The 114,012-nt window shown below is 71.3% G+C and carries 103 protein-coding genes and 1 pseudogene (1 of these 104 cut by a window edge); 71 read left to right on the top strand and 33 right to left on the bottom strand.

Annotated features, from left to right (window positions below; genetic code table 11):
- The 7 genes from H293_RS0109880 to H293_RS0109850 all read left to right on the top strand — a co-directional run.
- Positions 1-814, top strand: partial view of a helix-turn-helix transcriptional regulator gene (locus tag H293_RS0109880; RefSeq protein ID WP_020117711.1) — the 3' portion only. It extends 263 nt beyond the left edge of the window; the window shows 814 of its 1,077 coding nt (coding positions 264-1,077); its start codon lies beyond the left edge, outside the window; the stop codon is at positions 812-814.
- Positions 811-1,101, top strand: a complete 291-nt coding sequence (locus H293_RS0109875) for a hypothetical protein (protein ID WP_028807709.1) — start codon at positions 811-813, stop codon at positions 1,099-1,101. The genes H293_RS0109880 and H293_RS0109875 overlap by 4 nt, the downstream gene beginning before the upstream one ends.
- A 10-nt stretch (positions 1,102-1,111) precedes the next feature.
- Complete coding sequence (locus H293_RS0109870) at positions 1,112-1,306, top strand: hypothetical protein (protein WP_020117709.1); 195 nt, start codon at positions 1,112-1,114, stop codon at positions 1,304-1,306.
- 258 nt (positions 1,307-1,564) lie between these two features.
- Positions 1,565-1,852: a Sec-independent protein translocase subunit TatA gene (tatA, locus tag H293_RS0109865; RefSeq protein ID WP_020117708.1), complete on the top strand. Its 288-nt coding sequence runs from the start codon at positions 1,565-1,567 to the stop codon at positions 1,850-1,852.
- Between the two features lie 48 nt (positions 1,853-1,900).
- Positions 1,901-2,851, top strand: coding sequence for a twin-arginine translocase subunit TatC (gene tatC / locus H293_RS0109860; RefSeq protein ID WP_028807708.1), 951 nt, complete (start codon positions 1,901-1,903; stop codon positions 2,849-2,851).
- Between the two features lie 31 nt (positions 2,852-2,882).
- The gene (locus H293_RS0109855) at positions 2,883-3,773 is read left to right on the top strand and encodes a diacylglycerol kinase (protein ID WP_020117706.1); all 891 of its coding nucleotides are present in this window, start codon (positions 2,883-2,885) and stop codon (positions 3,771-3,773) included.
- Between the two features lie 40 nt (positions 3,774-3,813).
- A complete protein-coding gene (locus tag H293_RS0109850; protein ID WP_020117705.1) occupies positions 3,814-6,675 on the top strand; it encodes a DEAD/DEAH box helicase in 2,862 nt (953 codons plus the stop codon).
- A gap of 52 nt (positions 6,676-6,727) precedes the next feature.
- On the opposite strand, the gene atzF is transcribed toward H293_RS0109850, so the two are convergent.
- From atzF to H293_RS0109830, 4 genes are read right to left on the bottom strand one after another with little or no spacing between them, the layout of a single operon-like run.
- Positions 6,728-8,389, bottom strand: a complete 1,662-nt coding sequence (gene atzF / locus H293_RS0109845) for an allophanate hydrolase (protein ID WP_020117704.1) — start codon at positions 8,387-8,389, stop codon at positions 6,728-6,730.
- Between the two features lie 59 nt (positions 8,390-8,448).
- Positions 8,449-12,060, bottom strand: a complete 3,612-nt coding sequence (locus H293_RS0109840) for a 5-oxoprolinase/urea amidolyase family protein (protein WP_020117703.1) — start codon at positions 12,058-12,060, stop codon at positions 8,449-8,451.
- Entirely contained in the window at positions 12,057-12,719 is a 663-nt protein-coding gene (locus H293_RS49295; RefSeq protein WP_020117702.1) for an urea amidolyase associated protein UAAP2, read from the bottom strand. Before H293_RS49295 ends, H293_RS0109840 begins: the two co-directional genes overlap by 4 nt.
- The gene (locus tag H293_RS0109830) at positions 12,716-13,540 is read right to left on the bottom strand and encodes an urea amidolyase associated protein UAAP1 (protein WP_020117701.1); all 825 of its coding nucleotides are present in this window, start codon (positions 13,538-13,540) and stop codon (positions 12,716-12,718) included. The genes H293_RS49295 and H293_RS0109830 overlap by 4 nt, the downstream gene beginning before the upstream one ends.
- Positions 13,541-14,103: 563 nt before the next feature.
- On the opposite strand from H293_RS0109830, the gene H293_RS0109825 reads away from it, so the two are divergent.
- The 6 genes from H293_RS0109825 (at position 14,104) to H293_RS0109800 (ending at position 19,616) form a co-directional block, all read left to right on the top strand.
- Positions 14,104-14,769, top strand: a complete 666-nt coding sequence (locus tag H293_RS0109825; RefSeq protein WP_020117700.1) for a TetR/AcrR family transcriptional regulator — start codon at positions 14,104-14,106, stop codon at positions 14,767-14,769.
- A gap of 249 nt (positions 14,770-15,018) precedes the next feature.
- Complete coding sequence (locus tag H293_RS0109820; protein ID WP_199790144.1) at positions 15,019-16,608, top strand: sensor histidine kinase; 1,590 nt, start codon at positions 15,019-15,021, stop codon at positions 16,606-16,608.
- Positions 16,605-17,012 (top strand): roadblock/LC7 domain-containing protein, encoded by a 408-nt coding sequence (locus H293_RS0109815; RefSeq protein WP_007380839.1) that lies wholly within the window; start codon positions 16,605-16,607, stop codon positions 17,010-17,012. Before H293_RS0109820 ends, H293_RS0109815 begins: the two co-directional genes overlap by 4 nt.
- Positions 17,009-17,431, top strand: coding sequence for a DUF742 domain-containing protein (locus tag H293_RS0109810; RefSeq protein ID WP_020117698.1), 423 nt, complete (start codon positions 17,009-17,011; stop codon positions 17,429-17,431). Before H293_RS0109815 ends, H293_RS0109810 begins: the two co-directional genes overlap by 4 nt.
- Positions 17,412-18,032: a GTP-binding protein gene (locus tag H293_RS0109805; RefSeq protein ID WP_020117697.1), complete on the top strand. Its 621-nt coding sequence runs from the start codon at positions 17,412-17,414 to the stop codon at positions 18,030-18,032. Before H293_RS0109810 ends, H293_RS0109805 begins: the two co-directional genes overlap by 20 nt.
- Positions 18,033-18,161: 129 nt before the next feature.
- Complete coding sequence (locus H293_RS0109800; RefSeq protein WP_020117696.1) at positions 18,162-19,616, top strand: cytochrome P450; 1,455 nt, start codon at positions 18,162-18,164, stop codon at positions 19,614-19,616.
- 16 nt (positions 19,617-19,632) lie between these two features.
- Here the strand turns inward: H293_RS0109800 and H293_RS0109795 are convergent, their stop codons facing one another.
- On the bottom strand, positions 19,633-20,577 hold the full coding sequence (locus H293_RS0109795; protein WP_078612550.1) for an RluA family pseudouridine synthase: 945 nt from the start codon (positions 20,575-20,577) through the stop codon (positions 19,633-19,635).
- A gap of 90 nt (positions 20,578-20,667) precedes the next feature.
- Positions 20,668-21,678 (bottom strand): terpene synthase family protein, encoded by a 1,011-nt coding sequence (locus H293_RS0109790; RefSeq protein ID WP_028807706.1) that lies wholly within the window; start codon positions 21,676-21,678, stop codon positions 20,668-20,670.
- A gap of 1,067 nt (positions 21,679-22,745) precedes the next feature.
- Here H293_RS0109790 and H293_RS0109785 point away from each other — a divergent pair.
- Positions 22,746-23,330, top strand: a complete 585-nt coding sequence (locus H293_RS0109785; protein WP_028807705.1) for a GNAT family N-acetyltransferase — start codon at positions 22,746-22,748, stop codon at positions 23,328-23,330.
- A gap of 77 nt (positions 23,331-23,407) precedes the next feature.
- Here H293_RS0109785 and H293_RS0109780 read toward each other — a convergent pair whose 3' ends face one another.
- Complete coding sequence (locus H293_RS0109780; protein ID WP_020117692.1) at positions 23,408-24,940, bottom strand: amino acid permease; 1,533 nt, start codon at positions 24,938-24,940, stop codon at positions 23,408-23,410.
- Positions 24,941-25,229: 289 nt separating this feature from the next.
- Between H293_RS0109780 and H293_RS0109775 the strand changes: the two genes are divergently transcribed.
- The 3 genes from H293_RS0109775 (at position 25,230) to H293_RS0109765 (ending at position 27,838) form a co-directional block, all read left to right on the top strand.
- Positions 25,230-25,892: a PadR family transcriptional regulator gene (locus H293_RS0109775; RefSeq protein WP_020117691.1), complete on the top strand. Its 663-nt coding sequence runs from the start codon at positions 25,230-25,232 to the stop codon at positions 25,890-25,892.
- A gap of 183 nt (positions 25,893-26,075) precedes the next feature.
- Positions 26,076-27,065, top strand: coding sequence for a daunorubicin resistance protein DrrA family ABC transporter ATP-binding protein (locus H293_RS0109770; RefSeq protein ID WP_020117690.1), 990 nt, complete (start codon positions 26,076-26,078; stop codon positions 27,063-27,065).
- Entirely contained in the window at positions 27,062-27,838 is a 777-nt protein-coding gene (locus H293_RS0109765) for an ABC transporter permease (RefSeq protein ID WP_020117689.1), read from the top strand. Before H293_RS0109770 ends, H293_RS0109765 begins: the two co-directional genes overlap by 4 nt.
- 104 nt (positions 27,839-27,942) lie before the next feature.
- Here the strand turns inward: H293_RS0109765 and H293_RS0109760 are convergent, their stop codons facing one another.
- Positions 27,943-28,788 (bottom strand): siderophore-interacting protein, encoded by an 846-nt coding sequence (locus tag H293_RS0109760; protein ID WP_020117688.1) that lies wholly within the window; start codon positions 28,786-28,788, stop codon positions 27,943-27,945.
- A gap of 93 nt (positions 28,789-28,881) precedes the next feature.
- Positions 28,882-29,811 (bottom strand): 5'-3' exonuclease, encoded by a 930-nt coding sequence (locus H293_RS0109755; protein WP_397895340.1) that lies wholly within the window; start codon positions 29,809-29,811, stop codon positions 28,882-28,884.
- A gap of 194 nt (positions 29,812-30,005) precedes the next feature.
- Here H293_RS0109755 and H293_RS0109750 point away from each other — a divergent pair, with 194 nt between their 5' ends.
- From H293_RS0109750 to H293_RS0109735, 4 genes are all read left to right on the top strand, one after another.
- Positions 30,006-31,067: a quaternary amine ABC transporter ATP-binding protein gene (locus H293_RS0109750; protein ID WP_020117686.1), complete on the top strand. Its 1,062-nt coding sequence runs from the start codon at positions 30,006-30,008 to the stop codon at positions 31,065-31,067.
- Positions 31,060-33,672 carry an ABC transporter permease/substrate binding protein gene (locus H293_RS0109745; RefSeq protein WP_020117685.1) on the top strand — a complete coding sequence of 871 codons (2,613 nt, stop codon included), beginning with the start codon at positions 31,060-31,062 and terminating at the stop codon, positions 33,670-33,672. Before H293_RS0109750 ends, H293_RS0109745 begins: the two co-directional genes overlap by 8 nt.
- A gap of 293 nt (positions 33,673-33,965) precedes the next feature.
- The gene (locus H293_RS0109740) at positions 33,966-34,535 is read left to right on the top strand and encodes a helix-turn-helix domain-containing protein (RefSeq protein WP_020117684.1); all 570 of its coding nucleotides are present in this window, start codon (positions 33,966-33,968) and stop codon (positions 34,533-34,535) included.
- On the top strand, positions 34,532-35,248 hold the full coding sequence (locus tag H293_RS0109735; RefSeq protein ID WP_020117683.1) for a helical backbone metal receptor: 717 nt from the start codon (positions 34,532-34,534) through the stop codon (positions 35,246-35,248). Before H293_RS0109740 ends, H293_RS0109735 begins: the two co-directional genes overlap by 4 nt.
- On the opposite strand, the gene H293_RS0109730 is transcribed toward H293_RS0109735, so the two are convergent.
- Positions 35,160-36,284 (bottom strand): TDT family transporter, encoded by a 1,125-nt coding sequence (locus H293_RS0109730; protein ID WP_020117682.1) that lies wholly within the window; start codon positions 36,282-36,284, stop codon positions 35,160-35,162. The genes H293_RS0109735 and H293_RS0109730 overlap by 89 nt on opposite strands.
- A gap of 70 nt (positions 36,285-36,354) precedes the next feature.
- Between H293_RS0109730 and H293_RS0109725 the strand changes: the two genes are divergently transcribed.
- Both H293_RS0109725 and H293_RS0109720 read left to right on the top strand, forming a co-directional pair.
- A complete protein-coding gene (locus tag H293_RS0109725) occupies positions 36,355-37,281 on the top strand; it encodes a LysR family transcriptional regulator (protein WP_020117681.1) in 927 nt (308 codons plus the stop codon).
- 128 nt (positions 37,282-37,409) lie between these two features.
- On the top strand, positions 37,410-38,369 hold the full coding sequence (locus H293_RS0109720) for a phosphotransferase (protein WP_028807703.1): 960 nt from the start codon (positions 37,410-37,412) through the stop codon (positions 38,367-38,369).
- On the opposite strand, the gene H293_RS0109715 is transcribed toward H293_RS0109720, so the two are convergent.
- Both H293_RS0109715 and H293_RS0109710 read right to left on the bottom strand, forming a co-directional pair.
- Positions 38,347-39,039 (bottom strand): gamma-glutamyl-gamma-aminobutyrate hydrolase family protein, encoded by a 693-nt coding sequence (locus tag H293_RS0109715; protein ID WP_020117679.1) that lies wholly within the window; start codon positions 39,037-39,039, stop codon positions 38,347-38,349. The two genes, H293_RS0109720 and H293_RS0109715, sit on opposite strands and share 23 nt — an antisense overlap.
- A 67-nt stretch (positions 39,040-39,106) precedes the next feature.
- Positions 39,107-39,844, bottom strand: coding sequence for a FadR/GntR family transcriptional regulator (locus H293_RS0109710; RefSeq protein WP_020117678.1), 738 nt, complete (start codon positions 39,842-39,844; stop codon positions 39,107-39,109).
- 95 nt (positions 39,845-39,939) lie between these two features.
- On the opposite strand from H293_RS0109710, the gene H293_RS0109705 reads away from it, so the two are divergent.
- From H293_RS0109705 to H293_RS0109690, 4 genes are read left to right on the top strand one after another with little or no spacing between them, the layout of a single operon-like run.
- Complete coding sequence (locus H293_RS0109705) at positions 39,940-41,298, top strand: glutamine synthetase family protein (protein ID WP_020117677.1); 1,359 nt, start codon at positions 39,940-39,942, stop codon at positions 41,296-41,298.
- Between the two features lie 26 nt (positions 41,299-41,324).
- Positions 41,325-42,698, top strand: a complete 1,374-nt coding sequence (locus H293_RS0109700) for an aldehyde dehydrogenase family protein (RefSeq protein ID WP_020117676.1) — start codon at positions 41,325-41,327, stop codon at positions 42,696-42,698.
- Entirely contained in the window at positions 42,695-43,495 is an 801-nt protein-coding gene (locus H293_RS0109695) for a 3-oxoacyl-ACP reductase (RefSeq protein ID WP_020117675.1), read from the top strand. Before H293_RS0109700 ends, H293_RS0109695 begins: the two co-directional genes overlap by 4 nt.
- A gap of 21 nt (positions 43,496-43,516) precedes the next feature.
- Positions 43,517-44,281, top strand: coding sequence for a DUF2510 domain-containing protein (locus tag H293_RS0109690; protein ID WP_020117674.1), 765 nt, complete (start codon positions 43,517-43,519; stop codon positions 44,279-44,281).
- A gap of 1 nt (position 44,282) precedes the next feature.
- On the opposite strand, the gene H293_RS0109685 is transcribed toward H293_RS0109690, so the two are convergent.
- Positions 44,283-45,485, bottom strand: coding sequence for an amino acid deaminase/aldolase (locus tag H293_RS0109685; protein WP_020117673.1), 1,203 nt, complete (start codon positions 45,483-45,485; stop codon positions 44,283-44,285).
- Between the two features lie 1,593 nt (positions 45,486-47,078).
- Between H293_RS0109685 and H293_RS61590 the strand changes: the two genes are divergently transcribed.
- Positions 47,079-47,882, top strand: coding sequence for a hypothetical protein (locus H293_RS61590; RefSeq protein WP_020117671.1), 804 nt, complete (start codon positions 47,079-47,081; stop codon positions 47,880-47,882).
- Positions 47,879-49,063: a type VII secretion-associated serine protease mycosin gene (mycP, locus tag H293_RS0109670; RefSeq protein WP_020117670.1), complete on the top strand. Its 1,185-nt coding sequence runs from the start codon at positions 47,879-47,881 to the stop codon at positions 49,061-49,063. The genes H293_RS61590 and mycP overlap by 4 nt, the downstream gene beginning before the upstream one ends.
- 15 nt (positions 49,064-49,078) lie before the next feature.
- Here the strand turns inward: mycP and H293_RS0109665 are convergent, their stop codons facing one another.
- Complete coding sequence (locus H293_RS0109665; protein WP_028807701.1) at positions 49,079-50,083, bottom strand: serine hydrolase; 1,005 nt, start codon at positions 50,081-50,083, stop codon at positions 49,079-49,081.
- A gap of 150 nt (positions 50,084-50,233) precedes the next feature.
- Here H293_RS0109665 and H293_RS0109660 point away from each other — a divergent pair, with 150 nt between their 5' ends.
- Entirely contained in the window at positions 50,234-50,965 is a 732-nt protein-coding gene (locus H293_RS0109660) for an SseB family protein (protein ID WP_020117668.1), read from the top strand.
- A gap of 1 nt (position 50,966) precedes the next feature.
- Here H293_RS0109660 and H293_RS0109655 read toward each other — a convergent pair whose 3' ends face one another.
- Positions 50,967-51,332, bottom strand: a complete 366-nt coding sequence (locus H293_RS0109655; protein ID WP_020117667.1) for a DUF1844 domain-containing protein — start codon at positions 51,330-51,332, stop codon at positions 50,967-50,969.
- Positions 51,333-51,677: 345 nt separating this feature from the next.
- Between H293_RS0109655 and infC the strand changes: the two are divergent.
- From infC to H293_RS0109605, 10 genes and pseudogenes are all read left to right on the top strand, one after another.
- A pseudogene (gene infC, locus H293_RS0109650) lies at positions 51,678-52,392 on the top strand (translation initiation factor IF-3).
- Between the two features lie 110 nt (positions 52,393-52,502).
- Positions 52,503-52,697, top strand: coding sequence for a 50S ribosomal protein L35 (rpmI, locus tag H293_RS0109645; RefSeq protein WP_003977225.1), 195 nt, complete (start codon positions 52,503-52,505; stop codon positions 52,695-52,697).
- A 97-nt stretch (positions 52,698-52,794) separates the two neighbouring features.
- Positions 52,795-53,178, top strand: coding sequence for a 50S ribosomal protein L20 (gene rplT / locus H293_RS0109640; RefSeq protein ID WP_020117665.1), 384 nt, complete (start codon positions 52,795-52,797; stop codon positions 53,176-53,178).
- 105 nt (positions 53,179-53,283) lie between these two features.
- The gene (locus H293_RS0109635; protein WP_020117664.1) at positions 53,284-54,135 is read left to right on the top strand and encodes a TrmH family RNA methyltransferase; all 852 of its coding nucleotides are present in this window, start codon (positions 53,284-53,286) and stop codon (positions 54,133-54,135) included.
- A gap of 49 nt (positions 54,136-54,184) precedes the next feature.
- A complete protein-coding gene (locus tag H293_RS0109630) occupies positions 54,185-55,303 on the top strand; it encodes a sensor histidine kinase (protein WP_028807700.1) in 1,119 nt (372 codons plus the stop codon).
- A 153-nt stretch (positions 55,304-55,456) separates the two neighbouring features.
- The gene (gene pheS / locus H293_RS0109625) at positions 55,457-56,578 is read left to right on the top strand and encodes a phenylalanine--tRNA ligase subunit alpha (protein ID WP_020117662.1); all 1,122 of its coding nucleotides are present in this window, start codon (positions 55,457-55,459) and stop codon (positions 56,576-56,578) included.
- A complete protein-coding gene (gene pheT / locus H293_RS0109620) occupies positions 56,578-59,076 on the top strand; it encodes a phenylalanine--tRNA ligase subunit beta (protein WP_020117661.1) in 2,499 nt (832 codons plus the stop codon). The genes pheS and pheT overlap by 1 nt, the downstream gene beginning before the upstream one ends.
- Positions 59,077-59,250: 174 nt before the next feature.
- Positions 59,251-60,297, top strand: a complete 1,047-nt coding sequence (locus H293_RS0109615; RefSeq protein WP_028807699.1) for a PP2C family protein-serine/threonine phosphatase — start codon at positions 59,251-59,253, stop codon at positions 60,295-60,297.
- Positions 60,298-60,516: 219 nt separating this feature from the next.
- Entirely contained in the window at positions 60,517-61,857 is a 1,341-nt protein-coding gene (locus H293_RS0109610; protein WP_020117660.1) for a hypothetical protein, read from the top strand.
- A gap of 75 nt (positions 61,858-61,932) precedes the next feature.
- Positions 61,933-62,472 (top strand): NUDIX hydrolase, encoded by a 540-nt coding sequence (locus H293_RS0109605; protein WP_028807698.1) that lies wholly within the window; start codon positions 61,933-61,935, stop codon positions 62,470-62,472.
- A gap of 79 nt (positions 62,473-62,551) precedes the next feature.
- On the opposite strand, the gene H293_RS0109600 is transcribed toward H293_RS0109605, so the two are convergent.
- Together H293_RS0109600 and H293_RS0109595 are read right to left on the bottom strand one after the other, a co-directional pair.
- Entirely contained in the window at positions 62,552-62,809 is a 258-nt protein-coding gene (locus H293_RS0109600) for a hypothetical protein (RefSeq protein ID WP_020117658.1), read from the bottom strand.
- A gap of 210 nt (positions 62,810-63,019) precedes the next feature.
- Positions 63,020-63,919 (bottom strand): 3-hydroxybutyryl-CoA dehydrogenase, encoded by a 900-nt coding sequence (locus H293_RS0109595; RefSeq protein ID WP_020117657.1) that lies wholly within the window; start codon positions 63,917-63,919, stop codon positions 63,020-63,022.
- 157 nt (positions 63,920-64,076) lie between these two features.
- On the opposite strand from H293_RS0109595, the gene H293_RS0109590 reads away from it, so the two are divergent.
- On the top strand, positions 64,077-65,339 hold the full coding sequence (locus H293_RS0109590; protein ID WP_020117656.1) for a glycoside hydrolase family 10-like protein: 1,263 nt from the start codon (positions 64,077-64,079) through the stop codon (positions 65,337-65,339).
- On the opposite strand, the gene H293_RS0109585 is transcribed toward H293_RS0109590, so the two are convergent.
- A complete protein-coding gene (locus tag H293_RS0109585) occupies positions 65,308-65,508 on the bottom strand; it encodes a DUF1918 domain-containing protein (RefSeq protein ID WP_020117655.1) in 201 nt (66 codons plus the stop codon). The two genes, H293_RS0109590 and H293_RS0109585, sit on opposite strands and share 32 nt — an antisense overlap.
- Positions 65,509-65,600: 92 nt before the next feature.
- Positions 65,601-66,512: a DMT family transporter gene (locus tag H293_RS0109580; RefSeq protein ID WP_028807696.1), complete on the bottom strand. Its 912-nt coding sequence runs from the start codon at positions 66,510-66,512 to the stop codon at positions 65,601-65,603.
- Between H293_RS0109580 and H293_RS0109575 the strand changes: the two genes are divergently transcribed.
- Positions 66,511-67,944, top strand: a complete 1,434-nt coding sequence (locus tag H293_RS0109575; protein ID WP_020117653.1) for an aminotransferase-like domain-containing protein — start codon at positions 66,511-66,513, stop codon at positions 67,942-67,944. The genes H293_RS0109580 and H293_RS0109575 overlap by 2 nt on opposite strands.
- Here H293_RS0109575 and H293_RS49290 read toward each other — a convergent pair.
- Positions 67,941-68,567 carry a DUF6461 domain-containing protein gene (locus tag H293_RS49290; RefSeq protein ID WP_063746911.1) on the bottom strand — a complete coding sequence of 209 codons (627 nt, stop codon included), beginning with the start codon at positions 68,565-68,567 and terminating at the stop codon, positions 67,941-67,943. The genes H293_RS0109575 and H293_RS49290 overlap by 4 nt on opposite strands.
- Before the next feature lie 83 nt (positions 68,568-68,650).
- Between H293_RS49290 and H293_RS0109565 the strand changes: the two genes are divergently transcribed.
- Together H293_RS0109565 and H293_RS0109560 are read left to right on the top strand one after the other, a co-directional pair.
- On the top strand, positions 68,651-69,091 hold the full coding sequence (locus tag H293_RS0109565) for a GNAT family N-acetyltransferase (RefSeq protein ID WP_020117651.1): 441 nt from the start codon (positions 68,651-68,653) through the stop codon (positions 69,089-69,091).
- Between the two features lie 73 nt (positions 69,092-69,164).
- Positions 69,165-69,758 carry a histidine phosphatase family protein gene (locus H293_RS0109560; protein ID WP_020117650.1) on the top strand — a complete coding sequence of 198 codons (594 nt, stop codon included), beginning with the start codon at positions 69,165-69,167 and terminating at the stop codon, positions 69,756-69,758.
- Here H293_RS0109560 and H293_RS49285 read toward each other — a convergent pair.
- The gene (locus H293_RS49285) at positions 69,740-70,210 is read right to left on the bottom strand and encodes a DUF6314 family protein (RefSeq protein WP_020117649.1); all 471 of its coding nucleotides are present in this window, start codon (positions 70,208-70,210) and stop codon (positions 69,740-69,742) included. The two genes, H293_RS0109560 and H293_RS49285, sit on opposite strands and share 19 nt — an antisense overlap.
- Before the next feature lie 138 nt (positions 70,211-70,348).
- Here H293_RS49285 and H293_RS0109550 point away from each other — a divergent pair, with 138 nt between their 5' ends.
- Positions 70,349-72,826 (top strand): alpha-L-arabinofuranosidase C-terminal domain-containing protein, encoded by a 2,478-nt coding sequence (locus tag H293_RS0109550; RefSeq protein ID WP_020117648.1) that lies wholly within the window; start codon positions 70,349-70,351, stop codon positions 72,824-72,826.
- On the opposite strand, the gene H293_RS0109545 is transcribed toward H293_RS0109550, so the two are convergent.
- Positions 72,813-73,250: a carboxymuconolactone decarboxylase family protein gene (locus tag H293_RS0109545; RefSeq protein ID WP_020117647.1), complete on the bottom strand. Its 438-nt coding sequence runs from the start codon at positions 73,248-73,250 to the stop codon at positions 72,813-72,815. The two genes, H293_RS0109550 and H293_RS0109545, sit on opposite strands and share 14 nt — an antisense overlap.
- Before the next feature lie 183 nt (positions 73,251-73,433).
- On the opposite strand from H293_RS0109545, the gene H293_RS0109540 reads away from it, so the two are divergent.
- The 6 genes from H293_RS0109540 (at position 73,434) to H293_RS0109515 (ending at position 80,960) form a co-directional block, all read left to right on the top strand.
- Entirely contained in the window at positions 73,434-76,037 is a 2,604-nt protein-coding gene (locus tag H293_RS0109540; RefSeq protein WP_020117646.1) for a YfhO family protein, read from the top strand.
- A 65-nt stretch (positions 76,038-76,102) separates the two neighbouring features.
- Positions 76,103-77,131: an N-acetyl-gamma-glutamyl-phosphate reductase gene (gene argC, locus H293_RS0109535; protein ID WP_020117645.1), complete on the top strand. Its 1,029-nt coding sequence runs from the start codon at positions 76,103-76,105 to the stop codon at positions 77,129-77,131.
- Positions 77,128-78,306 carry a bifunctional glutamate N-acetyltransferase/amino-acid acetyltransferase ArgJ gene (gene argJ / locus H293_RS0109530; RefSeq protein ID WP_020117644.1) on the top strand — a complete coding sequence of 393 codons (1,179 nt, stop codon included), beginning with the start codon at positions 77,128-77,130 and terminating at the stop codon, positions 78,304-78,306. Before argC ends, argJ begins: the two co-directional genes overlap by 4 nt.
- Entirely contained in the window at positions 78,303-79,211 is a 909-nt protein-coding gene (gene argB / locus H293_RS0109525) for an acetylglutamate kinase (protein WP_020117643.1), read from the top strand. The genes argJ and argB overlap by 4 nt, the downstream gene beginning before the upstream one ends.
- A complete protein-coding gene (locus tag H293_RS0109520; RefSeq protein ID WP_020117642.1) occupies positions 79,208-80,395 on the top strand; it encodes an acetylornithine transaminase in 1,188 nt (395 codons plus the stop codon). Before argB ends, H293_RS0109520 begins: the two co-directional genes overlap by 4 nt.
- 19 nt (positions 80,396-80,414) lie before the next feature.
- Complete coding sequence (locus H293_RS0109515; RefSeq protein WP_020117641.1) at positions 80,415-80,960, top strand: arginine repressor; 546 nt, start codon at positions 80,415-80,417, stop codon at positions 80,958-80,960.
- A 95-nt stretch (positions 80,961-81,055) separates the two neighbouring features.
- Here the strand turns inward: H293_RS0109515 and H293_RS0109510 are convergent, their stop codons facing one another.
- From H293_RS0109510 to H293_RS0109490, 5 genes are all read right to left on the bottom strand, one after another.
- Entirely contained in the window at positions 81,056-81,856 is an 801-nt protein-coding gene (locus H293_RS0109510) for an FAD:protein FMN transferase (protein ID WP_020117640.1), read from the bottom strand.
- A complete protein-coding gene (locus H293_RS0109505; RefSeq protein WP_033415323.1) occupies positions 81,849-82,637 on the bottom strand; it encodes an FMN-binding protein in 789 nt (262 codons plus the stop codon). The genes H293_RS0109510 and H293_RS0109505 overlap by 8 nt, the downstream gene beginning before the upstream one ends.
- A gap of 28 nt (positions 82,638-82,665) precedes the next feature.
- The gene (locus H293_RS0109500; protein ID WP_020117638.1) at positions 82,666-84,048 is read right to left on the bottom strand and encodes a ferredoxin reductase family protein; all 1,383 of its coding nucleotides are present in this window, start codon (positions 84,046-84,048) and stop codon (positions 82,666-82,668) included.
- Between the two features lie 77 nt (positions 84,049-84,125).
- Positions 84,126-84,554 carry an FMN-binding protein gene (locus tag H293_RS0109495; RefSeq protein ID WP_020117637.1) on the bottom strand — a complete coding sequence of 143 codons (429 nt, stop codon included), beginning with the start codon at positions 84,552-84,554 and terminating at the stop codon, positions 84,126-84,128.
- A gap of 37 nt (positions 84,555-84,591) precedes the next feature.
- On the bottom strand, positions 84,592-85,944 hold the full coding sequence (locus H293_RS0109490) for a ferredoxin reductase family protein (RefSeq protein ID WP_020117636.1): 1,353 nt from the start codon (positions 85,942-85,944) through the stop codon (positions 84,592-84,594).
- A 150-nt stretch (positions 85,945-86,094) separates the two neighbouring features.
- Here H293_RS0109490 and H293_RS0109485 point away from each other — a divergent pair, with 150 nt between their 5' ends.
- Positions 86,095-86,835 (top strand): response regulator transcription factor, encoded by a 741-nt coding sequence (locus tag H293_RS0109485; protein WP_020117635.1) that lies wholly within the window; start codon positions 86,095-86,097, stop codon positions 86,833-86,835.
- On the top strand, positions 86,832-88,274 hold the full coding sequence (locus H293_RS0109480) for a sensor histidine kinase (protein WP_020117634.1): 1,443 nt from the start codon (positions 86,832-86,834) through the stop codon (positions 88,272-88,274). The genes H293_RS0109485 and H293_RS0109480 overlap by 4 nt, the downstream gene beginning before the upstream one ends.
- Before the next feature lies 1 nt (position 88,275).
- On the opposite strand, the gene H293_RS0109475 is transcribed toward H293_RS0109480, so the two are convergent.
- Together H293_RS0109475 and H293_RS0109470 are read right to left on the bottom strand one after the other, a co-directional pair.
- Positions 88,276-88,863, bottom strand: a complete 588-nt coding sequence (locus H293_RS0109475) for a pyridoxamine 5'-phosphate oxidase family protein (protein WP_020117633.1) — start codon at positions 88,861-88,863, stop codon at positions 88,276-88,278.
- 121 nt (positions 88,864-88,984) lie between these two features.
- Positions 88,985-89,869: a hypothetical protein gene (locus H293_RS0109470; RefSeq protein WP_020117632.1), complete on the bottom strand. Its 885-nt coding sequence runs from the start codon at positions 89,867-89,869 to the stop codon at positions 88,985-88,987.
- 219 nt (positions 89,870-90,088) lie between these two features.
- Between H293_RS0109470 and argH the strand changes: the two genes are divergently transcribed.
- The 4 genes from argH (at position 90,089) to H293_RS0109450 (ending at position 94,762) form a co-directional block, all read left to right on the top strand.
- Complete coding sequence (gene argH, locus H293_RS0109465; protein WP_020117631.1) at positions 90,089-91,513, top strand: argininosuccinate lyase; 1,425 nt, start codon at positions 90,089-90,091, stop codon at positions 91,511-91,513.
- A 103-nt stretch (positions 91,514-91,616) separates the two neighbouring features.
- On the top strand, positions 91,617-92,588 hold the full coding sequence (locus H293_RS0109460; protein WP_020117630.1) for an aldo/keto reductase: 972 nt from the start codon (positions 91,617-91,619) through the stop codon (positions 92,586-92,588).
- A 90-nt stretch (positions 92,589-92,678) separates the two neighbouring features.
- Positions 92,679-93,242: a TetR/AcrR family transcriptional regulator gene (locus tag H293_RS0109455; RefSeq protein ID WP_020117629.1), complete on the top strand. Its 564-nt coding sequence runs from the start codon at positions 92,679-92,681 to the stop codon at positions 93,240-93,242.
- Positions 93,239-94,762 (top strand): MFS transporter, encoded by a 1,524-nt coding sequence (locus tag H293_RS0109450; protein ID WP_020117628.1) that lies wholly within the window; start codon positions 93,239-93,241, stop codon positions 94,760-94,762. Before H293_RS0109455 ends, H293_RS0109450 begins: the two co-directional genes overlap by 4 nt.
- 54 nt (positions 94,763-94,816) lie before the next feature.
- Here the strand turns inward: H293_RS0109450 and H293_RS0109445 are convergent, their stop codons facing one another.
- Positions 94,817-95,488: a lysophospholipid acyltransferase family protein gene (locus tag H293_RS0109445; RefSeq protein ID WP_020117627.1), complete on the bottom strand. Its 672-nt coding sequence runs from the start codon at positions 95,486-95,488 to the stop codon at positions 94,817-94,819.
- A gap of 371 nt (positions 95,489-95,859) precedes the next feature.
- Here H293_RS0109445 and H293_RS0109440 point away from each other — a divergent pair, with 371 nt between their 5' ends.
- The 3 genes from H293_RS0109440 to H293_RS0109430 all read left to right on the top strand — a co-directional run bounded on the left by H293_RS0109440 (position 95,860) and on the right by H293_RS0109430 (position 98,154).
- Positions 95,860-97,026 carry a glycerophosphodiester phosphodiesterase gene (locus H293_RS0109440; protein ID WP_020117626.1) on the top strand — a complete coding sequence of 389 codons (1,167 nt, stop codon included), beginning with the start codon at positions 95,860-95,862 and terminating at the stop codon, positions 97,024-97,026.
- Positions 97,027-97,101: 75 nt separating this feature from the next.
- Entirely contained in the window at positions 97,102-97,608 is a 507-nt protein-coding gene (locus H293_RS0109435; RefSeq protein ID WP_020117625.1) for a sigma-70 family RNA polymerase sigma factor, read from the top strand.
- 45 nt (positions 97,609-97,653) lie between these two features.
- Entirely contained in the window at positions 97,654-98,154 is a 501-nt protein-coding gene (locus H293_RS0109430) for a GNAT family N-acetyltransferase (protein WP_020117624.1), read from the top strand.
- A gap of 35 nt (positions 98,155-98,189) precedes the next feature.
- Here the strand turns inward: H293_RS0109430 and H293_RS0109425 are convergent, their stop codons facing one another.
- Both H293_RS0109425 and H293_RS0109420 read right to left on the bottom strand, forming a co-directional pair.
- Complete coding sequence (locus H293_RS0109425) at positions 98,190-98,624, bottom strand: hypothetical protein (RefSeq protein WP_028807694.1); 435 nt, start codon at positions 98,622-98,624, stop codon at positions 98,190-98,192.
- The gene (locus H293_RS0109420; protein WP_028807693.1) at positions 98,605-98,964 is read right to left on the bottom strand and encodes a hypothetical protein; all 360 of its coding nucleotides are present in this window, start codon (positions 98,962-98,964) and stop codon (positions 98,605-98,607) included. The genes H293_RS0109425 and H293_RS0109420 overlap by 20 nt, the downstream gene beginning before the upstream one ends.
- Before the next feature lie 69 nt (positions 98,965-99,033).
- On the opposite strand from H293_RS0109420, the gene H293_RS0109415 reads away from it, so the two are divergent.
- From H293_RS0109415 to H293_RS0109375, 9 genes are all read left to right on the top strand, one after another.
- A complete protein-coding gene (locus H293_RS0109415; RefSeq protein ID WP_020117621.1) occupies positions 99,034-99,684 on the top strand; it encodes an HAD family hydrolase in 651 nt (216 codons plus the stop codon).
- 321 nt (positions 99,685-100,005) lie between these two features.
- Positions 100,006-101,037, top strand: coding sequence for a methionine ABC transporter ATP-binding protein (locus tag H293_RS0109410; protein ID WP_020117620.1), 1,032 nt, complete (start codon positions 100,006-100,008; stop codon positions 101,035-101,037).
- On the top strand, positions 101,034-101,759 hold the full coding sequence (locus H293_RS0109405) for a methionine ABC transporter permease (protein WP_020117619.1): 726 nt from the start codon (positions 101,034-101,036) through the stop codon (positions 101,757-101,759). The genes H293_RS0109410 and H293_RS0109405 overlap by 4 nt, the downstream gene beginning before the upstream one ends.
- A 65-nt stretch (positions 101,760-101,824) precedes the next feature.
- Positions 101,825-102,655, top strand: a complete 831-nt coding sequence (locus tag H293_RS0109400; protein ID WP_020117618.1) for a MetQ/NlpA family ABC transporter substrate-binding protein — start codon at positions 101,825-101,827, stop codon at positions 102,653-102,655.
- A gap of 155 nt (positions 102,656-102,810) precedes the next feature.
- Positions 102,811-103,449, top strand: a complete 639-nt coding sequence (locus H293_RS0109395; protein WP_020117617.1) for a GNAT family N-acetyltransferase — start codon at positions 102,811-102,813, stop codon at positions 103,447-103,449.
- 118 nt (positions 103,450-103,567) lie between these two features.
- Positions 103,568-104,779, top strand: coding sequence for a precorrin-6y C5,15-methyltransferase (decarboxylating) subunit CbiE (gene cbiE, locus H293_RS0109390; protein ID WP_020117616.1), 1,212 nt, complete (start codon positions 103,568-103,570; stop codon positions 104,777-104,779).
- A 379-nt stretch (positions 104,780-105,158) separates the two neighbouring features.
- Positions 105,159-108,938 carry a nicotinate-nucleotide--dimethylbenzimidazole phosphoribosyltransferase gene (cobT, locus tag H293_RS0109385; RefSeq protein WP_020117615.1) on the top strand — a complete coding sequence of 1,260 codons (3,780 nt, stop codon included), beginning with the start codon at positions 105,159-105,161 and terminating at the stop codon, positions 108,936-108,938.
- A 140-nt stretch (positions 108,939-109,078) separates the two neighbouring features.
- Positions 109,079-110,320, top strand: a complete 1,242-nt coding sequence (cobA, locus tag H293_RS0109380; RefSeq protein ID WP_020117614.1) for a uroporphyrinogen-III C-methyltransferase — start codon at positions 109,079-109,081, stop codon at positions 110,318-110,320.
- Between the two features lie 64 nt (positions 110,321-110,384).
- Positions 110,385-111,203: a TrmH family RNA methyltransferase gene (locus H293_RS0109375; protein ID WP_020117613.1), complete on the top strand. Its 819-nt coding sequence runs from the start codon at positions 110,385-110,387 to the stop codon at positions 111,201-111,203.
- Positions 111,204-111,261: 58 nt separating this feature from the next.
- Here the strand turns inward: H293_RS0109375 and H293_RS49280 are convergent, their stop codons facing one another.
- Positions 111,262-112,677, bottom strand: a complete 1,416-nt coding sequence (locus H293_RS49280; protein ID WP_020117612.1) for a serine/threonine-protein kinase — start codon at positions 112,675-112,677, stop codon at positions 111,262-111,264.
- A 196-nt stretch (positions 112,678-112,873) separates the two neighbouring features.
- On the opposite strand from H293_RS49280, the gene H293_RS0109365 reads away from it, so the two are divergent.
- Positions 112,874-113,149, top strand: coding sequence for a hypothetical protein (locus H293_RS0109365; RefSeq protein WP_007380750.1), 276 nt, complete (start codon positions 112,874-112,876; stop codon positions 113,147-113,149).
- Positions 113,150-113,345: 196 nt separating this feature from the next.
- Positions 113,346-113,528, top strand: coding sequence for a hypothetical protein (locus H293_RS0109360; protein WP_028807692.1), 183 nt, complete (start codon positions 113,346-113,348; stop codon positions 113,526-113,528).
- The last annotated feature ends 484 nt before the right edge of the window (positions 113,529-114,012 follow it).

Here is a 114,012-nt window from a genome sequence, read left to right as displayed (position 1 = left end):
AGCGGAGCCGCTGCGGCTCGCCGCCGACGAGGCGACCGCGCTGCTGGTGGCCGCCCGCGCGGTCTCCACGCTGCCCGGACTCAGGGAGAGCGACCGGCAGGCGCTGCTGCGGGCCACCGCCAAGGTGGAGACCGCGGCCGGGGAACAGGCGGGCGCGAGCTCCCGGCTTTCGGTGACCTTCGAGGCCGAGGGCGGTGTCTTCGCGGACGTCGACCGGGCCATCTCCGAGCGGCGGAGGCTGTGGATCCGCTACTACTCGCCCGCCCGTGACGAGCTCACCGAGCGCGAGATCGACCCGATCCGCCTGGTCAGCGTGGGCCACACCTATGTCGAGGCCTGGTGCCGCCGCTCCGAGGCGCGGCGCACCTTCCGGCTCGACCGGGTCGCCGAGATCAAGATCCTCGACGAGCCGTCCGCGCCGCCCGAGGTCGAGCTCAGGGACCTGTCGGAGGGGCTGGTGCAGCCCGCGGCCGAGGACCCCGAGGTGGTCGTCGAGGTCGGTCCCGGCGGCCGCTGGGTCGCCGAGTACTACCCGCACGACAGTGCGGATGAGCTTTCCGACGGCGGGCTGCGTATTACCCTCCGCACCCCCGACCCGGCATCGCTGCGCAGGCTGGCGCTCCGGCTCGGCCGCGACGGCCGTATCGTCTCGCCGCGCGACCTCGCGGACAGCGCCCGCGAGGCGGCCCGCGAGGCCCTGGCGGCCTACGACGGGGTCGAGGCGCGGGGCGCGCAGGCGGCGGACGCGGGGCGCGACGGTCAGGACGACGGGCCGGGCGACGGTCAGTACGACAGGCGGGAGCAGGGGCTTTGAGCGAGTCGGTGACGTCCGGTGCGGGTATCACGGTGGCTGCCGCCTTCGCAGGCATGAGAAGCGCGGCTCCGGTGACCTTCAAGGCGGGCTGCCCGGACTGCCGGGAGCGGTTCGAGCTGGCCGCCAGCGCTTTCCGCCTCGCCATCGGCGCGACCAGCCGCACCACCTTCTACTCCTTCACCTGCCCCGAGTGCGGTGCGGCCGTCCGCAAGCCCGCCGGCGAGCGGATCGTGGAGCTGCTGACCGGCGGCGGGGTCCGTACGCTGCGGCTGCACTCCACCCTCTAGGCTCGGTGCCATGTTCTGGCCGATGTTCGCGGTAGCTGTGGGTTTCGTGGGTCTCGCCGTACTCTGTGTGCTCGCCGTCCGGGTCTTCCTGGAGGCCCAGCGTCTCGGGCGCCAGGTCGCGGACTCCGCGCAGCGCATCGGCAGGGCCGCGGAGGATCTGGAGCGCGCGGCGGTGAGCACGACCCGTTCTGTCGACTCCCTGTGAATACGGCTGAGAGTTGGGTGTGAGTCGAGCGGCGCATGCGTTTTGGGACACTTCGCCCTGTCATCGTGGCGGGGTCGGCAGGTACGCTGCTGGTCGCGGTCCGGATAACGAGGCTCGGCCGCGAACCGGGAGTACGCACAGGGATTGCCAGGCGTTCACCCCTGAGCGTTACGATCGCTGTCAGGACGACTGATCGGACACATGTCCGACCGGTCGGACAGCACCCCACAAGCCGCCTCGGTGAGAAGGTAAAGACTTATGTTCGGAAGGCTCGGCGCCCCCGAGATCATTCTCATCCTCGTCGTCATCATCCTGCTGTTCGGCGCGAAGAAGCTTCCCGACATGGCGCGCTCGCTCGGCAAGTCCGCTCGCATCCTCAAGAGCGAGGCCAAGGCGATGAAGGACGAGGGCAGCAGCACGGCCACTCCTGCCGGCCCGCCCAACACCGACGAGCAGACCCCGGCTCAGCGCACCATCCAGGCTTCCCCCGGCGACGTGACGAGCTCGCGCCCGGTCTCCGAGCCGACGGACACGACCAAGCGCTGACGCGGGGCCGGTGATCACCGGCCCGCCCGCACGAGATGGGAACGTGGGTTGCTCAAGTCTGCCCGCAAAGAGGAGAGGGATCCCGAGGGGCGGATGCCTCTCGCGGACCACCTTCGTGAGCTCCGCAACCGGCTCGCGAAGGCGATACTGGCCATCGTCGCCATCACGGTCGTCGCCGCCTTCTTCTACAACGACATCATCAACTTGATCACCAAGCCGATCCTCGACTCGGTCGGCTGTGACAAGTCCTTCGCGGAGCTGGCCAAGTCGACGCAGTCGACCAAGCCGTGCGCCGAGATCACGATCAACGGCCTCCTGGCGCCCTTCACGCTGGCCCTGAAGGTGTCGCTGATGGCCGGCGTCGTCGCCGCCTCCCCGGTCTGGCTCTACCAGCTGTGGGCCTTCGTCGCCCCCGGTCTGCACCGGCACGAGAAGAAGTACGCGTACGCGTTCGTCGGCACGGGCGCCCCGCTCTTCCTCGTCGGCGCCTACTTCGCCTACACGGTCCTGCCGACCACGGCGCAGGTGCTGATCGGCTTCACCCCGGGCGGCACCTCCAACCTGCTGCCGCTGGACGACCTGCTCGACCTCGTCCTGCGCATGGTGCTGGTCTTCGGCCTCTCCTTCGAGCTGCCCCTGCTGCTGGTCTTCCTCAACCTCACCGGGTTGATCACCGGCAAGCGCATGCTCGGCTGGTGGCGCGGCATGATCATGGCCATCACCGTGTTCGCGGCCGTCGCCACACCGAGCACCGACCCGCTCACGATGCTGGCGCTCGCCGCGCCGATCTGGGTCCTGTACTTCGCCGCGACCGCGTTCTCCCTGCTCAACGACCGGCGCAGGCGCCGCCGCGAGGCCGAGGGGCCTGACGACGACGAGGCCTCCGACCTGGATCTCACGCCCGAGGACATCGGCGAGGTCGAGACCGTCTCCGCGAGCCGGGCGCTGCCCGAGCAGTCGGGCACGGACCGGGTCAACGGTTATGACGACGTGACCTGACGAGAGGGAAGCGGCTCGTAAGGTCACTTCCGTGACCAGCGAGATCACCCTCTTCGTCAACCCCACCGCGGGCCGCGGCCGGGGCGCCCACGCGGCGCAGCCGGCCGCTTCGGCGTTGCGGGCGGCGGGCTTCGCCGTGCGGACAATACTGGGCGTGGACGCCGCCGACGCCCTCGCACGCGCGCGTGCAGCCGTCACCGGCGGCACCGGCGCTCTGATCGCGGTCGGCGGCGACGGCATGGCCAACCTCGCCCTGCAGGCCGTGGCCGGCACCCGCACCCCCTTCGGTCTGGTCGCCGCCGGCACCGGCAACGACTTCGCCCGAGCACTGGGGCTGCCGGTACGCGACCCCGCCGCCGCGGGCCGGCTCATCGCCGAGGCGCTGAAGCAGGGCCGCGTCCACGACACCGACCTGGGGCAGGCCGGTGACCACTGGTTCGGCACCGTCCTCGCCTCCGGCTTCGACTCCCGCGTCAACGACCGCGGCAACCGGATGAGATGGCCCACCGGCCGCCTCAAGTACGACCTCGCGATGCTCGCCGAACTGGCCGCCTTCCGGCCCCTCCCGTACCGGATCACGCTCGACGAGGGCACCGTCCACGAGGTCGAGGCGACCCTGGTGGCCGTCGGCAACGGATCGTCGTACGGCGGCGGCATGCGGATCTGCCCGGACGCGGACCTCACCGACGGGCTGTTCGACATCACCGTGGTCGGCGACTGCAGCCGTACGACCCTGCTGCGGGTGTTCCCGCGCGTGTACCGGGGCACCCACGTCGACCATCCCAAGGTCACCGTGCTGAAGGCGGCGAAGGTCGAGATCACCGCGGAGGGTGTCACGGGGTACGCGGACGGCGAGCCGCTCGGGCCGCTGCCGCTGAGCGCGCGCTGTGTCCGCGGGGCGGTGTCCGTGGTGGGCCCTTGAACTGCGTGAAGGGCAGGTTTCGCGCACCCCGATCCGGATAATGATCGTCCTGTTGTCAGTGGCGCCGGGTACGCTCGAAAGCACGATGACAGAGGACCTCTCACCGGCCGAGCGGTACGCGGCAGCCCGCCTGCGGGCAGCCGAGCAGGCCACCGCGCTCGCGGGCTTCCGCGAGATGTACGACTTCGGTCTCGACCCCTTCCAGATCGAGGCCTGCAAGGCTCTCGAAGGGGGCAAGGGCGTGCTGGTGGCCGCCCCCACCGGCTCCGGCAAGACGATCGTCGGCGAGTTCGCCGTCCACCTCGCCCTCCAGCAGGGCAAGAAGTGCTTCTACACCACCCCCATCAAGGCGCTGTCCAACCAGAAGTACGCGGACCTCAGCCGCCGTTACGGCGCGGACAAGGTCGGCCTGCTCACCGGCGACAACAGCGTCAACTCCGACGCCCCCGTGGTCGTGATGACCACCGAGGTGCTGCGCAACATGCTTTACGCGGGCTCGCAGACCCTCCTCGGCCTCGGATACGTGGTGATGGACGAGGTGCACTACCTCTCCGACCGCTTCCGGGGCGCCGTATGGGAAGAGGTGATCATCCACCTCCCCGAGTCGGTGACTCTGGTGTCGCTGTCGGCCACCGTGTCCAACGCCGAGGAGTTCGGCGACTGGCTCGACACCGTCCGCGGCGACACCCAGGTGATCGTCTCCGAGCACCGGCCCGTGCCGCTGTTCCAGCACGTGCTCGCCGGACGGCGGATGTACGACCTGTTCGAGGAGGGCGAGGGCAACAAGAAGGCCGTCAACCCCGATCTCGCGCGGCTGGCCCGCATGGAGGCCCAGCGGCCGTCGTACCAGGACCGCCGGCGCGGCCGGGCGATGCGCGAGGCCGACCGGGAGCGCGAGCGGCGGCAGCGGTCGAAGGTGTGGACGCCGAGCCGGCCCGAGGTCATCGAGCGGCTGGACGCCGAGGGGCTGCTGCCCGCCATCACGTTCATCTTCAGCCGCGCCGCGTGCGAGGCGGCCGTACAGCAGTGCCTGTACGCGGGGCTGCGGCTCAACGACGACGAGGCGCGGGGCAAGGTGCGCGCCCTCGTCGAGGAGCGCACCGCGTCGATCCCGCACGAGGACCTCCACGTCCTCGGGTACTACGAGTGGCTGGAAGGCCTGGAGCGCGGTATCGCGGCCCATCACGCGGGCATGCTGCCGACGTTCAAGGAGGTCGTCGAGGAGCTGTTCGTACGCGGCCTGGTCAAGGCCGTGTTCGCGACCGAGACGCTCGCGCTGGGCATCAACATGCCCGCGCGCTCGGTGGTGCTGGAGAAGCTCGTCAAGTGGAACGGCGAACAGCACGCCGACATCACACCCGGTGAGTACACCCAGCTGACGGGGCGTGCGGGCCGGCGCGGCATCGACGTCGAGGGTCACGCGGTGGTGCTGTGGCAGCGCGGGAGCAGCCCCGAGCACCTGGCGGGACTGGCCGGCACGCGCACGTACCCGCTGCGCTCCAGCTTCAAGCCGTCATACAACATGGCGGTCAATCTCGTGGAGCAGTTCGGGCGGCACCGCTCGCGCGAGCTCCTGGAGACGTCGTTCGCGCAGTTCCAGGCCGACAAGTCGGTCGTCGGGATCTCCCGGCAGGTGCACCGCAACGAGGAGGGGCTCGACGGCTACAAGGCCTCCATGACCTGCCACCTCGGCGACTTCGAGGAGTACGCGCGGCTGCGCCGCGAGCTCAAGGACCGCGAGACGGAGCTGGCCCGGCAGGGAGTCTCCCAGCGGCGGGCCGAGGCGGCCGTGGCGTTGGAGAAGCTCAAGCCGGGCGACGTCATCCACGTGCCGACGGGCAAGTACGCGGGTCTCGCGCTGGTACTGGACCCGGGCCTGCCCGCCGGGCGGTCCAACGGCCACCGGGGCTTCGAGCACCACGACGGCCCCCGGCCCCTGGTGCTGACCGCCGAGCGGCAGGTCAAGCGTCTCGCCTCGATGGACTTCCCCGTGCCGGTCGAGGCGTTGGAGCGGATGCGGATCCCCAAGTCCTTCAACCCCCGCTCGCCGCAGTCCCGCCGGGACCTGGCCTCCGCGCTGCGCACCAAGGCCGGGCACATTCCGCCGGAGCGGGCCCGCAAGAAGCGCGCGCAGGCCGCCGACGACCGCGAGATCGCACGGCTGCGGACGGCGATCCGGGCGCACCCCTGCCACGGGTGCGACGACCGCGAGGACCACGCCCGTTGGGCCGAGCGCTATCACCGGCTGCTGCGCGACACCTCGCAGCTGGAGCGGCGCATCGAGGGGCGCACGAACACGATCGCGCGGACCTTCGACCGGATCGTGGCCCTGCTCACCGAGCTGGACTATCTGCGTGCCGACGAGGTCACCGAGCACGGCAAGCGGCTGGCCCGGTTGTACGGCGAGCTCGATCTGCTGGCCAGCGAGTGCCTGCGGGAAGGCGTCTGGGAGGGGCTCGGCCCCGCCGAACTGGCCGCGTGCGTGTCGGCGTTGGTGTACGAGTCCCGCGTGGGCGACGACGCCATGGCGCCCAAGGTGCCGTCCGGCAAGGCCAAGGCCGCGCTCGGCGAGATGGTGCGGATCTGGGGGCGGCTGGACGCCCTGGAGGAGGACTTCCGCATCAACCAGACCGAGGGGGTCGGCCAGCGTGAGCCCGACCTCGGGTTCGCCTGGGCCGCCTACATGTGGGCTTCCGGCAAGGGGCTGGACGAGGTGCTGCGGGAGGCGGAGATGCCGGCCGGGGACTTCGTGCGGTGGTGCAAGCAGGTGATCGACGTGCTGGGGCAGATCTCGGCGGCGGCGCCGGTTTCCGGGGGCGAGGGGTCGACGGTCGCGAAGAACGCGCGCAAGGCTGTTGATCTGTTGCTGCGGGGGGTTGTGGCCTACTCGTCGGTGGGGTGACGGGTTCGGGTGCGGGTGCGTGGGGGGCTGGTCGCGCAGTTCCCCGCGCCCCTTAAAAACCTTGGCTCGGCCGGTGTTGCAGAAAGCTGCGCCAGCCGCCGTATGACGTGATGTCCTCGGCGTTCTCCAGTGCGCTTGGTTCGCACAGGAAGCCGGGGATCCTGGTGCCGTCCGTCAGTTCTACGCTTCCCAAGGCCATGGGGCGGGGCAGGGCCGACAGGAGGCGACCCAGGCCCTCTGCCGGGAGGCGCCACACCTCTGCCTCGATCGCGGCGCCGCCCTCGCCCACGTGGACCAGGCCCGGCTTCGGCGGGACCGTCCGCAAGGCGTGCAGGCGGTACACCGGGGCCGTGGTCGTCGTACGGTCGTAGCGGGCGCCCAGGGACAGCAGTTGGGGGTTGAGCGGCTGGCCCGTCAGGTGGGCGCCGACCACCGCGAGCCGGATCTCCGGCTGGAGCAGGCGTGCGATGCTCGCCAGGCGCTCGTCGGTGTGCGCCGGGCCGATCAGCATCACGCCGAACGGGAGGCCGTTCACCTCGCCCGCCGGGACGGCCGCCGCGGCCAGGTCGAAGAGGTTCGTGGAGTTGGTGAAGCGGCCCAGGCGGGCGTTGGCGCCCAGGGGGTCGGCGGCGACCTCGGCCAGGGTGGGGTGACCGGGGGCGGTGGGCAGGAGCAGGGCGTCCGCGTGGGCCAGTTCCGCCAGGGCCCGGGTGCGGAGTGCGGCCAGGCGGTCCAGGTCGGCGTAGAGCTGGTGGGCCGGGAGATCGCGGGCCCCGGTGATGATGGCGGCGACGGTGGGGTCGAGGGAGTCGTCGCGGGCCGCTGTCGCCTTGTCGACGAAGGCACCCACCGCCGTGTAGCGCTCGGCCACGAACGCGCCCTCGTAGAGCATCGCCGCCGCCTGTGTGAAGGGCGTGAGGTCGAGCTCGCGTACCGACGCGCCGGCCGTGACCAGCTGCTCCACCGCCTGCTCGTACGCCTCGGCCCAGCCCTCGTCCAGTTCGCCGAGCTGCTCGCGTGGCGGGACCGCGATCCGCCAGGGGCCGGGTCGTCGTCCGGGGAGGGCCGGGGCGATGCCGGTCGTCATGTGGGACAGCGCCTGCTCGGCCTCCGGGAGGGTGCGGGCGAAGACCGTCACGCAGTCGATCGAGGCGCAGGCCGGGACGACCCCGGCCGTCGGGACCAGGCCACGGGTGGGCTTGAGCCCGACGATGCCGTTGAAGGCGGCCGGGACCCGGCCGGAGCCCGCCGTGTCGGTGCCGAGCGCGAAGTCGACGATGCCCAGTGCCACGGCGACCGCCGAACCGGAGCTGGAACCGCCGCTCACCCTCGCCGGGTCGTACGCGTTGCGGACCGCGCCGTACGGGGAGCGGGTGCCGACCAGGCCCGTCGCGAACTGGTCCAGGTTCGTGGTGCCGAGCACGATCGCGCCCGCCGCGCGGAGACGGGCGACCACCGGGGCATCGGCCTCGGGACGGTAGGCGTACGACGGACAGCCCGCGGTGGTGGGCAGGCCGGCCACGTCGATGTTGCCCTTGACGGCGAACAGGCGGTCGGCGAGGGGGAGTCGCTCGCCCTGGGCGAGCCGTTCGTCGATCGCCCGGGCCTCCTTCTCGACCTCCTCCCGCGGACGCAGGTCGATCCAGATCTCCGGGCGGTCGACGGCCTCGACGCGGTCGTGGGCGGCACGGACCCGGGTGACGGTGCTGGACATGACGCGCTCCTCTTTCACTGTGCGGGCGTTCACTGGGCGTCCGCTCACTGTGCCGGCGTTCACTGTGCGGGCGGGGCCAGGACGAGCAGTGCCGTCCCCGCCTCCACCTGGTCGCCCGGCCTGGCCAGGATCTCCGCGACCACGCCGGCCGCCGGCGCGTGCACCCTGGACTCCATCTTCATCGCCTCCAGGGCCAGGAGAGGCTGCCCGGCCGCCACCTCGTCACCGGGCTCGACGTTCAACTGCCATACGGAGGCGGCGAATTCGGCCTCGATCAGACGGCCGCCCGGAGGGACCGCGATGTCCATGGGGGCGACGGCCGGCGTGGCCGCCGACTCGGCCCGCGCGAACTCGCCCGCCGCCTCCCACGCGTCCCGCTCCGTGGCGAAGGCCGCCTGCTGGCGCTCCCTGAACTCCGCTATGGGCTCGGCGTGTTCGGCGAGGAAGGCCTGGTACTCGGCGAGCGAGAAGGTGCCCTCCTCGATACGGGGGACGAAGCGGCCGGACGTGATGTCGGCGCGCAGCTCCAGGAGTTCGTCCGCGTCCACCGGGTACCACTTGATGCGGTCGAAGAAGCGCAGCAGCCAGGGCGAGCCCGGCTCGAACGCGCCGCGCTGCTGCCAGGGCGACCACACCTGGGTCGTACGGCCCACGAACTGGTAGCCGCCGGGGCCCTCCATGCCGTAGACACACAGATACGCCCCGCCGATGCCGACGGAGTTCTCCGCCGTCCAGGTGCGTGCCGGGTTGTACTTCGTGGTCACCAGGCGGTGGCGCGGGTCGAGCGGTGTGGCCACCGGGGCGCCGAGGTAGACATCGCCCAGCCCCAGGACCAGGTACTCCGCGTCGAAGACCGTGCGGTAGACGTCGTCCACCGAGGCCAGGCCGTTGACGCGGCGGATGAACTCGATGTTCCACGGGCACCAGGGCGCGTCGTCGCGCACGCCCGCCATGTAGCGGGCGATCGCCTCGCGGGTCGCCGGATCGTCCCAGGAGAGCGGGAGATGGACGGTGCGGGAGGGGACGACCAGTTGGTCGGAGGGCGGGAGCGACGCGGTGATCTCCCGTACGGCGGCGAGCAGTTCGTGCTGGGGCAGCCGGTTCGGGTCCGTGCGGATCTGGAGGGAGCGGATGCCGGGGGTGAGGTCGGTGATGCCGTCCGGGCCCTGTTCGGCCACCGCCTCCATCAGCGCGTGGACGCGCATGCGCAGCGCCAGGTCCAGCTGCATGGGGCCGAATTCGACCAGCACGTTGTCGTCGCCGCTGCGGCGAAACGTGACGTCGCCGTCGCGGGCGAGGATGCCGCCGTCCACGATCGCCGGGCGCACCGAGCCGTCCGTGTGCACCGGGACGAAGCGGACCGTGTCACCGGGGCGCAGCTGGCCCAGCTTCCAGCGCTCGGTGCTGATGACGGTCGCCGGGCACACGAACCCGCCGAGCGAGGGGCCGTCCGGGCCCAGCAGCACCGGCATGTCGCCCGTGTAGTCGACCGCGCCGACCGAGTACGGGGTGTCGTGGATGTTGGACGGGTGCAGTCCGGCCTCGCCGCCGTCGGTGCGGGCCCAGCGGGGCTTGGGGCCGACCAGGCGGACTCCGGTGCGGGCCGAGTTGAAGTGGACCTTCCAGTCGGCGGCGTAGAAGTCGCGGATGTCGTCCTCGGTGAAGAACTCCGGAGCGGCGTGCGGGCCTTCGGCGGCGGCGATGTGCCAGGTGGAGGTGAAGGAGGGGTGGCCGTCCTCGACGGATGTCCTCTCGGCCGGTGCCCGCTCGGTCGTCTCCTTGGCCTGGGTCCCCTCGGCCGGTGTCTCTTCGAGCGGCGTCCCGTCGGCTGGTGTCTCTTCGAGCGGCCTCCCCTCGCCCTGACGTCCCGCGTGCAGTACGTCGCCCGTCCGCAGCGCCCGTCCGCCGTGTCCGCCGAAGCGGCCCAGCGTGAACGTGCTCGCGCTCCCGAGGAAGGCCGGGACGTCGAGGCCGCCCGCGCACAGGACGTACGTCCGCAGACCGTGTTCGGCGGGTGCCCCGACCTCCAGGACTCCGCCCGCGGGCACGGCCACCGGCTCCCACTGCGGCACCGGTGTGCCGTCGAGGGTGACCGGGGCCGGAGCACCCGTCACACAGACGGCCGTGGCGTGGGTGAACCTCAACGACGGTCCCTGCAAGGTGCATTCGAGGCCCGGGGCGCCTTCCGGGTTGCCCAGGGCCCTGTTGCCGAGCCGGAAGGAGCGGTCGTCCATCGGGCCGCTCGGCGGAACACCGACCTGCCAGTAGCCGGTGCGGCCCGGCCAGTCCTGGACCGTGGTGAGGGTGCCGGCGGCCACGACCTCGATGCGCGGGGTCGGGTCCTGGACCCCGGACAGGGTCGCCGTGGAGTGGGCGGCCGTCCTGAAGTCGCTGTCGGCCAGTGCCGACCGGACCAGGCCCAGGTTGGTCTCGATGCCGTCGACACGGGTGCGTGCCAGGGCCTGGTCCAGCCGCTGGAGCGCGTGGGCGCGGTCCGGGCCGTACGCGATGACCTTCGCGAGCATCGGGTCGTACGACGTCGTCACCTCGGTGCCGGTCTCCACCCAGCCGTCGACGCGGACCCCTGTGGGGAATTCGACCCGCGTCAACAGGCCGGCGCTGGGCCGGTGTTCGCGGGAGGGGTCCTCGGCGTAGACGCGGGCCTCCACGGCGTGGCCGCGCGGGGGGCCCGGCTCGCGCACGACGTCCCGCTCGCCCCGGGCCAGGCGGAGCATCCAGGCGACCAGGTCGACGCCGTAGATCTCCTCGGTGACCGGGTGCTCCACCTGGAGACGGGTGTTGACCTCCAGGAAGTAGGCCTCCTCGCGGGCGGCGTCGTAGACGAACTCGACGGTTCCCGCGGAGCGGTAGCCGACGGAAGCGCACAAGTCGCGGGCGCTGTCCGTGAGTTGTGCGCGGACGTGAGCGGGGAGACCGGGCGCGGGAGCCTCCTCCACGACCTTCTGGTTGCGGCGCTGGAGGGAGCAGTCGCGGTCGCCGAAGGTGACGACCGTGCCGTCGCCGTCGCCGAAGACCTGCACCTCGACATGGCGTGCCCGCTCGACGAGCCGTTCCAGGAAGACGCCGGCGGAGGAGAAGGAGGCGGCGGCGACGCGCTGCACCCGGTCCCAGGCGTCGGTCAGCTCGTCGGCGGAGCGGCAGGCCGACATGCCGATGCCGCCGCCACCGCCGGTGGCCTTGAGCATGACGGGATAGCCGATGGCCGCGGCCGCTTCGAGCGCTTCGTCGAGGGAGGGCAGCAGGCCCGTTCCCGGTGCCAGCGGCACCCCCGCCGCCTGCGCCGCGGCCCGCGCGGTGTGCTTCGCGCCGAACAGCTCCAGCTGCTCGGGCGTCGGGCCCACGAACACGATCCCCGCGTCCTCGCAGCGGCGGGCGAACGCGGCGTCCTCGGACAGGAAACCGTAGCCGGGGTGGATCGCGCCCGCGCCCGAGTCCTTGGCCGCCTTCAGCACCAGGTCGGCGTCGAGGTACGACTCCTTCGCGGGCGCCGGGCCGAGGCGTACGGCCTGGTCGGCGAGCCGGACGTGGGGTGCGGACCGGTCGGCGTCGGAGTACACCGCGACGGTCCGCAGGCCCAGTTCGCGGGCCGTGCGGATGATCCGGACCGCTATCTCGCCACGGTTGGCGACGAGGAGGGTGTCGAAGGTCATGCGTCGGCCCCGATCGCGGTCGCTGTGGCCCCGGGCGCGGTCTCCGTGGCTTCGGCCGCACCTTCCGCCGCGGCCTCGATCGTCATCGCGACGGGTGTCGGGTCGAAGCCGTTGCAGGGGTTGTTGATCTGGGGGCAGTTGGAGACGAGGACGAGGACGTCGCGTTCGGCGCGCAGGGTCAGGGTCAGGCCCGGGGCGGAGATGCCGTCGACGATGCCGAGGGTGCCGTCCTTCTCGACCGGCACGTTCATGTACCAGTTGATGTTGGAGACGAGGTCGCGCTTTCCGAGGCCGTGCTTCGAGCCCTCGGCGAGGAAGTTGTCCACGCAGGCGTGCTGCGACCAGGTGTGGTGGCCGTAGCGCAGGGTGTTCGACTCCTTGGAGCAGGCACCGCCGACCGTGTCGTGGCGGCCCACGTCGTCGGCGGTGACCGTCATCAGCGGGGTGTGCTCGTCGGACATCAGCACGCTGCCCGTGGTGAGGAAGATGCCGCCCTGCGCCTGGATGGTGTCGGGGGCGCTGTAGCGGACCGCCGTGTCGTGGGCGTCGTAGACGAGGAAGTCGACGGCCTGGTTGCCGTGCAGGTCGGTGATGGTGAGCGTCTCGCCCTCGCGGATGACGGAGGACCAGGCGGTGCGGGCCGGAACCACGGTCTTCATGCGCGTCCCTTCGAGGCCAGGAATTCGGCGGTGTTCAGGAAGGCGCGGCGGCCTTCGGGGGTGGCGTCCCAGAGGGGGTCGCCGGCGCGGGTGGGCCCGGCGCGCCAGGCGAGGACCTCCAGCGGGGTGCTGACGTAGGCGGGCCGGGGGTCGGCGGGGTGCGGGACGTTCGCGATCAGGACCGTCACGTCCTGTTCGGCGCGGAGGGTGACGCTGCCGCCGGGGCCCGCCGAGCCGGTGAAGTCGAGGCCGCCGTCCTCGCGGATCCGCACGCCCTGGAAGAAGGAGAGGGAGGGCGGGAGATCGCGGGGTTCGAGGCCGTTCTTCGCGGCCGCCAGCTTGAAGAGCTCGCGGCCGGCGGGGGAGGGGCTCTGGGGCGTCCCGTCGCCGTAGCGCGCGGTGTTGCGGACCAGGGTGGAGGTGCCGCACAGGGCGTCGTGGCGGCCGGAGGTGTCGGCGACGACGCTCGCGAGGACGCGGCCCTGGTCGGACAGGAGCAGTTGGCCCTCGCCGAGGTAGGCGTTCCACTGGACCTTCACCGTGTCGGCGACGTTCAGACGCTCCCAGGGGCGGCCCTCCGCGTAGAGGAGGAGGTGGGCGCAGGCGTCTCCGTGGAGGTCGGTGAGGCGGACTTCGGTGCCTCGGGCGAGGACGCGGTGGGTGTAGTTGCCGCCCGCGACGGTCTCCGCCCACACCAGGTGTCCCGCCTCGCAAGGCGGGTCCGGCCAGTCGCCGGCCGGGACGACGGGCATGGCCTCGGTACGGGTGCCCTCCTGTGCGCGGGCGTGGTCTCGGGCTCCGTATGTGGTCTCTGTGGCCATGGCGGACCTCCGGCTCAGGGGGCGGGGTGGGGGTGAGGTGGGGAGGGGCGTTTCTGTCGCTTGACAGAAATTAGGGGCCGGGTAGGTCGGGGGGATTGCCCGGGTGTTGCCGGGTGGTTACCGGGGGCTCACGGGGGTGGGGCGGGGTGCGGCGGGGGCCGGGGGGGCTTGGTCGCGTCCCGCGGTGAAGCCGCTGATGTCACAGCCCTGGCCCCCCGGTGGGTTGCTGTGTGCGTGTCGCTGGGAAGCGGGGGTGGGTCCGGCTGCCCCCGGTGGGTGGCGAGGCGGCCGGTTGGCTGCGGTCGCCGTGCGGCGGGGCTCCGACTTCTCGCTGGAGACCGCGATTGCGGTCGTCTTACGGGACTCGCGACCGCTCCGGCGGTCGTACGGCGGACCCGGGCCGCCCGCCGACTGGTCCTCCAGAACCTGGTGCTCGCGGGCGCCTTCATCACCGTGCTCGTCCTGCGGGACCACCTCCTCGGTCACCTCCCGCTGCCGCCGCCCCGGCGCGCCCGACGATCGCCAGGAGAACGCCGCGCGCCCCGTGTGCGAGGATCGAACGCATGGGTACGACAGGCGGGGCGGCGGAGCCCGGGCGGCGGGTCGGCAGGCCGCGGGCCGATCGGCGGCCGGCCAGCGGGCTGGCTCCGCGCGACGAACTCCTCGTCGCCGCAGCCGAGTTGTTCACCTCGCTGGGCTATGCCGCCACCAGCACCCGGGCCGTCGCCGAGCGCGCGGGCATGCGGCAGGCGTCCATGTACCACTACGTGTCCGGCAAGGAGGAGCTCCTCGCCGAGCTCCTGGAGTCCACCGTCACGCCCTCGCTGGTGTATGCCCGTGAACTGCTCGCGGACGACAAGGTTTCCGCGGAGAGCCGGCTGTGGGAGCTGTGCCGTGCGGACGTCGAGGTGCTGTGCGGCGGGCCGCACAACCTCGGCGGGCTCTATCTGCTGCCCGAGGTGCGCGCCGAGCGGTTCGCCGGCTTCCATGCCGTGCGCGCCGAACTCAAGGACGCCTACCGGCAGTTGCTCGCCGCGACGGCCGCGGGTGGCGCCCTCGCCAAGAGCGAGCTCGATCTCCGCACGGACCTGCTGTTCGGCCTGATCGAGGGCGTGATCCTCGTCCACCGCTCCGACCCCGAGCGCCCCGTCTCCGCCTTCGCGGAGGCGACCGCGGACGCCGCCCTGCGCATCGCCGGAGTCCGGCTCCGGCACCCGGCCGGAGGCTGATCTTCACTCGCCGCGGTGAGGGGTTTTCGCAAGCCTGTACGCCATGACTCGCCGTGTTCGAGTGGTGTCGGAGCGTGCAAATGGGCCGAGGGTACTCCAGTCGCAATGCCCGTTTCAGGCGCTTGCTGAATATGACACGGCGATGATCCGGTCGGACTAAGCTCGCCCGCAGCGCACCGAGTTGATGTGTATTCGTGCGCTTGTTCCCTATATGTGCGACTCCCCGTCGATACGTCTCAGAGGGCCCACATGGTGAGTGTTCAATCCCCCCCAGGACGCCGTGAACTGCCGTATGCGCGCGTGCTGTTGCTTCCCGCCATAGTCATGGCCGCGGTGACCGGGACCGGTGTCGCGCTGGTGCAGCAGCCCGCCAGGGCCGCGGTCGGCTGGTGCGGTGCCGTCGCCACGCTGCTGGTGATCGCGGTGGCGGCCGAAGCCGTCCGGCGCGGTCGGGAACTGCGCGAGCAGCGACTTGAGCACATCCGTCACACGGCTGATCTGAAGCAGCGCATCGCCGACCACGACCAGGACCTGATCCGGTTCGCCAAGGAGATCGCGCCGACCGCGCTGGACTGGCTGCGCCGCGGAAGTTCCCCCGGAGAGGTGATTCGCCGACTCGGTGAGTTCGACCCCTCCTGGGCGCACCTGCCCGAGCCACAGGTCCGGTTGCTCAAGACGGTGCTCACCATCGTCGACACCGAGGAGATCATGCGCGACGCCGCGCAGCGCTCCTTCGTGAACATCGCCCGCCGCGTCCAGGCCATCGTGCACCAACAGGCCAACGAACTGCGGGAGATGGAGGAGGACCACGGCCGCAACCCCGAGGTCTTCGACGACCTCCTGCGCATCGACCACGGCACCGCGCTGATCGGCCGGCTCGCCGACTCCATCTCCGTCCTCGGCGGCGGCCGCCCCGGCCGGCAGTGGCCCGAGCCCGTCGCGCTGTACAGCGTGCTGCGCGGCGCCATGTCCCGGATCCTGGAGTACCGGCGCATCGACCTCTCGTCGATCGCCAAGGTCAACGTCAAGGGCACCGCCGTCGAGCCGGTCATCCACGCCGCGGCCGAACTCCTCGACAACGCCACCCGGTACTCGCCGCCGCAGAGCAAGGTGCACGTCACCGCGACCGAGGTGCAGACCGGCGTCTGCATCGAGATCGAGGACGCCGGCGTCAGCCTCAGCGAGGAGGCCCGGCTGCGGGCCGAGGGCATGCTGGAGCGGGCCAAGGCCGGCGTGGACTTCCAGGACCTCGGCGAGTCGCCGCGCCTCGGCCTCGCCGTCGTGGGCCGGCTCTGCCAGGCGTACGACATGCAGGTCTCCCTGCGTGCCTCCGCGTACGGCGGCGTCCGCGCCATCCTCGTCGTGCCCAGCGACATGCTCACCGACGAGCCCGGCGTCGGACTCGCCCACGGCATCGGCGCCACCGCCGTCCCCAAGGCCGAACTCGGCGCGCTGCCCGGCCCCAAGCGCACGATCAAGAAGCGCCGCCCCACCAGCCCCAAGTTCACGACGCCGGTGTCCATGGAGGACGACGTCCCCGAGGTCACCGAATGGACGGCCAACGGGCTGCCGCAGCGCCGCAGCCGGGTCAAGACCTCGCTCACCCAGCGCTACGCCGAGCAGGCCGAGATCGAACGCGCCGAGCGGGAAGGCCGCCCGACCATCTGGTCGACGGCCGGCCGCGAACCCGAGCCAGAACAGAAGCCGGACGACACCCCGCCGGGCCTGTGGGTCCAGGCGTTCATGGACGGCCTCAAGCGCCCCACCGCTTCCACCGCCAGTCAGCCGACCGACGAACCGGCCCGTACCGAGGCCGAAGATGAGGGGAACCTCAAGTGATCCAGCAGCGAGGCAACTTCGACTGGATGCTCCAGGACCTCGCCAAAGGCGTACCGGGCATCCAGATGATCGTGGTGCTCTCCGCCGACGGCCTGCGCATCGCCCGCCACGGCGGCGACCCGGACACCGCCGACCGCGTCGCCGCGGCCTGCGCGGGCCTGCAGAGCCTGGCGGGCGCCGTCGCCGGGGAGATCCCCGGCAGCGACGGCAAGATGAAGATGGTCCTCATCGAGATCCACGGGGGCTACTTCTACCTGATGGCCGCCGGCCCCAACGCCTATCTCGCGGTGCTCTCCGACATCATCACCGAACCCGGCCACATGAGCGCCCGCATGAGCGATCTGGTCGTCCGCATCGGCGCGCACCTCACCAGTCCGCCCCGCCGCAACGGGCAGACCGTATGACTCCTCCACAACGCCGACGGCGATTCCCCAAGGCCAGTCCGGAACCGGCACCGCAGCCCCCGCAGGAGGGCCAGGACCCACCCGAAGGACCAAAGAAGAACCCCGAGCGGCTGTACGTCATCACCGGCCCCGACGGAACCGAGCGCTCGGAACTCGACCTGGTCACCTTAATCGTGGCGCACGCCGACCCACCGCCCTCCGCCACGCCCGAGCAGGCGGCGCTGCTCAGGCTCTGCACGGCCCCCCTGTCCGTGGCCGAGCTGTCCGCCTATCTCAGCCTGCCGTTCAGCGTGGTGACCGTCCTGCTCACCGAGCTGCTGACGGCCGAACTGGTGACGGCGCGCGCCCCTGTGATCCGCCAGGCGCTGGCCGACCGTTCCCTCCTCGAAGCGGTGATGCATGGACTTCAAAGGCTCTGACACCATCCCCGGTCCGCGAACAGGGGACCACCTGCCCCAGACCGCCCAGGCCGCGGTGAAGATCGTCATCGTCGGCGGCTTCGGCGTCGGCAAGACGACCATGGTCGGCTCGGTCAGCGAGATCAAACCGCTGACCACCGAGGAGACCATGACCCAGGCCGGCATCGGGGTCGACGACAACTACGGATCCGAGACCAAGACGGCCACCACCGTGGCCATGGACTTCGGCCGCATCAGCATCACCGAGCAACTGGTGCTGTACCTCTTCGGAACCCCCGGCCAGGAACGCTTCTGGTTCCTGTGGAACGGCCTGTTCGAAGGCGCGCTCGGGGCGGTGGTCCTGGTGGACACCCGACGCCTCGAAGTCAGCTTCGACGTCATGGACCGCCTGGAGGAACGGGGCGTGCCCTTCGTCGTAGCCGTCAACACCTTCCCCGACGGCCCCCGCCACGCCATCGAGGACCTGCGCAGCGCGCTCGACCTCAGCGCGGACATCCCCATCGTCGAGTGCGATGCGCGCCGGCGGGCGTCGAGCCGGGATGTGCTGATGACCTTGATGCGGTTTCTTCATTCGCTGGCGGTGGAGAGGGCTCCGGTGTGAGCCGAGGCCCGGCCGAGCCGTACTGCCGCACGACCTCTCCCAAGCCCCCGGCCTCACTCGAACCACCCGGGCCGGGGCAGCCCATGACTTTTTTCAGACCAGATCGACCTCAGCTCCGGAGCGACCATCGTGACGCCTGAATCCTTTTCCCCGGCCGGTACGTACGACCCCGCGGGCGCCCCGCCCGGCTGCCCCGCGCACGGCATCGGCCCCGGCGGACTGCGTCGGCTGTACGGTCCCGGGGCGGAGGACCTGGAATCCGTGTACGAGGAACTGCGCACCGAGCACGGAGCCGTGGCCCCCGCGCTCGTGCACGAGGACGTGCCGATCTGGGTGGTCCTCGGCCACAGCGAGAACATGCACCTGGTGCGTACCCCCTCGCACTTCAGCCGAGACACACGGTTGTGGGGCCCCATGCAGGACGGCACCGTCAAGCCGGATCATCCGCTCATGCCGCACCTCGCCTGGCAGCCGTTGTGCTGTCACGCCGAGGGCGACGAGCACCTGCGGCTGCGTGCCGCGGTCAACGGCGCCATCTCGACCATCGACCACCGTGGCGTCCGCCGCCACATCAACCGGGCAACCCAGCACCTGGTCAACAGGTTCTGCGAGCAGGGTCGGGCCGATTTGGTCAGCCAGTTCGCCGAGCGCCTGCCGATGATGGTGATGTGCGAAATCCTCGGCATGCCCGACGAGTACAACGACCGGATCGTCGAGGCGGCCCGCGACCTGCCCAAGGGCACCGAAACAGCCATCGCCAGCAACGAATACATCATGGACGTCCTGATGCGGCTCACCGCTCGCCGCCGGGCCCAACCAGAGGATGACTTCACCAGCCACCTCATCAACCACCCGGCACGGCTCACCGACCAGGAGGTCAGCCAGCACCTGCGACTCGTCCTGATCATCGCGTACGAGAGCACCGCCAATCTCCTGGCCAACGTACTGAGGGTCGTACTCACCGACCCGCGGTTCCGCGCTCAGTTGAACGGCGGCCAGATGACGGTGCCCCAAGCGGTGGAGCAGTCCATGTGGGACGAACCGCCGTTCAGTACTATTCTCGGATATTTTGCCAAGCAGGACGCCGAGTTGGGCGGTCAGCGCATCCGCAAGGGCGACGGTCTGATCCTGGGCATCGCACCGGGCAACGTCGATCCGCGCGTCCGGCCCGACACCAAGGCCAATATGCAGGGCAACCGCTCCCACCTGGCCTTCAGCGGCGGCCCCCACGAGTGCCCGGGTCAGGACATCGGCCGTGCCATCGCCGATGTCGGCGTCGACGCGCTGCTGACCAGGCTCCCCGACGCGGAACTCGCCTGCGACGAGGACGATCTGCAGTGGGAGGAGACCCTCTCCAACCGGCATCTGGTGGCCCTGCCGGTGAAGTTCGCGCCCAGGTCCCAGCAGGACGTCATGGCGCGCCCCGCGCACCCGGCTCCGTCCCAGCGCCGCACCGACTGGCAGGTCAGCACGCCGCAGCGGGAGCCGGTGGCGCCGGAGCCCGTCGCTCCGGCGCCGGTGCCCGAACCCGCCGTACGTCTCGGGGCGTTCCAGCGCCTCCTGCGCTGGTGGCGTGGCGAGTGAACTGAGGGAAGCGGAGTCACCCGGCCGCCCACTCCTCATAGGACGCCCAGGCCCGCAGCACGCGCGGGCTGACGAACCGGTGCTCGCGTCCCGTGATCGGATCGGTGAACTCCAGGATGCGCGCCAGCAGTTGGAGCGGACGTCGGAAGTCGCCGGGCGCCACGGGGGCGGTGACCACCGGATAGAGGGGGTCACCGAGGATCGGCACTCCGAGGGCGCTCATGTGCACTCGGAGCTGGTGCGTCTGCCCGGTACCCGGCGTGAGCCGGTACCGGGCGCGCTGGCCCCGGTGCTCCAGCAACTCGACCCGGCTGACGGCGTTGGGCTCTCCCTCGACCTCCTGGGCGGCCAGGACTCCGCGCTCCTTGACGATGCGGCTGCGCACGGTACGGGGCAGGGGCAGCGCGGGGTCGTAGGGGGCGACGGCTTCGTACTCCTTGGCCACCCGTTTGTCCCGGAACAGCGACTGGTAGGCGCCGCGTTCCTCGGGCCGCACGGTGAACATCACCAGGCCGGCCGTCAGCCGGTCCAGGCGGTGCGCGGCGCCCAGCGCAGGGATGTCCAGTTGCCGGCGCAGCCGTGCCAGGGCCGTCTCGGCGACATGGCTGCCGCGCGGGGTGGTGGCGAGGAAGTGGGGTTTGTCGGCCACCACCAGGTGTTCGTCGCGGTAGATGACGTCGATCGGGAACGGGACCCGCTCCTCGTCGGGCAGTTCCCGGTGGAACCACACGGACATCCCCGGCACGTACGCCATGTCGCGCGGCACCGGACGTCCGGTGGCGTCCACGATCTGGCCCGTCTCCAGCATCCCGTCGATCACCTCGGCCCCGGCCGCGAGCCGCGCCACGAGATGATCCCGCACGGTCGCCCAGGCGTCACCGGGCGGCAACCGCACCCGCACCGGATCGACCCCGTCGCGCTGCGGCAGGGGAGGGGGCGGGGGCGGAGTGTGGCGTCTCATCACGATCAAGCGTACGAGGCGGAACCGACAGCGGCGGCCGGACGCGAGTCGGCAGGGGTGCGACGCGCAGACGGATACCGACCCCGGCTGTCACGATCCGAGCCGCTTCGAGGACCCTTGCCCCGGTGCCGGAGCCTGGTACCGCGTGGCGCTGTCCTGCCAGACGTGGAAACCGGTGAGGTGGTCACGCAACGCCTTCATGACGGCCGCCACCTGCTCGCGATCCTCGTTGTCCAGCCGCAGTTGGTCGCAGAGTTCCGGGAGCTGAGTGGTCTCCAGGTGTTCGTATTCCGACAGCCTGGCCGTGCGCAGCCGCGTGACCGAGGCCGCGGCCTGGTCGATGGTGAGCTCCAGGAACCTGGCGAACACGAGGACGGAGTTGCATGTCTCGTCTTCGTCCTCGACTTCACGCCGGTAGGAGCGGATGTCGTTGTGGAGCGCCTGAATGTCCGTCCAAGCGTCCATCAGCGCACGGAACGGCCGCGAGCGGCGCACGCGGACCGGCACCTCCGCACCTGCCACGTGCTCGGCGAGGCAGACCCCGACCGGGCCGCCGTACGAGCCGCGACGGCGGACAAGGTACTCGGCAGGATCGGGGATCCGCCCATTGCGTATGCATTCCAGCTCCCAGCACTGCCCGTCGGCATATTCCATCTGGGCTTTCAGCATGTCGCGTTTCCAGGCGGTGGACCGGGTCGGGGCCAGCCGTAGCCATATGTCGGCGAGGGACCTCTCGATGGGATTCTCCGGCTCGGGCATCGTACGGGCGGTGCCGTCCAGTGGCATGAACAGCGGAAGCCTGTCGACCATGGCTCGCGCTCCGGCGAGGTCGCGGTCGGCCTTGAATGTGCGCACGAACAGCAGGTCGAGAGCGAACATCCACGCGTACACGTGATACATCAGGAACAACTCGTCCCTTGGCGCGATGGGATAGCACCACGCAGCACATTCGGGGAGTCGGATGGCCGACCACTCGTCCGGAGTGGCTGAGATGGGCAGGAGCTCCATGCTGTAAGTCCATGCGTCGCCGTCGCGGCGCAGCAGGTCGACGCTCGGATTCTCCCGCCACGCGTGCGGTAGCGAGGACGAGGTAATACTCATCGTGCTGATCTCCCGTCGCGTATTCAAGACCTGGAATAGCCAGTCCTTCTCAGGTCCTTCGGCTTGGGTAGAACACGGAATTGACAGGCGTTCCGGGGGTACTGGTACTCGGGACGCGAGAGGGCGTGGGTCACGGTCAGAGTGACGCGCGCCTGGCGACGAGTGTGTGCCCGATCAGTGGAACGGCCCGGGCGACTCGCCTGGAGCAGAGCCATTCATGATGCCCTCCGGTGGCGGAGTCGACGAAGTCCATGAACTACGCGTTGTGTTCCATACGCTGCACCCGCAGCGTGGCTGAACTCGTGCACGAACCCGGCCTCGTCAACTGCGCGCCCTGCGGCCGTGGTCCTCGCGGCGGCAGCCGGACGGTACGGAGAATCAGTGGCCACCACCGCCACGACAGCGTTGTCGGAGGCGAGGTCGTGGATCATCCCTACCTTCCAGTGCCACCAAGGGTTTCGTCAACTGTGCGGGGCTAGTTGACGCTGGTGTCAGGCATCTCGGAGGACGCCTGCGAGGGGCGCGTCGGACGGAGGCCGGTCGAGTGTTCTCGGCGACATTCCGGGCGGCCCGGTCGGTAAGGGATGGGCGCTCGTCCCAGGTAAATTCGCACTGGTACACGGACGCGCCGACCGTGCCGAGCACCTGGGCGTCTCGCGCGGAACACCTTCCCGAGACGCCCCGCCGACCATCGCAGCCATCCGGCCACCACCCTCACCGGCCCGGGTGCGACACCGCTCATGCCCGCACTTCACCCTGACAGCCCACCACTTCGCACCATGCGACGATTTCCGGCCGCGGGCTAGGGGGCGCAGCCCCGGCGCACGGAGCGGATCGCCTGGCCGCCGGATGCACGGCCGCGCATTCCAGGCCATCGATGCGCCGCGGGTACCACCCCCGTTTGCGGCAGTTGGGATGCAAGTTCGTCGCGAGGACGGCACGTCGGTCCCGCGCGGCCGGGACGCGGGCACCGGTCGGCCGGGGGTGGAATGCGGGGTTCCTGCCTCCCTCTCGTCAAGAGGAAAACCCGTTGGGACGGGCACCGTCCGGTTGGCAGGATGCGGGTCATGCCGTACCTCACCGGCCCGGTGCTCGCACCCGGCGCCCTCTCCCGCACCGCCCAGCCCACCCTCCCCACCGGCGACGGCCTGCTCCTGCGCCCCTGGCGGCCCGAGGACGCGCCCGCGGTGCACGCCGCGTTCCAGGATCCGGTGATGCACCAGTGGCACGCCCGTGTCGCCGACTCCGTGGAGGAGGTCGGCGGCTGGATCGAGGAGTGGCGGGAGGCCTGGGCCGGGGAGGAGACCGCTCAGTGGGCCGTGGTGGACGCGGGCACCGATCTGCTGCTCGGCCGGGTGGCCCTGCGCGAGATCCGTCTCGACGACGGGCAGGCCGAGATGGCGTACTGGACGACCACGGAGGCTCGGGGGAAGGGTGTCGCGGCGCGTGCCACGGTCGCCCTGTCCCGCTGGGCTCTCGACGCCGTCGGGTTCCACCGTCTCGAGCTCATGCACGCCGTCCGCAACGAGGCGTCGTGCCGGGTCGCGGCCAAGACGGGCTTCGTTCTGGAAGGGACCAAGCGGAGCGCGGTGCTGCATCCCGACGGTTGGCACGACATGCATCTGCACGCGCGGGTGCGGGGCGACGACTGACGGGCCGTCGGGACGGTATGCGGCCGCCCGTCGAGATGCGGCCGCCCGACGTGAGACGGCCGCCGCGCTCCGTCCCGCTATCCCGCCGGTGTGGGCCGACGCAGCGCGCGCCACGCCACGCCCACCGCCAGCGTCGCGGCCAGGAACAGCACCGTGAACCACTGGAAGTACCAGTGCCCGCCCGCCGGGTCGTACACCTCGGCCCGGGGCCAGGCCAGGTTGACGGTCATCAGGAGGCCGTAGAGGAGGGCCAGGGCGTTGACCGGGATGCCCCAGCGGACCAGGGAGAACAGTCGGCCGCCTTCCTCGTCGGTGCCCGACGAGGTGAACTCGCCCCGGATGCGGCGGATCAGCAACGGGCCCGTGACCATCGCGTACGCCAGGTACAGCATCACGATGCAGGTCGTGCCGATCGCCAGGAACGCCTCCGGAGAGGCGAAGTTGAGCAGGAGCAGGGCGGCGGCCAGGGTGCCGACGACCAGCGCGGGGGCGGTGGGCATGCCGGTGCGGGGGTTCACGCGCGCGAGGCGGCCCGCGAAGGGCAGTTGGCCGTCGCGGGCCATGGAGAAGAGCATGCGGCAGGCCGCCGTCTGGATGGCGAGGGTGGCCACCGTGATCGCGATGACCACGTCGGCCAGCAGGGCCTTGCCGACACCGTCGCCGAGGCTGCTGGTGAGGACGTAGCTGAGGCCGTCGACGGACAGGTGCCCGTCGGTGAGGCTGGGGGCGGCGAGCAGGCCGCCCAGGACGATCAGGCCGCCGAGCGCGCCGGCCGCGCCGAGCGCCGTCAGGATCGTGCGGGGCGCGACGCGCCGGGGGTTGCGGGTCTCCTCGCTCATCTCGCCCGCGCTGTCGAAGCCGATCATCACGTACGCCGCCGTGAACGAGCCCACCAGCAGCGCCCCGAACAGGCCGCTCTGCGCGGCGCCCGCGGTGTGGAAGGTGATGCTCGGTGTGCGCTCGGAGTGGGTCAGCAGGAGCACGATGATCAGCACCGCGCCGATGATCTCGGCGGTGACGCCGACCCGGTTGACCAGGGACAGGACACGGTTGTCGAGGACGTTCACGACGGTCGTCAGGACCAGCAGGATCACGCCGAGGACGGCCGCGTTGGCCGCCCCGTCCGCCGAGGTCGGCGCCGGGTCGGTGCCGACCAGCTGGAAGCCCGACCAGATCGCCGGGAGCACCATCTGCAGGGCCAGCGCCGCCGCGGCGACCACGACGATCTGCCCGATCACCATGATCCAGCCGGCGAACCAGCCGAAGACCGGGGTGGAGAGGCGGGACGACCACTGGTAGATCGCGCCCGAGAGCGGGTAGCGGGCCGCCAGTTCCGCGAAGCAGGCCGCCACCAGCAGCTGTCCGACCAGGACCGCCGGCCAGGCCCAGAAGAAGACGGGGCCGCCGAACGCGTACCCGAAGGCGAAGAACTGGAAGACGGTCGTCAGGACCGAGATGAAGGAGAACCCGGCCGCGAAGGACGCGTACCGGCCCAGGCTGCGGTGCAGCTCCTGGGGGTAGCCGAACTCGGCGAGGGACCGGTCGTCGGGGGAGGGGGAGGAGGAGTGCGGGGGATCGGGACGGACGTCGGAGGGACTGGTCGTCGTCACGGCGGCACCTGCCTTCGGCGGCATGAGGGCGAAAGAGCGGAACAGCGGTGCGGGAGCTGAATTCCTGTCGGGTGACAGAAATTAGGGAGGGGCTGTTTCGGGTGCGTGACGCAGGCGTGTCGGAGTAGCGCCCAAGTCCTCACTCCCTTGCGTGGACCGTCCATACGCGATACATCGTGTCCATTGACGGCCCGTCGCAAGTCGCGATATGTTCGCCTGCGGATATTCGGCCGCGAGGTTCTGCGGCGCGGCGATACGGCCGCACGGTTGCGGAGGTGAGGTGGAGTCGATGGGGCGTCGCAAGCTCCGCAACCCTCTGGCGCTCGCCGTGCTGGCGACGCTCTGGCAGAAGCCGATGCATCCCTACGAGATCGCCCAGACCCTGCGCCGCCAGGGCAAGGACTCCAGCACGAAGATCAACTACGGCTCGCTCTACACGGTCGTTCAGAACCTCGAGAAACATGGATTCGTCGAGGTCACGGACGTGGAGCGGCAGGGCAACCGGCCCGAGCGGACCGTTTACGGCATCACCGCGGCCGGGCGCCAGGAGACCACCGAGTGGATGTCGGACCTGGTCGCCTTCCCGGCCAAGGAGTACCCGATCTTCGAGACCGCGCTCTCCCTGCTCGCTGTGCTGCACCCCGACGAGGTGGGGCCGTTGCTGAAGGAACGGCTCGACGCCCTGGAGGTGCGGATCGCGAGCGACCGAGGCGCGCTGGAGAAGCTGTACGAGACGCTGCCCCGGCTCTTCCTCGTGGAGAACGAGTACCAGCTCCACATGGTCGAGGCGGAGGCGGAGTGGGTCCGCGGCTTCCTCGACGAGCTCACCAAGGGCACGCTGCCCGGCATCGAGGAGTGGAAGGCATTCCACGAGCCGGGCCCAGAACGAGAACCAGGCCCAGAGCGAGAAACGGGACCTGAACGAGAAACAGGCCCTGAACAAGATCCATGACCTGAACAAGAACAGGCCCCGGCACGGCTGTTGCAGCAGCCCGCCGGGGCCTCGAACCCCGAACTGAATCCGCCCTGAGGCACATCCAGGCGATCGAGGTGCGGCACACCCAGGATAGCCCGGTGCTCCTCACGTGGATCAGTTGTCATCCGCTCAGCCAGGAGACCCAGGAGAGCACCTGCCATGAACACCCGTGCGCCCGCGATCGAGGCGCGTCAACTGATCAAGACCTACGGCGGTCAGGTCACCGCTCTCAACGGTATCGACCTCGTCGTCGAGCGGGGCAGCGTCTTCGGCCTGCTCGGCCCGAACGGCGCCGGCAAGTCCACCACCGTCAAGATCCTCACCACCCTGGCCCGCCCCGACTCCGGCTCGGCCACCGTCGCCGGCCATGACGTGCTGCGCCACCCGGACCGGGTCCGGCGGGCCATCGGGGTGGTCGCCCAGGGCTCCGGCGCCGACCCGGTCGCCACCGGCCGCGAGAACCTCCGACTCCAGGGCAGGCTCTACGGCCTGAAGGGCGCCGCCCTCGACCGGCGGGTGGACGAGCTCCTCGACCGCTTCACGCTCACCGAGGCGGCCCGGCGTCCGGTCAAGGGCTACTCCGGCGGCATGCGACGCCGGCTCGACGTCGCCCTCGGCCTGGTGCACCGCCCCGAGGTGCTCTTCCTCGACGAGCCCACCACCGGTCTCGATCCCGAGGCCCGCAGCGCCATGTGGGACGAGATCGGGCGGCTCGCGGCGGACGAGGGGCTGACGATCCTGCTCACCACGCACTACCTCGAAGAGGCCGACCGGCTCGCCGAGCGCGTCGCGGTCGTCGACCGCGGCCGGATCGTCGTCGAGGGCACCCCGGACGCGCTCAAGGGCGAACTCCGCGGCGACGCCGTGCATGTGGAGCTGCGCGAGCCGCTCGGCGACGCGGGGCGCACGCTGCTGACCGGCGTCCTGCGCGACGTGCCGGGCGTGCACGAGGTGCTGGCCGACGGACACCGCGTCAGCGTCCGCGCCGACGACGGGGCCGCCGCCGTACCCGCCCTCCTCGCCGCCCTGGAACGGGCAGGGGTCAAGGTCGCCACCGCGACCGTCGCCCGCCCGTCCCTCGACGACGTCTACCTGCGCTACGCGGGCCGCCGTTACTCCGACGCCGAAGACCTGGTGGGTGCCCGATGAGCATGGCCGTCTCCCAGACCTGGTACATGACGCAGCGTCAACTCCTGGTGTTCGTGCGGCAGCCCGCGTACGCGATCATCACCCTGATCCAGCCGGTGATCTGGCTGTTCCTGTTCGGCAGCCTCTTCAAGAAGGTCGTCGAGCTCGGCGGCTTCGGGACCACCTCGTATCTCGACTACCTCGTCCCGGGCGTGGTCGTGATGAGTGCGCTCGGCTCCAACATGTGGGCCGGCATGGGCACCCTGGAGGAGATCCAGCGCGGGACTCTGGACCGCTTCCTGACCACCCCGGTCAGCCGGGCCGCGCTGATGAACGGGAACGTCGTCAACAACGGCCTGGTCACCGCCTTCCAGTCGGTGGTCATCGTGCTGCTCGGGCTCCTCGGGGGCGCCGACTACCCGGGCGGCATCGCGGGGATCGCCGTCCTGGTGCTCGCCTCGGTCCTGCTGGGCACCGTCTTCGGGGCGCTGTCCAACGCGCTCGGCATGCTGGTGCGGGAGCGGGAGTCGATCATCGGGATCAACACCTTCCTGCTGCTCCCGCTCACCTTCCTGTCCAGCGCCTTCATGGCGCCCTCGCAGATGCCCTCCTGGATGCGGCACGTCGCCGACTTCAACCCGCTGAACTGGGCGATGGTGGCGGGCCGTTCGGCCCTGTCCGCCGATCCGGACTGGGGTGTCGTGCTGAGCCGCGGGGGAGCGCTGCTCGGGCTGGCGGTCGTGGCGGTGTGGCTGTCGATCCGGACGTTCCGGTCGTACCAGCGGTCGGTGTGACCGCTCCCGGACGCGACGAAAGGGGCGGCACCCTCGAAGGTGCCGCCCCTTTCGGGGACGCATGCGTGAAGCGCGGACCTGACAGGCAAGCCTGAAGCGCAGCCCTAAGCGGCGGGCGCCGCCCCCTCCTGCTCCGCTTCGATGCGCGCGTTCCAGTCCCGCTTGGAGGCCTGCCAGCCGTCCTCGTTGTGGCCCAGGCGCCAGTAGCCGGAGATCGACAGGTCCTCGCGCGGCACTGCCCGTTCGACCCGCAGCAAGTGGCGCAGCTGCTTCACGAAGTGCGCCTCGCCGTGCACGAACGCACACAGCCGGCCCTCCGGGAACTCCAGCGCGCGGACGGCCTCCACCAGGGCCTCGCCGACGGGGCGGGAGCCGCGGTGCAGCCAGACGACCTCCACGTCGGAGTCGATCTTCTGCTCCTCCTCGGGCCCGGAGACCTCGATGAAGGCGTGCGCCCGGGTGCCGTCGGGCAGTGACTCCAGGGAGCGGGCGATCGCGGGCAGCGCGCTCTCGTCCCCGACGAGCAGATGCCAGTCGGCGTCCTGGTGCGGGGCGTAGGCGCCACCCGGGCCCATGAAGCGCACGGTCTCGCCGGGCTGGACCCGCACCGCCCAGGGACCGGCCAGGCCCTCGTCGCCGTGGATCACGAAGTCCAGGGTGAGCTCGCGGTGTTCGGCGTCCCAGTGGCGCACGGTGTACGTGCGGGTCACGGGCCACTGCTCGCGGGGGAACTCCTCGCGGATCCGCTGCATGTCGAAGGGTTCGGGGTAGGTCGCGCCCTCGGCCGGGAACAGGATCTTGACGTAGTGGTCGGTGCAGGTGTCCGCCGCGAACTCGGCGAGTCCGTCGCCGCCGAGCACCACGCGCTGCATGTGCGGGGTGAGGCGTTCGGTGCGCAGCACCTGTGCGGAGTGGGGCTTCCGCGGCTTGCGTCCCGGTCCTTCTGCCATGGCGGCCTCCCAGTTCCCTACGCTTAGGCTTACCTAAGTTAGCATCCGCCTCGCTGGCGACGGCATGCCACTCGTGGAAAGCGAGGGCAATATTTACGCGCCGAGCGTCGCCACCAGTCGCTGCAATGATCCACCGAGCCCCCACCGCTCCGCCAGCTTCTCCAGTGCCGCGGGATCGCGCGGCGTGCGCGGAACCGCGGTGTCCACTCGCGGCAGCGGGACATCACCGGCCACCCGCACGACCTTCGGCGCCACGGCCACGTACGGCCGCGACTCGTCCAGCCGCTTGCGCTGCGACGGCGTGAGCTTCGCCTTCGGGTCGTCGACCGCGGCCATGATCCCGGCCAGGTCGCCGAACTGGTCGAGCAGCTTGGCCGCCGTCTTCTCGCCGATGCCGGGCACGCCCGGCAGACCGTCGCTCGGGTCGCCGCGCAGCAGCGCCAGATCCACGTACCCGCGGCCGTCGACGCCGTACTTCTCGCGCAGCCACGCCTCGTCGGTCAGCTGGAGCGTGCCGACGCCCTTGAGGGGATACAGCACCCGCACCTGGCGCTCGTCGTCGACCAGCTGGTACAGGTCGCGGTCGCCGGTGACGATGTCGACCGGGCCGGTCGCCTGCGCGGTGAACGTGCCGATCACGTCGTCCGCCTCGTATCCGGCCACCCCCACGCGCGCGATGCCGAGCGCGTCCAGGACGGCCTCGATCACCGGCACCTGCGGCGACAGAGTGTCCGGCACCTCCTCCTCGTCCGGGCCGCTCTCGTGCTCCTCGGCGACGCGGTGCGCCTTGTAGGAGGGGATGAGGTCGACCCGCCACTGGGGGCGCCAGTCGGCGTCCATGCAGGCCACCAGCAGGTCGGGATGGTGGTCCTTGACCAGGCGGTCGATGAATTCGAGGAGGCCGCGCACGGCGTTCACCGGCGTGCCGTCGGGTGCCTTCACCGACTCCGGCACCCCGAAGTAGGCACGGAAGTAGAGCGAGGCGGTGTCGAGGAGCATCAGTCGTCCGGTCACGTCTCGCATCATGCCGTACGGCACCGACACCGGCCGCCGCCGCTCGACGCGTCCGGCGGTGTGAGCGTCCTGTGAACCAGGACACCCGTGTGTTTGGCCGAAAGGCTTATGGGCAGGCGCCGCCTCGGAGCGAGGCAGGTTGCACTTTCAACTGTTCGCGGCCCTTCGTCTCCCACCCAGTGGTCAAGAGACAAGAGGTACGCGTGTCATCACGGCTTGAGGCAGAGCAGCTGTACAAGGTCTTCGGAAGACGGCCGGACCAGGCGGTCGAGAGGCTTCGCGAGGGCGCGGACCGGGAGGGACTGCGCGCCGAGGGCACCACCGCGGCGGTGATCGACGCCTCCTTCACCGTGGACCCGGGCCAGATCTTCGTCGTCATGGGCCTGTCGGGCTCCGGCAAGTCCACGCTGCTGCGCATGCTCAACGGCCTCCTGGAGCCGACCGCGGGCCATGTCCGCTTCGACGGCCAGGACCTCACCGCGCTCACCGACCGCGAGCTGCGCGCCGTACGCGCCCAGAAGATCAGCATGGTCTTCCAGCACTTCGCGCTCTTCCCGCACCGCAGCGTCCTGGAGAACGCCGCCTACGGACTCGCCGTCCAGGGCGTCCCCAAGGCCGAGCGCATCGAGCGGGCCACCGAGGCCCTGGAGCTGTGCGGCCTGGGAGGCTGGGAGAAGTCCTGGCCCGACGAGCTGTCCGGCGGTATGCAGCAGCGCGTGGGCCTGGCCCGGGCCCTCGCCACCGACGCCGACCTGCTCCTCATGGACGAGTCCTTCAGCGCGCTCGACCCGCTGATCCGACGGGACATGCAGGACCAGCTCCTCCAGCTCCAGAAGACCCTGAAGAAGACCATCGTCTTCATCACCCACGACCTCAACGAGGCGATGCGGCTCGGCGACCGGATCGCCGTGATGCGCGACGGCCGGATCGTCCAGATCGGCAGCGCGGAGGACATCCTCGTGCGGCCCGCCGACGACTACGTCGCCTCCTTCACCAAGGACGTCGACCGCTCCCGGGTCCTTACCGCGTCCGCCGTCATGGACACGGACGTGAGCGGCACCCCGGCCGACTGCGGCTGCGCCGACGACTGCGAGACCGCGACGCCCGACACGCCGTTCACCGAGCTGTGCGCGATGAGTGCCCGGTCGAGCCACCCGGTGGCCGTCCTCGACGCGAAGCGCAGGCTCGTCGGTGTGGTCGCGCAGGAGCGCCTGGTCGGCTTCCTCGGCGACGTGGAGTCCCCCCAGGAGGCCGCTCATGCCTAGGATCCCGCTCGGCGACTGGGTCAACGACACCGTCGACTGGCTGCTGGACCACGTGTCCTGGCTCTTCGACTTCCTGAAGACCGTCTTCACCGGCACCTACGACGGCATCGACGCCGTCCTCCAGGCGCCCCAGCCCCTGCTGCTCGCGGGCATCCTCGCCGTGATCGCGTTCTGGCTGCGCGGCACCCTGGCCGGCGTCCTCACCTTCGCGGGATTCGCCTTCATCGACTCCCTCGAACTGTGGGAAGACGCGATGACGACCCTCTCACTGGTCCTCGTCGCCACGATCATCGCGCTGGTGATAGCCGTTCCCGTGGGCATCTGGGCGGCCCGCTCGAACCGGGTCAGCGGCATCGTCCGCCCCGTCCTGGACTTCATGCAGACGCTGCCCGCGATGATCTACCTCATCCCGGCGATCCTGTTCTTCGGCACCGGCGCCTCCGCGGGCATCGTCGCCACCCTGATCTTCGCGCTGGCCCCCGGCGTCCGCATGACCGAGCTCGGCATCCGCCAGGTCGACAAGGAGCTCGTCGAGGCCGCCGAGGCGTTCGGCACCACCCCGCGCGACACTCTCCTGCGCGTCCAGCTTCCCCTGGCGCTGCCCACCGTGATGGCCGGCGTCAACCAGGTCATCATGCTCGGCCTGTCCATGGCCGCGATCGCCGGCATGGTCGGCACGGGCGGCCTCGGCGGTGACGTCAACGAGGCCATCGGCCAGCTCAACGTGGGTCTCGGTTCCGAGGCCGGTGTCGCCATCGTGATCCTCGCGATCTACCTGGACCGCATGACCAGCGCGCTCGGCACCCAGGTCTCCCCGCTGGGCCGCCGCGCCGCCGCCAAGGCCCGCGCGACCCAGGGCCTCAGGATCTGGTCCTACCGCCCCCGCCCGCAGATCGCCGTGATCGGCGTCGTCGTCCTCGCCCTCGTCGCGGGCGGCATGGGCATCTTCGGCGGCACCTCGGGCGAGGCCACGGCCGTCTCCGCAAGCAAGGATGTCGGCCAGGGCAAGAAGATCAGCATCGGCTACGTCCCCTGGGACGACGGGGTCGCCTCCACCTTCCTGTGGAAGGAGATCCTGGAGGAACGCGGCTACCAGGTGGACGCCAAGCAGTTCGACGCGGGCCCCCTCTACACCTCCCTCGCCTCCGGCAACGCCGACTTCATGACCGGCGCCTGGCTGCCGACGACCCACGAGCAGTACTGGAAGAAGTACGGTGCCGACCTCGACGACCTCGGCGCCTGGTACGACAAGACGTCTCTGGAGCTGAGCGTCCCGTCGTACATGAAGGACATCAACTCCCTGCCCGACCTCAAGGGCAAGGCCTCTCGGTTCGGCGGGAAGATCACCGGCATCGAGCCCGGCGCCGGCGAGATGGCACTGCTGAAGAGCAAGGTCCTCAAGGCGTACGGCCTCGACAAGGAGTACAAGGTCGTCGACAGCTCCACGCCCGCCATGCTGGCCGAGCTCAAGCGCGCCTACGCCAAGAAGGCCCCGATCGCCGTCACGCTCTGGTCGCCGCACTGGGCGTACAACGACTACGACCTGAAGAAGCTCAAGGACCCCAAGGGCGCCTGGGGCTCGGGTGACGGCATCCACTCGGTGGCCCGCAAGGGCTTCGCCGACGACAACCCGGTCGTCGGAGGGTGGCTGAAGAACTTCAAGCTGGACGAGAAGCAGCTCACCAGCCTGGAGGCCGAGATCAACAAGGCCGGCAAGGGCAGGCAGCAGGACGCCGTGCGCACCTGGCTCAAGCAGCACCCGGGCCTGGTCGACAAGCTGGCCCCCGTCGAGGACAGCGGCACTCCGGCCGAGGCGAAGCGGCCGGTCGACGTGGCCTGGTTCCCCTGGGACGAGGACATCGCCGTCACGTATCTCTGGAAGAACGTCCTGGAGAAGCGCGGCTACAAGCTCAACCTCAAGCAGATGGACGTCGGCCCGGTCTACACCGGCCTCGCCTCCGGCGACCTGGACCTCAATTTCGACGCCTGGCTGCCGTACGCCCAGAAGAACTACTGGGACAAGAGCAAGGACAGCCTGGCCGACCTCGGCACCTGGTATCGGCCGACGTCGCTGGAGGTCGCCGTACCGTCGTACGTCAAGGGTGTGAAGACGTACGAGGACCTCAAGGGCAAGGCATCCCAGTTCGACGGGAAGATCATCGGCATCGAACCGGGCACCGGCGAGATGAACCTCCTCAAGAACAAGGTGCTGCCGGGCTACGGCCTCGACAAGGAGTACGAGGTCGTCGACGGCTCCACGCCCGCGATGCTGGCCGAGCTCAAGCGCGCCTACGCCAGGAAGCAGCCCGTGGCCGTGGTCCTGTGGTCCCCGCACTGGGCGTACAGCCAGTACGACCTGACCAAGCTGAAGGACGACAAGAAGCTCTTCGGCGAGGGCAACACGATCCGCACCATCGCCCACGAGGAGTTCCCCGGGCAGTACCCCCAGCTCACCAAGTGGATCAAGGGATTCCACATGAGTGAGGACGAGCTCGGTACCCTGGAAGGGGAGATCAACAAGTACGGCCAGGGCCACGAGGAGCAGGCGGTCACCGCCTGGCTCAAGGAGCACCCGGAGATGGTCGGGCGGATGACGCCGTCATAACCGCTCCGTGTGCACGGTAAGGATCCGGCCAACCACATAGAGCTATGCCATCGCCCGAACTCCGATGCCGACAAGGGGACTTGGGCGGCACACGCCGGACGGGTGACCGAAAAACGGCCCCCTGGCAGCCTCCAGGGGGCCGTTCGGCTGGCGCGAAAGGTGAGGTACGGTCGCCCGCCGTATGACATCGATGTGACGGCCGCGTGAAACGGTTTGCCGAACATGCGTAGGGTGCAGACAACTCATCAGGGGACGCGTCACAGGACCGACGAGCGGAGGAGGGAGCCGGAGCCATGGGCGACCACAAAGAACAGCCCCTTCGGGTCGGCGCGGCCGTGCGCCGTCGGCGCCGCGCGCTGGAGCTCACTCTCGCCGTCGTCGCCGAGCGCAGCGGCCTCTCGGTCCCCTTCCTGAGCCAGATCGAGAACGAACGCGCCCGCCCCAGCCGCAGCTCCCTGGAGAAGGTCGCCGACGCGCTGCGCACCACGGCCGTGGAACTCCTCGCGGCCGCCGACCCGGCGTGCAGCGTCGACGTCGTGCACGCCGACGGTCCGGACCCGGGCTACGAACCCCGGATGCGCTCCCTGGTGCGGGGGCACCACCAGATGCACGCCCAGGAGTTCACCGGCGACCACGACGCGGGCCGTGAATTCCAGTACCGCAACGACCAGTTGATGTACGTGGCCGACGGCGCGGTGGACGTCGAGGCCGAGGGGCGCGCCTACCGGCTGGGCCGCGGCGACACCCTGTACCTGACCGGCGGGGTGCGGCACCGCTGGCGGGCGACCGTGGCGGACACCCGCGTGGTCGTCGTCGCCGTGGCCGAACACATCGAGGCGGTCCAGGACCGGCCCCGGCAGTGAGGGTCGTCTCCCTGGTCCCCTCGCTGACCGAGGCGATCGCCCGCTCGGCACCCGGCGCCCTGGTCGGCGCCACCGACTGGTGCACGCACCCGGCGGACCTCGACGTCCCCCGGATCGGCGGCACCAAGAACCCGAAAGTCGACCGGATCGTCGCCCTCGCCCCCGACCTGGTGATCGCCAACGAGGAGGAGAACCGCGAGCCGGATCTTCAAGCCCTGCGCGCGGCGGGCCTGGAGGTCCTGCTCACCGAGGTCCGGGACGTCCCGCAGGCCTTCGAGGAGCTGGCCCGGGTCGTCGAGGCCTGTGGCGTCGTACGGCCGCGCTGGCTGGACGAGGCCGAGGAGGCCTGGTCGGCGCTTCCCGCACGGGAGCACCGCGTGACGGCGGTCGTGCCCATCTGGCGCAGGCCGTGGATGGTGCTGGGCCGGGACACCTTCGCCGGCGACGTGCTGTCCCGCCTGGGGGTGGACCATGTGTACGCCGGCCACGCCGACCGCTATCCGCGCATCCCGCTGGAGGAGCTGCGGGCGGCCGCCCCGGACGTGGTCGTCCTCCCGGACGAGCCGTACCGCTTCACCCCCGACGACGGCCCGGAGGCCTTCCCCGGCCTGCCTTGCGCACTCGTCAGCGGACGGCACCTGACGTGGTACGGGCCGTCGCTGGCCGCAGCACCACGGGCACTGGACGAGGCCCTGCGAGCAGCGCTCCGCTGACGACCCCGCGAGCGGTGTGCGCGGCGGCCGTGGCCCAGGCGGCGACGAGAGCGGCGTACAGCCCGGTGGCGAGCCAGTCGTAGACGACGAGCCCGGTGTGCCGGGCCAGCGTCTCGGCGCCCGTGACGCAGGTGCCGACCGGGAAGGTGAACGCCCACCAGGTCATCGAGAACCGCATCCCGTGCCGACGGGCCCGGACCACGTGCGCGGTGGCGAGCCCCAGCCACAGCAGCGCGAACCCCATCACGGGCACGCCGTACAGGACCGCGAGGACTGCGAAGCCCTGGCTGTAGGGGGCCGGTACGACCCCGGGGGCCACGTCCGCGAACTTGCCGACGGCGGTGGTGGACTGACCGAGCGGGCCGAGGACCAGGAAGAGGGCCGGGGTGAGGGCGAGGGGGAGCGGCCCGCCGGTGACGATCCGGGCGAAGACGAGCGGCAGCATCAGCAGGGTCGCGAGAAGGCTGAGCCCGAACATCGCGAGGCAGGCGAGCAGGAGGGTCTCGCGCGGCTGACCTGCGGGGAGATACGGCACGAGGAGCGGGCCCAGGGCGGCGGACACCATGGGCGCGACGAGGGGGAGCAGCCACACGGGCGTGGCCTGCCGCGGCTCGGCGTGCTGCCGTACGGCCATGAGGTACGGCACGGCGACGGCGGCCGCGAGCCCCACGGCCGTACCGGCGGTGAACAGCACGGCGTCCAGAGCGACCGCGGCCGTCGTCCCGATCCAGTACCGGCCGACGGTGAGGGCGCCGCCGCCCACGGCCAGCAGGGCCATGGCGAGGCAGCCGTAGAAGGGGGCCGTGGCAGGGTCCAGGAGGTGGGCGCGGGCCTGGTCGGCGTGGTGGTGCCAGTGCAGGGCGCGGGCGCAGAGGAGGACGAGCAGCAGGGCCAGGGACAGAAGCCAGACGGCGGCGCAGATCGGGCGGAGGCCGGGGAGGTGCACCGGGAGCGCGACGCCTGCGGTGGCGACGATCGCGGTGCCCATGACGCAGGCGTACCAGTTGGGCCCGAGGTGACGGACGGCGGTGACCATGTCTCCACGGTGTCGTTCGGGGAGGGCCGCGACCAGGGAGTATGGCTCTATGGGGGCATAAGCTGTCTTTATGAGCGGTGTGGAGGAGCGGGAACCGGCGATCGGCGGGGGGCTGTCCCACCGGGTGCCGGATCTGGGCGCGCTGGAACTGCTGCTGGCTGTGGCGCGGCTGGGGAGCCTTGGCGCGGCGGCGCGGGAGCTGGGCATCACCCAGCCGGCGGCGAGCAGCCGGATCCGTTCCATGGAACGGCAGTTGGGGGTGGCTCTGGTCGACCGCTCGCCCCGCGGCTCCCGGCTCACGGACGCCGGGGCGCTGGTCACGGACTGGGCGCGGCGGATCGTGGAGGCGGCGGAGGCCTTCGACGCCGGGGCACAGGCGCTGCGGGTCCGCCGGGACTCCCGGCTGCGGGTGGTGGCGAGCATGACGATCGCGGAGTACCTGCTGCCGGGGTGGCTCCTGGCCCTGCGCGCGGGGCGCCCGGACACGGCGGTGTCGCTGCACGCGGGGAACTCGGCGACGGTCGTGGAGCGCCTGCTGTCCGACGAGGCCGACCTGGGTTTCGTGGAGGGACTGACGGTCCCGTCGGGGCTGGACTCGGTGGTGATAGCCCACGACCACCTGATCGTGGTGACGGCCCCGGGACATGTCTGGGCCCGCCGCCGGCGCCCCCTGGAAGCCGCCGAACTGGCCGCGACGCCGCTGATCCTCCGGGAGAAGGGCTCGGGCACCCGCCAGGTCCTGGACGCGGCTCTGGGCGGCCTGGCCCGCCCCCTGATCGAGCTGTCGTCCACCACGGCGGTCAAGGCGGCGGCGGTCAGCGGAGCGGGCCCGGCGGTCCTGAGCGAACTGGCCGTCGGCGAGGAACTGGCCCTGCGCCGACTGGTACGGGTCCCGGTGGCCGGCGTGTCACTGGCCCGGGACCTGCGAGCGGTATGGCCCACGGGCCACCGACCGGTGGGCCCGGCGAGGGACCTGCTGTCGCTGACGCGGTCGTAGGGCTCAAGGACGCTCGGGGCGTCGGCACGCGGAGAACCCTTGGCGCGTCGGCACGCGAAGAACCCTCGGCGCGCAGGCGCGCGAAAACCCTTGGCGCGTCGACGCGGCGGACCCGCACCATGAACCGCATGACCGCGACCGCCCCACCCGCCACAGGCGTCCGCACCCCCTGGGGGGACCTCCCCGAGGCCGTACGCGACGCCGTCGCCGACGTGCTCGGCGAGCCGGTCGCCCACGCCGTCACCCAACCCGGCGGATTCTCCCCGGGCGTCGCCACCCGCGTGCGCACCACCAGCGGCCGCCGCGCCTTCGTCAAGGCCGTCAGCGGCGACACCAACCCCGACAGCCCGGAACTGCACCGCGCCGAGGCCCGCAACGCCGCCGCGCTTCCAGCCGCCGTCCCGGCACCCCGCCTGCTCGGCACCCACGACGACGGCACCTGGGTGGCGCTCGTCTACGAGGACGTCCCGGGCAGCCAGCCCCATGTCCCGTGGCACAGGACCGAGCTGGAGCGCGTCCTGGACGCGGTGGCGGACCTGAGCCGCACCCTCACCCCGTCTCCCCTCGACGCTCCACCCGCCGCCACGGCCCTCGCCGGCACCTTCGCCGGCTGGCAGCGACTTCTGCACGGTGAGCACGAGGACCTCACGGCACGCCTCGACCCCTGGGCCGCCGGCCACCTGCCCCACCTCGCGGAACTCGCCGCCCCCTGGCCCGAGGCCGTCACCGGTGACACCCTCGCCCACGGCGACCTGCGGGCCGACAACATCCTGCTGACCGACGACGGCCGTACCGTCTTCGTCGACTGGCCGCACGTCCTGCGCGCCACCGTGTGGTTCGACCTGCTGGTGATGCTGCCGTGCGTCCGCGCCCAGGGCGGCCCGGACCCGGAGGAACTGTTCACGGCACATCTGCTGGGCGCGGGCGCCGACCCCGACGCCGTCACCACCGCGCTCGCCGCCCTGACCGGGTACTTCCTGTACCACTGCCTGCTGCCCCCGCCGCCGGGCATCCCCACCGTGCGGGCCTTCCAACGGGCTCAGGGCGACGCGGCCCTGGCCTGGCTCAGGCGCCGGCTGCGGCTTTGACGAGGGCCTGTGTCACCCGCAGGTCCTCGCCCATCTCCGGATGCCACTGCACGCCCAGCACCCAGTGCGGGCCGGGGAGTTCGACCGCCTCCACGGTGCCGTCCGCCGCGTGAGCCGAGGCCAGCAGGCCCGTCCCGAGGCGGTCCACCGCCTGGTGGTGGTAGGCCGGTACGGAGGTCTCCTCGGGGGCGAGGTCGCCGTAGAGCGTGCCAGGTACGGGTTTGACCGCGTGGTGGCCGAACACGCCGATGGTCTCCGCGTGGCCGTCGACGTGCTGGGTGAGGGTGCCGCCCAGGGCCACGTTCAGGAGCTGCATGCCGCGGCAGATGCCCAGAAGGGGGGTGCCGGAGGCCAGCGCCGCCTCGATCAGGGCCAGTTCCCAGGCGTCACGGGCGCGGGCGGGCGGACCGGTGCGGGGGTCGGGGGTGGCGCCGTAGCGGACCGGTTCCACGTCCGGGCCGCCCGCGATCACCAGGCCGTCCAGGCGGGCCACCGTCGCCGCCGCGTGCTCCGGGGCGTCCGGCGGGAGCATCGCGGCCAGGCCGCCCGCCCGCTGCACCAGACGCGGATAGCCGGCCGGCAGCAGCGCCGCCTCCAGTTCCCAGACGCCCCAGCGCGCCCCGGCCTCCAGATAGGTGCTGACGCCGATCAGCGGTCGTACGGTCGTCACTCGGCCCTCCCAGGCTTGCAATGGCCCACAGCCATACCTTTGCCTCCCGGGCCGCCCGGCCGCAAGGTCACGCCAGAAATCCCCGCAGCAGCGCCGCCGTGCCCGCGCAGTGCTCCCGCATCATCTCCCGCGCCCCGTCCGCGTCCCCGTCGAGGACCGCCTCGACCAGCGCCGCGTGCTGCCGCTGCGAGTGCTCCAGGTTGCGGACCAGGAGCGGGATGCAGTCCAGGAGATCGTTCACCGAGGCCCGCACGGCCGCGTACTGCGCGGTCAGGGTCGGTGAGCCGCACAGCTCGGCGATCGTCAGGTGCAGCAGGGTGTCCAGGCGCCGGTAGTCCTCAAGCGGTGCCTCCTGGGTGGCCCCCAGTGCCGCGCGCAGCCGCTCCGCCTGCTCGTCCGTGAGGCCGTGCGCCGCGCACAGGCCCGCCGCGCCCACCTCCAGGACCTCCCGGAAGCGCAGCAGGTCCTCGATGTCCGCCTCGGCGATCCGGCGCCGCAGCTCCGCCTCGCCCACCGCGTCCCGCGTGCGGGGCAGCACGAACGTGCCGCCGTACCGCCCGCGCCGCGACTCCACCAGCCCCTGGTCCTGGAGCACCTTCAGCACCTCGCGCAACGTCACCCGGCTGATCCCGAGCCGCTCCGCGAGCTCCCGCTCGGCCGGCAGCCGCTCGCCCCCCGGCACCAGCCCGAGCCGCACGACCTGGAGGATCTGCTCCAGCGCCTCCTCGAAGCCGTTGCCCGCCCTGACCGGCCGCAGCACCGGAGTCAACCGGTCGGCCGCGCCGCCGTCAGCGTCCACCGACATATGGCCGAGCCCCCTTCCCAAGCAATGGTTCAGAGCAATACCTTATGGCTCCCGGCCCGGTCGGGAAAACGCGCAGCAGCCGAAGGAGCTCTCCCGTGGCAGACCGCACACCCCCGCTCAGCGTCGAGGAGCTGCACGCCCTCGTCGCGAGCGGCGAGATCGACACTGTCGTCCTGGCCTTCCCCGACATGCAAGGGCGGCTCCAGGGCAAGAGATTCGCCGCCCGCTTCTTCCTCGACGAGGTACTCCACCACGGCACCGAGGGCTGCAACTACCTCCTCGCCGTCGACACCGAGATGAACACCGTCGACGGCTACGCGATGTCGTCGTGGGACCGCGGCTACGGCGACTTCGCCATGCACCCGGACCTGAGCACCCTGCGCCGCGTGCCCTGGAACGCCGGTACGGCCATGCTGATCGCCGACCTCGCCTGGAACGACGGCTCGCCGGTCGTCGCCGCGCCCCGCCAGATCCTGCGCCGCCAGCTGGAGCGGCTCGCCGAGCTCGGCTACACCGCCCAGGTCGGCACCGAGCTGGAGTTCATCGTCTTCAAGGACACCTACGAGCAGGCCTGGGACGCCCGGTACCGGGGGCTGACACCGGCGAACCAGTACAACATCGACTACTCGGTGCTGGGGACCGGCCGTATCGAACCGCTGCTGCGCCGCATCCGCAACGACATGACGGCCGCCGGTCTCACCGTCGAGTCCGCCAAGGGGGAGTGCAACCCCGGCCAGCACGAGATCGTGTTCAAGTACGACGAAGCCCTGGTCACCTGCGACCAGCACGCGATCTACAAGACCGGTGCCAAGGAGATCGCCGCCCAGGAGGGCGTGTCGCTCACCTTCATGGCCAAGTACGACGAGCGCGAGGGCAACTCCTGCCACATCCACCTCTCGCTCGCCGACGCGGACGGCAACAACGCCATGGCGGGCCCCGACGGCATGTCCGACGTGATGCGGTACTTCCTCGCGGGGCAGCTCGCGGCCCTCAGGGACTTCTCGCTCCTCTACGCTCCCAACATCAACTCCTACAAGCGGTTCCAGCCCGGCTCCTTCGCCCCCACGGCCGTCGCGTGGGGCCACGACAACCGCACCTGCGCGCTGCGGGTCGTGGGCCACGGCCGCTCCCTGCGCTTCGAGAACCGGCTGCCCGGCGGGGATGTCAACCCGCACCTCGCGGTCGCCGGGCTGGTCGCCGCCGGGCTGTACGGCATCGAGCAGAAGCTGGAACTGCCCGAGGTGTGCACCGGCAACGCCTACACCGCCGAGTACGCACAGGTCCCCACCACCCTGCGCGAGGCCGCCGAACTCTGGGAGAACAGCCCGATCGCCAAGGCCGCCTTCGGCGACGAGGTCGTCGCGCACTACCGCAACATGGCCCGCGTCGAACTCCAGGCCTTCGACGCGGCGATCACCGACTGGGAGCTGCGCCGCTCCTTCGAACGTCTGTGATGTCGACGTCTGTGAGAGGTACTTCGTTGTCGTACGAGCATGAACTCACCGTCCTCAACCCGGCCACCGAAGAGGTCGTCGCCACCGTCCCCGCCGCCACCGCGGCCGACGTGGACGCGGCCGTCGCCCGCGCGTCGAAGGCACAGGAGCGCTGGGCGGCCGTCGCCCCCGCCGACCGGGCGCGGCTGCTGCGCCGGTTCGCCGACGTGGTCGACCGACACGTCGAGGAACTGGCCCGGTTGGAGGTCCGGGAAGCCGGTCACCTCCTCGGCAACGCCCGCTGGGAGGCCGGCAACGTCCGTGACCTGCTCGCCTACGCGGCGGGCGGGGTGGAACGGCTGAACGGCCGCCAGATCCCGGTCCCCGGCGGCCTCGACGTCACCATCCTCGAACCCCTCGGCGTGGTCGGCGTCATCGCGCCCTGGAACTTCCCCATGCCGATCGCCGCCTGGGGTACGGCACCCGCGCTCGCCGCCGGGAACGCGGTCGTCCTCAAGCCCGCCGAGACGACGCCGCTGACGGCCCTGCGGCTCGCCGAACTCGCCCTGGACGCCGGGCTGCCGGAGGGCCTGTTCCAGGTGCTGCCAGGACACGGCCCGGTCGCGGGCACCGCCCTCGTCGAGCACCCCGGGGTCGCGAAGATCGTGTTCACCGGTTCCACCCGCACCGGCCGTGACGTCATGGAGCGCTGCGCCCGCCAGGTCAAGCCGGTCACCCTCGAACTGGGCGGCAAGAGCCCCAACATCGTCTTCGCCGACGCGGACCTGAAGACGGCCGTCGACCCCTTCTCCTTCCTCGACAACTCCGGCCAGGACTGCTGCGCCCGCACCCGGATCCTGGTCCAGGAATCGGTGTACGACGAGGTCCGTGACCTGCTCGCCGACGCCGTCGCCTCCGTGGTCGTGGGCGACCCGGCCGACGAGAAGACCCAGATGGGCCCGCTGATCTCCCGTCAGCAACTGGACCGGGTACGGCGGTTGGTGCCCTCGGACGCGCCCGGTCTGCGCGGCAGCGCACCCGACGGGCCGGGCTTCTGGTTCGCGCCGACCGTCCTCACCGGCGAGGCCCCTGACTCCGAGGCCGCCCGAGAGGAGATCTTCGGCCCGGTCGCCGTCCTGCTGCCCTTCACCGACGAACAGGACGCGATCCGGCTCGCCAACGACACCCCGTACGGCCTCTCCGGCTCCCTCTGGACCCGTGACATCGGCCGCGCGCTGCGTCTGTCCCGGGCCGTCAAGGCGGGCAACCTGTCCGTCAACTCCCACTCCAGCGTCCGCTACTGGACCCCCTTCGGCGGCTACAAGCAGTCCGGACTCGGCCGGGAACTCGGCCCGGACGCCCTGACCGCCTTCACCGAGACCAAGAACGTCTTCATCAGCACGGAAGGCCCCGCCCAGTGACCTCTTCGACCTCTGCGACCGACCCGATCGTGTGCCGTCGCCTCGTCGGCCGTACGGCCGTCATCACCGGAGCCGGCAGCGGCATCGGCCTCGCCACCGCCCGCAGGCTCGCCTCCGAGGGCGCCCACGTCGTGTGCGCCGACGTCGACGAGACCCGCGGCAAGGCCGCCGCCGACGAGGTCGGCGGGCTCTTCGTCAAGGTCGACGTCACCGACCCCGAGCAGGTCGAGGCCCTGTTCAGGACGGCGTACGACACCTACGGCAGCGTCGACGTCGCTTTCAACAACGCGGGTATCTCCCCGCCCGACGACGACTCGATCCTGGAGACGGGCCTGGAGGCCTGGAAGCGCGTCCAGGAGGTCAACCTGACCTCCGTGTACCTGTGCTGCAAGGCCGCGATCCCCTACATGCGGCGGCAGGGCAAGGGATCCATCATCAACACCGCGTCCTTCGTGGCGAGGATGGGCGCGGCCACCTCCCAGATCTCGTACACCGCCTCCAAGGGCGGCGTGCTCGCCATGTCCCGTGAACTGGGCGTGCAGTTCGCGCGGGAGGGCATCCGCGTGAACGCCCTGTGCCCGGGCCCGGTCAACACCCCGCTGCTCCAGGAGCTGTTCGCCAAGGACCCCGAGCGGGCCGCGCGGCGCCTGGTGCACATTCCGGTCGGCCGGTTCGCCGAGGCCGAGGAGATCGCCGCCGCCGTCGCCTTCCTGGCCAGCGACGACTCCTCGTTCGTCAACGCCAGCGACTTCCTCGTGGACGGCGGGATCTCGGGGGCGTACGTCACACCGATGTAGGGGCCGTCCTACAGTGCATCGATGAGCAGGACGCTCCCGCCCGGCTGGTACCCGGACCCCGACGCTCCGCTGCTGGAGCGCCGATGGGACGGGACGGCCTGGACGGACCACCGGCGCGCCCCCGACGCCCCCGGCCCGCCACGGGCGGCCGGCCGGGCCGCGGGGCGCGCCAGGGCCGTCGCCCTCACGGCCTGCGGGACCGCCCTCGTCGCCGCGCTCGTCAGCGGGGCGTTCGCCCTCGCCCGGGGCGACGGGGACGACGTGGTGCCGGACACGGCACCGACGGTCGCGAGCCCGAAGCCCACCACCGCCTCCCCGGCCCCGGTCCCGTCCCGTCTGGTCGACGAACTCGACGGCATCAGCCTGCCGTTGCCGGACGGCTGGGTCCCCTCGAAGTACGTCACCCGCGACCACGTCGTGATGACCACCGACGGCGGCAGGGTCTTCACCCGCGCACTGCCCGCCGACTCCGGGAGAGCCCCGGCGGCCCTCGCCCAGCAGGACATACCGCAGGCCGCCGACGCGTCCTACGGCCACATCCGCAGCCACCGGCTCGTCAGGTCGGAGCGCGTCGCCGTCGCCGGAGGCACCGGATACCTGGTGCGCTGGCGCGTGAACACGGCCCGGGGGCCCGGTGCCTACGTCCAGTCGCTGGCCCTCGCCCCGGACCGCGGCGGACCTTCCGACGCCGTCGTCGTCCGCTTCGCCTTCGACGCGGGGCCTGACGGGCCGCCGCTCGCCGACATGGACCGGATCACCGGGGGGATCCGGCCCGTGGGCCGTTGACCTAGAGGAACGTGTGGCCTTCCCCGCGGTACGTCGGCACGGTCGCCGTCACCGCGTCCCCCTCGATCAGGTGCAGCCGCTCGAACCGCTCGCACAGTTCACCGGCCTTGGCGTGCCGGAACCACACCTTGTCGCCGAGCAGCAGGTCGTCGGCGGGGGCGCCGAGCAGCGGGGTCTGCACCTCGCCCGGCCCCTCCTGCGGATCGTACTTCAGCCCTTCCGGCAGATACGGCACCGGCAGCCGGTCGGGCCCTGCCGCGCCGGAGGCGGGGTAGCCGCCGCCGAGGACGGTCACGACACCCACGCCGGGCCTGCGCACGACAGGCATGGCGAACAGGGCGGCCGGACGCCCGCTGAAAGACGTGTAGTTGTCGAACAGCCTCGGCACGTACAGCCCCGACCCCGCGCCGATCTCCGTGACGGCGTCCTCCGCGGCGGTGTGCTGCACACTGCCCGTGCCACCGCCGTTGACGAACTCCAGGTCCGGTACGACGGCCCGCACCGCGCTCACGACGGCGGCGCGGCGCTCGGCCAGCTCCCGGCGGGCGGTGGCCTGCATCAGCCGGACGGCCCGGGAACGCAGCGGCCGTCCGGCGACGGAGTCCCCGACACCGGCGATGTGCCCCTCGTAGGCCATGATCCCCACGACCTTGAACCCGGGGCGCCGGGCCACCGCGCGGGCCATGTCGGCGACCTGGGCGGGGGAGTGCAGCGGCGAACGGCGGGCGCCGACCCGGACCCGGCCGCCGAGCAGCTTCAGCGAGGTGTCCAACTCCAGGCAGACCCGGATCACTTCGGTGCCGCCCGCGCGGGCACCGTCGATGAAGGCGAGCTGCGCGGGATCGTCGACCATCACCGTCACGGCGGCGGCGAGCTTGGGATCGGCGGCGAGTTCGGCGTACCCGGCGCGGTCGGCGGAGGGGTAGGCGAGCAGGATGTCGTCGAAACCGCTCCGGGCCAGCCACAGGGACTCGGCGAGGGTGAACGACATGATGCCCGCGAAGCCGTCCTTCGCCAGGACACGTTCGAGCAGGGCCCGGCACCGCACGGACTTGCTGGCGACGCGGACGGGCTTGCCCGCAGCCCGGCGGACGAGATCGTCCGCGTTGGTGTCGAAGGCGTCCAGGTCCACGATCGCGACGGGGGCGTCGAGATGGGCGGTGGCCCGGTCGTAACGGGCCCGGTCGGCGGCGCGTGCAGTCATGAACGAAGCCTGCCAGACAGGATTACCGCAGGGTAGGGGGACGTTCCGGGCAGATGCCCCCGGCCTGGCGGACTGGTTCCCGTTCGCCCAGGAACAACCCGTAGAGTGACGCGCACGCACGCAGGGCTGTTCGCCCCCCGTCGCCGCCGCGCCGGGATGCCGGCCCTTCCGTGCGGGTATGCGTGCCCGGACGGCGGTCTTCCACACCGACGACTCCGGCGAGGGCCCGCGCACGACCGAACGGCCCGGACATGAGGAAACGGGGGGCGCATGAGCACGGAGGCACGCCGCGCCTCGATTCCTCCACGCCCGGCGACCCCACCGCGGCCGGCCCAGCCGCCGGCGACGGGCGAGGGCGGGCCCGGCTCCGAGTCGTCCGAGGAGCCGGGACGACGCGAGGCCGGCGAGTCGGTCGAGCGAGCGATGGTCGAACCGGGCGGACGGATGAACGACGACTCCGACTGGCAGGCGTTCGGCGAGCGGAACCGACGCAGCTCAGGGGCGGCGACGCGACCGACGTTCGGCGGGTTCGACTGGCAGGCCCCGCGGGAGACGGACGGCCATGAGCCCGCGGGTGGCGGTCGGGAGACGCGGCGAGAGGCCGGCGATCCCGGCCGACCGGTCTTCGGGAGTGCCGGTGCGGACCGACAGGACCTCGGCGGTACGGCACCCCGTGCGTTCGGCGACATGAGCGCGGGGCGGGAGTCCGGCGCGCCGGGCGGAGAGCCGTCCCGGGGATCGGCCGCCGCGGGACGGCCGCCGATACGCACGACGAACGGCACCGGCTCGGCTTCGACGCCGTCGCGCGACGAGGCACACGGCACGTCCGACTCCGGCAGGCCCGACGGGGACGGTTCCGGCAACCGGGCCCCCTCGACGCCTGCCGACGGTGCACCGGCGCAGCGCCCGGGAGGCCCGTACCCCGGCAGCATCCCGCCCCCACCCCCGGCCTCGGCCCGCTTCCCCGACACCCCACCGGCCTCCGGCGGCGCGGACACCGCCGGTACCTCCGACTCGCCCTCCACGCACCCCCGCAGGCCCGCCCCCGGCCCGATGCCGCCCGCCGCGAGCGCCGGGAACCGCGCTCCGGGTGCCCGGTCGCGTCCGGCGAGCGAGATGCCGGAGTCTTATGGGCCGAGCACCGCTCGTACCGCCGAGTCGCCTTCCACGGACTCGCGCAGGCCCGCCCCCGGCCCGATGCCGCCCGCCTCCGGTGTCCCCTCGCGCGGGACGGACACCGGGAGTGCGTCCGTGCCGCCCCGGCCGAGGACTCGGCCCACCGTCCCCCCACGTCGTACCGGCGCCCCCGCCGAGACCGCCTCGGAGACGACCTTCCGGATGCGGCCCGTCCCGACGGCCGGGGACGGCCGTACGGGACCGGTGTCCGGCGGCACCGCCGTACCGCCCATGCCCGACGCGCGCCCCGGATTCCCGCCGCGCCCCCCGCGTGAGGCGCCGGTCTCCGGTGACCCGGTTACGCCTCCGGCGCCCACGACACCGCCGCGGACCGCCTCCTTCACTCCCGACCCCGCTCTCTCCTGGAGCGCCGCCCCGCCTCCGCATGACGGAACTCCCGGCAACGGGCGGCCTGTTGTGTCGTTCGGTGAGCCCGAGGTCGGTTACAAGGAGCGGTCGTGGGGAGTGCGGATCCCTCCGCGGATCGCCGCCGTGGCCGCGTGCGTCGTGCTCGGACTCGGGCTCATCGGCGGTGCCGTGACCGGGAGTTGGCTGATCGGGGGCTCCGGGGACGAAGGGCGCGGCGACACCTTCACCCAGGCCGGCGAGCTGTGGCACAGCGTGCCCGTGGACCAGTTGTTCCCGCCGACCGTCGACGGCCAGGGCGCCGGGCCCGGCGGTGCCGACCGCACCTGGACGCGGATCGCCGTCGCCCCCGACGGCGGCTGCAAGGACGCCTTCGACCCCCTGCTGCGCAAGGCACTCGCCCCCGTCGGCTGCGAACGGCTGCTGCGCGCCACCTACACGGACGCCACCCAGAGCTACGTCACCACCGTCGGCCTCCTCTTCACCGACGCCGACGCCACCGCCATGCGCGACCTCGACACCCGCTTCGCCCGGGAGGGCCTGGGCTCCCGCACCGACCTGATGCCCCTCCCGTACGCCGCGAAGAACACTCTCGCGGCAGGGTTCGGCGCCGCGCAGCGGGCCTCCTGGACGATCTCCGTCCTCACCGACGCCCCCGTCGTCGCCTACGCCGTCTCCGGCTGGGCGGACGGCCGTACGGTCGACACCCCGGAGCCCGCCGAGAAGGCCATGGAGTCCGGCGACACCACCCCCGCCGCCCAGGCCGGGCTCGGCAACGAGGCCCAGGGCCTGGCCGACCGGGTCGAACGTGCCCTGCGCAAGACGGTCACCTCGCCCCCGGAGCAGTCCTCATGAGCGTCAGCACCCGCAGGGCAGGTCTCCTGAGCGTCCTCCTCGCCGCCTCCGTCGCCCTCGTCCCGCCCACCGCCGCGCACGCCGACGGCATCCGCGCCAAGCAGTGGGCCCTGGACGCCATGCACACCCAGCAGGCCTGGCAGACCACCAAGGGCGCCGGCGTCACCGTCGCCGTCCTGGACACCGGCGTCGAGAACGACCACCCCGACCTCGTCGGCAACGTCCTCACCGGCAAGGACATGATCGGCTTCGGCGCCACCCGGGGCGACCGCTCCTGGGCCCGGCACGGCACCGCCATGGCCGGCATCATCGCCGGCCACGGACACGGCGTGGGCAACGGCGACGGCGTCATGGGCATCGCCCCCGAGGCCAGGATCCTCCCCGTCCGCGTGATCCTGGAGGACGGCGACGCGGCCCGCGCCAAGGCCCGCAACACCCGCGGCAACGCCCTCGCCGAGGGCATCCGCTGGGCCGCCGACCACGGCGCCGACGTCATCAACCTCTCCCTCGGCGACGACTCCGCCTCAGCGCACCCCGAGGCCGGCGAGGACGACGCCGTCCAGTACGCCCTCGGGAAGGGCTCCGTCGTCGTCGCCTCGGCTGGCAACGGCGGCGAGAAGGGCGACCACATCTCCTACCCGGCCGCCTACCCGGGCGTCATCGCCGCGACCGCCGTCGACAAGTTCGGCACCCGCGCCTCCTTCTCCACCCGCCGCTGGTACGCCACGGTCGCGGCCCCCGGCGACGACGTGGTCATCGCCGACCCCGACCACAAGTACTACGAGGGGTGGGGGACCAGCGCCGCCTCCGCGTTCGTCTCGGGCGCGGCCGCCCTCGTCAAGGCCGCCCACCCCGACCTGACGCCCGCGCAGATCAAGCGCCTCCTGGAGGACACCGCCCGCAACGCCCCCGCGGGCGGCCGCGACGACTCCCGGGGCTTCGGCTTCGTCGACCCCGCGGCGGCGCTCAAGGCGGCGGACCGGCTGAAGCCGCAGGGCCTGCAGCCGGCCTCCTACGGCGAGAAGTACTTCGGCCCGGGCCCGGACACCGCCAAGTCGGAGGAGCACATGGCCAGTTGGGCGGCCCCGCTGGCGGGCGGCCTGGGGGTGGCCCTGCTGATCGCCGCGGTGTTCCTGTGGCGCGGCCGCCGCGGCCCCCGTCGGTCCTACGAGGGCTTCTGAGGCGGGTCCGAAGCCTCAGCGAGCCGCCGCACTCGTGGCGTTCGCCGAGGCCGCCGCCGCCGACGCGGACGCGTCCTCGGCCGTGAACACCGACACCGCCGCCTTCGCCGCCGCCTCCACCAGCGAAATCCCCTTCGCCTGCGTGGAGTTGCCGTTCGACAGCACGGCCACCAGATACGCGTGGCCGTCCACCGACACCCGTCCGATGCTGTTGACGTCCCACAGCCCGGTCGTACTGCGCGGCAGCCACCCGTTCTTCAACGCCCAGCCGGACCCGTCGGCCGCCGCCGACACCCCCCACCGCTGATCGGCCGCTATCCGCCCCATCAGTCCCCGAACGTACGACCGCGAGGCCTCGCTCAGCTTCGAGTCGTCCCCGAACACCTGCTGGAGCAGGGTGAGTTGGTCGGCGGCCGTCGTCGAGGTCAGCCCCCACAGCGCCCCGTCACCGCCCTGCGTACCGGTCAGCCCGAACGTCTTGTTGGCGGCGTCGAGCCCCGAGGCCTTCCCGATGGCGTCCCACAGCGCGGACGCCGAGGCGTTGTCGCTGTTCTCGATCATCGTCGTCGCGTACGCCTTCTCCCGCGCGCTCAACCGCGTGCCCGCCTCCTGGTGCCGCAGCAGCAGCGCCGCCAGGATGTCGACCTTCACGATGCTCGCCGTGTCGAAGGCGCCGTCGCCGTGGACAGCGCTGTCGCCCGACTCCAGGTCGAGCACCGCCGCCGAGACCTTCTGCTCGCCCGTCACGTCCACCGACGTCATGGCGTCGGCCAGCCGCTCGTCGAGATCCACCACGGGTTCCGCCACGGCCGCCTCCTCAGTCGTGGTCGCCGGCGAGGGCGAGACCGCCGGCGTCGCCGCCGACGATACGGCGCTGCTCCCGGAGTGCGCCTGCGCCTTCACGTACACCGTCCCGCCGGCCGTGACACCGACGACGGCGACGCAGGCGAGCGCGGTGTACGTCAACGGCCGTCGCGGGAACCTGCGGGCGCGGCGTCTGGCGGCTCTGGAGGACTCCATGGCGCCGATCGTCGGGCCGCCGACTGTGCGGGCCGTTAGACGGACGTTAGAGCTGTGTCAGCGAACTCTGAGAAACCCGTGAAAGCCGTCACGGGCACGTTTCCGGGCCCGCACAACCGCAACAGCAAGCCCCCTATAGGGTCGGTGACCGTGGCGAACAAGAACATTCCCGACTCCGGCTTCTCCGACGACGACGGCTCCGCCGATCCCCGGCTGAGCGCGGCGCTCGGCGCGTGGGCCGAGGACCGCGCCGCCGTGGGCCCCGTCCTGGAGGCCCTCAAGGGCGCCCGGCTGCTCGTCCCTGTGGTGGCCGTGCTCGGCGAGGTCGAGGAGGACGAGAACGGGCTGCGCCGCGAGAAGACCAGCGACATGGCCGTCCCGACGCTGAAGGCCGGCTCCCGGACCGCCCTGCCCGCCTTCACCTCCACCGAGTCCCTCGCCCGCTGGGACCCCGAGGCCCGCCCCGTCGCCGTACCCCTGCACCAGGCGCTGCAGGCCGCCGCGCACGAGAAGGCCGACACGGTCGTACTGGACCTGGCGGGCCCGGTGCCCTTCGAGCTGACCGGTCCCGCGCTGCTCGCGCTCGCCGAGGGCCGTGTGAACGCCGACCCGCTGGCCGACCCGGCCGTCCTCGGGGCCGTACGGGACGCCGTGGCCGCCGAGCCCGCCGTGCTCCGCGCCCACCTCGGGCCGGGGCAGGCCGACGGCACCCTGGCCCTCGTGCTGGAGCCGTCCGCGACGCCCGCGGACGCCGCACGGGCCGTGGCCGAGCGCCTCGCCGCCGACGAGACACTGAGGGCCCGCCTGGTGCGCGGCCTCGACCTGGCAGTCCTGCCGGCCGGGGCCACGCCGCCGGGCGAGCCCTTGTACGTACGGGGATGAGCTAGCCGTAGATCGGCCCGGTGTACTTCTCGCCGGGGCCGTGGCCCGGCTCGTCCGGGACCAGGGACGCCTCACGGAAGGCCAGCTGGAGGGACTTCAGCCCGTCCCGCAGCGGGGCCGCGTGGAAGGAGCTGATCTCCGTCGCGCTGCCGTCCAGCAGGCCGGCGAGGGCGTGGATCAGCTTGCGGGCCTCGTCCAGGTCCTTGTACTTGTCGCCCTCCTCGGTCAGACCGAGCTTCACGGCGGCGGCGCTCATCAGGTTGACGGCGACCGTCACGATCACCTCGACGGCGGGGACCTCGGCGATGTCGCGGGTCATCTCGTCGAAGCCGGGGGAGTCAGGAGACGCGGGAGGGGTGTCACTCATGCCCCACACGATAGGGCCCGGCACCGGCCGGTTCGCACCACCCCCGGGTTGCTGCTAACCTTGTGTGACGACCGGCCGGACACACCTGTGTGTAAGTGTGACCGGCCCACAAGTGGAGGCTCCGATCTCCCACCCGACCGCCCTCCGGGACGGCGGGTCACCCCGGTCAGGCGGCCACCATCGTTCCGTACGGACGATGGAGTCGCCCGAAAGCGCGCCCCGCGGCATCGCGGCGGTGCTCCGGCAGTGTTTGGAGCCCCGTCTGTGATCGTCCGGGGCATTTTTTGTGCTTCGGCGCGGTTAGGTCTGACGAAAATGACATACGCGGCGGTCCGCCAGACCGCCGTGTGGTGCTAACCGAGGAGGATCCATCAGCGCCGAGCCCCGCATCAACGACCGGATTCGCGTTCCAGAGGTGCGACTTGTCGGTCCCAGTGGCGAGCAGGTGGGCATCGTCCCCCTGGCCAAGGCACTGGAGCTTGCGCAGGAGTACGACCTGGACCTGGTCGAGGTGGCGGCGACCGCCCGTCCGCCTGTGTGCAAGCTCATGGACTACGGGAAGTTCAAGTACGAGTCGGCCATGAAGGCCCGTGAGGCGCGCAAGAACCAGGCGCACACGGTCATCAAGGAGATGAAGCTCCGGCCGAAGATCGACCCGCACGACTATGACACCAAGAAGGGTCACGTCGTCCGGTTCCTCAAGCAGGGCGACAAGGTCAAGATCACGATCATGTTCCGTGGTCGCGAGCAGTCCCGGCCCGAGCTGGGCTACCGACTGCTGCAGCGTCTCGCGGAGGACGTCCAGGACCTCGGGTTCATCGAGTCGAACCCGAAGCAGGACGGCCGAAACATGATCATGGTTCTCGGTCCGCACAAGAAGAAGACCGAGGCGATGGCCGAGGCCCGCCAGGCGCAGGAAGCCCGCAAGGCAGACGCGAAGGCCAACCCCGGCAAGTCGCAGAACGCCGCGGAGTCCGACGAGGACGAGACCGGTATCGCGACCGAGACCGAGGTCGAGACCGAGGTCGAGACCCCGGCAGAGGCTTCCGCCGAGGCGTGATCCCGGGGGGACGCGAGTCCCCAGGACCCAACCGATACAAGAGCGACGCTCACAGTGCCCGGTTTCAGGACCGGGCACCGGAGCGCCACCGACGAGGAGAGAACGGCGCTATGCCGAAGAACAAGTCGCACAGCGGTGCCAGCAAGCGCTTCAAGATCACCGGCTCCGGCAAGGTGCTCCGCGAGCGCGCCGGCAAGCGCCACCTGCTCGAGCACAAGTCGTCCCGCGTGACGCGTCGCCTCACCGGCAACGCCGAGATGGCCCCGGGCGACGCCGCGAAGATCAAGAAGCTTCTCGGCAAGTGAGGCCGGGCGCCCAGCGCCTGAAGCACCTCTAGACCGGGACCCAATCGATACCGGGCCGTGTGAGTCCAACCACGGCCCCGCTACAAGGAGTTAACAAGTGGCACGCGTCAAGCGGGCAGTCAACGCCCACAAGAAGCGCCGGGCGATCCTCGAGGCGGCCTCCGGCTACCGCGGTCAGCGTTCGCGCCTGTACCGCAAGGCCAAGGAGCAGGTCACCCACTCGCTGGTCTACAACTACAACGACCGCAAGAAGCGCAAGGGCGACTTCCGTCAGCTGTGGATCCAGCGCATCAACGCCGCTGCCCGCGCCAACGGCATGACGTACAACCGCCTCATCCAGGGTCTGAAGGCCGCGAACATCGAGGTCGACCGCAAGATCCTGGCCGAGCTGGCCGTCAACGACGCGACCGCCTTCTCGGCGCTCGTCGAGGTCGCCCAGAAGGCGCTGCCGGCCGACGTGAACGCGCCCAAGGCCGCGTGACGTCGCACTTGGCCTAGGCCGACGTGACTGGATGGACCCGTGGGTTTCTGCCTGCGGGTCCGTTGCGTTGAGTGGTGCGGAGAATTGGTACCGAAGGTGAGTCGAATGCCCCCCGTCACCCCCGAGTTGATCTCCCCCCGGTCCCCCCGGGTCTCGGCCGCCCGGCGGCTCGCCCGGCGGAACTTCCGGGGCAAGGAGCGGCTGTTCCTCGCCGAGGGGCCGCAGGCCGTGCGCGAGGCCGCGGGACACAAGGACACCCTGGTCGAGCTGTTCGCTACCGTCGAGGCCGCGGAGCGGTACGCCGACATCGTGGGGGAGGCCCGGGCCGTCGGGGCCCGCGTGCACCTCGCCGCCGAGGACGTCATCGCCGACATCTCGACGACGGTCACCCCGCAGGGGCTCGTCGGGATCTGCCGGTTCCTCGACACCCCCTTCGAGGAGATCCTCGCCGCCCGGCCGAAGCTCGTCGCCGTGCTCGCCAACGTACGGGACCCCGGGAACGCCGGCACCGTCCTGCGGTGCGCCGACGCCGCCGGAGCCGAGGCCGTCGTACTGACCGACGCGTCCGTCGATCTCTACAACCCCAAGGCCGTACGCGCCTCGGTGGGCTCCCTCTTCCACCTGCCCGTCGCCGTGGGCGTACCCGTGGAGGACGCAGTCGAGGGGCTCAGGCGGGCCGGTGTGCGCATTCTCGCCGCCGACGGGGCCGGCACCGACGACCTCGACGCCGAGCTCGACAAGGGCACCATGGGCGGGCCGACCGCGTGGGTCTTCGGCAACGAGGCCTGGGGGCTCCCGGAGGAGACCCGCGCACTCACGGACGCCGTGGTGCGTGTCCCGATCCACGGGAAGGCCGAGAGCCTGAACCTCGCCACCGCGGCCGCCGTATGTCTCTATGCGTCAGCCCGTGCACAGCGCGCCCTCGGAGGGTGCCGCTCCGTCACCGAGAACCAGTAGGGTGACCAGCTCGGGGGCCCCTCAGACGCCTGAGAGGTGGGGTGCGGGGATGAGTGTCGGCACGAGGAGCGCGCACGGCGTGTCCGAGGCCTGCGCCGGTGGTCTCGCCGAGCTCGGCATCGATCCCGACCAGCTGCCCGACGGCCTGGTCGTCGCGGACGAGCAGGGCCGCGTGATCTGCTTCAACGCCGCCGCGGCCCGGATCACCGCCCTGCCCGCCGAGAACGCCCTCGGACAGCGACTGGAGAAGGCCCTTCCGTTAGAGGACCTGGAGGGGCGGCGCTGGTGGCAGCTGACCGATCCCTACGGAGGCCTCGCCATCCGCAGGCGACAGCCCGAGCGGAACCTGCTGCTGCCGGGCGGCCGTGAGGTCCTGGTCTCCGCACAGTACGTGCGCGCCGAGCCCACCGGACCCGTCCACCGTGTCGTGGTCAGCCTGCGCGACACCGAGGCCCGCCGCCGCACCGAGCGCAGCCACGCCGAGCTGATCGCCACCGTCGCCCACGAGCTGCGCTCCCCGCTCACCTCCGTCAAGGGCTTCACCGCGACCCTCCTCGCCAAGTGGGAGAGGTTCACCGACGACCAGAAGCGCCTGATGCTGGAGACGGTCGACGCGGACGCCGACCGGGTCACCCGGCTCATCGCCGAGCTGCTCGACATCTCCCGCATCGACTCCGGGCGCCTGGAGGTCAGGCGCCAGCCCGTCGACATCGGCGCCGCCGTCGGACGCCACATCCAGGCCTACGTCGCCGCGGGCCTCGCCGCCGACCGGTTCCTGCTGCGCCTGGAGCAGCCGCTGCCCATGCTGTGGGCCGATCCCGACAAGATCGACCAGGTGCTCAGCAACCTGCTCGAAAATGCGGTGCGGCACGGCGAGGGAACCGTCACGATTGACATCACGCCCACGGCGTCCCCCCGGGAGGGAGAGGACACCGGTACGTCGGTCACGGTGAGCGACGAGGGTCCCGGCATCCCGGAGGAGTCCATGAACCGCGTCTTCACCCGCTTCTGGCGGGGCAGCAAGCGCGGTGGCACCGGCCTGGGGCTCTACATCGTCAAGGGCATCGTCGAGGCCCACGGCGGCACCATCACGGTCGGCCGCGGCTCCCAGGGCGGCGCCGAGTTCCGATTTACGTTGCCCGTGAGCGCTCCGGCCTATCTCAGCTGAGATCCGCCGAGCCGCCCGCGGGCGCATTCGTACACCCCCACCCCGTTAGACTCGGCCTTTGGCACCTTTGTGTCCCATGGACGGCCCTCCGAAAGAGTCGGCGTGAGTCGGTGACGGGGACCTTCAGCCAGCCAATCGGAAGCACGGGAAGAGATGTCGGCACCGAACAAGTCGTACGACCCTGTAGAGGTCGAGGCCCTGAAACCGGAAGAGATCGAGCGCATGCGGGAAGAGGCGCTCGCCGCCTTCGCCGCGGCGGACTCCCTCGACGCGCTCCAGGAGGCCAAGGTCGCCCACACCGGGGGCGCCTCCCCGCTGGCCCTCGCCAACCGCGAGATCGGCGCCCTGCCCCCGCACGCCAAGGCCGCCGCCGGCAAACTCGTCGGCCAGGCCCGCGGCGCGGTGAACAAGGCCCTCGCCGCCCGCCAGGGCGAGCTGGAGGCCGAGCGCGACCAGCGTGTGCTGGTCGAGGAGGCGGTGGACGTCACACTGCCGTACGACCGTGTGCCGGCCGGCGCCCGCCACCCGCTCACCACGCTCTCCGAGCGCATCGAGGACGTCTTCGTGGCCATGGGCTACGAGGTCGCCGAGGGCCCCCAGGTCGAGGCCGAGTGGTTCAACTTCGACGCGCTCAACATCGGCCCGGACCACCCGGCCCGCGGTGAGCAGGACACCTTCTTCGTCGAGGGCCCGGAAGGCGGCACCGAGTCCGGTGTCGTGCTGCGCACCCACACCTCGCCCGTGCAGATCCGCTCGCTGCTCAGCCGTGAGCTGCCGGTGTACGTGATCTGCCCCGGCGTCGTCTACCGCACCGACGAGCTGGACGCCACGCACACCCCGGTCTTCCGCCAGGTCGAACTGCTGGCCGTCGACGAGGGCCTGACCATGGCCGACCTCAAGGGCACCATGGACCACATGGTCCAGGCCCTGTTCGGCGAGGGCATGAAGACCCGGCTGCGCCCGAACTTCTTCCCCTTCACCGAGCCGTCCGCCGAGATGGACATGGTGTGCTACGTCTGCCGCGGCGAGTCCGTCGGCAACCCCGACCGCCCCTGCCGTACCTGCTCCTCGGAGGGCTGGATCGAGCTGGGCGGCTGCGGGATGGTCAACCCCAAGGTGCTGACCGCCTGTGGCGTCGACCCGCAGAAGTACAGCGGCTTCGCCTTCGGGTTCGGCATCGAGCGGATGCTGATGTTCCGCCACAACGTCGAGGACATGCGAGACATGGTCGAGGGTGACGTCCGGTTCACCCGGCCGTTCGGGATGGAGATCTGATGCGGGTCCCGCTTTCTTGGCTGCGGGAGTACGTCGACCTGCCGGCGACCGAAACCGGCCGTGACGTCCAGGCCAAGCTCATTTCGGCCGGTCTCGAGGTCGAGTCCGTCGAGCACCTCGGCGCCGACATCAAGGGCCCCCTGGTCGTCGGCCAGGTGCTGACCATCGAGGAGCTGGAGGGCTTCAAGAAGCCGATCCGCTTCTGCACGGTCGACGTCGGCCAGGCCAACGGCACCGGTGAGCCCCAGGAGATCGTCTGCGGCGCCCGGAACTTCGCCGTCGGCGACAAGGTCGTGGTCGTGCTCCCGGGTGCCACGCTGCCCGGCGGCTTCTCGATCTCCGCCCGCAAGACCTACGGCAAGACCTCGCACGGCATGATCTGCTCCGGCGACGAGCTGGGCATGGGCGACGACGGCAGCCACGGCATCATCGTGCTGCCGCCGGAGACCGTGGTAGGCAAGGACGCCATCGAGCTCCTCGAACTGGTCGACGAGGTCCTGGACATCGCCGTCACCGCCAACCGCGGCGACTGCCTGTCCATCCGCGGCGTGGCCCGCGAGGCCGCCATCGCCTACGGCCTCCCGCTGCGCGACCCGGCGCTCCTCGACGTGCCGGGCCCGAACGCCTTCGGCTATCCGGTCCAGGTCTCCGACCCGTTCGGCTGCGACCGCTTCACCGCGCGCACCGTCACCGGTCTGAGCCCCGAGGCCCGCTCCCCGCTCTGGCTGCAGCGCCGGCTCCAGAAGGTCGGCATGCGCCCGATCTCGCTCGCCGTCGACGTCACCAACTACGTGATGATGGAGCTCGGCCAGCCGCTGCACGCCTACGACCGCACCCTGGTCCAGGGCACCATCGGGGTGCGCCGCGCCGAAGAGGGCGAGCGGATCAAGACCCTCGACGGCGTCGAGCGGAAGCTGCACGCCGAGGACCTGGTCATCACGGACGAGCGGGGCCCGATCGGCCTCGCCGGCGTGATGGGCGGCGCGAACACCGAGATCGCCGACCACGTCGAGGGTGAAGGCACCACCGACGTGGTCATCGAGGCCGCCCACTTCGACGCGGTCTCCATCGCGCGCACGGCCCGGCGCCACAAGCTGTCCTCCGAGGCGTCCCGGCGCTTCGAGCGCGGTGTCGACCCGCAGGCCGCCTCCGCTGCCGCGCAGCGCACGGTCGACCTGCTGGTGCTGCTCGCGGGCGGCACCGCCGAGGCCGGTGTCACCGAGGTCGTCGCCCCGTCCGCCCCGCACACCATCAGCATTCCGGCGGACCACCCCGACAAGGTCGCGGGTGTCTCCTACGGCCGCGAGACCGTCGTACGGCGTCTCCAGGAGGTCGGCTGCGACGTGTACGGGCAGGACGAGCTGGTCGTCACCGTGCCGTCCTGGCGTCCCGACCTCCGGGACATCAACGACCTGGCCGAAGAGGTCATCCGTCTGGAGGGCTACGAGAACCTGCCCTCCACACTGCCCAGGCCGCCGGCCGGGCGTGGCCTGACCCACCGTCAGCGGCTGCACCGCAGGGTCGGGCGGGTGCTGGCCGGTGCCGGGTACGTCGAGGCGCCGAACTACCCCTTCGTGAGCGAGCAGGTCTTCGACCAGCTCGGCCTGGAGGCCGACGACCCGGCCCGCCGTGTCGTCAGGCTGACGAACCCGCTCAACGACGAGGAGCCCGCGCTCCGTACGTCCCTGCTGCCGGGTCTGCTCGGTGCGCTGCGACGCAACGACGGGCGGGGCACGCACGACCTGGCCCTGTTCGAGACCGGGCTGGTCTTCCTGCCGCGTTCGGAGCAGCGGGTCGCCGCGGTGCTGCCGGTCGACCGCCGTCCCACGGACGCGGAGATCGCCGAGCTGGACGCCGCGCTGCCGGAGCAGCCGCGGCGCGTGGCCGTGGTGCTCGCCGGGGCGCGCGAGCAGGCCGGCTGGTGGGGCAGGGGCCGTCCGGCCGACTGGGCCGACGCGGTCGAGGCCGGTCGACTGGTCGCGCGTGAGGCCGGGGCCGAACTGGTCGTGCGGGGCGGTCAGTACGGGCCGTGGCACCCCGGGCGCTGTGCCGAGTTCGTGGTCGGCGACACCGTCGTCGGCCATGCCGGTGAGCTGCACCCGCGCGTCGTGAAGGCGTTCGGGCTGCCCGCCCGCACCTGCGCGATGGAACTGGACCTGGACGTCCTGGAGGCGGCAGGCGACGACACCCCGCAGGCGCCGAACATCTCCACGTTCCCGGTGGCCACGCAGGATGTCGCCCTGGTCGTCGACAAGTTCGTGCCGCACGCCGAGGTCGAGGCCGCGCTGCGTGAGGGTGCGGGCGAACTCCTCGAGGGCATCCGGCTGTTCGACGTGTACGAGAACGAGGAGCAGCTGGGTGACGGGCGGAAGTCGCTGGCGTACGCGTTGCGCTTCCGTGCGGGTGACCGGACGCTGACCGTGGACGAGGCTTCCGCGGCTCGGGACGCGGCGGTCGCCCTCGCGGGCGAGCGGACCGGGGCGGTGCTGAGGGCCTAGTCGCCCTGGGGGTGTGGGGCTGCGCCCGCACACCCCCATATCCGGTCACTTCACTCGATAGGGTGAGTTCTCCCGGCGATCTGGCCCTTTTGGCCCATGCGCTCGACAGAATCGGACCGGCCTCTCGGGGTCGGTCCGATCGCGTGTGCAGGGCCTAGTTGGGGGGCCATCGGCATGATGTCCATCAAGGCTGCGGTTCCCCGGGCGGGGTCGCTGCGCCGTGTCCTCTCGATGGGGCTCCCCACCATGTGGGGTGCCGTCGCGATCACGTACAAGCTGACCTGCCCCCTCGCGCAGCAGAACGGCCTGGGCGCGCGGGTCGCGACCAGTGCCGTGTTCTTCGCGGTGGGCACCGGGCTGATCATCCATGTCAGGCGCGCCCTGCTGCGGGAACTCCGGCAGGCCCGTCAGGTCGCGGGCGCCGCCCAGAGGGTGCTGCTGCGGCCGTTGCCCCCGCGGATCGACGGGCTCAGCGTGGCCGCGGCCCAGATGTCCGCCGACCGGGGCGCCACCATCGGCGGCGACCTGTACGAGGCCGTCGCCACCGACTACGGCGTGCGTGTCGTCATGGGCGATGTCCGCGGCCACGGCCTCGCCGCCATCGGTACGGCCGCCGCGGTCCTCGGCAGCTTCCGCGAGGCCGTCCACGACGAGCCCGAACTCGGGGGAGTACTGCGCAGACTGGACCGTGCGCTCGCCCGTCACCTGCGCGAGGGCGCCGAACGGGACGGCACGGCCGCCGAGGAGTTCGTCACCGTACTGCTGCTGGAGATCGGCGAGGACGGCGAGCTGCGCGCACTGAACTGCGGTCACCCGTGGCCGTACGTGCTCAGTGGCTCAGTGGTCGAGCAACTCTCCGGCGAGGAACCGCTGCCGCCCCTCGGTCCCTTCCCGCTGCCCGGCGACTTGTCCGGGTTGCAGTGCGGCCACCTGTTGCCGAGCGAGACCCTGGTCCTGCACACGGACGGCGCTGAGGACGCCAGGGACGCTCATGGCCGGTTCTTTTCTCTGCACGCGGCCCTTCAGAAGGCCACGGAGGTCCCGCCTCAGGCGGTATTGGGCATGGTCTTCACGGCGTTACTGGACCACACGGGCGGCACACCGAAGGACGACGTCGCCCTACTGGCCCTTCGGAACGACCGCCGGCACAAACGCCCTTCAGGGGCGCGGGAAACTGCGCGACCAGCCACCACGCACCCGCAGCCGACAACGCACCTCTAGCGGCACCCCGGATGTCGCCCCGTCAAGCCCACGGCCAGGCCACCGCACTGTACGAGGGGGAGCCGGCGGCCCGACCGGCCTCTTGCGAGGCATTTCAGTCAACCGGGCGGCAACTCTCCGCAACAGTGCGCACACCCTGCGGATTCGAGCACTCCGTTCACACCCCGTGTGAAGACGCACCCACTAATCTGACGGCACCGAGCCATCCGGGGGGCACCGATGCAGCCCAACACTCTGCTCGACGCGATCCTTGACGAAGCCGGGATCTCGCACGCCGGGCTTGCCGCACATGTGAACCAGGCCGGGAGGGCACGCGGTCTCGCGCTCAGGTACGAACACACCGCCGTGGCGCGGTGGTTGAAGGGCCAGCGTCCGCGCGGCCAGGTGCCCGACCTGATCTGCGAGGTGCTCGCGCGCCGGCTCCGGCGTCCCGTCACCCTCGACGACATCGGCCTCGGCGTGCCCGGCGAACCGTCCGCCCCGCACGGCACCTCCCTGTCCGGCTTCGTCGAGCGGGCCACCGCCCTGTGGCGCTCCGACGAACAGCAGCGCCCGCACATCCTGGGCGCCCCCGCGGTCACCGGCACGCCCGCCGTCATGCCCGTGTGGGAGTGGGAGAACCCGCCCGAGGACGTCGACGTCTCCCGCGGTGGCCGGCACCGGGTCACCCACGCCGACATCGAGATGCTCCGCGCCGCCCGCACCCACTACGAGCAGATGTACCGCAAGGCCGGCGGCATAGCGACCCGCACCCGGATCGTCGGCTTCCTCAACGCCGAGGCCGCCCCGCTGCTGCGCGGCAGCTACACCGACGAGACGGGACGCCAACTGCACCGCGCCACCGGCGGACTGGTCGCGGTCGCCGGCATCTGCGCCTACGACTCCGACGCGCACGGTCTCGCCCAGCGCTACTTCCACCAGGCCCTCAGGCTCGCCAAGGCCAGCGGCGACCGGGGCCTTGGCGCATACGTCATCGCGCTGCTGGTCAACCAGTCCCTGTTCATGCGGCAGTACCGCCAGGCCGTCGCCTTCGCCGAGGCCGCGCTCAGGGCGGCGGGCAAGCACATCACCCCCGCGCTCGCCTGCGACCTCTACGCGATGCAGGCCAAGGCGTACGCCCACCTCGGCGACGGCACGACCGCGCTGTCCTGCATCCGGCGGGCCGAGCAGGCCGCCGAACGCATCCGGCGCGGATACGAGCCGGACGAGACCGGCTATGTCCAGCCGGGCCTCGTCAACGTCCAGGTGGCGGAGGCACTCCTCAGCCTCGGCGAACTCGCGGCAGCGGCCGCGCACGCGGCGGCCGCCGTCGACAACCCGGCCCACGACCGGGGCCGGGTGCACCGGCTCGCCATGCTCAGCACGATCGAGCTGCGTCAGGGCAACACCGACAAAGCGGTGGCCACCGCCGTGCAGATGGCGGAACAGGCCCGGGGAATGGAGTCTCAGCGCCTGCGCGACAGGCTCAGAGCGGTGCGCGAACACCTGGTCCGGAGCGGCTGCGCGGGCACGTCCGCGGCGGCCGAACTGATCGACGGCGCACTGCGCGTGCCCCTGTAGGCCGGCACACGGACGCCGACACCCCACAGTCCCTGCTGCGATATTGCCACTTACTCGACGGAAGGTGGCAGAACCGTGCAGTGGACGAAACAGAACGAACAAACTGTGTATGAAAACCGCTGGTTCAGCGTCAATCTCGCCGATGTCGAGCTGCCGGACGGCCGGCATCTCGACCACTTCCTGATACGGCTGCGGCCCGTCGCCGTCGCCACGGTGGTGAACGAGGCCAACGAGGTCCTGCTGCTGTGGCGCCACCGCTTCATCACCGACAGCTGGGGCTGGGAACTCGCCGCGGGGGTGGTCGAGGACGGCGAGGACATCGCCGTCGCGGCCGCCAGGGAACTCGAGGAAGAGACCGGCTGGCGACCGGGGCCGCTCCAGCACCTGATGAGCGTGGAGCCCTCCAACGGGCTCACCGACGCCCGGCACCACATCTACTGGGCCGACGAGGGCGAGTACATCGGGCACCCCGTGGACGACTTCGAGTCCGACCGCCGGGAATGGGTCCCCCTGAAACTCGTTCCCGACATGGTCGCCCGTGGGGAGGTCCCGGCCGCCAACATGGCGGCCGCGTTACTCCTGTTGCATCACCTGAAGCTCGGTCAGGACACCTAGGGCCTGCCCGGCGGATCATGCCGGCGCCGCGGGCCGGACAGGCCCTTGCCCTGATCCCCCGCCCGGGTGTCCCGAAGCCTCAGTGACCGAGGGCCTGCCAGATCGCCACGAGGAGCGCGCCCGCGGCGGTGATCGCCGAGATCGCGGGAAGCGGCCAGCGGGCGTGCTCCAGGGCGATGATGCGTGCGCTCAGATCGTCGATCTCCTTGTCCGTCTCCTCCGTACGGTGACTGAGCAGAGCGAGACCTCCCTCGACACGTGCGTACGCGACATCGAGGCGGCGTCGTAACTCTGCGAGTTCTCCATGGACCACGGGATGCTCCGGGTCGGCGGTCACGGGTCCGCTCCTTTCCGTAGTCGTCACATCCCTTGCATGCGCATGAAGAGTCAACTCGCCTGGTGGGCGCATGGGGAGAGTGTGCGACGGGCATATGCGGGCCCGGTGCGCACACGGTGTGTGAATGACACGGGCCCGGCACTCCCCAGAGCGCCGGGCCCACGTTCGTAGCACTGTGTAATCGGCACCCTGGAACGGACAGGGTGCAGGTCAGCCGTAGGTGTAGAAGCCCGAGCCGGACTTGCGGCCGAGCCGACCCGCGTCGACCATGCGCTGCAGCAGCGGGGGAGCGGCGTACAGCGGCTCCTTGTACTCCTCGTACATCGAGAAGGCGACCGAGGCGACGGTGTCCAGGCCGATCAGGTCGGACAGCTTCAGCGGGCCCATCGGGTGGGCGCAGCCCAGCTCCATGCCGTTGTCGATGTCCTCGCGGCTCGCGATGCCCGACTCGAACATCCGGATCGCGGACAGCAGATACGGGATCAGCAGCGCGTTGACCACGAAGCCGGAGCGGTCCTGGGCGCGGATCGCGTGCTTGCCGAGCAGCTTCTCGGCGAACTGCTGGGCGCGGGCCAGGGTGCCCTCGGACGTGGTGAGCGCCGGGATCAGCTCGACGAGCTTCTGCACCGGGGCCGGGTTGAAGAAGTGGATGCCGACGACCTGGTCGGGCCGCGAGGTGGCGACCGCCAGCCGCACCAGCGGGATGGAGGAGGTGTTGGAGGCCAGGATCGCGTCCGGGCGGGTCACCACCTGGTCGAGCACCCGGAAGATCTCGGTCTTCACCTGCTCGTTCTCCACGACGGCCTCGATGACCAGATCGCGGTCCGCGAACTCGCCGAGGTCGGTGGTGAAGCTCAGGCGGGCCTGGGTGTCCGCCAGCTCGTCCGCCGTGATCTTGCCGCGTTCGGCGGCCTTGGTCAGGGAGTTGAACAGCCGGGTGCGGCCGATCTCCAGGGCCTCGCCGGTGGTCTCGGCGACCTTCACGTCCAGACCGGCGCGGGCGCACACCTCGGCGATGCCCGCCCCCATCTGGCCGCAGCCCACGACTCCGACACGCGCGATGTCTCCGGCCGGGAAGTCCGTCACTTCGTCCCTTTCGCTGATCTTCACCTGGTGGCAGGCCGGCGGTGGCCGGATCCTGCTCCGTTCGAGCACGTTACTCCCAGGGATCGATGATCGATCGTCTGGGTCCGGCATCGTTCGGGCATTCTGGGGCGCGGAGACGATCCGTGACCGAGCGGATCCGTGGTGTAGGGGGAGTGTGCACATGGGACGTCTGTCGCGCCGGGCCTTCGCGCTGGCCGCGCTGTCCACCCTGACGACGGCCTCGGGAGCGGCCGCCGCGCCGGGCCGCCCGAGAGGGCGGGCGGCGATCGAGATGCGGGGCGTGTGGCTGGCCACCGTGTCCAACCGGGACTGGCCGTCGAAGCCGGGGCTGACCGCCGCACAGCAGCGCGCTGAGCTGATCGCCCACCTCGACCGGGCGGCGGCGGACCGCCTGAACGCGGTGATGTTCCAGGTACGGCCCACCGCCGACGCCCTGTGGCCCTCGACGTACGAGCCCTGGTCGCATTACCTCACCGGGACGCAGGGCAAGAGCCCCGGCTGGGACCCGCTCGGCACCGCCGTCACCGAGGCGCACCGGCGAGGCCTGCGACTGCACGCCTGGTTCAACCCGTACCGCGTCGCCAACCACGGCGACCCGACCAAGCTGGCGGCCTCCCACCCCGCACGCAAGCACCCGGACTGGGTGGTGCCGTACGGCGGGAAGCTCTACTACAACCCCGGACTGCCCGAGGTCCGCGCCTTCGTCCAGGACGCGATCCTCGACGCGGTGCACAAGTACCCGGTCGACGGGGTCCACTTCGACGACTACTTCTACCCGTACCCGGTGGCCGGCCAGACCTTCGACGACGACGCGGCCTACGACGCGTACGGCGGCGCTTTCTCGAACCGGGCCGACTGGCGGCGGGACAACATCGACAAGCTGGTCCTGGAGACCGCGGCCCGCATCAGGCGGATCCGCCCCACCACGCAGTTCGGCATCAGCCCTTTCGGCGTGTGGCGCAACGCGGCCACCGACCCGCTCGGCTCGGACACGCGCGCGGGTGTGCAGTCGTACGACGACAACTTCGCGGACACCCGCAAGTGGGTGCGCGAGGGCTGGATCGACTACCTCGTGCCGCAGCTGTACTGGAACATCGGCTTCGCCGCCGCCGACTACGCCGAGCTGGTGCCCTGGTGGGCGGAGCAGGCGCGGGCGAGCAGGACCAAGCTGTACCTCGGCGAGGCGCTGTACAAGGCGGGGGACCCCGCGCAGCCCCCGGCCTGGCAGGACCCCGCGGAGCTGTCCCGGCACCTCACGCTCGCGCGCGAGTACGCACAGGTGCGCGGGCATGTCTTCTTCGCCGCGAAGGAAGTCTCCGCCGACCGCATCGGGGCGATGGCGCGGGTGGTCGCCGACCACTACCGGGAGCCGGCGGGTCCCCCGCGCCGGGTCACCGGCCGGTCTGCTGGAAGCGGTGCCTGATCTCGGTGTCGGGGCCGGGTGAGCACACGCCTTCGTGCCCGTCCTCGAAGCGGACGCGGTACGGAGGGGTGCCCTCCTGACCCATCACCTCGACGATCTCACCGACCTTGTCCTGCTGTCCGACCACCCTGCCGTGCTGGACAAGCTGGTCGCCCACGGTTGCGTGCATCGTCTGGGGCCTCCTCACCAAGTGCGGGAGCAGCGGTCCGTGGCCCGATTCTACGGCGCGGGGGCCCGTTGGGACCGGCGCGTGCGCGCCGGTCAGCCCCGCGCCCGCTGGGTGACCGCGATGCACACCAGCACCGCCGCGGCCGTCAGCGGGGCGGCCACCGTCAGGTGCTCGCCGAGCAGCAGCACCGACCACACCAGTGTGAGCAGGGGCTGGGCCAACTGCAACTGGCTGGCCTTGGGGATCCCGATCGCCGCCATGCCCCGGTACCAGACGACCAGGCCGACGAACTGCGAGCCCGCCGCCACCCACAGCAGCCCGGCGGCACTGTGCGCGGTGAGGTGCACGGGCTCGAACGACAGCGCGAGAGCCGCCGCGGGCAGGCTGAACGGCAGACACAGCACCAGCGCCCAGGCGATGACCTGCCAGCCGGGCATCACCCCGGCCAGCCGGCCGCCCTCGGTGTAGCCGGCCGCGCACACCAGCAGCGCGGCGAACAGATACAGGTCGGCGGTCGTCAGGGCGCCGCCGCTCTGCTGCACGGTGAAGGCCACCACCGCGGCGGCCCCCGCGAGAGCCGCCGTCCAGAAGGTGCGCGAGGGGCGGGTGCCCATGCGCAGGGCGGAGAGCAGCGCGGTCGTCAGGGGGAGCAGACCCACCACGACGGCGGCGTGCGCGGTGGTCGACGTCTGCAGGGCGAGCGTGGTCAGCAGCGGGAACCCGACGACGACCCCGGCCACGACGACCGCGAGCCCCGGCCAGTGACGACGGCTCGGCATCGGGACGCGCAGCGCGAGTAGACACCCGCCCGCGACGAGTGCCGCGAGGACGCTGCGCACGGCAACGATCGACCAGGGCCCGAAGCCCTCAAGACCCCACGCCGTGGCGGGGAAGGTGAGGGAGAAAGCCGCGACGCCGAGCGCGGCCTGGACGGTGCCGAAGGTCCTCGTCGGAGCCGGAACCGCTATCCCGGTCGATGCGGTAGCGCTACTCTGTACTCTCATGCATGAGCGTAGCAGCGTCACCGAACTGGCGGAACGGCTGCGGCAGGAGCTCAACCGCTACTCTCCTGGCGGAAAGCTCCCGTCGAGCCGGGCCCTCGTCGACCGGTTCCGGGTCAGCCCGGTGACCGTCTCCCGGGCCCTCGCCCAGCTCGCCGCCGAGGGGCTGGTGGTCACCCGCCCCGGCGCCGGCGCCTACCGCGCTCAGGCGCGCACCGTCGCCGCCGCGGCCGGGGACACCTCCTGGCAGGAGGTCGCGCTGAGCGCGGACGGCGCAGCCGACCTCGTACCGCGCTCGGTCGACGCGTCCGGCGTCCTGGTCTCGCTGGCCGCACCGGCGCCCGGGGTGGTCGAGTTCAACGGCGGCTATCTGCACCCCACCCTCCAGCCGGAGCGCGCGATGTCCGCGGCCCTGGCCCGCGCGGGCCGCCGTCCGGGAGCCTGGGGCCGGCCGCCGACGGAAGGGCTGCCGGAACTGCGCGAGTGGTTCGCGCGGAACATCGGCGGCGCGGTCACGGCCGCGGAGGTGCTGATCACCGCGGGCGGCCAGTCGGCGCTCACGACCGCGCTGCGCGCGCTGGCCCCGCCCGGCGCACCCGTGCTCGTCGAGTCGCCCACCTACCCCGGCATGCTCGCGATCGCCCGCTCGGCGGGCCTGCGCCCCGTCCCCGTCCCGGTGGACCCGGACGGGGTGAAGCCCGCCCTCCTCGCCGACGCTTTCCGGGCGACCGGCGCCCGGGTGTTCGTGTGCCAGCCGCTGTTCCAGAACCCGACCGGCGCGGCGCTGGCCCCCGGGCGCCGCGGCGAGGTGCTGCGGATCGCCCGCGAGGCCGGCGCGTTCGTCGTCGAGGACGACTTCGTACGGCGGCTCGTGCACGAGGACGCCGGCCCGCTGCCGCGCCCGCTGGCCGCCGACGACCCCGACGGAGTCGTCGTGCACGTGAGCTCGCTGACCAAGGCGACCTCGCCGAGCTTCCGGGTGAGCGCGCTCGCCGCACGCGGCCCCGTGCTGGAGCGCCTGCGCGCGATCCAGATCGTCGACACGTTCTTCGTCCCCCGCCCCCTCCAGGAGGCGGCCCTGGAACTTGTCGGCTCCCCGGCCTGGCCCCGCCATCTGCGCACGATCTCGGCGGAGTTGAAGACCCGCCGGGACACCATGACCACGGCCCTCCGCCTTGGCCTGCCCGAACTCGCCCTCCCGCACATCCCCTCGGGCGGCTACCACCTCTGGCTCCGCCTGCCGGACGGAACGGACGAGACCGCCCTGACCGCCGCGGCCCTGCGCGCGGGCGTCGCGATCACCCCTGGCCGCCCGTACTTCAGCGCCGAACCTCCCGCCGGACACGCCCGGTTGAGCTTCGCGGCGGTGGCCGGCCCGCAGGAGATCCAGGAAGGCGTACGCCGGCTTCGCACCGCCTGCGACGAGGTGCTCTAGCCGCGCGGTACCGGTGCGACCGCGCACAGGAACTCGGCGTGGGCGAAGAGCTCCGGTGTCAGGCGTATGCCGGTGAGGCGATGGGCGAGGGCGAAGGAGGCCCCGGTCAGGGTCTCGTAATAGGCGTCGTGGTCGCCGTCCTCGTCGCGCTCGGCCAGGTCGAAGCCCGACTCCCGCATCTCGGTGAGGAGTTCGTCCGGCCGGCTGCCGAACCGCGCGTCGGCGAACAGGGGCTCGAAGTGCAGGTGCAGATCGCCGTCTTCGTACCAGCAGAAGCGGTCCACGGCGTTGACGTTGAGGAACTGCGAGACCACTCTGCGCCCCCGCGAGACGGGCAGCATGGCCTCGTCGGTGATGCCGAGGTAGCCGTTGAACTCGACCATCAGTGTCCAGCCGTCCAACGCCGTGGCCCCGACGAACAGCCGGAAGGGGCCGGCTGCCTCGTACGACGGTCCGCTCAGTCCGTCCACGCCGACGATCCGGCTCCGACCGTCGGCTCCCAACTCCGCGAGCAGTCCCTCGGGCGTGATGTCCCTGACCAGCGTCACGCAGTACGCCTCCATGAGGAACTCGTACCGCTCCCTCAGCCACGCGTAGTCCGTGGCGGTCGTCATCCCCGTCATGTCCGCAGCATCGCACCCGGCACTGACAACGCCCGCGGGAAAACCGTTCGACGTCCGCGCTCGTGGCCTGGGAATCTCCCGGCATGACCGACATCCCGCCCCTCGCCGAGGGCTACGAGATCTCCACCGACCCCGACCGCATCGACGCCGAGCGGGTGCACCAGTGGCTGTCGACCGACTCGTACTGGGCGACCGGGCGGCCGCGGGAGAAGCACGACCGGGCGATCGCCGGATCGCTCAACTTCGGGGTGTACGCGGTGGAATCGGGGGATCAGGTGGCCTATGCGCGGGTGATCACCGATATGGCAACTTTCGCCTGGCTGTGCGATGTGTACGTGGACCGGTCGGTGCGGGGCGAGGGGATCGGTACGGCGCTGGTCGGGGCCGTGCGCGAGCACCTGCGGCCCTACGGCCTCCGGCGTGTTCTGCTCGCCACCCAGGACGCCCACGGGGTGTACGAGAAGCTCGGGTTCGCGCCGCTGGCCGAACCGGATCTCTGGATGGCGCTCGTCTTCGGGCAGTGAGCCCCGGGGCACCCTGGGTAACTCCCCGGTAACGCCTCTTGACCTGCGCACTTTCGCGGCTCACGATCGCCGCATGCAACTTCGGGTCACGTTCGTCGCCGCCGCGCGCAGTTCCTCGCTGCTCGCCGAGCGGTTCGAGGACGACCGTCCGCTCGACCAGGCCGGCTGGGACGAGGTGCTGGGCGTGGCGCCCGACCTTCTGCCGCTCGCGGCGGCCGAACTGCGGTACTGCTCACCCACGCCCCGCAGCCGCGCCACGGGGGATGCCCTCGGCTACTCCCCGTTGGTCCAACTCGGCCTGCGCGACTGTGGCATGGGGCGCTGGCGCGGGCTGACCCTCGGCGAGGCGATGGCCCGCGAGCCGGAGGCCGTGGACGCCTGGCTCGCCGACCCGCGGGCGACTCCGCACGGCGGCGAGTCGCTGCTCGACTTCATCACCCGCGTCGGAAACTGGCTCGACACCCGGCCCGTCGAGGACGGCGGCCGTGTCGTCGCCGTCGCGGAGCCCGCCGTGGTCCGTGCCGCGCTCGTGTACGCGCTGAAGGCGCCGCCGTCGACCTACTGGAACATCGACGTACGTCCGCTGTCGGCGACCACGGTCACCGGCAGGGCCGGCCGGTGGAACCTGCGTTTCGAGGGCGCACCGGCTCACCCCACGCGCGTGTAGCCGATGCCGGGGTTCCCGCGCGTGTAGTCGGTCGTCAGGACCAGGTCCTTCGCCGGGCCGCCGACCCGCCACACCGTGCGCCAGTGGTCCGCGTCCAGGACGGTGAACTCGCCGCGGTAGAGGTCGGCCGCGCAGGGGTGGTCGGCGACATGGTGGCCGGATGTCAGGTCGAGGTCGTGGAAGGGGCGCCCGTCGGAGAAGCGGACGTCCGCCGCACCCGGTGTCCCGCCCGGCAGGAAGCGCAGGGTCCGTTCCGCGGGGCGGGGGACGTCCTGCCAGACGAAGACGCCCGACTCCTGGGACAGCAGCCCGCCGGTCTCCAGTCGGCCGAAAGCCGTCGTACCGGAGAACCGTCCCTCGTCCCCGCTCGCCAGATCCCGCACCGTTCGCTCGGTCCGCCAGCTCCCGGCCAGGTATCCCAGCAGATCCGTCACTGGCCAGAACCCGCCCATCCGCCCCTGCCCTCCGACACTTTCGAAACCGCGCGACCCGTTGACGCTACGGATCACCCTCCCTATCTTGCCGTTCGAAGTACGGATCATCGTTTGATATTTCGAACGTCGCCTTCGACAGAGAGCCGCGGAGCATCCATGTCACGCACCCGCTGGAGACTCGGTCTCAGCGCCACCGCCTTCCTGGTGGCCGCCGGTCTGGTCCCCGCCCCCGCCCATGCCGAGGACGTCACCGACTACACGATCACCGTCGACCCGGCCGCCAAGGGCGCGAAGATCGACGACACGATGTACGGCGTCTTCTTCGAGGACATCAACCGGGCCGCGGACGGCGGTCTGTACGCCGAGCTCGTGCAGAACCGGTCCTTCGAGTACGCGAGCGCCGACAACTCCTCGTACACCCCGCTGACCTCCTGGACGGTCGACGGCACGGCCCAGGTCCTGAACGACGACGGCCGCCTCAACGAACGCAACCGCAACTACCTCTCCCTGGCCGCCGGTTCATCCGTCACCAACGCCGGATACAACACCGGCATCCACGTCGACGAGGGCAAGAAGTACGACTTCTCGGTGTGGGCCCGCGCAGACGCGGGGGCGGCCCTCACGATCTCCCTCCAGGACGCCGACGGCACACTCGCCACCGCCCGCAGGGTGACCGTGACCAAGAGCGGCTGGGCCCGGTACAAGGTCACCCTCACCGCCACGAGGACCAGCTCCCACGGCCGCCTCACCGTGGCCTCCTCCGCCGCGGCCGCCCTCGACATGGTCTCCCTCTTCCCGCGCGACACCTACCGGGGTGAGCCCAACGGCCTGCGCAAGGACCTCGCAGAGAAGATCGCCGCCCTGCACCCGGGCTTCGTGCGCTTCCCCGGCGGCTGCCTGGTCAACACGGGGTCCATGGAGGACTACAGCCAGGCCTCCGGCTGGCAGCGCAAGCGCTCGTACCAGTGGAAGGACACCGTCGGCCCGGTCGAGCAGCGCGCGACCAATGCCAACTTCTGGGGCTACAACCAGAGTTACGGCCTCGGCTACTACGAGTACTTCCGTCTCGCCGAGGACATCGGCGCCATGCCGCTGCCCGTCGTCCCCGCCCTCGTCACCGGCTGCGGCCAGAACAAGGCCGTCGTCGACGAGGCCCTCCTCAAGCGGCACATCCAGGACACCCTCGACCTCATCGAGTTCGCCAACGGCCCGGCGAGCTCCAAGTGGGGCAAGGCGCGGGCGAAGATGGGCCACCCCGAGCCCTTCCACCTCACCCACATCGAGGTCGGCAACGAGGAGAACCTGCCCGACGAGTTCTTCGCCCGGTTCAAGGAGTTCCGCGCCGCCATCGAGGCGAAGTACCCGGACGTCCAGGTGATCTCCAACTCCGGCCCGGACGACTCCGGTACGACCTTCGACACGGCCTGGCAACTCAACAAGGACGCCAAGGTCGACATGGTCGACGAGCACTACTACAAGAGCACGCGGTGGTTCCTCCAGAACAACGACCGCTACGACTCCTACGACAGGAACGGCCCGAAGGTCTTCCTCGGCGAGTACGCCTCCCGGGGCAACACCTTCAAGAACGGCCTCACCGAGGCCGCGTTCATGACCGGTCTGGAGCGCAACGCCGATGTCGTCAAACTCGCCTCCTACGCCCCGCTGTTCGCCAACGAGGACTACGTCCAGTGGCGCCCGGACCTGATCTGGTTCAACAACCACGCCTCCTGGAACTCCGCCAACTACGAGGTCCAGAAACTGTTCATGAACAACGTCGGCGACCGCGTGGTGCCCTCGACGGCCACCGCAACGCCCTCACTGCTCGCCCCGATCACCGGCGCCGTGGGCCTGTCGACCTGGGCGACGACGGCGGCGTACGACGACGTGAAGGTCACGGACGCCGACGGCCGGGCGCTGCTCACCGACGACTTCTCCTCCGGCGCCTCGCAGTGGACCCACACCGGCGCGGGCAGCTGGAGCGTCCAGGACGGGCAGTACGTGCAGAGCGACGTGAACGCCGAGAACACCATGGTCTCGGCCGGCGACCCGTCCTGGCACGACTACGACCTGAAGGTGAAGGCCACCAAGAAGGCCGGCAAGGAGGGCTTCCTCGTCGCCTTCGGCGTCAAGGACACCGGCAACTACTACTGGTGGAACATCGGCGGCTGGAACAACACCCAGACCGCCGTCGAACAGGCCGTGGACGGCGGCAAGTCGACGCTGATCTCCAAGGCCGGATCCGTCGAGACCGGCCGTGCCTACGACATCGACGTCAAGGTGCGCGGCCGCCAGGTGACCCTCTACCTCGACGGACAGGAGTGGGGCGGCTTCACCGACGACAAGCCGGCCGAGCCGTTCCGCCAGGTCGCCACCTTGGATCAGAAGACCGGTGACCTGATCGTCAAGGTCGTCAACGCCCAGGACTCGGCGGCCCGTACGGCGATCGACCTGGGCCGCGCCAAGGTGGCGTCCAGGGCCCGGGTGACCACCCTGTCGGCCGCCCCGGACGCCGTGAACAGCGAGACGTCGACCGCGGTCGCCCCGGTGAGGTCCACCTTCGACGGGGTCGCCGGGAAGTTCTCGTACACCTTCCCGGCGAACTCGGTCACCTTCCTGAGGATCAGGCAGAGGTAGCCGACGGGTCGGCGGGCTGCTGTCCGACGGGCAGCAGCCCCCGCTCGCCGAAGACCTTCTTCGCCACCGCCGTGGCGTTGAGGGCCCTCGGGAAGCCGCAATAGCCGGCCGACTGCAACAGCGCCTCGACGATCTGCTCGGGGGTCAGGCCCACGTTCAGGGCCGTGTTGATGTGCACCTCCAGCTGGGCCTCACAGCCGCCGAGCGCGGTGAGCATGCCCAGGGTGACCAACTGGCGGTCACGAGGCGCGAGTTGTGGCCGCGCGTAGATCTCGCCGAATCCCCAGGCGATGACCTGGTGGCCCATCTCCGGGCTGATGTCGGCGAGCGAGTCGACGACCACCTGTCCCACCTCGGGGTTGACGCTGCCCAGCATCTCCAGGCCCCGCGCGAAGCGCTCCTCGCGGGTGGTGCTCTCGCTCATGTCAGCTCCCTCTGCCCGTACGGTTCCCCTCAGCCACCGTCGCCTGCGGGTCGCACGGAATTCACTTCACCGCCATCGGCGGTCGGACAACCAACCGTATGCACCCCCTGTCTAAATCGACGCAGTGACAACGCACGGGGTGAACGCCCCGGACGGGGGCTTGAATTGACCAGCGGACAAAGGGTGCGATCGACCGTCCCGCCCGAACCGAGGACCGCGGACGACGTCAGGGACGACCGGGCGACCAGTACTGCCCCGGCCCCGCCGCCGGGACCGGCGCGGGCCGCCCTGCTCGCGGCGGCGCTCACCGTCGTCGTGCTCTGCGCGGCCGACGCCGTCGCCCGCAGCTACCCCTTCGGGCCGCGCACCCGGAACATCAACGACCTGGGCAACCAGTACGTGCCGTTCCACGCGCACCTGTGGGACCTGCTGCACGGGCGGGCCACCGGCGGACTCCTGGTCAACTGGCAGTCGGGGTTCGGCACCAGCTTCCTGCCCGACCTCGGCACCTACCTCACCAGCCCGTTCGCGCTGCTCGTGGCGGTGTTCCCACGGGACGAGATCGATCTCGCGGTGTACGTGATCACCGTGCTGAAGATCGCGTGCGCCGCTGCCGCCATGGCCTGGCTGCTGCTGAGGCTGCGTCCGGGGCGCTGGTGGGCGGCGGGCCTGCTGGGCGCGTCCTACGCCCTGTGCGGCTGGACCGTGGCGACCGCCTCGTACAACCTCATGTGGCTCGACGGACTGATCGCCCTGCCCCTGCTCTGCCTGGTCGGCGAGTGGGTCCTGAGCGGCCGCCGCCCGCTCGTCGCGGTGCTCGTGGTGACGGCCGCCTGGGTCGCCAACTTCTACACGGCCTACATGGCCACCCTCGCCGCCGCTCTGGTGTTCCTGCTGCGGCTGTGGTTGGCCGACCTGCCGCGCCGCCGCAGGCTCACCGCGGCGGGCCGGGCCGTCCTGACCTTCGCCCTCGGCATGGGCCTGGCCGCACCCCTGGTGACGGTCGTCTACTTCGGCAGCGCGCACGCCTCCGAGGGCCGGTTCACGCACTTCGCGCCGGTGGGCACGGAGGACCTGGTGGCCCGGCTGCTGCCGACGACGTACAGCTTCGGCTCCCCGGCGCTCTTCGTGGGCACCACGGCACTGCTGCTCGCGCTCGCCCTGCCCTTCCACCGCGCGGCTCCGCGCCGGGTGCGCGCCGGGTGGACGCTGCTGGTGGTCGTCGTGACCCTGTCGATGCAGTGGGGTCCGACCCATCTGATGTGGCACGCCTTCGCCGAGCCGCAGGGCACTTCCTACCGCCAGACCTTCGTGGTGTGCGCCCTGCTGGTGATCGCTGCCTGGCACGCGCTCTCCTACGGTCCCCTCGACCTGCGGGCAGTGGGCGCGGCGGGCGGACTGCTCGCGCTGATCGCCCTCGTCGCGAGCGGCAGCCAGCTGGTCCGTTCGTTCGCCTGGCCGGTGTTCCTGACGGCGGCCGTGGGCGCGCTGCTCGGTCTGGTCCTGCTGGGCCGTGCGCGGCCCGTGCTGCGCATGGCCCCGGCAGCGCTGGCCGCCGTACTGCTCGTCGGAGCGCAGCTGGGCGAGGCGACCGCCACCGACGCCGTGGCCACCCGGATGCGGTTCGGGCACATGGACGACTACGCGCCCTGGGGCCGTCGGCAGCAGGACCAGGCGGACGTGATCGCGCAGGCCGACGGCTGGCCCCGCTACCGCACCGACCCGGGCCGCGAGCAGACCGTGGGCAACGACCCGCTGGAGGTCGGCGGGCAGGGCGCCCAGTACTACAGCAGCCACACCTCGGCCGTGCTCAGCAGTACGCTCACCGCCCTCGGCGGCGGCTGGACGTCCGGCGGCCGGAGTCTCCAGAGCCTGGACAACGCGGTCACTGACGCGATCTTCTCCGTCGGCGCCCGGGTGCACTCCCCGCCGGACCCGCACCAGAACTGGTTCCCGCAGGACGGCACCGGGGAGACCGTGACCCGCGAGGACGTCCCGCCCCTGGTGACGGTACGGCCCTCCGCCGCGACCGGTGCCTTCGGTCCGTCGCCGTACCGCAACCAGGAACTGCTGCTGGGCGCCCGTGTCTACACCCTGCCGCACATCACCGTGCTCAACGCCGCCGGGAAGGACGCGGACCGCAGCACCGACCGGCGCCGGGGCGTGCGGGTGGGGGGAAAGGCGACGATCACCGCCCGGTGCCGGGCGGGCAGCGAGGTCTACCTCTGGGCGCCGTACTTCGCGGGCACCGCGCGGCTCGCCGGGCCCTCGGCCCACGGTCTGACGGGACGGTTCCGGGCCGACTGGCGGCCCCTCACCAAGATCGCCGCGATGGAGCGGCTCGGCACGGTCCCGGACTCCGGGCGCCTCACGATCGAGCTGTCCGCGAGCCGCCTGGGCGTCGTGCCGGACCAGGCGGTCGGCTGCCTGGACACCGGGCGCCTGCACACCGCCGTACGGCAGCTCCGGGCCACCGGAGCCACCCGGGTGACCGTCTCCGGCTCCGGCGGCACGATCCGGGCCGAGCTCCCGGCGGGCAGCAGGGGCGTCGCCGTCGTGGCCGCGCCCCGCATCGCCGGCTGGCGCTGCGCCGCCGGTGACGCGGCCCTCGTACCCGCGAAGCAGTACCACGGGCTGATCGCCGTACCGCTGGACGCCGGCTCGACCGGTGTCACCTGCGCTTTCCGTCCGCCCGGCCTGCGCCTCGGTACGGCGGTCGGGGGCGGTTCCCTCGCGGTTCTCGCCGGGCTCGGGGTGTTCGGGGCCGTGCGCCGACGGAGGGCGTGACTATGCACGCGGTTGCATAAACGTGCAGCGAAACGTATAGTCATGCCATCCAGGAGGAGGATGACATGGCGGTACGTGCGGCGGTGGCGGGAGCGAGCGGATACGCGGGCGGTGAGGTCCTGCGACTGCTCCTGGCGCACCCCGAGGTCGAGGTCGGAGTCCTGACCGGCAACTCCAACGCCGGCCAGCGACTCGGCTCGCTCCAGCCCCACCTGCTGCCGTTGGCCGACCGGGTACTCCAGGAGACCACGGCCGACGTCCTCGCCGGACACGACGTCGTCTTCCTCGCGCTGCCGCACGGACAGTCCGCCGCCGTCGCCGAGCAGCTCGGCCCGGACGTCCTCGTCGTCGACATGGGTGCCGACTTCCGGCTCAAGGACGCGGCCGACTGGGAGAAGTTCTACGGCTCCGCGCACGCCGGCACCTGGCCCTACGGCCTCCCCGAACTGCCCGGTGCCCGCACCGCCCTTACCGGGACCAGGCGGATCGCGGTGCCCGGTTGCTACCCGACCGCCGTCACGCTCGCCCTCTTCCCGGCCTACACCGCAGGGCTCGCCGAGAACGAGGCCGTGATCGTCGCCGCCTCGGGCACCTCCGGTGCGGGCAAGGCACCCAAGCCGAACCTGCTGGGCAGCGAGGTCATGGGCTCCATGTCGCCGTACGGCGTCGGCGGCGGCCACCGGCACACGCCCGAGATGATCCAGAACCTCAGTGAGGTGGCCGGTGCGAAGGTGAAGGTCTCCTTCACCCCGACCCTCGCGCCGATGCCCCGCGGCATCCTCGCCACGTGCAGCGCCTCAGCGAAACCCGGCGTCACCGCCGAGTCCGTCCGCGCCGCATACGAGAAGGCCCTCGCCGACGAACCCTTCGTCCATCTGCTCCCCGAGGGCCAGTGGCCCGCCACGGCGTCCGTCTACGGTTCGAACGGTGTTCAGGTGCAGGTCGCCCTCGACGAGTCCGTGGGCCGCATCATCGCGATCAGCGCCATCGACAACCTGGCCAAGGGCACCGCGGGCGGTGCCGTCCAGAGCATGAACATCGCCCTCGGTCTCCCCGAGGAGCTCGGTCTTTCCACGATCGGAGTCGCACCGTGAGCGTCACGGCAGCCAAGGGATTCCAGGCGGCGGGCATCGCCGCCGGAATCAAGGAGAACGGCAACCCGGACCTGGCCCTCGTGGTCAACACCGGGCCCCGTCTGTCCGCCGCGGGCGTCTTCACCTCCAACCGTGTGAAGGCGGCGCCGGTTCTCTGGTCCGAGCAGGTCCTGAAAAGCGGTGAGTTGACCGCGGTCGTCCTCAACTCCGGTGGCGCCAACGCCTGTACGGGGCCGAAGGGCTTCCAGGACACCCACGCGACAGCGGAGAAGGTGGCCGACTCCCTCAACAGCGCGGGGCTGGACGAGACGGGTGGTCACGCCGCCGGCCTGATCGCCGTCTGCTCGACCGGCCTCATCGGGGTGCTCCTCCCGATGGACAAACTGCTGCGGGGTGTCGACAAGGCCGTCGCCCAACTCAGCCCGCACGGCGGCGAGAAGGCGGCCATTGCCATCAAGACCACCGACACCGTCCACAAGACGTCCGTCGTCACGAAGGACGGCTGGACCGTGGGCGGCATGGCCAAGGGCGCGGGCATGCTCGCCCCCGGCCTCGCCACCATGCTGGTCGTCCTCACCACCGACGCCGACCTGCCGAGTGACGTACTGGACAAGGCACTTCGGGCCGCGACCCGCACCACCTTCGACCGCGTCGACTCCGACGGCTGCATGTCCACCAACGACACCGTGCTGCTGCTCGCCTCCGGCGCCTCCGAAGTCACCCCGCAGTACGAGGAGTTCGCGGAAGCCGTACGGCAGGTCTGCGACGACCTCGGCCAGCAGCTGATCCGGGACGCCGAGGGCGCCAGCAAGGACATCAAGGTCGAGGTGGTGGGCGCGGCGAGCGAGGACGACGCCGTCGAGGTCGGCCGCTCCATCGCCCGCAACAACCTCCTCAAGTGCGCGATCCACGGCGAGGACCCCAACTGGGGCCGCGTGCTCTCCGCGATCGGCACCACGAAGGCCGCCTTCGAGCCCGACCGGCTGAACGTCGCCATCAACGGCGTCTGGGTCTGCAAGAACGGCGGCGTCGGCGAGGACCGCGACAAGGTCGACATGCGCTACCGCGAGGTGCACATCGTCGCCGACCTCGCCGCCGGGTCCGACACCGCCACGATCTGGACCAACGACCTCACCGCCGACTACGTCCACGAGAACAGCGCCTACTCCTCATGAGCACCACGCGAAAGCACACCGCGCTCCCCAAGGCCCAGATCCTCATTGAGGCGCTGCCCTGGCTGGTCCGCCACAACGGCAAGACCGTCGTCATCAAGTTCGGCGGCAACGCCATGATCGACGAGGACCTGAAAGCCGCCTTCGCCCAGGACGTCGTGTTCCTGCACCACGCCGGGCTCAAGCCGGTCGTCGTGCACGGCGGCGGCCCGCAGATCAGCGCGGCCCTCGACAAGCACGGCATCGTCAGCGAGTTCAAGGCCGGCCTGCGCGTCACCACCGAGGACGCCATGGACGTCGTACGGATGGTGCTGGCCGGGCAGGTCCAGCGCGAGCTGGTCAACCTGCTCAACGAACACGGGCCGCTCGCCGTCGGACTGACCGGCGAGGACGCCCACACCATCACCGCCATCAAGCACCAGCCCGAGATCGACGGCGAGTTGGTCGACATCGGGCGGGTGGGCGAGATCACCGAGATCGACACGGGCGCGATCGAGGCACTGCTCGCCGACGGCCGGATCCCGGTCGTCTCGTCGATCGCCCGGAGCCAGGACGACCACCATGTCTACAACGTCAATGCTGATACGGCGGCTGCGGCACTCGCTGCCGCTCTGGGCGCCGAAACCCTCATGGTCCTCACGGACGTCGAGGGCCTCTACGAGGACTGGCCGCACAGCGACGAGGTGATCAGCCGCCTCACGGCTTCCCAACTGGAGAAGCTGCTGCCGGAGTTGAGCTCCGGCATGGTCCCGAAGATGGAGGGCTGTCTGCACGCCGTGCGAGGCGGCGTGACCACGGCCCGGGTCATCGACGGGCGGGTCCAGCACTCGATCCTGCTGGAGATCTTCACCGACGAGGGCATCGGCACGATGGTCGTGCCGGACGCGCAAGAGGGGGATGCCGTATGACCGACAATCAGGAGCTCACCCAGCGCTGGCAGGGCTCGCTCATGAACAACTACGGCACCCCGCGCCTGCCTCTCGTCCGCGGCGAAGGCCTCAAGGTGTGGGACAGCGAGGGCAGGCAGTACCTCGACTTCGTCGGCGGCATCGCCACCAACGCGCTCGGCCACGCCCACCCGGCGATCGTCGAGGCCGTCAGCAGGCAGATCGCCTCCCTCGGCCACATCTCCAACTTCTTCATGGCGGAGCCGACCGTGGCGCTCGCCGAGCGGCTGCTGCAGCTCTTCGGCCGGGACGGCAAGGTCTTCTTCTGTAACTCCGGCGCCGAGTCCGTCGAGGCCGCCTTCAAGATCGGCCGGCTGACCGGGCGCACCCACATGGTCGCCACCGAGGGCGGCTTCCACGGCCGCACCATGGGCGCCCTCGCGCTCACCGGCCAGCCCGCCAAGAAGACCCCCTTCCTGCCGCTGCCCGCGGACGTCACGCATGTGCCCTACGGCGACGCGCAGGCCCTGGCCGCCGCGGTCACCGAGGACACCGCACTCGTCGTCATCGAGCCCATCCAGGGCGAGAACGGTGTCGTGGTGCCGCCGGCCGGCTACCTCAAGGCGGCCCGGGCCATCACGGCGGCCAAGGGCGCGCTGCTGGTCCTCGACGAGGTGCAGACCGGCATCGGCCGTACCGGACACTGGTTCGAGTACCAGGCCCACGAGGGTGTGCTGCCGGACGTGGTCACCCTCGCCAAGCAGCTCGGCGGCGGACTGCCGCTCGGCGCGACCGTCGCCTTCGGGCGGGCCGCGGAACTGCTCCAGCCGGGGCAGCACGGGACGACCTTCGGCGGGAACCCGGTCGCGTGCGCCGCGGGACTCGCCGTTCTCGACACCATCGAGAACGACGGGTTGCTGGAGAACGTCAAGCGGCAGAGCGAGAAGCTGCGGGACGGAATCGAGTCCCTGGGACACCCGCTGATCGACCATGTCCGGGGTGCGGGACTCCTCCTGGGTATCGTGCTCACCGAGCCGCTCGCACCGCAGGTGCAGAAGGCGGCTCAGGACGCCGGTTACCTGGTGAACGCGCCCGCCCCCGATGTCGTACGGCTGATGCCGCCGCTGAACCTCGGCGACGACGAAGTGGACGCGCTTCTTCAGGCTCTCCCCGGCATCCTGGGTACCGCCGAGGGAGACGGATGATCCGGGGAATGAGACGACGATGAGCCATGCGCAGGAGCACGAGCACAACGGGGTCGCGGGGCCCGCGGTGCCGCAGACGCGTACCGCGCGCCACCGGCGGATCGTGGACATCCTCAACCGGCAACCGGTGCGGTCGCAGAGCCAGTTGGCCAAGCTGCTGTCCGACGACGGGCTGAGCGTCACCCAGGCGACGCTCTCCCGGGACCTCGACGAGCTGAACGCGGTCAAGATCCGCAACACCGACGGCGATCTCATCTACGCGGTGCCGAGTGAAGGGGGTTTCCGGACCCCCCGTGCTCCGCTGGGGGAGTCGGCGAAGGAGGAGCGGATGCGGCGGCTGTCGCAGGAGCTGCTCATCTCCGCGGAGGCTTCGGCGAATCTTGTGGTCCTGCGGACCCCTCCGGGGGCTGCGCAGTTCCTTGCCTCGGCGATTGATCAGGCCGAGCTGCATGACATTCTCGGGACGATCGCCGGTGATGACACGTTGATGTTGATCAGCCGGAACCCTACGGGGGGTCAGGCGCTCGCCGAGCACTTGTTGCGGTTGGCTCAGAACGGGCACTGACGGTTGTTCGTCGGGCGCGGGTGAGTGGGGGCTTGTCGCGCCCACGCGGCGGAGCCGCGTATCGACACAGCCCCGCGCCCCTAAAGGCACAAAACTCACCCGAGTCGAGCCGCCAAGCCCCCCGTGATCAGCACCTCGTCGCCCGCCGTGATCAGTAGGGCCTCCGTGTCCGGCAGCGCCTCCAGCCAGGCCAGACCCTCCCGTGACCCCATCGCGAAGGCCGCCGTCGCCCAGCAGTCCGCCCAGGTGATGGTCGGGGCCACCACCGTCACCGCCAGCAGGTCAGTGACCGCCGAGCGGCCCGTGCGGGGGTCGACTATGTGGGCGCCTCTCTCGGCCGTGCCGGATGTCGCCACCGCCAGTTCCGTCGCGCCCGCCGCCGAGACCACGGCAGCAAGACCGCCCGGGCGGAGCGGGTCCGAGACGCCCACCCGCCAGGGGCGTTCGGGGCCCGGTACGCCCAACAGCTGTACGTCTCCGCCGCCGTTGACGCTGACGCCGGTCGCGCCCGACTCGGCCACGCGACGGGCCGCGCGTTCCACCGCCCAGCCCTTGACGATGCCCGTCGGATCGAGGCGGCCCTCGTAGCGCATGCTGAACCAGCCGTCGCTCAACCGCTCGGCCTCGGCGCCGAGTTCGAGGACCTCGGCGACCTCGCGATCGCAGTCGTCGACCGTCAGCTCACCGCGGGCCAGGCGGGAGACCTGGCTGTCGTCGCGGTAGGTGCTGAACACCTCGTTCACGCGGTGCAGCCCCGCCACCGCCTCCCGCAGTGCCGCCTGCACGGCAAGGGGTTCCCCGCCGCGGACGTCGAAGGAGAAGACCGTCCCCATGACCTCCTCCGCGTGACGCACCGCGGCGGGAGCTTGTGCCGGCTCGGCCACCGTGTCAGCCACCGGCCTGGTCCAGCGCGGACTGCAGCGATTTCTTGTAGCCCTCGCTGGTGTAGGTGGCACCGGACACCGAGTCGATGTCCGCGCTGCCGGCCGCCACGGCCTCCTGGTTGAGCTTCGGGATGGACAGCGCCGTCTTCTGGTCGCTGGTCCCGCCCTTCGGGGCCTGCACGGCCTCGGCCTTGGTGACCTTGCCGCCGCTGACCGTGATCCGGACCTGGACCGGACCGTACTGGGTCTGGGAGACCGTACCGGTGACCGTCTTCGCGGCCGTCCCGGCGCTCCCGCCGGACGGCTTTGAGGGCTGAGCCGACGGCTGGGCCGGGGCGGCAGCGTTCGCCTTGTCGATCGCCGACTGGAGCGACTTCTTGTAGCCCTCGCTCGTGTAGGTCGCCCCGGAGACCGTGTCGATCTGCGGGCTCTGCTTGGCGACCACGGCCTCGTTGAGCTTCGGGACGGAGAGGGCCGTCTTCTGGTCGCTCTCGCCGCCCTTGGGCGCCTGGACCGCCTCCGCCTTGGTGATCTTGCTGCCGCTGACGGTGATACGGACCTGGACGGGACCGTACTGGGTCTGGACCACGTCCCCGGTGACCGCGCCACCGGCGGCCGCTCCGGTGCCGCCCTGGGCCGACTCCTGCGCCGCCGCGGTCTGCTGCGGGATCGTTCCGCCCGCCTGGGCGGACGCCGGGTCCGAGGACGGCTTCAGCGACAGCATCAGCACGACACCGGAGACGGTGGCGGCGGTCGCGAGCACGACTCGACGGACGGGGTGAGACTTCCTCATCGGTTCAACAGCTCCTGAATTCCCGTCGTCACATCTCGAACGACTCGTGATGGATGCGGCGGGCGGGCACACCCGCGCCGCGCAGTGCTTCGTACACGGACTGCGCGAAACCGTTCGGCCCGCACATGAACACGTCGTGCTTGTCGATGTCGGGGAGCTTGCGCTGGAGGGACTCGGCGGAGATGTCCGGGCGCTCCCCGTCCGGACTGTTCACCGCGTACATCAGGCGGGCGCCGCGCTCTTCGGCGATGGCGGCGAGCTCGTCCCACAGGGCCAGGTCCTGGGTGGTGTTGGCCCGGTACAGGAGGGTGATGTCACCGGCCGCGCCCGGCAGCGTCTCGAACAGGGCGCGCATCGGCGTGATGCCGACACCGCCGGCCACCAGCAGCACCTTGCCGCGGCTGCGGCGCTGGGCGGTCAGGGCGCCGTACGGTCCCTCGGCCCACACCTTGGTGCCGGGCTCCAGCTCGCGCAGCCGCTCGCTGTGGTCGCCGATCGCCTTCACCGTGATCCGCAGCATGCCCGGTCGGGGCGCGGCGGACAGCGAGTACGGGTGGGAGCTGAACCGCATGCCCGGCGCGAGGAACCGCCAGCGGAAGAACTGGCCCGCCTCCGCGCCCATCCGGTGCAGCTTGCGCCCGCCGATCAGCACCGACACCACACCCGGCGTCTCCTCGACGACCGCCTCGACGTACATCCGGTGGCGCAGGTTCAGCCGGATCGGGGTGAGGATCCGGTACCAGAGCACCAGCGCGGTGACCGAGCCGTACAGCCCGTACCAGACGGTCTTGGCGACCGGCTCGACCGCGAAGTCGTTGCCGGTGGTCAGCTGGTGCCAGAACGTCAGGAAGACCGCCGCGTACGTCAGCACGTGCACGTGGTACCAGGTGTCGTACGGGATCCTGCGGCGCACCCCGCCGATGGACATCAGCCCGATCACGAACAGCAGCCCGGTGCCGATGGCCGCCTTGCCCATGTCAGGGAGCTGGTTGATGGAGTCCATCGTCTGCTGGACGATGTCGCCGAGCCCCTTGCCGGCCTGGAGGGCGTAGCCCCACATGATCAGGAAGACGTGGGCGACGACCAGGCAGAGGGTGTAGCGGCCGGTCATCGCGTGCCAGCGGGCGACCCGGTCGGAGCCCACCCGGCGTTCCAGCGCGGGCACCCGGGCCATCTGCAGCACCACGAGCGCCATCAGATAGCCGGCCAGCAGACCGGTGATCCGGCCCGCGTTGAGGATCTTGCTGTTGTCGTCGGCCACTGACGGTGTGTTGTGCCACCACAGCCACAGCACACCGGCCGCGCCCGCCCATACGGCGAGCAGCAGGACGGTGGCCGGGGAACGGCGTGGGCGGATGCGGCGCATCGTCTGGCGGCGGGCGGCGCGGCCGCCTGCGAGCGTCGTGGTCACGTTTCCTCCGGGGACGGGGGCAAGGGGGGTGGGCGTGGTCCCTTGGTCCTCAGATACGTGCGGTGACGCCGGTGTGTTCAGCTGTCCGCGGAGTCCAGTGCGGACTGGAGTGACTGGCGGTAACCATCGCTCGTGTAAGTGGCTCCCGAGACCGTGTCGATGTCCGCGCTCTGGGCCTGGAGGGCCTCGCTGCGCAAGCGGGGGAGCGCATAGCTGTTGATCTCCTGGTCCCGCGGGTTGTCCGTCGGGTAGGTGACCGCCGTGACCTCGGTGAGCTTGCCGTCCTTGACGGTGACGCGGACCTGGACCGGGCCCCAGCGGGTCTGGATCGTGTCGCCGGTGACAGTCTGGGTTCCCTGGACGGCGGGGGCGGTCGACCGGGCGGTGACGGCGACGGCCGGGGTGGTGTGCGGCTTCAGCGACAGCAGCAGGACCATGCCGGAGACGGTGGCGGCGCTCGCCAGGACGATCCGGCGCAGCGGGTGGTTCTTCCTCAGCGCGTGCACGGGTGTGGCCTCACAGTTCTCACAGCTTTCACGGCTCTTACAGCTCGAAGGATTCGTGGTGGATACGGCGGTCCGGCACCCCGGCGGCGCGCAGCTCCTCGTACAGTTCCCGGGCGAAGCCTTCCGGGCCGCACAGATAGACGTCGTGCCCGGCCAGGTCGGGTACGGCGGCCCGCAGCGACTCCGCGGTGATCCGCGGCCGTTGCCCCTGGGGACCGTTGAGCAGGTAGTGCACCTGTGCCCCGCGCCACCGCGCGACGGCCTCCAACTCCCCGCCCAGCGCCAGGTCTTCGACCGTGCGCGCCCGGTACAGCAGGGTGACCTCGCCCGGCAGCGTCTCGAACAGGGCCCGCAGCGGGGTGATCCCGACCCCGCCCCCGATCAGCAGCGCCTTGGAGGAGGTCCGCCGGTCCCCGGTGAGCGAGCCGTACGGCCCTTCCGCCCACACCCGTGTGCCCGGCCGCAGCAACGCCACGGCGGTGCTGTGGTCGCCGAGCGCCTTGACGGTGATCCGCATGCGGTCGGGGCGGGGCGGCGCCGACAGGGAGTACGGCGTCGACGTCCACCGCAGACCGTCGGCGAGGAACCGCCAGCGGAAGAACTGCCCGGCCTGCGCGCCCAGTCGGTCCAGCTCCCGCCCATGCACGACGACGGACCACACGCCCGGCGCCTCCTGGCGCACCGACTCCACCCGCAGCCGGTGCCGCAGGTTCAGCCGCACCGGAGCGAGGACCCGGAACCACAGCACCAGGGCGGCCACGCCCAGGTAGAGCGCGTACCAGGCGGCCGTGGCCACCGCGTTCCCGCTCAAGTCGTTGCCGAGGGCCAGTTGGTGGCCGAAGGCGAGGAACACGGCCGCGTACGTGAGGAGATGGACGTAGTACCAGAACTCGTGGCCGGTGCGGCGGCGCACCGCGCGCGCGGAGGTGACGCCGACCGCGAGGAGGATCACCGTGCCGGCGCTCGCCTTGAGCATCTCCGGATAGTCGAGGACCACCGTGACGGTCTCGTGCCACAGCGAGACGCCGTCCTGGGCGGCGTACCCGGCGAGGATCAGCGCGATGTGCGCGAGCAGCAGGGAGACGGTGTAGCGGCCGGCCATCGCGTGCCAGCGCGCCACCCGGTCCGAGCCGACGCGCTTCTCCAGCAGCGGGACCCGTGCCATCAGGCCCACCAGCACCGCACAGGCGTACCCGCACAGCAGTCCGGCGATCCGCCCGGCCCCGGTCAGCCAGGCCGCCGTACCGGCCACCGCACCGGTGTCCGCCCACCAGAGCCCGATCACGGCCGCGGCCCCCACCCACAGCAGGGCCAGCACGGCACCCGCGGCGGAGCGTCGCCCGGGCGGCGCCACGGCCGGTGCGGCCCGCCGCTCGTACACGGTGGTCATAGACGGTGTCCTTTCGCCTGTCCGGGACACCACTGTGCGAGGTGAACTTCTCAGGACCCTCTGAACCGGCCCCCGCTGAGCGGACTCAGAGGAAACTCAGAGCCTGCCGGGAGGGCCGCGGCCCCGACGAGGGGCGATCCTGGAAGAGCGATGAACACCACCCGCTCCGGCCGCCCCGCCCTCACCCGCCCCGACGGCACCCCGCTGCGCGTCCTCGTCGTCGACGACGACCCCGATCTCGCCGAGGTCCTGTCCGGCGCCCTGCGCTACGAGGGCTGGCAGGTCCGCACGGCCGGCGACGGTGCCTCGGCGGTGGCCGCCGCCCGGGAACTGCTGCCCGACGCCGTCGTCCTGGACGTGATGCTCCCGGACACCGACGGCTTCGCCGTGCTCCGCTCTCTGCACACCGTGAAGGCCGACGTGTGCGTGCTCTTCCTGACCGCCCGGGACGCCGTCGAGGACCGCATCAAGGGAATCACGGCGGGCGGTGACGACTACGTGACCAAGCCGTTCAGCCTGGAGGAGGTCGTCGCCCGGCTGCGCGGACTGCTGCGCCGCGCGGGCATGGCCCGGCAGCTCGACGAGGGCCCCCGGCTGACCGTCGGCGACCTGGTCATGGACGAGGACGCCCGCGAGGTCACCCGCGGCGGCGAGCTCATCGAGCTGTCCCCGACCGAGTTCGAGCTGCTGCGCTTCCTCATGCGCAACCCGCGCCGGGTGCTCAGCAAGGCGCAGATCCTCGACCGGGTGTGGTCCTACGACTTCGGGGGCCGCGCCCATGTCGTCGAGCTGTACATCTCCTACCTGCGCAAGAAGGTGGACGCCGGCCGCGAGCCGCTGATCCACACCGTGCGCGGGGCGGGGTACGTCATCAAGCCGGTGACACCGTGAGGGACCTGCGGCCGCACACACTGCGGGCCCGGCTCACCCTCGGCCTGGTGGTGTTGCTGGCGGTGAGCTGCGCCGCGGTCGGTGTCGCCGCGGTCCTCGGGCTGAAGGGCTTCCTCACCGGTCGCCTCGACGAGCAGCTCACCGAGGCCGGGAACCGTTTCGCGGTCAGCCTGGAACATCAGGGCCAACCGCAGAAGGACGACCACGACGGCGACGAGCACGGGGACACCCGCCGGCAGGCCGCCGGCACCTTCGGGGCCCGGCTGGTGGACGGCACGGTCACCGATGCGGCGGTGGTCCGCTCCACCGGCACCCTGAAGGTCGACCTGACCGCCGGCGACCGGAAGCGGCTCGCGGCCGTCCCGGTCGACGGCCGGGGCCACAGCGTCGGCCTCGCCGCCCTGGACGACTACCGGGTGCTGGCCACCCGGGGACTGGACGGCGACGTCCTGGTCACCGGGCTGCCCCTGGAGCCCGTCGAGGTCACCGTCCACCGCCTGGAACTGGTCGCCGGGATCGTCTTCGGCGCCGCCCTCACGGCCGCCGGCATCGCGGGCGCCCTGTGGGTGCGCTGGTCCTTGCGCCCGCTCAGCAGGGTCGCCGCGACCGCCACCCGGGTCAGTGAACTCCCGCTGGCCAGCGGGGAGGTGGCCCTCCCGCCACGCGCCCCGGAAACCGACCCGCGCAGTGAGGTGGGCCGCGTCGCCGGCGCCTTCAACCGCATGCTCGGCCACGTCGAGGACGCCCTCACCAAGCGCCACGCCAGCGAGGAGAGGCTGCGCAGCTTCGCCGCCGACGCCAGCCACGAACTGCGCACCCCGGTCGCCTCGGTACGCGGCCACGCCGAACTCGCCCTGCTGCACCCCGGCCCGCTGCCGCCGGAGATCACCCGGGCCCTGGAACGCATCGCCGCCGAGTCGACCCGCATGGGCGCCATGGTCGACGACCTGCTCCTGCTGGCCCGCCTGGACGCGGGCCGTCCCCTGGAGGCCGCGCCCGTCGATCTCACCCGCCTGGTCCTCGACGCTCTCACGGACGCGCGGGCCACGGGTTCCGGTCACCGCTGGGAGCTGGACCTCCCGGAGGACCCGGTCACGGTGACGGGCGACGAACACCGCCTCCACCAGGTCCTGGCCAACCTGCTGTCCAACGCCCGCCTGCACACCCCGGCCGGCACCAAGGTGACGGTGACACTGGAGGCCGAGGCCACCACGGCACTGCTGAAGGTCCACGACGACGGCCCCGGCATCCCCGAGGACATCCAGTCGGGCGTCTTCGAACGCTTCACCCGCGCCGACCGCAGCACCAAGGCGGAGACCGGCGGCGCGGGACTCGGCCTGTCCATCGTGGCAGCGGTGGTGGAGGCGCACGGGGGAGTCGTGGCGGTGGAGAGCAGGCCAGGAGCAACGACCTTCACCGTCCGGCTCGGCAAGGCGTGAATCAGACCGCGGACGGCGGCAACGGCAACGGCAGCCCCGGCAGCCCGTCCAGGCTCGTGGCGATGTGCTCCTTCTTGCTGAAGTACTCACTGAGCGACACGTCGTCCTCACGTGAGAACCGCCTGCCGTGCAGGTCGCGCTCGCCCTCGTACGCCATGTACGGCACCGCGTAACCGCAGGAGTCCCGGACCAGTTCGGCCGTCACGACGACGATCGCCCGCAGTCCGTGCGCGGTGGGGTCGATGTCCGGGAAGTGCGAGAGCAGTTCCCTGAACCGCGGGTCGTCGCGGAAGACCGGCTCGCCGCGACCGTGCACCCGGACGATGTTCGGCGGCCCCTGGAACGCGCACCACATAAGGGTGATCCGGCCGTTCTCCCGCAGATGCGCGACCGTCTCGGCGGTGGAACCGGCGAAGTCGAGGTAGGCCACGGTGAGTTCGTCGAGGACCGCGAAGCAGCCGCGCAGACCCTTGGGGGAGAGGTTGACCGTGCCGTCGCCGGACAGGGGAGCGGTCGCGGTGAAGAAGAGGGGCTGCGCCTCGATGAAGGAGCGGAGCCGGCCGTCTATGCGCTCATAAGTCTTTCCCATGTCTAAGCATTATGGGCGCAGACCTTTCGCCTGTCTAAAGAATTCGGGCGTCGACTTGCCCGACGACGCCCGTGGCCGCCCCGGCCGGCGCTCACACGGGGCGGCCACAGCGCCTGTCACGTCACTTGGTGAGCGTGCAGGCGGCCAGGGAGTCGAGGCCCTGCGGCTTCTGCGCGGTCCGGCCGATGGAGAGGGCGATGCGGTCGATGGTCGACTTCCGCTTGTCGGCCAGCGGGCCGAGGATGGCGTTGTTGACGAAGTTGGGGCCGCCCTGGCCGACGGTGTCGACGAGCCGCTTGTTGGCCTCGTTGATCTGGGTCTGAAGGAGGGTGAGGTTGCGGGTGACCTCGGCCTGGGCGGTGGCCGGGATCGCGGGCAGCTTCGAGGCCACGTCCGGGCAGGAGATCGTGCCGGCGGCGGTCGCGGCGTTGCCCCCGGCGTTCGCGTTGGCATTGCCTCCGCCGTTGGCGTTGCTGTTCCCCGCGTTGCCGTTGCCGTTTCCCTTGCCCGTGTTCGCGTTGCCACCCGCGTTGCCGGCGTTGGTGCCGGCCGCGCCGGCGCCGTTCAGCGTGCACGGCGCGAGCGCGTCCAGGCCGGCCGGCTTGGCCGCCGTACGGCCGATGGCCGTGGCGATGCGGTTGACCGTGGCCACGCGCTTGTCCTTCAGCGGGCCGAGGATGGCGTTGTTGACGAAGTTGGGGCCGCCCTGGCCGACGGTGTCGACGAGCCGCTTGTTGGCCTCGTTGATCTGGGTCTGAAGGAGGGTGAGGTTGCGGGTGACCTCGGCCTGGGCGGTGGCCGGGATCGCGGGCAGCTTCGAGGCCACGTCCGGGCAGCTGATGCTGCCGGGGGCGGCCAGCGTTCTGGCGGTGGCGTTGCCGCTGCTCTTGGAGGTCTCCCCGGCGAGGGCGGTACCGGCGACGATCGCCCCGGTCAGTGCCACGGCGGCGGCGCCGCCGATGATCGCCACGCGGCGCTTGTTGTACTTCGGAAGAGCCCTGGACATGCGGATGCCTCACTCGGGGTCGGGAAGTGGTCTTCGTTCACCAACGCGGCGCCTGCGTTCGGCGTGGAATACGGGTAAGCGGTTTCCGGTGTTCAAAGGGACCGCAAATTCTCCGCCGCCCCGGAGTGTGGAGGCGGGCCCGACTCCGAATTGACGAATCATGCAGACCTCTGCATAATCATGCAAGACGGTGGAGTGCAGCGGTGAGGAGCAACGCAAGTGAGCAGCAACAGCGGTGATGTCCGGCTCTGGGGCGGTCGTTTCGCCGACGGTCCCGCCGAGGCGCTGGCGAAGCTGTCCGCGTCCGTCCACTTCGACTGGCGCCTCGCGCCGTACGACATCGCCGGTTCGCGTGCCCACGCGCGCGTGCTGCACAAGGCGGGCCTCCTGAGCGAGGACGAGCTCCAGCGCATGCTCGCCGGGCTCGACCAGCTGGAGGCCGACGTGGCCGACGGCTCCTTCGTGGGCACGATCGCCGACGAGGACTGCCACACCGCCCTGGAGCGGGGCCTGCTGGAGCGGGTCGGTCCCGACCTCGGCGGCAAGCTGCGCGCAGGGCGCTCCCGCAACGACCAGATCGCGACCCTCTTCCGCATGTACCTGCGGGACCACGCCCGGATCATCGGGGGTCTGATCGCCGAGCTCCAGGACGCCCTGATCGGCCTGGCGGAGGCCCACCCGGACGTGGCGATGCCCGGCCGCACCCACCTCCAGCACGCCCAGCCGGTGCTGTTCGCCCACCACGTCCTGGCCCACGTCCAGTCCCTGTCCCGGGACGCGGAGCGGCTGCGCCAGTGGGACGAGCGCACGGCCGTCTCGCCGTACGGCTCGGGCGCCCTGGCCGGTTCCTCCCTGGGCCTGGACCCGGAGGCGGTGGCGAAGGACCTCGGCTTCGAGCACGGCAGCGTCGGCAACTCCATCGACGGCACGGCCTCCCGTGACTTCGTCGCCGAGTTCGCCTTCATCACCGCGATGATCGGCGTCAACCTCTCCCGGATCGCCGAGGAGATCATCATCTGGAACACGAAGGAGTTCTCCTTCGTGACCCTGCACGACGCGTTCTCCACGGGCTCGTCGATCATGCCGCAGAAGAAGAACCCGGACATCGCGGAGCTGGCGCGCGGCAAGAGCGGCCGTCTGATCGGCAACCTGACGGGTCTGATGGCGACCTTGAAGGCGCTGCCCCTCGCCTACAACCGCGATCTCCAGGAGGACAAGGAGCCCGTCTTCGACTCCTGCGACCAGCTGGAGGTCCTGCTCCCCGCCTTCACCGGCATGATGGCGACCCTCACGGTCAACCGCGAGCGCATGGAGGAACTGGCCCCGGCCGGCTTCTCCCTCGCCACCGACATCGCCGAGTGGCTGGTCAGGCAGGGCGTGCCCTTCCGCGTGGCCCACGAGGTCGCCGGCGAGTGCGTCAAGGCGGCGGAGGCCGAGGGCAAGGAGCTGAACGACCTGACGGACGACCAGTTCGCCAAGATCTCCAGCCATCTGACTCCCGAGGTGCGGACCGTCCTCAACGTCCGCGGCGCGCTCGCGTCCCGCAACGGCCGGGGCGGCACGGCCCCGAGCGCGGTGGCGATCCAGCTGACCGAAGTGAAGGCGGACGTGGCGGCTCAACACCGGTGGGCCAAGCGCCCTTAGGGGCGCGGGGAACTGCGCGAGCAACCACAACCCTCCCGCATTCGCCGGAGCGCCGCACAACCCACCCCCTGAGGCGAAGGGCATCCCGAGCTACGTTGTCGGTATGCCCTTCGCCCGCCTTGCCACAGCGACGACCCCCACCTGCCACATCGGCCTCGGCCTGGCCGCGGTCGGCCGGCCCGGCTACATCAACCTGGGCCGAGACGAAGACCTGGGACCGAACCGGAGCGTCGAGACGCTCCGAGCCCGCACCCACGAACTCCTCGACGCCGCCTACTTCCAGGGCGTCCGCTACTTCGACGTGGCCCGCTCCTACGGTCGCTCGGAGGAGTTCCTCGCCGACTGGCTCAAGAAGAACCCCCAGATCGACGACGTGGTCGTCGGCAGCAAGTGGGGCTACACCTACACCGCCGACTGGACCACCGACGCCGAGCAGCACGAGGTCAAGGACCACGGCGTCCGGACCTACGACCGGCAGCGCGCCGAGACCGCCGACCTGCTCGGTGAGCGCCTGGACCTCTACCAGATCCACTCGGTGACCCCCGAGAGCCCGGCCCTCACCGACAAGGAACTCCACGCGCGGCTCGCGGAGGCGGCCGCCCAGGGCACCACGATCGGCTTCTCCACCAGCGGCCCCTCCCAGGCGGACGCCATCCGCGCCGCCCTCGCCGTGACAGTCGACGGCGAGCCCCTCTTCCGTACCGTCCAGTCGACGTACAACGCCCTGGAGACCTCGGCCGCCCCCGCCCTCGCCGAGGCCCATGACGCCGGTCTCACGGTGATCGTCAAGGAAGGCATGGCCAACGGCAGGCTCGCCGGACCGCACGCCCCGGACGCTCTGCGGGCGGTGGCCGAGGAGACCTCCCTGGGCTGTGACGCCGTGGCCCTCGCGCTCGTCCTGCGGCAGCCCTGGGCCGGAGTCGTCCTCTCGGGAGCCGCCACCACCGCCCAGCTGTCGTCCAATCTGCACGCCGCCGTCGTGGACTTGGACGACGAGCAGCTGTCCCGGCTCGCGGCGCTGGTGGAGGAGCCGCAGGTGTACTGGGAGCGGCGCGGGCAGCTGCCCTGGCACTGAGAGAGCCTGAGAGAGCCACCTCAACGGCTGTCGTGAGACATCCATACCTCGTGTGAGACATGAATGTCTCACACGAGGTATTCTCGTCTCATGGCTGTCGATCGTGACCACGTGCTGCGCAGTGCCGCGGCCCTGCTGACCCGCAAATCCACCGCGACCATGGACGAGGTCGCCAAGGCCGCCGGGATCAGCCGGGCCACGCTGCACCGCCACTTCGCGGGACGGGACGCGCTCGTCCGGGCCCTGGAGGAGCACGGCATCGCCGAGTGCGAGGCGGCCCTCGACACGGCGCGCCTGGACGAGGGGCCCGCGAGCGACGCCGTACGCAGGCTCGTGCGGGAGATCGAACCCGTCGCCGGGCTGCTGGCCTTCCTCTACGGCGAGAACGAGCTGTGGGAGGACGGCGGAGGCGACCCCTGGTCGCGACTGGACCTCCGGATCGCCTCGGTGTTCGTACGCGGCCAGCAGAACGGCGAGTTCCGAATCGACCTCAGCCCGGTCTGGCTCACCGAAGCGCTCTACGGACTGGTCGCCTCGTGCGCCTGGGCCGCTCAGGCGGGCCGCGTGGCTCCCAAGGACTTCACCCACATGATCACCGAGCTGCTGCTCGGTGGCGCACTACGTCATTCCGCACGACCGAGAGAGGAATCATGACCAGCACCCTGCAGCCGGCGACCACGACCGAGGCGGTGAAGCGCCCCGGCCGTTGGCTCGCGCTGTCCGTCCTGGTGCTCGCCGTGCTGCTGGTGGCCGTCGACGCGACCGTCCTCGGCCTCGCGACCCCGTACATCAGCGAGGACCTGAGGCCCACCGGCACCCAGCTCCTGTGGATCGGCGACGTCTACTCGTTCGTCATCGCGGGCCTGCTGGTGTCGATGGGCAGCCTCGGCGACCGCATCGGCCGCAAGCGGATCCTGCTGCTGGGCGCGACGGCGTTCGGCGCGCTGTCGGTCCTCAACGCCTACGCGACGACACCGGAGCTGCTGATCCTGGCGCGGGCGCTGCTCGGCGTCGCCGGCGCGACCCTGATGCCCGCCACCCTGGCCCTGATCCGCAACCTCTTCCACGACCCGCGCGAACGCAGCCTCGCCGTCGGCGTCTGGGGCGCGACCGCCTCCGCCGGTACGGCGATCGGACCGATCGCCGGCGGCTTCCTCCTCGAACACTTCTGGTGGGGGTCGGTCTTCCTGATCAACCTGCCGGTGATGGCGGTCCTGGTCCTCGTCGGCGTCAAGCTGCTGCCGGAGTCCCGCAATCCGAACCCGGGTCCCTGGGACATGACCAGCGTGGCACTGTCCCTGGTCGGCGTGATCGGCGTGGTCTACGCGGTCAAGGAGTTCGCCGCGCACGGCATCACCGGGGAGCCGCTGGCCGCGGGCGCCCTGGGTGCGGCAGCGCTCTACGCCTTCGTCCGCCGCCAGTTGACCCTCCCGGCCCCCCTCCTGGACATGCGCCTCTTCCGCAACCACGGCTTCAGCGGCGCCGTCCTGGCCGACCTGCTCACCATCCTCGGCCTGTCCGGTCTGGTCTTCTTCCTCTCCCAGTACCTGCAACTCGTGCAGGGCATGGGTCCGTTGAAGGCGGGCCTGGCAGAAGTCCCGGCCGCGGTGGGCGCGGTGGCGGCGGGACTGGTGGCCGGTAGGGTCGCCCGCAGGTACTCGGTACGCGCGGTGGTCTCCGGCGGCCTCGCGGCCGTCGGGCTGGCCCTGGCGTCCCTGACCCTGCTCGACCAGTCCACGGGCTACCCGGTACTGGGCGCGGCCCTGCTGGTCGTGGGCGTGGGCGCGGGCTTCTCGTTCACGGTGACGGCCGACGTGATCCTGTCGAGCGTCCCGAAGGAACAGGCGGGCGCGGCCTCGGCGGTCTCCGAGACGGCGTACGAACTGGGCGCGGCCCTGGGCATCGCGGTCCTGGGCTCGATCGTGACGGGCGTGTACCGGGGCTTCAGCGGCCCGACGGGTACACCGACCGAAGCACACGAGTCCCTGGGCGGAGCAGTGGAGGTGGCGTCCGGGCTGCCGTCGAACACAGCTCAGGAGTTGCTGTCGTCAGCCCGAGAAGCTTTTGTGGACGGCTTCACCATCGCCGCCGGAGCAGGAGCAGCAGTCCTGCTGGCGACAGCGGCGACAGCGTGGGTCATGCTGAGGAACCAACGGCTGGACAGGGGTATTTAGGGGCGCGGGGAACTGCGCGAGAAGCCCCACGGACCCGCGCCGACGACGAACCGGCTACGCAGCCTTCGCCTTCGTCGCATACATGTCCACGTACTCCTGCCCGGACAACCGCATGACCTCGGTCATCACCGAGTCCGTCACGGCCCGCAGCACATAGCGGTCCCGGTCCATCCCGTCGTACCGCGAGAACTCCATCGCCTCACCGAACCGAACCGTCACGCGCCCCGGGCGCGGCATCCCCGCACCCCCCGGCTGCAGCTTGTCCGTGCCGATCATCGCGAAGGGGACCACCGGCGCACCCGTCATCAGGGTCAGACGGGCGATGCCCGTACGCCCCCGGTACAGCCGGCCGTCGGGCGAGCGGGTCCCCTCGGGGTAGATCCCGAAGACCTTCCCCTCCTCCAGGACCCGTCGCCCGGTCATCAGCGCGGCCACGCCACCGCGGCCGCCGTCGCGGTCCACCGGGATCATGCCGACGCCGATGAAGAACCAGGCCATGAACCGGCCCTTGAGGGACGTGCCGGTGACGTACTCGTCCTTGCCGATGAAGAACACCTGCCGGTCGCAGACCAGCGGAAGGATCATCGAGTCGATGAAGGTGAGGTGGTTGCCGGCCAGGATGACCGGACCGTCGCCCGGGATGTGCTCCGCGCCCTCCACCCGTAGGCGGAACATCAGGCGCATGATCGGTCCGAGCACTGCCTTGATGAGCGCGAAGCGGGACAACGGGCCCTCCGGTGTCAAGAGAACGACCAGGGAAACTGTATGAGTCTGTGCAGGTGAGGACATTACTCGCGGCTCGGGGGGTCGTGCACATCGGGCGCCCGGGGTTCACCGAGGTCTTACGCACTGTTGACACTCGTTTACCTGCGGTTGAACCCCGTTGCCTCCCGGAAACCCGGGCGGAACGATGTGACGGAGGTCGCCCCGACCGACGCGTACCCCGCCTCTCGGCCATGAAGCCGACGAACCATCAGACATCTGTTCCCATACGACATCCCGCGTCACCTGTGTGTTCCGCCGGAGGTCTCCCGCCCGTCACGGACCCCGACCTACGATCGGCCCGCATCGAAGAGGCGACGGCAGGAGGGGTCCCCATGGGATCGCAGGACGACCACACGGACGGCACCGGACGACGGGCACTTCTCGGGGCCGCGATGTTCGGCGCCGGGGGAGCGGTCCTCGGCCTCTCCGGTACGGCGAGAGCCGCGACCGCCGGATCCGCCGGGCACGGCGGCGGGCTGAAGAGCCTGCCCGTGCCGACGATCATCGGCCATCGGGGTGCCAGCGGCTACCGCCCCGAGCACACCTTCGGCTCCTACCAGCTCGCCCTCGACCTGGGCGCCGACGTCGTCGAGGCCGGCGACCTCGTCCCCACCAGGGACGGTCACCTCGTCTGCCGCCACGAACCGGAGATCGGGGGTACGACCGACGTCGCCGACCACAAGGAGTTCGCCGACCGCAAGAGGACCAAGGTCCTCGACGGCGTCTCCACCACCGGCTGGTTCACCGAGGACTTCACGCTCGCGGAGCTCAAGATGCTCCGCGCGATCGAGCGCCTCCCGGCCAACCGCCCGCACAACACGCTCTACAACGGCCGCTGGGAGATCCCCACCTTCGAGGAAGTCCTCAAGTGGCAGGACGAGCAGACCCGCAGGCGCGGCAAGCAGGTCTGGATCTACCCCGAGACCAAGCACCCCACCTACTTCCGGGGGCTCGGCCTGGGCCTTGAGGAGCGGGTCGCGAAGCTGCTGCACAAGCACGGCAAGGCCAGGCGCGACTCCCCGGTCATCCTCCAGTCCTTCGAGCCGACCAGCATCCAGCGTCTGAACAAGCTCGTCGACAACCCTCTGGTCGTCCTCCTGTCCGCCGCGAACACCCGCCCCTGGGACTTCGTCGCGACGGGCGACCCGCGCACCGTCGCCGACCTGATCACCCCCAAGGGCCTCAGGGAGATCGCGGGCTACGCCCAGGGCATCGGCCCGACCCTCGACCTGGTCATCACGAAGAAGGCCGACGGCAGCCTAGACAAGGAGACCACCCTGGTCGCCGACGCGCACAAGGTCGGGCTGATCCTGCACCCCTACACCATGCGCAACGAGAACCCCTTCCTGCCGGCGGAGTACCGCAAGGGCACGGGCGCGGACGCCTACGGAGACGCCTTCGGCGCGTTCAAGCGGTACTTCGCCACCGGCATCGACGGCGTCTTCACCGACAACGCGGACACCGGAGTCCTGGCGCGTCAGGACGTCGTCAACGGCTGAGCCGGCGGCCCCCGATGGGGGTGACTTACGGCCGCCCGGGCAACCCACGACCCGGGCAGCCGTGTCGTACCGCATATGACGCCCGACCTGGTCACCACCCTGCGCCCGCTGCTCACCGCCGAGGCCTCCGCGGAGGCACATGCCTCCGGTACGGAACCCGCCGATCTGGAACAGGCGGTCTGGCTCCGCCTCCTGGAGCACCTGGAAACCCAGGGCCCGCCCCTCGACCCGCCCGGCTGGCTCCGCCGCGCCGTCCGCTCCGAGTCCCGCCGCAGCCGTCGTACGACCCGCCTCGAACGGCCCTACGACACCGAGCCCGCGGCCGACGCCGACCGCACCCCCGAGCAGCTCACCCTCGCCGCGGCCCGGCGCAGGGCCCTGCACGACGCGGTACGCCGGCTGCCCGGCCGCTGCCCCTCGCTGATCGCGGCCCTCCTGTCCCCGAGGGACCTCACCTACCGCGAGATCGCGGGGGAGTTGGGTATCTCACAGGGCAGTCTTGGTCCGGAACGTTCCAGATGCCTGGGATGTCTGCGACGACTGCTTGCACCGGAGGTTGCGACACGCCGAACGCGGGGATAGGAGTGGGGGACAACAGGCGATCAGGTGAGCGGGAGGCGTGCGCACATGGGCATGAGCGTGACCATCTCTGCGGCGGCCGAGCAGGACGCGGAGCAGATCTTCAGGCTGCAGTACCTGTGCTTCCAGAGCGAAGCGGCGCTGTACGGCAACTACCGCATCGATCCGCTCGTCCAGACCCTGGACTCGGTCCGTGCCGAGGTGGCCTCGGACTGTGTCTTCGTGGCCCGCCTGGGAGACGAGGTGGTCGGCTCGGTCCGCGGCCGGGTCACCGAGGACGGCTCGGCCGCCATCGGCAAACTCTGCGTCCACCCGCGCCTCCAGGGCCACGGCATCGGCGCCCGTCTCCTCCGGGCAGCCGAATCCGCCCTCGCGGACGACCGCGGCGCCACCAGCTTCCGCCTCTTCACCGGCCACCGCAGCGAGGGCAACCTCCGCCTCTACCGCAAGGTCGGCTACCAGACGGTGGGCACGTCGGAGGGCGGCGCGGACGGGGTCCCGATGATCGTCCTGGAGAAGCCGGCGGGCACATACGCGGCTACGGCCTGACGATTGCATTTACGGCCGGATGCCGCCCAAGAACCTCAGGCGGCATCCCCCGTGGGCGCACCTTTCCGCAACCAGTAAATGGCGGAAAGCGGCAGGAGTACGGGGATGAAGAGGTACCCGATCCCGAAGTCCGACCAGACCGTGGCATCCGGAAACGCCGAAGGCTCCACCAGCGTCCACGTGCCGACGGTCAGCACACCCAACAGCTCCACGACACAGCACACCAGCGCCGCCTTACGCGCCGTCTCCCCACCCCGCACCAGCGAGTACGTGATGAACCCGTAGACCACCCCGGCCACGGCGGACAGCGAATAGGCAAGCGGCGCCCGGTCGAACTCCGTGGAGATCTGCACGGCCGACCGCGACACCGCCCCGACCACCATCACGCCGTACAACCACACCAGCAGCGTCCCCGGCCCACTGGTCAGCCGCCGCCGGCCCCCGCTCACGTCAGCTTCCCCAGATGTCATAGAGCCGCACCTCCAGAACGGCCAGCACCACACCGCCGGCGGCAACCGTCACCGATCCCCACCGCGTCCGCTCCGCGAGCGACATGAACCCCGCCGCCGGCACACACGCGAACGCCCCCAGCAGATAGGCGACGAAGATCGTCGTCCCCTGCTCCGGCTTCTCGCCCCGTGCGAGCTGCACGATCCCGACCACCAACTGGACCAGCGCCAGCACCGACACCACGGCCATCCCGATGAAGTGCCAGTCCTTGGTCGGCTCGTCACGGTAGGCGGCCCAGCCGCACCAGGCGGCCAGCAGCAGCGCGGCGACGCCGGTCACCAGCGTCAGGGCATCAAACATGCGGCGAGCCTATTACGGCGCAAAAGGCCTGATGCGGCCGCCCCCGCCCGGCACCGTAGGGTCGAAGGCATGAAGATCCAGGCCGAAGCCCTCCTGTTCGACAACGACGGAACGCTCGTCTCCTCCCTCGAATCCGTGCACCGCTGCTGGACACGCTGGGCGGCGGAGTTCGGCATCACCGCGGAGGCCTTCGCACAGGTCGAACTGCACGGGCGCCCGGCCGTCGAGATAGCGGCGGACCTGCTCCCCGCCGATGTCGTGCCACGGGCCCTCGCGCGGATCGAGGAGTTGGAGGTGGAGGACGTGCCCAACGGCGGTGTTCATCTGCTGCCCGGAACCGCGGCCTTCCTGGACTCCCTGCCCGCCGACCGCTGGGCCGTCGTCACCTCCGCCACCCGCCGGCTCGCCGAGGCCCGGCTCGAAGCCGTCGGCATCCTGCCCAAGACCCTGGTCGCCGCCGACGACGTCACCCGCGGCAAGCCCGACCCCGAGCCCTATCTGCTCGCCGCCCGCGAACTCGGCGTCGACCCGTCCCGCTGTGTCGTCTTCGAGGACGCCCCCGCCGGCCTGCGCGCCGGGCGTGCCGCGGGAATGACCACCGTGGCCTTGACCACAACCCACCAGGCCCACGAGCTCCACGCCGACCTGGTGGTGGAGAACCTGTCGGCCTTGTCGGCCCTGGTCACTGCCGGGAACGTGGACATCTCCGTCCGGTCCTGACACCTGTCCACTGCTGTCCACTATTCGGACAACAGGTTCTTGGTCGCTCCCATACGTCTGCTTTACTGATCGCATGACCACGACGAGCTGCCGCACCCTTGCGACCGAGGCGACCCTGACGCCCGGTGCTCGTTGTATGTGTCGAATGTGCGCCTGTTAGAGGGCCCCCGCACCACCCCTTGAGCCTCGCGCCCCGAAGCGAGCCGCCCCGGCACGTCCGTACGCCGTGAACGCCGTACGCGACCCATGTGCCCGCGCACGACTTCTCTCCCGTACCGGGGCACACCCACGCCCGGGTACTCGACAGTGACGGAAACCCCAGTGATCACGACAACAGGCCTGACCAAGGTCTACCGCTCGCGCGGCCGTGAGGTCACCGCCCTGGACGGCGTCGATCTGCATGTCCGCGAAGGCGAGGTGTACGGCGTCATCGGCCAGTCCGGCGCCGGCAAGTCCTCGCTCATCCGCTGCGTCAACCTGCTGGAGCGCCCCACCGCCGGCACCGTGACCGTCGCCGGACAGGACCTCACCGCCCTCGCGGGCCGCGGCCAGCGCGCCGGCAAGGAGCTGCGGCAGGCGCGCAGCCGTATCGGCATGGTCTTCCAGCACTTCAACCTGCTGTCCACCCGGACGGTCCGGGACAACGTCGAACTGCCGCTGGAGATCCTCGGCAAGTCCGGCAAGGAGCGCTCCCGCAAGGCACTCGAGCTGCTGGACCTCGTCGGACTCGCCGACCAGGCGGGCGCCTACCCGGCCCAGCTCTCCGGCGGCCAGAAGCAGCGCGTCGGCATAGCCCGCGCCCTGGCCGGCGACCCCAAGGTGCTCCTGTCCGACGAGGCCACCAGCGCCCTCGACCCCGAGACCACCCGCTCGATCCTCCAGCTGCTGCGCGACCTGAACCGGCAGCTGGGCCTCACCGTCCTGCTCATCACCCACGAGATGGATGTCGTGAAGTCGATCTGCGACTCGGCGGCGCTGATGGAGAACGGCCGCATCGTCGAGTCCGGCACGGTCAGCGAACTGCTCGCGACCCCCGGCTCCGAACTGGCCTCCGCGCTCTTCCCGGTCGGCGGCACCGCCACCGGCGAGGACCGGACCGTCGTCGATGTCACCTTCCAGGGGGACGCGGCCACCCAGCCCGTCATCTCCCAGCTCTCGCGCACCTACAACATCGACATATCGATCCTCGGTGCCGCCATCGACACCGTCGGCGGCCTCCAGGTCGGCCGGATGCGCATCGAACTGCCCGGCCGCTACGAGGACAACGTCGTGCCCGTCGGCTTCCTGCGCGAACAGGGCCTGCAGATCGACGTCGTCGGTGAGCAGCAGCTGGTGAAGGAAGGTGCCAAGTGACCTGGTCCGAGATGCAGCCCCTGCTGGAGCAGGCGTGTTGGGACACCCTCTACATGGTCGGCTGGTCCACCCTCATCGCCGTCGTGGGCGGTCTGCCGCTCGGTGTCCTGCTCGTCCTCACCGACCGGGGCGGACTCCTCCAGAACGTCGTCGCGAACAAGGTCATCGGCCAGGTCGTGAACGTCGCCCGCTCGATGCCGTTCATCATCCTGATGGTCGCGCTCATGGGCTTCACCCGCTCGATCACCGGCACGACCATCGGCCGCGAGGCCGCGATCGTGCCGCTCGCCATCGGCGCGATCCCGTTCTTCGCCCGCCTCGTCGAGACGGCTGTCCGCGAAGTGGACGGCGGGCTGGTCGAGGCCGTGCAGTCGATGGGCGGCAACACCTGGACCATCGTCGGCAAGGTCCTCGTACCGGAAGCGCTGCCCTCGCTGATCGCCAGCACCACCACCACGATCGTCGCGCTCATCGGCTACTCGGCGATGGCCGGCACCGTCGGCGCCGGCGGCCTGGGAGACATCGCCATCCGCTACGGCTACCAGCGCTTCGAGACCCAGCTCATGTGGATCACCGTCGCGATCCTCGCCGTCGTCATCTCGCTCATCCAGTTCGCCGGCGACTTCACGGCCCGCTCGCTGCACCGCCGCGGCGGTCGCTCCGGCCCGGCGCCGAAGCTTCGGCTGCTGAAGGCCTCGACGGCGGACACCAAGACCGTCTGACCCCTCCCGGATTTTCCCGCGCACCCCTCGCGGGATCGCTGCACCCAAAAGGAAAGGCACTTTTCGTGCGTAACACCGCAAAGCTCAGCACCGCCGTCCTCGCCGCCGGAGCCCTCACCTTCGGGCTCAGCGCCTGCGGTTCGTCCGGCTCGGGCTCCGCCTCCGACACCAGCGGACCGCTGGTCGTCGCCGCGAGCCCCACCCCGCACGCCGAGATCCTGAACTACATCAAGGAGCACCTGGCGAAGAAGGCGGGCCTCGACCTGGAGGTCAAGGAGTTCCAGGACTACATCGTGCCGAACACGGCGACCGAGGACGGCTCGGTGGACGCCAACTACTTCCAGAACCAGCCGTACCTCGACGACTTCAACAAGAAGCGCGGCACGCACATCGTGCCCGTCGTCACGGTGCATCTGGAGCCGCTCGGCCTCTACTCCCACAAGGTGAAGAGCGCCGACGCCCTGAAGAGCGGGGCGACCGTCGCCGTTCCGAACGACGCCGTCAACGAGGCCCGCTCCCTGAAGCTGCTCGCCGCCAACGGGCTGATCACGCTCAAGGACGGCGTCGGCAGCGAGGCGACGCCGCGGGACATCACCAAGAACCCGAAGAACCTCAAGTTCAAGGAGGTCGAGGCGGCCCAGACCGTGCGCTCCCTCGACGACGTGGACGCGGCGGTCGTCAACGGCAACTACGCCATCTCCGCCGACCTCAAGCCGGCCAAGGACGCCCTCGTCCTGGAGTCCGCCAAGAACAGCCCCTACGGCAACTTCCTCGCGGTCAAGGACGGCAACCAGGACGACCCGCGCGTGAAGAAGCTCGCCAAGCTCCTCACCTCCCCCGAGGTCACGAAGTTCATCGAGGACGAGTACGCCGGTTCGGTCATCGCGTCCTTCTGATCGGCGTAGCCACCGGCGCGTATACGACGTATCGCCACGCACGGGGTCCACTCGCTCACCACCTGTGGGCCCCGTGATGCGGTTCGGTGCTTTCATGCTGCATGCTGGGCAGTTCAGCAGGCCCCGCAGGTTTTCCGACGGTTACGGAGTGGCGCATGAGTGGCAGCTTCCCCAACATCTCCATCAGCACGGAGCGGTTGGTGCTGCGCCCCCTGGACGAGGACGACGTGCCCGCGCTGGCCGAGATGATGAACGACGAGCAGGTGGGGGCCTGGACCGACGTGCCCCAGCCCTACAGCGAGGACCAGGCGCACGGTTGGATCACGCAGCACGCGCCGGCCGAGCGGGAGTCCGGTCGCGGCATCAACTTCGCCGTCACCGAGTTCCTCACCCAGCGCCTGGTCGGCGTCGTCCAGCTCGCGAAGACCAACTGGCACGTCCGCTCCACGGAGCTGTCGTACATCATCGCCCCCTGGGCCCGCGGCGAGGGCTACGCCTCCGAGGCCGCGCTCGCCACCGCCCACTGGCTGTTCACCGACCAGAAGTTCGAGCGGATCGAGCTGCGCACGGCGGCCGACAACACCGCCTCCCAGCAGGTCGCCCAGAAGATCGGCTGCATCAGCGAAGGTGTCCTGCGAGGCGCCTGCATAGCGCACGTCCGCGCCGACGACGGCACCTGGAGCGATGTCCGCACCGACTTCATCGTGTGGAGCCTGCTGCCCGAGGACCTCGACGGAGCGGGCGACCGGCTGGCCGACACGGACGGCTTCACGACGTACTCCGACTGGAACTGACCGGATTCGGACTCGGGCCGGCGAAAGCGCTCCCGAGGCGCAGCGGGTACCCTCACGGAGCCCCCCGCGGGCTGCCCACCGACGACAACCTGCGCACACCCCTGGAGACTGAGAGACGATGGCCGACCGGGTCACGGTGATCGGCTGGGACGGCTCGCCGCTGACCGCCGCGGCACGCTCCGCCCTCGGCGCCGCCACGTTGGTCGCGGGCGCCGCCCACCACCTCGCACTCCCCGAGGTGCCCCCCACCGCCGAACGCATCCGCCTCGGCAGCGTCGCCCTCGCCGCCCGCCGTATCACCGGCCACCGCGGCACCGCGGTCGTGCTCGCCGACGGCGATCCCGGGTTCTTCGGAGTCGTACGGACCCTGCGCGCACCCGAGTTCGGCCTGGAGGTCGAGGTCGTCCCCGGTGTCTCCTCGGTCGCCGCCGCGTTCGCCCGCGCCGGTATGGCCTGGGACGACGCCCAGGTGGTCGTCGCCCACCGGCGCACCCTGCGCCGCGCGGTGAACGTGTGCCGGGCCCACCCCAAGGTCGCCGTCCTCACCTCGCCCGGCGCCGGCCCCGCCGAACTCGGCCTGCTGATGGAGGGCGTCCACCGCACCTTCGTCATCTGCGAGGAGCTGGGCACCGACCGCGAACAGGTCACCGTCGTCACCTCCGACAAGGCCGCCGACCACACCTGGCGCGACCCCAACCTCGTCATCGTCATCGGCGGCACGGCCGCCGTCACGGAGGACGGCGGCTGGATCGCGGGCCGTGACCCGGCCGCCACGCCCCGCGGCTGGACCCTGCCCGCCGAGGCATACGGCGGCCTCATGGGCGAAGGCGAACTGGAACCGCTCCGCGCGGCCCAACTCACCCGACTGGGACCGCGCGTCGGCGACCTCGTGTGGGACATCGGCTGCGGCAGCGGCGCCTTCGCCACCGAGGCCGCCCGGGCCGGGGCCGCCGTCATCGCCGTCGACCGCGACCTGAGGGCCTGCGAGCGCACCGAGGCCAACGCCCGCGCCTTCGGACTCCAGGTCCAGATCGTCCCCGGCACCGCGCCGCACGTCCTGGAGAACCTGCCCGAACCGGACGTCGTCCGCGTCGGCGGCGGGGGAGTGGCCGTGGTCTCCGCGGTCGCCGACCGGCGTCCGCAGCGCATCGTCGCCCACGCGGCCACCCGCGACGAGGCCGAACTCGTCGGCCGGGACCTCACCGAGCACGGCTACCGCGTCGAGTGCGCCCTCCTCCAGTCCGTCGAACTCGACACCCGGGCCTGGACGGAGACGGAACGGAGTGTCGCGTTCCTGCTCAGCGGGGTCCTGCCGGACCGTACGGCCTGACGCCGCTCGTCGCGCTTGCGCCGTCCCCGTGATCCTGTTGTCGTACTGCGCGCGGTAGGCTGGCCGACCGTTGTACCGCTCCCGGCCGACCGGCATTCGTTCGTCAATGTCCGGAAAGCGCGCCCGTTTTGGGATGGGGTGCGGTACGGCAGAACCGGAGGACGCGCAACGTGGCGCAGTCCACAGTGGGCTGTCGCGGATCAACCTGTCGCGACGGGAGAACGGCCGGGACAATGCCAGTTAATGGCTTTGTCGTCTTTCTCGGCAGGCCGTTCGTGCCGCTGGGCACGCACGCTCGTTCTTCACTGCGGGGGCGGTCGGTGCGCAGTCCCCCGGTGAGCGGGTTGTAGAAGCACTAACCGATGGGCGAGGGGTACGCATGACCGACACCGGCCAGGTTCCGGGCGAGGGACTGCCGGAGAACGCAGGCATGGTGGAACAGCCCGGCGTTCCCGCGCCGGGTGCGTACACCTACCTCTCCGAGACCACCGCCGAGGACGAAGACCTGTTGCTGCTGCCGGGCGCCCAGAGCCCCTGGGGCAACGAGGTCGCCCCGCCCGCCCCGGAGCCGGTCGTCGAGACCGTCCACGAGCCGGGCCCGCACGAGATGGCCGGCCGGGACAGCGGAGTGCACGATCTGAGCGCGGTCCGTACACCGCAGGTCCAGGCTCCTACGGTGCCGATCCCGCCCATCACGCCCCGTCGGCCGCTGCACCTCGGGCCGCCGATCCCCGACGCCTCCGCGAGCCCGGTGCGCTCCCTCGCCGACCGCGGCCCCGCGGGCGCGCCGGTACGCCAGCCGGCCGCGCCCGGCCCCGGCCCCGAGTACTTCGAAGCCCCGCAGCCGCAGGGCGCGGTCCCGTGGGGCGCCCCGGCCCAGACCGCCGTCCAGGTGCCGGTGAGCACGGTGGCCCCGGCTGCCGAAACGGTTGTTCCGGCGCCGGTACCGGTGGCCGCGGCGGAGGCCGCGGTGGGCCACCTCGCCTCCGAGGAGGACGGCGCCGAGTACGAGGCCGCGGTGGCTCCGGTGCCGGATGCCGAGCCGGTCGCCGAGGCCGCGCACGTGCCGGTGGCCGAAGCGGGCCAGGTCTTGGCCGACGGTTCCGGGGCGGACGGAGCTCAGCCACAGGTGCCGGGAGACGGTTCCCTGCCCGATGAGGTTCAGCCCGCTCCCGCTGCCGACGCGGACGCGCCTGGCGCCGACACCGCTGCGGTGGCCACGGACGAGGAGGCCCAGGTGGGCGAGGCGGCCGAGCAGACGCCCGTGCCCGAGGCCCTCGTGTCCGAGCCCGTGGTGTCCGAGCCCGTCGTGGCCGAGACGGAGGTCGCCGGAGCCGAGTCGGTCGCGGAGGGACAGGAGGCGGTGGCCGCCGTCGTCCCGCAGGCTGGTGTCGCGCCGGAACCGGTCGCGCCGGAAGTAGTCGTTCCGGACATGGTGACGGCCGAGGACGTGCCCCAGGAACCGGTAGTGGCTCCCGACGCCGCCCAGGAAGCCGTCCCAGCCCCGGAAACCGCCGCCCCCGAAACCGCACCCCCCGCCGGGGAAGCCGTCGCCGTGGCCACCCCGGACGCCCCCGAAGCCGTAGCCCTCCAGGCGCCCGCGGAGGTGGAACAGGCCCCGCAGCCGGCGGACGCTGTCACCGCACCGGCCGAAGAGCTCCCCGCACTCGCGGAGGACGACTCGGCCGCGGAGGCTTCCGAGCCGCTCACCGCGGAGGCTCCCGAGCCGCTCCCCGTCGAGGAAGCGGTGCCCGTCGAGCAGGCGGCACCGGCGTTCGAGCAGGCCCAGGAGCCTGCCCCCGCCGCCCAGTCCACCGGGGAGCCGCAGCCGCCCCACGTCGTCCCCGCCCCGGATCTTCTCCAGCCCGCCCCGCAGGACCCCGTCCAGGAAGCGCCGGAACCCGTCGCTGCGGACGCCGCCGACATCGACGTACAGCCGATGGACCCGACGGTTCCGGCGGACGGGGTCCAGCAGTCGGAGCCCGCCGCGCCGGCGGAGTTCCCGTCCACCCCGGACCAGGCGCCGCAGGGGCCGCAGGCTCCCTCGCCCCAGCCCTTCCTGGCCGAACTCCCTGACGCCCAGCCCCAGTTCGCGACCCCCGGTTCCGCCGAGGTGCCCGTCGTCCTGCCCGCGGGAGTTCCCCTGGAGCCCCAACCGGGTCAGCCCCTCGGTGAGTTCGTGCCGGTGGATGGAACGGTGCCGACGACCCCGCACCTCGCGCCGACCCCGCCCCACCCCCTGTCGCTCCCCACGGACGACACCCCGCAAGCCGTGGTCCCGGCCCCGCGTGACGCGGTCGGCGGCCCCCAGCTCGCCCAGCAGGCGGACGACCTGGACACCCGGGCGGCCGATCAGGAAGACCAGCAAGACCAGGAAGAGCAGGAAGCGAGCACGGCTCCCGTGGCAGAAGCACGACAGTCCACGGGCCCCGCCGCGCCCGCCTACGACGACGCCGAGCGCGAGGCCGTCCTCAAGGTCATGCGGGAGCGCCGCGACATCCGCAACGGCTTCCGCAGCGACCCGATCCCGCACGAGGTGCTGCTCCGCGTCCTGGAGGCCGCCCACACCGCGCCCTCCGTCGGCCACTCGCAGCCGTGGGACTTCGTCGTCATCCGCTCCGCCGAGACGCGCGCGGCGATGCAGGATCTGGCCCAGCGCCAGCGCGAGGCGTACGCCAAGTCGCTGCCCAAGGGCCGGGCCAAGCAGTTCAAGGAACTGAAGATCGAGGCCATCCTCGAGACCCCGGTGAACATCGTCGTCACCGCCGACCCCACCCGCGGCGGCCGCCACACCCTCGGCCGGCACACCCAGCCGCAGATGGCTCCGTACTCCGCCGCGCTCGCCGTGGAGAACCTGTGGCTCGCCGCCCGCGCCGAGGGCCTCGGCGTCGGCTGGGTCAGTTTCTTCGACGAGCGCGAGATGGTCCGTGCGCTGGGGCTGCCCGAGCACCTGGAGGTCATCGCGTACCTGTGCGTCGGGTACGTCGACGAGTTCCCGGACGAGCCCGAGCTGATGCAGGCCGGCTGGTCCAAGCGCCGCCCGCTGTCCTGGGTCGTGCACGAGGAGACGTACGGCCGCCGCGCCCTGCCCGGCGAGGAGCCGCACGACCTGCTCGGCGAGACCGTCGCCCAGATCCGCCCGCTGGACGCCAAGGCGCTCGGCGAGGCCTGGGAGCGCCAGAAGCGGATGACCAAGCCGGCCGGTGCGCTCGGCATGCTGGAGATCATCTCCGCCCAGCTGTCCGGGCTCTCCCGGCAGTGCCCGCCGCCGATCCCGGAGCCCGCGGCCGTCGCGATCTTCGCCGGTGACCACGGCGTGCACGCCCAGGGCGTCACCCCCTGGCTGCAGGAGGTGACGGCCCAGATGGTCGCAAACTTCCTCGGCGGCGGCGCGGTCTGCAACGCCTTCGCCGGCCAGGTGGGCGCCGAGGTGTGCGTGGTCGACGTCGGCGTGGCGTCCGAACTCCCGGCCACCCCCGGCCTGTTGCCCCGCAAGATCCGGGCCGGCACGTCCGACATGACCACCGGCCCCGCGATGACCCGCGAGGAGGCCAAGCAGGCCATCGAGGTCGGCATCGAGACCGCGCGCGACCTGGTCGCGGCCGGCAACAAGGCGCTCCTCACGGGCGAGATGGGCATCGCGAACACCACCGCCTCCGCCGCCCTGATCTCCGTCTTCACGGGCACCGACCCCGCCGAGGTCACCGGCCGCGGCACCGGCATCAACGACGAGACCCTGGCCCGCAAGACCGAGGTCGTCCGCCGCGCGATCGAACTCCACCAGCCGGACCCCGCCGACCCGATCGGCGTCCTGGCGGCGATCGGCGGCTTCGAACACGCGGCGATGGTGGGCCTGCTGCTCGGCGGCGCCTCCCTCCGCACGCCGGTCATCCTCGACGGGGTCAGCGCGGGCGCCGCCGCCCTGGTGGCCCGCGCGATCGCCCCGGAGGTCCTCGCGGCCTGCATCGCGGGCCACCGCAGCGCCGAACCGGGTCACGTGGCCGCCCTGAACAAGCTCGGCCTGCGCCCCCTGGTCGACCTCGACCTGCGTCTCGGCGAGGGCACGGGCGCCCTGCTGGCCCTGCCGCTGGTCCAGAGCACGGCGCGGGCCATGCACGAGGTCGCCACGTTCGACTCGGCGGGTGTCACCGAGAAGTGACCCCGCGGCCGGGGTGGGGTACGCGCTCCTGCGTGCACCCCACCCCGGCCGTACGCTGAACCCATCTCTAAAATCTGCACGTCAGGGCTGCTCCGGCGCCGTAGCACCCATCGCCTTGCCAGGACGAGGAGCCGCACCTCATGGCCGAACACCCCGCCTACCCCGTAGGCCTCCGCCTCACCGGCCGCAGGGTCGTCGTCCTGGGAGGCGGTCAGGTCGCCCAGCGCCGCCTGCCCGCCCTCATCGCGGCGGGCGCGGACGTCCTCCTGGTGTCCCCCGAGGCCACCCCTTCGGTGGAGGCGATGGCGGACGCGGGCGAGATCGCCTGGGAGAAGCGGCCCTACCGCGAGGGCGACCTCGCGGACGCCTGGTACGCCCTCATCGCCACCAGCGACCCGGAAGCCAACACGCGGGCCTCCGCCGAGGGCGAGCGCCACCGCGTCTGGTGCGTCCGCTCCGACGACGCCGACGCCGCCACCGCCTGGACCCCGGCGACGGGCCACAGCGAGGGCGTCACGGTCGCCGTGCTCACGACCAGCGCGAAGGGCCGCGACCCCCGCCACACGGCGGCCGTACGGGACGCGGTCGTCGAGGGCCTGCGCGACGGCACCCTCGTCGCCCCCCACCACCGCACCCGCACCCCCGGCGTCGCCCTCGTCGGCGGCGGCCCGGGCGACCCCGACCTGATCACGGTCCGCGGCCGTCGCCTGCTCGCCGAGGCCGACGTCGTCATCGCCGACCGCCTCGGCCCCCGCGACCTCCTCGCCGAACTCCCGCCGCACGTCGAGGTGATCGACGCGGCGAAGATCCCGTACGGCCGTTTCATGGCCCAGGAGGCCATCAACAACGCCCTGATCGAGCACGCCAAGCAGGGCAGGTCGGTCGTACGGCTGAAGGGCGGGGACCCCTATGTCTTCGGCCGGGGCATGGAGGAGCTGCACGCCCTCGCCGAGGCCGGCATCCCCTGCACGGTCGTTCCCGGCATCTCCAGCTCGATCTCGGTCCCGGGCGCGGCCGGCATCCCGGTCACCCACCGGGGCGTGGCCCACGAGTTCACGGTGGTCAGCGGCCACGTGGCGCCGGACGACGACCGCTCCCTGGTCGACTGGCCCTCCCTCGCCAAGCTCACCGGCACCCTCGTGATCCTCATGGGCGTCGACAAGATCGGCCGGATCGCGGAGACCCTGGTCGCCCACGGTAAGTCGCCCGACACCCCGGTCGCCCTGGTCCAGGAGGGGACGACGGCCGCCCAGCGCCGGGTCGACGCCACTCTGGCGACGGTCGGCGAGGTGGTCGTCGCCGAGGACGTGAAGCCCCCGGCCGTCATCGTCGTCGGCGAGGTCGTCGCCGTAGGACCGCGGGTGTCGGAGCCCTCGGAGTAACCCGGGGTAACACAACCCGCTCCCAGCCGTTGGCACCGCTCCCAGGACAAGGCAGTATCACTCTGTGGCCGATCTCATCACCGTCGAGGATCCCGACGACCCGCGCCTGCACGACTACACGGGCCTGACCGACGTCGAACTGCGCCGCAAACGCGAGCCGGCCGAGGGCCTGTTCATCGCCGAGGGCGAGAAGGTCATCCGCCGGGCGAAGGACGCCGGCTACGAGATGCGCTCCATGCTGCTGTCCGCGAAGTGGGTCGACGTCATGCGCGACGTCATCGACGAACTCCCCGCCCCGGTGTACGCCGTCAGCCCGGAGCTCGCCGAGCAGGTCACCGGCTACCACGTGCACCGCGGCGCGCTCGCCTCCATGCAGCGCAAACCGCTGCCCACGGCGGCCGAGTTGCTCCAGACCGCCCGGCGCGTGGTGGTCATGGAGTCGGTCAACGACCACACCAACATCGGCGCGATCTTCCGCTCGGCGGCGGCGCTGGGCATGGACGCGGTGCTGCTGTCGCCCGACTGTGCCGACCCCCTGTACCGCCGCAGCGTCAAGGTCTCGATGGGCGCGGTCTTCTCCGTCCCCTACGCCCGCCTCGACAGCTGGCCCAAGGGCCTGGACTCGGTCCGCGAGGCCGGCTTCACCCTCCTCGCGCTCACCCCGGACGCCAAGGCCAAGACCCTCGACGAGGCCGCCCCGCACCGGATGGACCGGGTCGCCCTGATGCTCGGCGCCGAGGGCGACGGCCTGACCACCCAGGCCCTGGTCGCCGCCGACGAATGGGTCCGCATCCCGATGGCGCACGGCGTCGACTCCCTCAACGTGGGAGCTGCGGCCGCGGTGGCCTTCTACGCGGTGGCCACGGGACGACCGCAGACCTGACCAGCGGGGTCCCCGTCCACTCCGGCCCCTGTGCCCTACGACGGGCCCGGCGGCGTGCTCAGTCCGTGCCGACGCCGGCCGGCCGCTGCGGCGGTACCCGGTCCGGCGACGCGTGCACCTGTCCCTGCCGCTGCTCCCGTACGACGCCGTCGCCGCCTAGTCCGCGCGACGGTCCCTGGCAGCCCTGGGCCGCGGCGATGCCGAGCGCCACAAGCAGGGTCACGACGACGAACACGAACAGCCGCTGGCGCAGGAGGCGCGGGTTCGCGGGGCGCAGCCCCGACTTGGTGTTCCTGGGCGCCGGGCGGCCCGTACCGCTGCGCGGCGCGGGCCGGCTTCCGCTGCCGGAGCGGGTCGTGTTCCGCGAGGAGGAGGACGGGGTGGGCCGGGGGCCGGAGCGGGAGGAGGGCACGCCAGTGCCACGCGGGGTGCTGCCGCCGCGTGACGGAGCACCGCCTCGCGCGGCGGCCTGGCCCCGGGTCTGTCCGGAACCGCGGGCCTGGGAACCTCCCTGGGAGCCGGACGGGCCGGGCTGTCCCTGGGGGCGTCGCTGGGCGGCCCGCTCCGGGTAGGTGTCGGTGATGCGTCCGGTGGGCCGGTCCGCCTCGCCGGCGCGCGGGGCCGGCGGGCGCAGATCCGGCAGGCCCTGCGCCTCGCGGGCCGCGATCTCCTTGAGCCGCAGCGACAGTTGGAGAGTGCTCGGCCGCTCCTCGGGGTCCTTCGCCAGACAGGCCCGGATGAGGGGGGCGACCGCGTCGGGCACGCCGTGCAGCTGCGCCTCCTCGTGCACCACGCGGTACAGCATCACCTCGGAACTGCCGTGTCCGAAGGGCGAGTCGCCCATCGAGGCGTACGCAAGGGTCGCGCCCAGGGAGAACACGTCCGTGGCCGGCGTCACCGCGGCGCCGCGCACCTGCTCGGGCGCGAGGAACCCGGGGGAGCCGACGGCGGTGCCGACATGGGTGAGGGTGGAGGCTCCGGTCGCCCAGGCGATGCCGAAGTCGATGATCCGGGGGCCCTTGGGGGAGAGGAGGATGTTCGACGGCTTGAGGTCGCGGTGCACGACCCCCGCCTCGTGCACGGCGACGAGCCCCTCCGACAGGGCGGCCCCGATGGAGGCGACCTCGGCGGCGCCGAGGGAGCCCTCGTCGGCGACCTTGTCGTGGAGGGAGGGGCCGGGCACGTACTGGGTGGCGAACCACGGACGGTCCGCTTCCAGATCGGCCGCGACCAGCCGGGCGGTGCAGCCGCCGCGGATCCGCCGGGCCGCGGAGACCTCGCGCGCGAATCGTGACCGGAACTCCTGGTCCTCGGCCAGGTCAGGCCGGATGACCTTCAGCGCGACCCGCTGCCCCTTGCGGTCGGAGCCCAGGTAGACGACTCCCATCCCCCCGGCGCCGAGCCGTCTGTGAAGCCTGAACGAGCCGACGACGCGCGGGTCCTCGCGCCTCAGGCGCATCATCGCCATGTTCATCCCCGCTGCCCGGTCCGTGTGACGAGCCACAGCTTACGTTTCCGCGGGCCGCCGCGCGCAGAGGCCGCGCCCTCTCGTCCCGATGGATTGTCAGTGCCGGGTGGGAGAATTGAAGGGTGGTCAGGGAGCCGGAGGGCGGGCGGACTTCGGTTCGGATGTGATCCCAACCACCCGTCGCAGAAGGGGGATTGAACCCGTGAAGGGTGATCGCGTGGAGATAGTCGTGGACGCAGGGGACACGACGCGCACCTACGAGGTGGTGGCGAGCAGGGCGGGCCGCCGGGTGGAGACGGCGGTACGACGAGGTGTCGTGGAAGTGAGCGAAGTCACGCGGAACGGATCGGTGGTGCGTACGGCCCGTTTCATGGCAACCCGGGTGCTCGCTCTGGTGGAGCAGCCGGTGCCGCGCGAGGACAGCTCGGAGAAAGCGGGGCAGACCGGGCGACCCCTCCGGGAAGACCCGGAGACCTAGGTCCTCGTCTCCACCCACGGGAGTACTCCGCTGGTGATGGCTCATCCTCGGGGAGGCCCGGCAATCGGTACGAGGGCATGACGTGCGGGGAGCCCCTGAGGCCTAGATTTGAGGTCAAGCGGCGGGTGCAGCACTCGTCCCCCGAGGTCAGACACCCGCCGCTGCCCACGACAACAGAACGGTCAGGAGAGGGACCATGGCTCTTACGGCACCGCGGGCACTGTCCCGCACACGTCAGCCCCGCCGTACGGGTCGTCGCCACCCGCTGGTGGCGACGCTGATGGCCCTTCCTCTGGCGGTCCTGCTCCTCGTCGTCTTCGACGGCTGGGAGACAGTGGCCACACAAGCGTCGTCCGTGGGAGTGATGCTGGGGCGCTGAGCGGCGCCCCAGGCCCGGAAGAGCGGTCCGGGCGGGGACATCAACCCATGAAACCCCGTGGGGACGGGGGTGCGGCGGACGGCAAAATGCCGGCGCAGCTGGGGAGCTGCGCCGGCATTGCGTTTCCCTCCGGGGGTTGGGCGGTGTCTTGTTCTGGTGCGGGTTCGGTGGGGGCGGGCGTTTTTGCGCAGTTCCCCGCGCCCCTGGATGCCTGCGGCGCAGCTGCGGGCCCGGTGGGGGCTTGTGTAGCGCGTGCGGTGTGGTTTGGGGTCGGGGCCGGGGTGGGGGGTATCCGTCCTCGGTCCGGCGGTTGCTGCTGCTTAAACGGTGCCCTGTAACGGACGCCGGCCGCTGCGGGCGGACACCCCCCACCCCGTCCCCTTGCCGCCGTACGCGGCTACCGGCCCGTGGTGGCGCGCGGTCGCGGCGGAGGAGATGGGGAACGGTCCGTCGTGGCGCCGGTGACTGTAGCTCCCTAGGGGCG

The sequence above is a fragment of the Streptomyces canus 299MFChir4.1 genome, assembly GCF_000383615.1.
Lineage (GTDB): Bacteria > Actinomycetota > Actinomycetes > Streptomycetales > Streptomycetaceae > Streptomyces > Streptomyces canus_C.
Note: the sequence above shows the minus strand (reverse complement) of the source record. Positions and strands in the feature narration are given on the sequence as shown.

Bases quoted from the DNA above. Each gene is read 5' to 3' on its own strand.
- H293_RS0109870 (WP_020117709.1), top strand. From the start codon at position 1,112: ATGTTCTGGCCGATGTTCGCGGTAGCTGTGGGTTTCGTGGGTCTCGCC.
- tatA (WP_020117708.1), top strand. From the start codon at position 1,565: ATGTTCGGAAGGCTCGGCGCCCCCGAGATCATTCTCATCCTCGTCGTC.
- H293_RS0109850 (WP_020117705.1), top strand. From the start codon at position 3,814: ATGATCGTCCTGTTGTCAGTGGCGCCGGGTACGCTCGAAAGCACGATG.
- atzF (WP_020117704.1), bottom strand. From the start codon at position 8,389: ATGTCCAGCACCGTCACCCGGGTCCGTGCCGCCCACGACCGCGTCGAG.
- H293_RS0109840 (WP_020117703.1), bottom strand. From the start codon at position 12,060: ATGACCTTCGACACCCTCCTCGTCGCCAACCGTGGCGAGATAGCGGTC.
- H293_RS49295 (WP_020117702.1), bottom strand. From the start codon at position 12,719: ATGAAGACCGTGGTTCCGGCCCGCACCGCCTGGTCCTCCGTCATCCGC.
- H293_RS0109830 (WP_020117701.1), bottom strand. From the start codon at position 13,540: ATGGCCACAGAGACCACATACGGAGCCCGAGACCACGCCCGCGCACAG.
- H293_RS0109825 (WP_020117700.1), top strand. From the start codon at position 14,104: ATGGGTACGACAGGCGGGGCGGCGGAGCCCGGGCGGCGGGTCGGCAGG.
- H293_RS0109820 (WP_199790144.1), top strand. From the start codon at position 15,019: ATGGTGAGTGTTCAATCCCCCCCAGGACGCCGTGAACTGCCGTATGCG.
- H293_RS0109810 (WP_020117698.1), top strand. From the start codon at position 17,009: ATGACTCCTCCACAACGCCGACGGCGATTCCCCAAGGCCAGTCCGGAA.
- H293_RS0109805 (WP_020117697.1), top strand. From the start codon at position 17,412: ATGGACTTCAAAGGCTCTGACACCATCCCCGGTCCGCGAACAGGGGAC.
- H293_RS0109795 (WP_078612550.1), bottom strand. From the start codon at position 20,577: ATGAGACGCCACACTCCGCCCCCGCCCCCTCCCCTGCCGCAGCGCGAC.
- H293_RS0109790 (WP_028807706.1), bottom strand. From the start codon at position 21,678: ATGAGTATTACCTCGTCCTCGCTACCGCACGCGTGGCGGGAGAATCCG.
- H293_RS0109785 (WP_028807705.1), top strand. From the start codon at position 22,746: ATGCCGTACCTCACCGGCCCGGTGCTCGCACCCGGCGCCCTCTCCCGC.
- H293_RS0109775 (WP_020117691.1), top strand. From the start codon at position 25,230: ATGGGGCGTCGCAAGCTCCGCAACCCTCTGGCGCTCGCCGTGCTGGCG.
- H293_RS0109770 (WP_020117690.1), top strand. From the start codon at position 26,076: ATGAACACCCGTGCGCCCGCGATCGAGGCGCGTCAACTGATCAAGACC.
- H293_RS0109765 (WP_020117689.1), top strand. From the start codon at position 27,062: ATGAGCATGGCCGTCTCCCAGACCTGGTACATGACGCAGCGTCAACTC.
- H293_RS0109760 (WP_020117688.1), bottom strand. From the start codon at position 28,788: ATGGCAGAAGGACCGGGACGCAAGCCGCGGAAGCCCCACTCCGCACAG.
- H293_RS0109755 (WP_397895340.1), bottom strand. From the start codon at position 29,811: ATGCGAGACGTGACCGGACGACTGATGCTCCTCGACACCGCCTCGCTC.
- H293_RS0109745 (WP_020117685.1), top strand. From the start codon at position 31,060: ATGCCTAGGATCCCGCTCGGCGACTGGGTCAACGACACCGTCGACTGG.
- H293_RS0109740 (WP_020117684.1), top strand. From the start codon at position 33,966: ATGGGCGACCACAAAGAACAGCCCCTTCGGGTCGGCGCGGCCGTGCGC.
- H293_RS0109730 (WP_020117682.1), bottom strand. From the start codon at position 36,284: ATGGTCACCGCCGTCCGTCACCTCGGGCCCAACTGGTACGCCTGCGTC.
- H293_RS0109725 (WP_020117681.1), top strand. From the start codon at position 36,355: ATGAGCGGTGTGGAGGAGCGGGAACCGGCGATCGGCGGGGGGCTGTCC.
- H293_RS0109720 (WP_028807703.1), top strand. From the start codon at position 37,410: ATGACCGCGACCGCCCCACCCGCCACAGGCGTCCGCACCCCCTGGGGG.
- H293_RS0109710 (WP_020117678.1), bottom strand. From the start codon at position 39,844: ATGTCGGTGGACGCTGACGGCGGCGCGGCCGACCGGTTGACTCCGGTG.
- H293_RS0109690 (WP_020117674.1), top strand. From the start codon at position 43,517: ATGAGCAGGACGCTCCCGCCCGGCTGGTACCCGGACCCCGACGCTCCG.
- H293_RS0109685 (WP_020117673.1), bottom strand. From the start codon at position 45,485: ATGACTGCACGCGCCGCCGACCGGGCCCGTTACGACCGGGCCACCGCC.
- mycP (WP_020117670.1), top strand. From the start codon at position 47,879: ATGAGCGTCAGCACCCGCAGGGCAGGTCTCCTGAGCGTCCTCCTCGCC.
- H293_RS0109665 (WP_028807701.1), bottom strand. From the start codon at position 50,083: ATGGAGTCCTCCAGAGCCGCCAGACGCCGCGCCCGCAGGTTCCCGCGA.
- H293_RS0109655 (WP_020117667.1), bottom strand. From the start codon at position 51,332: ATGAGTGACACCCCTCCCGCGTCTCCTGACTCCCCCGGCTTCGACGAG.
- rpmI (WP_003977225.1), top strand. From the start codon at position 52,503: ATGCCGAAGAACAAGTCGCACAGCGGTGCCAGCAAGCGCTTCAAGATC.
- H293_RS0109635 (WP_020117664.1), top strand. From the start codon at position 53,284: ATGCCCCCCGTCACCCCCGAGTTGATCTCCCCCCGGTCCCCCCGGGTC.
- H293_RS0109630 (WP_028807700.1), top strand. From the start codon at position 54,185: ATGAGTGTCGGCACGAGGAGCGCGCACGGCGTGTCCGAGGCCTGCGCC.
- pheS (WP_020117662.1), top strand. From the start codon at position 55,457: ATGTCGGCACCGAACAAGTCGTACGACCCTGTAGAGGTCGAGGCCCTG.
- pheT (WP_020117661.1), top strand. From the start codon at position 56,578: ATGCGGGTCCCGCTTTCTTGGCTGCGGGAGTACGTCGACCTGCCGGCG.
- H293_RS0109615 (WP_028807699.1), top strand. From the start codon at position 59,251: ATGATGTCCATCAAGGCTGCGGTTCCCCGGGCGGGGTCGCTGCGCCGT.
- H293_RS0109610 (WP_020117660.1), top strand. From the start codon at position 60,517: ATGCAGCCCAACACTCTGCTCGACGCGATCCTTGACGAAGCCGGGATC.
- H293_RS0109590 (WP_020117656.1), top strand. From the start codon at position 64,077: ATGGGACGTCTGTCGCGCCGGGCCTTCGCGCTGGCCGCGCTGTCCACC.
- H293_RS0109585 (WP_020117655.1), bottom strand. From the start codon at position 65,508: ATGCACGCAACCGTGGGCGACCAGCTTGTCCAGCACGGCAGGGTGGTC.
- H293_RS0109575 (WP_020117653.1), top strand. From the start codon at position 66,511: ATGCATGAGCGTAGCAGCGTCACCGAACTGGCGGAACGGCTGCGGCAG.
- H293_RS0109580 (WP_028807696.1), bottom strand. From the start codon at position 66,512: ATGAGAGTACAGAGTAGCGCTACCGCATCGACCGGGATAGCGGTTCCG.
- H293_RS49290 (WP_063746911.1), bottom strand. From the start codon at position 68,567: ATGACGGGGATGACGACCGCCACGGACTACGCGTGGCTGAGGGAGCGG.
- H293_RS0109565 (WP_020117651.1), top strand. From the start codon at position 68,651: ATGACCGACATCCCGCCCCTCGCCGAGGGCTACGAGATCTCCACCGAC.
- H293_RS0109560 (WP_020117650.1), top strand. From the start codon at position 69,165: ATGCAACTTCGGGTCACGTTCGTCGCCGCCGCGCGCAGTTCCTCGCTG.
- H293_RS49285 (WP_020117649.1), bottom strand. From the start codon at position 70,210: ATGGGCGGGTTCTGGCCAGTGACGGATCTGCTGGGATACCTGGCCGGG.
- H293_RS0109550 (WP_020117648.1), top strand. From the start codon at position 70,349: ATGTCACGCACCCGCTGGAGACTCGGTCTCAGCGCCACCGCCTTCCTG.
- H293_RS0109545 (WP_020117647.1), bottom strand. From the start codon at position 73,250: ATGAGCGAGAGCACCACCCGCGAGGAGCGCTTCGCGCGGGGCCTGGAG.
- argC (WP_020117645.1), top strand. From the start codon at position 76,103: ATGGCGGTACGTGCGGCGGTGGCGGGAGCGAGCGGATACGCGGGCGGT.
- argB (WP_020117643.1), top strand. From the start codon at position 78,303: ATGAGCACCACGCGAAAGCACACCGCGCTCCCCAAGGCCCAGATCCTC.
- H293_RS0109520 (WP_020117642.1), top strand. From the start codon at position 79,208: ATGACCGACAATCAGGAGCTCACCCAGCGCTGGCAGGGCTCGCTCATG.
- H293_RS0109515 (WP_020117641.1), top strand. From the start codon at position 80,415: ATGAGCCATGCGCAGGAGCACGAGCACAACGGGGTCGCGGGGCCCGCG.
- H293_RS0109505 (WP_033415323.1), bottom strand. From the start codon at position 82,637: ATGAGGAAGTCTCACCCCGTCCGTCGAGTCGTGCTCGCGACCGCCGCC.
- H293_RS0109490 (WP_020117636.1), bottom strand. From the start codon at position 85,944: ATGACCACCGTGTACGAGCGGCGGGCCGCACCGGCCGTGGCGCCGCCC.
- H293_RS0109485 (WP_020117635.1), top strand. From the start codon at position 86,095: ATGAACACCACCCGCTCCGGCCGCCCCGCCCTCACCCGCCCCGACGGC.
- H293_RS0109475 (WP_020117633.1), bottom strand. From the start codon at position 88,863: ATGGGAAAGACTTATGAGCGCATAGACGGCCGGCTCCGCTCCTTCATC.
- H293_RS0109470 (WP_020117632.1), bottom strand. From the start codon at position 89,869: ATGTCCAGGGCTCTTCCGAAGTACAACAAGCGCCGCGTGGCGATCATC.
- H293_RS0109460 (WP_020117630.1), top strand. From the start codon at position 91,617: ATGCCCTTCGCCCGCCTTGCCACAGCGACGACCCCCACCTGCCACATC.
- H293_RS0109455 (WP_020117629.1), top strand. From the start codon at position 92,679: ATGGCTGTCGATCGTGACCACGTGCTGCGCAGTGCCGCGGCCCTGCTG.
- H293_RS0109450 (WP_020117628.1), top strand. From the start codon at position 93,239: ATGACCAGCACCCTGCAGCCGGCGACCACGACCGAGGCGGTGAAGCGC.
- H293_RS0109440 (WP_020117626.1), top strand. From the start codon at position 95,860: ATGGGATCGCAGGACGACCACACGGACGGCACCGGACGACGGGCACTT.
- H293_RS0109435 (WP_020117625.1), top strand. From the start codon at position 97,102: ATGACGCCCGACCTGGTCACCACCCTGCGCCCGCTGCTCACCGCCGAG.
- H293_RS0109430 (WP_020117624.1), top strand. From the start codon at position 97,654: ATGGGCATGAGCGTGACCATCTCTGCGGCGGCCGAGCAGGACGCGGAG.
- H293_RS0109425 (WP_028807694.1), bottom strand. From the start codon at position 98,624: ATGACATCTGGGGAAGCTGACGTGAGCGGGGGCCGGCGGCGGCTGACC.
- H293_RS0109420 (WP_028807693.1), bottom strand. From the start codon at position 98,964: ATGTTTGATGCCCTGACGCTGGTGACCGGCGTCGCCGCGCTGCTGCTG.
- H293_RS0109415 (WP_020117621.1), top strand. From the start codon at position 99,034: ATGAAGATCCAGGCCGAAGCCCTCCTGTTCGACAACGACGGAACGCTC.
- H293_RS0109395 (WP_020117617.1), top strand. From the start codon at position 102,811: ATGAGTGGCAGCTTCCCCAACATCTCCATCAGCACGGAGCGGTTGGTG.
- cbiE (WP_020117616.1), top strand. From the start codon at position 103,568: ATGGCCGACCGGGTCACGGTGATCGGCTGGGACGGCTCGCCGCTGACC.
- cobT (WP_020117615.1), top strand. From the start codon at position 105,159: ATGACCGACACCGGCCAGGTTCCGGGCGAGGGACTGCCGGAGAACGCA.
- cobA (WP_020117614.1), top strand. From the start codon at position 109,079: ATGGCCGAACACCCCGCCTACCCCGTAGGCCTCCGCCTCACCGGCCGC.
- H293_RS49280 (WP_020117612.1), bottom strand. From the start codon at position 112,677: ATGAACATGGCGATGATGCGCCTGAGGCGCGAGGACCCGCGCGTCGTC.
- H293_RS0109360 (WP_028807692.1), top strand. From the start codon at position 113,346: ATGGCTCTTACGGCACCGCGGGCACTGTCCCGCACACGTCAGCCCCGC.